This is a genomic window from Streptomyces sp. NPDC043908 (genome assembly GCF_056435525.1).
In genome coordinates, this window is the sequence record NZ_JBWKEI010000005.1 from 1 (window position 1) to 114302 (window position 114302).

The window sequence follows — 114302 nt, forward strand, 5'->3', positions numbered from 1 at the left end:
AGCGTTAGGGAAACGCCCGGTTACATTCCGAACCCGGAAGCTAAGCCTTTCAGCGCCGATGGTACTGCAGGGGGGACCCTGTGGGAGAGTAGGACACCGCCGAACAATCTTTCAGGACCCTTGGTCCCAGCGTTCAACGCTGGGACCAAGGGTCCTTTTTTATTTTCGCTTGAATTTTCCGAAGCGCGTCGGGCAGCCGACTGCGCGAGAATGACTGCAGTACCCGAAGACAGGAGTCGCACCGATGTCCACCAACTCTCCCGAGGACCGTCCGCAGCGCGAGGGGCGCAGCCGTGACGGCGGTGACAGGGGCGGCTACCGGGGCGGTCGTGACGACCGCGGCCCGCGCCGTGACGACGACCGAGGCGGCCGCCCGGCCGGCGGCGGCTACGGCCGTCGCGACGACAGCCGTGGCAGCACTGGTGGCAGCACCGGTGGTGGGTTCCGCCGCGATGACCGCGGCCCGCGCCGCGACGACGACCGTGGTGGCCGTCCCTCCGGTGGCGGCGGCTACGGCGGCGGGTACGGCCGTCGTGACGACCGTCCGTCCGGCCCGCGTCGCGATGACGACCGTGGTGGCCGTCCGTCCGGTGGCGGTGGCTACGGCCGTCGTGACGACAACCGTGGTGGCTCCAGCACCGGTGGCGGTGGCGGCTACGGGCGTCGTGACGACCGTCCGGCTCCGCGTCGGGATGACGACCGTGGCGGCTTCCGTCGCGATGACCGTCGTGACGAGCGTCCCTCCTTCCGCCGTGACGACAACCGTGGTGGCTCCAGCACCGGTGGCGGCTACGGGCGACGTGACGACCGTCCGGCTCCCCGTCGTGATGACGACCGTGGTGGCTTCCGCCGTGACGACCGTCCGGCCCCGCGCCGCGACGACGACCGTGGCGGCTTCCGTCGTGACGACCGCGCTCCCCGCCGTGACGACCGGCCCTCCTTCCGTCGCGATGACGACCGTGGCGGTCGTCCCTCCGGTGGCGGTGGCTACGGGCGTCGTGACGACAATCGTGGTGGCTCCAGCACCGGTGGCGGTGGCGGCTACGGGCGTCGCGATGACCGTCCGGCTCCGCGTCGGGACGATGACCGTGGCGGCTTCCGTCGCGATGACCGTCGTGACGAGCGTCCGTCCTTCCGCCGTGATGACGACCGTGGCGGTCGTCCCTCCGGTGGCGGTGGCTACGGCCGTCGTGACGACAACCGTGGTGGCTCCAGCACCGGTGGCGGTGGCGGCTACGGGCGTCGTGACGACCGTCCGGCTCCGCGTCGGGATGACGACCGTGGCGGCTTCCGTCGCGATGACCGTCGTGACGAGCGTCCCTCCTTCCGCCGTGACGACAACCGTGGTGGCTCCAGCACCGGTGGCGGCTACGGGCGACGTGACGACCGTCCGGCTCCCCGTCGTGATGACGACCGTGGCGGCTTCCGCCGTGACGACCGTCCGGCCCCGCGCCGCGACGACGACCGCGGTGGGTTCCGAGGCCGTGACAGCCGCGACGACCGTGGCGGCTTCCGCCGTGACGACCGCGGCCCGCGCCGCGACGACGACCGTGGCGGCTACCGCGGGCGCGACGACCGCCGCGACGACCGCGGTGGGTTCCGTGGCGGCGACGACCGCCGCGAGCGGGACCGCGACCGTGAGCCGATCAAGCGGCTGCCGATCGATGAAGACGTCACGGGCCACGAGATCGACGAGGACGTGCGTCAGGAGCTGCTGAGCCTGCCCAAGACCCTCGCCGAGGACGTCGCCCAGAACCTGGTCATGGTGGCCCGCCTGATCGACGAGGACCCCGAGCAGGCGTACGCGTACTCGCGTATCGCGCTGCGGCTCGCCTCCCGTGTGGCGGCGGTGCGCGAGGCGGCCGGGTTCGCGGCGTACGCGACGCAGAAGTACTCCGAGGCGCTGGCCGAGTTCCGGGCCGCGCGGCGGATGACCGGGCACGTCGAGCTGTGGCCCGTCATGGCCGACTGCGAGCGTGGCATGGGCCGCCCCGAGCGGGCGCTGGAGATGGCCGGCGCGCCCGAGGTGCAGAAGCTCGACAAGGCGAGTCAGGTCGAGATGCGCCTGGTCGCGGCCGGTGCGCGGCGGGACATGGGGCAGCTGGACGCCGCCATCGTGACCCTCCAGAGCCCGGAGCTGGCGTCGAACTCGGTGCAGCCGTGGACCCCGCGTCTGCGGTACGCGTACGCGGACGCGCTGCTCGCCGCCGGGCGTGAGGACGAGGCGCGCGAGTGGTTCGCCAAGGCGCTGGAGTCCGACAAGGACGGCACCACCGACGCCTCCGACCGGCTGGCCGAGATGGACGGCGTGGACTTCGTGGACGCCCTCGGCGATGAGCAGGACGAGCAGGCCGACGCCGACCTCCTCGACAGCGCCGACGCGTCGGACAGCGTGCTGGACGAGGACGAGGCCGAGGACGACGACCGCGACGACCAGGACGCCGACGAGCTGGACGAGCTCGATGTTGTGGAGGCGGACGCCGGCGCGGACGTCGACGCGGACGCGGACAGCGACTCGGACTCCGTGGTCGCGGCCGACGCCGACGCCGACGCCGATGCCGACAAGGGTCCGGCCGACAAGGCCTGAGCCAGCGTCTCCCTAGGCGTAGGTGTAGGCGTAGGCGCCCCCGTGGGCGGCTGAGAGCAGTTGGGAAAGGGCGGCACCCCCACCGGGGTGCCGCCCTTTCGCGTTTCCGTCCCTCGCGGGCCCGCGACCGCTCAGTTCACCGTCAGGCTCCGCAGCACCAGACCGGTCGCCGGCTTGGGGCCGAAGGACGTCGACTTGCGGGGCATCGTGACGCCCTGGCGGGCCAGGTCGCGGACGACGTCCTCGCGCACCGGATGCATGAGCACCGCCGTGCCGCCGCGCCGCTCGGCCTGTTCGACCGCGGCCGTCGTGTCGTGGATGTACATGATGTGCTCGGGCGCGTCCGGGATGCGCCATACGTGGTCCAGGAGCGTGGAGTGGAGCACGGCCGCGTCCAGTTCGCGCCAGGCCTGCGGGCGGTCGGCGCGGACGGTACGGGCCAGCAGCTCCGGGTCGGGGCGGTCGAGGAGGTGGAAGTGCCCGTCGCCCGCCAGCAGGAACGCGTTGCCCGCGGTGCTCGCCTCCGCGAGGAGGTCGAGCGCGTCGGGCAGCGGCACCGAGAACGTACGGATGCGGAAGGCGCCGGATTCGGCCACCGCGGCCAGGGCGTCGCTGACCGGAAGCCGGTGGAGCAGCCGGTGGATCGCGCGCACCCGCAGCGGATAGCGGGCCGTGTCCACGAGCAGGACCAGGCCGAAGTCCCAGGGGCCGGGCGCGGACTGCTCCGAGCGCAGCCGCAGATAGGTCGCCCAGCGGTGGTGGCCGTCGGCGATCACCGCCTGGTGGCGGGCGAGGTCATTCTGGATCTCGGTGAGGTCGGCGGGGTCGGTGATCGCCCACAGCCGGTGGCTGTAGCCGTCCTCGGTCCTCGTCGAGAGCAGCGGCTCGCGCCGTACGGTCCGTTCGATGACCGCGTCCGCGCCGGCCGGCCCGCTGCCGTTGGGGCCGGCGTCGCCGTGGTACGTCAGGAGCAGCGGCTCGAAGTGGGCGGCCGTCGTGCGCATCAGGTCGGCGCGGTCCTCCACGACGTGCGGCATCACGTCCTCGTGCGGCAGCACCACGCCCTCGGAGGGGTCCGAGAGGGCGAGCGCCCCGATGAGGCCGCGCTGGAGCAGGGCGCCGTCGTGCTGCTCGTACACGTACAGCGCGGGCTCCGCGTCGGGGGCGAGGACGCCCTCCGCCAGCCAGTCGTCGAGGGTGAGCGCGGCCTGCTGGTGCCGGGCCGTGGGCGTGGCGGCCTGCGGCAGGATCAGCCGGACGATGTTGTACGGGTCCGCCGACTCCAGGTGCAGGAGGCCGTCGGGCCGCACCACGACGTCGTACGGCGGCGAGGTCACGGCGGCGAGGCTGCCGACGCGCTCGGGTACGTAGCGCAGCCCGCGGAAGGGGAGCAGGCGCAGCCCGTCGTCCGTACGCCCAGTTGTGGTCATTGGTGCATGGTAAGTGGGGTGCGGGCATGCGCGATGATCGGGGGGAGAGCATCGAGCGAGGAGTGGATGAGGATGAGCCAGCCCAGCAGGACGCGGCCGAGCGGGAGCGCGCGGGCGCTGAGTGAGGCGTACGACACGGCTCTGCTGGATCTCGACGGGGTGGTGTACGCGGGCGGTGAGGCGATCGAGCACGCCGTCGACTCGCTGGGTACGGCCCGCGACGGCGGGATGCACCTCGCGTACGTCACCAACAACGCGCTGCGGACGCCGGACGCGGTGGCGGCGCACCTCACCGAGCTTGGGGTACCGGCCGAGGCCGGCGATGTGATCACCTCGGCGCAGGCGGTGGCGCGGCTGATCTCCGAGCAGGTGCCGGAGGGGGCGCGGGTGCTGGTGATCGGCGGCGAGGGGCTGCGGGTGGCGCTGCGCGAGCGCGGCCTGGAGCCGGTCGAGTCGGCCGAGGACGACCCGGCGGCGGTGGTGCAGGGGTACGGCGGGCCCGACCTGGCGTGGGGCCGGTTCGCGGAGGCGTCGTACGCCGTCGCGGCCGGGGTGCCGTGGTTCGCGTCCAACACCGATCTGACGATCCCGAGCGGGCGCGGTATCGCGCCGGGCAACGGGGCGGCCGTGGAGGTGGTGCGGATCGCGACCGGCGCCGAGCCGCAGGTGGCGGGCAAGCCGCTGCCCCCGATGCACCGGGAGACGATCATCCGTACGGGCGCGCGCAAGCCGCTGGTGGTGGGGGACCGGCTGGACACGGACATCGAGGGGGCGTTCAACGGCGAGGTGGACTCGCTGCTCGTCCTCACCGGGGTGACGGACGCCGCCCAGCTGCTGGCCGCGCGCCCCGAGCACCGGCCGACCTTCGTGGACGCGGATCTGCGGGGGATGCTGACCGGCCAGCCGGAAGTGGCCGAAAACGACGGTGACTTCGTGTGCGGCGGATGGACGGCGGCCGTCCGCGACGAGGCGTTCGTCCTCGACGGCGAGGGTGAGCCGCTGGACGCCCTGCGGGCGCTGTGCGCGGCGGCCTGGACGTACGCGGGCGAGGGTGTGTGCGAGCTGGACGCGGGGAAGGTGCTGGAGCGGCTTGGCTGGTGAGCCTGGGGCCGGGTGCGGGGCTGGTCCGGGGTGCGGGGGTCGGTGCCGGGTCCGCGGGTAGGGATGCCGGGGGCCGGGTTGCGGGGTCGGGTGCCGGAGGCAGAAGTGCCGGGTCCGCGGGCAGAGGTGCCGGGGTATCGGGTTCCGGGTCCGGGGCTGCGGGTAGGGATGCCGGGCGCCGGCTTCCGGATCCAGGTGCCGGAGGCAGAAGTGCCGGACTCGGGCGCCTGAGGCGGAAGTGCTGGTTTCGGGTTCCGGGGAGGCGCCCCCTGATCGGTGGGTGTGGGCCATGATCAAGGGCCCTGTTGGGGGCTTTGCAGGGTAGGCTAACCTAACTTGCGTGTTGGTAGACAGCCCCTCCCCGCCGAACGCGCAGACCGCTGCCGCGCCCCCGGCCCCGACCGCCCGGCGGCACGCCCTGCGGGCCGCCGGACTGCTCGCCGCCCTGGCGGTCCTGGTCCTCGTGGCGCTCGCGAGCATCGCCGTCGGCGCCAAACAGATTCCGCTCGCGGACGTCTGGCACGGGCTGTTCCACTACTCCGGTACCGCCGACGACGTCATCGTCCACGACACCCGGGTGCCCCGCACCCTGCTCGGACTGCTCGTCGGGGCCGCGCTCGGCGTCTCCGGCGCGGTGATGCAGGCCCTCACCCGCAACCCGCTGGCCGAACCCGGCATCCTCGGCGTCAGCGCGGGCGCCTCGGCCGCCGTGGTCTCCGCGATCAGCTTCTTCGGGGTCACCAGCCTGACGGGGTACGTCTGGTTCGCCTTCGCCGGCGCCGCGGTCGTCTCCGCGCTCGTCTACGTCCTGGGCGGCAGCCGGGAAGCCACCCCGGTCCGGCTGGCGCTCGCGGGCACCGCCGCCACGGCCGCGCTCTACGGCTACATCAACGCCGTGCAGCTGATGGACTCGGCCGCGCTCGACCGGCTGCGGTTCTGGTCGGTCGGCTCGCTGGCCTCCGCCAACGCGGACACGGTCACCGAGATCGCACCGTTCGTGGCGGTCGGCCTCCTTCTCGCCGCGCTCATCGCCCGGCCCCTCAACGCGATGGCCCTGGGCGACGACACCGCCCGCGCGCTGGGCGCCCACCTCACCCGGACCCGCGTCCTGTCGATGGTCACCGTCACCCTGCTGTGCGGGGCCGCGACCGCCGCCTGCGGGCCGATCGTCTTCATCGGCCTGATGGTCCCGCACGTGGTGCGGGCCATCACCGGGCCCGACATGCGCTGGATCCTGCCGTACGCGGCCGTCCTGTCGCCCGTGCTGCTGCTCGGCTCCGACGTGGTCGGCCGGGTGATCACCCGGCCCTCCGAGCTCCAGGTCGGCATCGTCACCGCGCTCATCGGCGGGCCCGTGTTCATCTTTCTCGTCCGCCGCAAGAGGATGGCTCAGCTGTGAAGGCCGTACGCACGCCCGGGGGTTACTCCTTCCGGGCCGACACCCGCTCGCTGGCCGTCGTCGTGGCGCTGCTGGCCGCGGCCCTCACGGCGGGTGTGGTCCTCGTCGGCAGCGGCGACTTCGCCATCGCGCCGCTCGACGTCGTCCGTACGCTCTTCGGCTCCGGCACCGCCCAGCAGGACTTCATCGTCAACGAACTGCGGCTGCCCCGGGTCCTCGTGGGGCTCCTGGTGGGTGCCGCGCTCGGCATCTCGGGCGCGGTCTTCCAGTCCATCTCCCGCAACCCGCTGGGCAGTCCGGACATCATCGGCTTCGGCCAGGGGTCCTCGGTCGGCGCGCTCGTCGTCATCGTCTGGTTCGGCGGCGACGCCACCGACGTCGCCGTCGGCGCCCTGCTCGGCGGCCTCGCGACCGGCGTCGCCGTCTATCTGCTCGCCTGGAAGAAGGGCGTGCACGGCTACCGCCTGGTGCTCGTCGGCATCGGCGCCGCCGCGATGCTCACCGCCTGCATCCAGTACCTGCTCACCAAGGCCCAACTGGTCGACGCGACCCGGGCCATGGTGTGGCTCACCGGCTCGCTCGACGGGCGCGACTGGGAGCAGGTGTGGCCGCTGCTCGTGCTCTTCGGCGCACTGCTGCCGGTGATCCTCGCGTACGGACGGCCGCTGCGGATGCTGGAGATGGGCGACGACGCGGCGTACGCGCTCGGCGTGCCCGTCCAGCGGACCCGTACCGTACTGATGCTCGCCGCGGTGCTCCTCAACGCCGCCGCGACCGCCGCGGCCGGCCCCATCTCCTTCGTCGCGCTGACCGCGCCGCAGCTCGCCCGCCGCCTCACCCGCGCCACCGGGCCCAACATCCTGGCCTCCGGCTGTATGGGCGCGACCCTGCTCGTCACCGCCGACTGGGCCTCGCAGCGGCTGTTCGGCGAGAGCAAGCTGCCGGTGGGCGTGGTCACCGGGGTGGTCGGCGGCCTCTATCTGCTGTGGCTGCTGGTCACCGAGCGCAAGGCGGGCCGGATATGAGCGGCCCGCACGTCCCCCGTCCCCGTACGGATCCCCGTTCCAGGAGTACGCACATGCAGCGCCTCAGCGCCGAATCGGTGACCCTCGGCTACGACCAGCGGGTGATCGCCGAGGATCTGTCGGTGGAGATCCCGGACCACTCCTTCACCGTCATCGTCGGCCCCAACGCCTGCGGCAAGTCCACACTGCTGCGCGCCCTGTCGCGGATGCTGAAGCCGAGCGCGGGGCGGGTGCTGCTGGACGGGCAGACCATCCACGCGATGCCCGCCAAGAAGGTCGCCAGGACCCTGGGGCTGCTGCCCCAGTCGTCGATCGCGCCGGACGGGATCACGGTCGCGGACCTGGTCGCCCGGGGCCGCTACCCGCACCAGGGGCTGCTGCGGCAGTGGTCGCCCGAGGACGAGCGGATCGTGCGGGAGTCGATGGAGGCGACCGGTGTGGGCGAGCTGGGGGAGCGGTACGTCGACGAGCTGTCCGGCGGGCAGCGCCAGCGGGTGTGGATCGCGATGGCGCTGGCCCAGCAGACACCGCTGCTGCTGCTCGACGAGCCGACCACCTTCCTGGACATCCAGCACCAGATCGAGGTCCTCGACCTCTGCGCCGAGCTGCACGAGTCCCAGGGGCGCACGCTGGTGGCGGTGCTGCACGACCTGAACCAGGCCGCCCGGTACGCCACGCATCTGATCGCGATGCGCGGCGGCGAGATCGTCGCCGAGGGCCCGCCCTCGCGGATCGTCACGGCGGAGCTGGTACGGGACGTGTTCGGGGTGCGCTGCCAGGTCATCGACGACCCGGAGACGGGCACACCGCTGGTGGTGCCCGCGGCACGGCAGCGGGACGCGGCGAAGGTCCCCTCCGGGGCCTAGGGGGCGGCTAGAGCAGGGTCCGCAGCCGGAGCAGGTCGCGGAACCCGGCCTCCAGACGGACCCGGCCCGACGTCCACGCCCGGGCGAAGTTCAGCTCGCCCGCCACCATCGCCACGAGGTCGTCGCCCGTCATGGCGAGACGGATCTGGGCGCGTTCGACGGGCGGGCCCTGGAGCGTCCGCTCGACCTCGACGCGGCCGTCGCGCAGGCGCCCGGTGAAGGTGCGGTCCAGGTCCGTGAGGTGGCAGCTCAGGGAGCGGTCCAGGGCGGCGGCCGCGCGCACGTCGCCGTCCGCGCCGGCCAGAGTGCCGGAAAGTGCGTCGAGTGCCGCGCGGCACTCCTCGATCGTCGCCATCGTGATCGACCGTACCGCAGGCCCACGCGGTAGCGTCGTGCCATGAGCGACTTGATGCCGGAGCCCGGGGCGGAGGCCGGCGCCCCCGGGGAACCCGCGGGACCGGCCTTCCCCGAAGCGCCGCGCGAACCCACCGGCGACCCCGGGGTGGACGCGCTGGTCGAGCGCCTCGCGGACGTCACCCACCTCGATACGGAGGGACACGTCGAGGTGTACGAGGATGTACACGGGGGGCTGCGCGAGACGCTGAGCGCGCTGGACGCCCGCTCGGGACCGCCGGTCCCGTCCCCCGCGTCCCATACGTACGACAACAGGAGCTGAACCGAACGTGGCAGGAGTGGCACGCCGCCGTCTCGACGCCGAGCTGGTCCGCCGGAAGCTCGCCCGGTCCCGTGAGCACGCCGCCCAGCTGATCGCCGCCGGGCGGGTGACGGTCGGCAAGGCGGTCGCCACCAAGTCCGCCACCCAGGTCGAGACCGCCGCCGCGATCCTCGTCGCCGAGGACGACAGCGACCCGGACTACGTCTCGCGCGGCGGCCACAAGCTGGCCGGCGCGCTGGCGGCCTTCGTCCCGCAGGGGCTGAAGGTCGAGGGGCGCCGGGCGCTGGACGCGGGCGCCTCCACCGGCGGCTTCACCGACGTGCTGCTGCGCGCGGGCGCCGGGCACGTGGTGGCGGTGGACGTCGGGTACGGACAGCTCGCCTGGTCCCTTCAGAGCGACGACCGGGTCACCGTCAAGGACCGGACGAACGTACGGGAGTTGACGCTCGACGCCATCGACGGCGAGCCGGTCGACCTGGTGGTGGGGGACCTGTCCTTCATCGCGCTGGGTCTTGTGCTGCCCGCGCTGGTGCGGTGCTGCGCGCCCGGCGCCGACCTGGTGCTGATGGTCAAACCGCAGTTCGAGATCGGCAAGGAGCGCCTGGGCAGCGGCGGTGTGGTGCGCAGCCCCGAGCTGCGGGCCGAGACCGTGCGCACGGTGGCCGCGCAGGCCGCCGGGCTGGGGCTCGGTGTGCTCGGGGTCACGGCCAGCCCGCTCCCCGGACCCTCCGGCAATGTCGAATACTTTCTGTGGCTGCGGGCCGGTGCGCCCGCGCTGGATCCGGCTGATGTGGCCCGTGCAGTGGCGGAGGGACCTAGTTGAGCTCGTTGGGGAACGCGGAGGAGACGCGCGGGGGGGACGGTACGGGCGAGCGGGGTGCGACCGAGCGCACGGTGTTCCTGCTCGCGCACACCGGGCGGCCCGCCGCCATCCGCAGCGCGGAGCTGGTGGTACGGGGACTGCTGCGCTGCGGCATCGGGGTGCGGATCCTGGAGGCGGAGGCGGTCGACATCCCGCTGCCGGACTCGCCGGCCGTGGGGACGGTCAAGGAGGCGACCCCGCAGTGCCTCGACGGGTGCGAGCTGCTGATCGTGCTCGGCGGGGACGGGACGCTGCTGCGCGGCGCGGAGTTCGCACGGGCGTCGGGGGTGCCGATGCTCGGCGTCAACCTCGGCCGGGTCGGGTTCCTCGCCGAGGCCGAGCGCGACGACCTGGACAAGGTCGTGGACCGGGTGGTCACCCGCTCCTACGAGGTCGAGGAGCGGATGACCCTCGACGTCGTGGTCCACAGCAACGGCGACGTGGTGCACACCGACTGGGCGCTCAACGAGGCGGCCGTGCAGAAGGTGTCGCCCGAGCGGATGCTGGAGGTCGTCCTGGAGATCGACGGGCGGCCGGTGACCGGGTTCGGCTGCGACGGGATCGTGTACGCGACGCCGACCGGCTCGACGGCGTACGCGTTCTCGGCGGGCGGCCCGGTGGTGTGGCCGGAGGTCGAGGCGCTGCTGATGGTCCCGATCAGCGCCCACGCGCTCTTCGCCAAGCCGCTGGTGACGTCGCCGAGTTCGGTGCTGGCGGTCGAGGTGCAGCCGCACACGCCGCACGGGGTGCTGTGGTGTGACGGGCGGCGGACGGTGGAGCTGCCGGCGGGGGCGCGGGTGGAGGTGCGGCGGGGGGCGGTGCCGGTCCGGCTGGCCCGGCTGCACCACGCGTCCTTCACGGACCGGCTGGTGGCGAAGTTCGCGCTGCCGGTGAGCGGGTGGAGGGGTGCGCCGCACTGAGGGGTGCGGTCTGCTTCCCGGGGCTGCGGCCCCGGCCCCCTTTTTTTTGGCCGGGGCTTTGGCTGCGGGTGTGTGGGTGGCTGGTCGCGCCGTTCCCCGCGCCCCTTCAGGGTCCGGTCTTTGGCTGCGGGTGTGTGGGGGGCTGGTCGCGCCGTTCCCCGCGCCCCTTCAGGGCCCGGTCTGGCTGCGGGTGTGTGGGTGGTTGCTCGCGCCGTTCCCCGCGCCCCTTCAGGGTCCGGTCTTTGGCTGCGGGTGTGTGGGTGGCTGGTCGCGCAGTTCCCCGCGCCCCTGGGGGTGCGGCTCCTTCAGGGTGGGAGGGCCCGTGCTTCTGGGGGCGCGGGAAGTGCGCGGTCAGGGCCCGCCGGGCTCCACGCCGAGCAACACACCTCTCGGGGCGCAGCCCCGTTCAAGGGGCGCGGGGAACTGCGCGACCGGCCAGTCACGGTCCGCGGACAAAGTGCTCGGCGGGGGGCAGGGGGCGTAGCCCCCGGCGCCTTCGTCCCCACGGCCGGGGTGGGGAAAAAACCGGGCACGGGGGTCAGCCCTTGGGGTGAGGGTGTGGGGGGCGTCGCACACAGGGCCCGGGACCTCGTAAGGTCGGGGGCGTGTTGGAGGAGATGCGGATACGGTCGCTCGGGGTCATCGACGACGCTGTCGTCGAGCTGTCGCCCGGGTTCACCGCGGTGACCGGCGAGACCGGCGCGGGCAAGACCATGGTCGTCACCAGCCTTGGGCTGCTGCTCGGCGGACGGGCGGACCCCGCCCTGGTGCGGATCGGCGCCAAGGCGGCGGTCGTCGAGGGGCGGATCGCGCTGCGCGCGGGCGCCACCGCGGCGATCCGCGCGGAGGAGGCCGGGGCCGAGCTCGACGACGGCGCGCTGCTGGTCAGCCGTACCATCTCGGCGGAGGGCCGCTCACGGGCGTACCTCGGCGGACGCTCGGTACCGAACGGCGTGCTCGCGGAGATCGCCGACGAGCTCGTCGCCGTCCACGGCCAGACCGATCAGCAGGGCCTGCTCAGGCCCGCCCGGCAGCGCGAGGCCCTCGACCGGTACGCCGGGGACGCCGTGGCCGGGCCGCTGACGAAGTACGCGGAGGCGTACCGGCGGCTGCGGGCCGTCGCCGGGGAGCTGGAGGAGCTGACCACGCGGGCGCGCGAGCGGGCGCAGGAGGCCGATCTGCTGCGGTTCGGGCTCGACGAGATCGCGGCGGTCGAACCGCTGCCCGGTGAGGACGTCGAACTCGCGGCGGAGGCCGAGCGGCTCGGGCACGCCGAGGCGCTGGCGTCGGCCGCCGCCCTGGCCCACTCCGCGCTCGCGGGCAACCCCGAGGACCCGGAGAGCGTCGACGCGGCCACCCTGGTCGCGGGCGCGCACCGGGCCCTGGAGGCCGTACGGTCGCACGACCCCGCCCTGGCCGCGCTCGCCGAGCGCATCGGCGAGGTCGCCATCCTCCTCGGCGACGTGGCGGGCGAGCTCGCCGGGTACGCGGACGACCTCGACGCCGACCCGCTGCGGCTGGCGGCCGTGGAGGAGCGGCGGGCCGCGCTGACGGGGCTGACCCGTAAATACGGTGAGGACATCCAGGCCGTCCTCGGCTGGGCGCAGCAGGGCGCGGCCCGGCTGACCGAGCTGGACGGCGACGACGACCGGATCGGTGAGCTGACCGCCGAGCGCGACGGGCTGCGCCGGGAGCTGTCCGTCCTGGCCCAGGAGCTGACGGATGCCCGCACGGAGGCCGCGGCCCGCTTCGCGGACGCGGTGACCGCCGAGCTGGCGTCGCTGGCGATGCCGCACGCCCGGGTGTCGTTCGCGGTGCGGCAGGTGGAGGACGCCGAGGGCGTCGAGGTGGGCGGGCGGACCGTGGCGTACGGGCCGACCGGCGCCGACGAGGTGGAGCTGCTGCTCGCCCCGCATCCCGGTGCCCCGGCGCGGCCGATCGCCAAGGGCGCGTCGGGCGGTGAGCTCTCCCGGGTGATGCTCGCGGTCGAGGTGGTCTTCGCCGGTACGGACCCCGTGCCCACGTACCTCTTCGACGAGGTCGACGCGGGCGTCGGCGGCCGGGCGGCGGTCGAGATCGGCCGGCGGCTGGCGAAGCTCGCCAAGTCGGCGCAGGTCGTCGTGGTCACCCATCTGCCCCAGGTGGCGGCCTTCGCGGACCGCCAGCTGCTGGTGGAGAAGACCAACGACGGCTCGGTCACCCGGTCAGGGGTCACCGTCCTGGAGGGCGAGGACCGGGTCCGGGAGCTCTCCCGGATGCTGGCGGGCCAGGAGGACTCCGAGACGGCCCGGGCCCACGCGGAGGAGCTGCTGGCGACGGCACGCGCGGAGGGCTGAGCCCACCGCGCCCCGGCCGGGTGAAGCGCGGCGCCCCGGCCGGGGGAACCGCCGCGTGGCGGTTCACCCGTGTGGGTGGTTCCCGGGCGCGGCCCGCCGCGCGCCGACACGGGGAAACGCCCGGGCGGGGCCGGAACGCCCGTACGGGCTGGCATCCTTGGCCGGGGTCCACACCGGCCCACCGCCGACCCGGGAGCCTGTTCACGTGTCACAGCTGCGTACGGTCCAAGTGCTGGGCGGCGGCAGCGCGGGCAGCAGCGCGCATGTGCGCTCGCTGGCGGCGGGCCTGGCCGCGCGGGGCGTCCGGGTCACCGTCTGCGCTCCGGCCGCGCTGGAGCGGGAGTTCGACTTCCAGGGAGCGGGCGCCCACTTCGTCGCCGTGCCCCGGCGCGCCGACCCGGTGGCGGTCGGCGCCCTGCGGGCGGTCTGCGCGGGCGCGGACGTGGTGCACGCGCACGGACCGCACGCGGCGGTGCGCAGCTCCCTGGCCCTGGGCGGTCGGCGCTTCGCCGTCCCGCTCGTCGTCACCTGGCACACCGGCCCCTGCGCCGACGGCGCCCGGCACCGCGTGCTGGGGATGCTGGAGCGGCGGGCGGCCCGGGCCGCCTCCGTGGTGCTCGGCACCTCCTCCGACCTGGTCGACCGGGCCCGGCGGCACGGCGCCCGGGATGCCCGGCTCGCCGCGGTCGCGGTACCCGGCCCCCGTACGCCGGCCCCGGACGGCAAGGCCCGGGCCGAACTCGGCGCCGTGGACCGGCCGTTGCTGATGGCGGTCGGCAGCCTGGTCGAACACCGGGGCTACGACGTGCTGCTGGACGCGGTCCACCGGTGGAAGGCGCTCGATCCCGTACCGCTGCTGGTGATCGCGGGGGAGGGGCGGCTGAGGGCCGCGCTCCGGCGGCGCATCGAGGCCGAGGCGCTGCCCGTGAAGCTGCTGGGGCGGCGCGACGACGTCAGCGAGCTGCTGGCCGCCGCCGACGCGGCCGTACTCGCCAGCCGCTGGGAGGGGCGCTCCCTGCTCGCCCAGGAGGCGCTGCGGCTCGGGGTGCCGCTGGTGGCGACCGCCGTGGGCGGGGTGCCGGAGCTGGTGGGGGAGGCGGCCGAGCTGGTGCCGTACGGGGACGCGGTGGCGCTCGGGGACGCCGTGGCGCGGCTGCTCACCGACCCCGGACGGCGCCGCGAGCTGGCCGCGGCCGGGCTCGTCCAGGCAGCGGGCTGGCCCACCGAGGACGAGACCGTGGCGCAGGTGCTCAGCGTGTACGACGAGCTGACGCAGCGACGGGGCCACTGAGGGCTTGCTCACTGGGGCGGGGTGGCTCGCCCGCGGGTGCGTAGCTCACTGGGGTGCGTGGCTCGCCCAGGTACACGGCTCATCGAGGTGCGGGGCTCGCCCAGGCACGTGGGTTACCGGGGCGTGTGACTCGCGGAGGCGCGTGACTCACCCGGGCACGTGGCTCAGTGGCGCGCGTGGCTCGCCGAGGTGCGTGGCTCGCCTTGGCACGTGGGTCACCGAGGCACTCGGCGCCCTGGGGCCCGTACGTCACCGAGGCGCGTGGCTCACCCGGGCACCCAGGTCACTGGGGCACATGGCGGCGGGCCCGGAGGGCCAGGGAGAGGGCCAGGACGGTCTGGGGGTCGTCCAGGTCCGTGCCGAGCAGCTCCGCGATCCGGGCGAGGCGGTTGTACAGCGTCTGGCGGTTGAGGTGCAGCTCGCGGGCGGTCTCGGCCTTGCGGCCCGCGTGCGCCAGATACGTCTCCAGGGTCGGCAGCAGCGGCGGGCGCGAGGCCGCGTCGTGGGTGCGCAGCGGGCCGATGGCGCGCTCCACGAACGCCGCCAGGTCCGGATGCTCGCGCAGCCGCCACAGCAGCAGGTCGATGTCGAGGCGGCGGGCGTCGTACCAGGGGCGCTCGGACAGTCCCTGGGCGGCGGCCGCCGTCTCGGCCGCGTGGCGCAGCCCCGCCGAGGCCGCCGCCCAGCCGCCCGCCGCCGCGACCACCACCACCGGCTGCGCCCCGGCCCGGCTGAGCCCGGCGCGCTCCACCCCCGCCCGCAGCGCCGCCGCCACCCGGTCGGCCACCGCGTGGCGCTCCGACTCCGAGCGCAGCCCGAGCAGCAGCGGCACCCGGCCCTCCACCGGCCGTACGCCCAGCAGCACCGGCACGCCCACCGAGGACAGCTCCTCCAGGACGGCCCGGGCCAGGACCGCCCAGGTGCCGGTGGGGGAGGAGCCCGACAGGTCGGCGGCCAGCCGCATCACCACCGGCAGCAGCGGGCCCTCGCCCGGCCGGAAGCCCAGCACCTTCGCCTGCGCCGGCGCGTCCTCGGCGGTGATGCGGCCCTCGGCGAGGTCGGTCAGGAAGTCGCCGCGCCCGCGCGCGGCCAGCTCCTCCTCCTGGCGCGCCTGCATCAGCACCACCGCGAGGATGCCCGCGGCCCGCTCCGCCGCCATCCGGTGGACCGGCAGCAGCGGCGCGGAGACGGCGAGCAGGACGAGCCGGGCCCGGACCGCGCCGGCGCCGTGGCCGCCGCCCGGCACGTCCACCAGGGCAGCGCCCGCCGGCGGCCCCGACTCGCGCGACTCGCGCTGGCCGCGCAGCCCCTCCCACACCTGGAGCGGGTCGGCGCCCACCTCGCCGGGGCCCGCCGCGGCGTACAGCAGCTGGCCGTCCGGGGTCTCCAGGAACACCGGGTTGGCCGTGAAGTCCGCCAGGATCGACAGGACCTGGGGCACGCCGCCGCCCGAGAGCAGCGCGCCCGTACACCGCCGGTGCACCTCCTCGGCGCGCTGGAGCAGGGCGTAGTGGCCGTTGACGATCTCGGTGTGGATCTCCTCGGTCACCGTCACGAACGCCACCTCGCGGTGCAGCGCGACCAGGGGGAGTCCGGCCGCCCGCGCGGTCTCCACCAGGGTGGCGGGCAGCCTGCTGAAGCGCGGGCCCAGTTCGACGACGAGGGCGGCGATGCCCCGCTCGGCCAGCCGCCGGACGAAGGCGCGCTGCTCCGCGGGGCGGGTGCCCAGGCCCAGGCCCGTGGTGAGCAGCAGCTCGCCGCCCTTGAGCAGGGACGCCATGTTCGGCACCTCGCCCGCGTGCACCCAGCGCACGGTCCGGCCCAGCCGCTCCGCGCCCGCCACGACCTCGGGGAGCCCGCCGCGCAGCCCGGGCAGTTCGAGAGCGCGCCGCACGGTGATCCCACCCTGGCTGTCCACTGGGTTCACCTCGTGTTTTGTCGTACCGGACGTGATGCGGGTCACGGTACGACACGGTTCTCCTCTTCCGTCAGGCCGGGGCGATGTTGTGGTTGTAGCGGAAGACGTTGTCGGGGTCGTAGGCGCGCTTCACCTCGGCGAGGCGGCGCATGTTCTCCGCGCCCAGGCCCGCGACCACCCGGTCGGCGCCCTCGTCGCCGGTGAAGTTGAGGTAGACCGCGCCGGTCGACCAGGGCCGGACGTCGGCGCGGACGTCCTTGACCCACTGCCGGCAGCGCTCGTCGTCCGCCGGGTCCTCCCAGATCGCGAACGGGTGCACCGCCCACGGCGCGTCGCGGTAGGGGACCGGGTATTCGGTGGGCCCGGAGGCGATCGCGCCGCCCTGCGGGAACAGCACGTGCTGGACCATGGGCGCCGGGAGGCTGTCGGCCCGGCCGCAGAACACGTCGATCAGCTCGTCCGGCAGACCGGTCAGATACTCGGCCGACCAGTAGTTCCGCATGCCCGGCGGGTCGTCGAGCATGCACTGCATCTGCGGATACGGGATGTCGGTGAGGATCTCGACCTCGTGCTCCAGCGCGAGCAGGGGCTGGGCGAGCTTGGTGAGCTGCTCGGCGGGCCCGGCGTACGTCACGAGCGCGCCGGCCAGCACCTCGCCGACCAGGTGCTCGGGGATGAACTCCTCGGGCGGCGCGGTCAGATAGATGACCCCGCCTCCCGCCTCGGGCGGGGCGGTCTCGATCAGCTCCCGGTAGACCCGGGCCACCTGCGGGCCGAGGTGCGGCCGGTAGAGCAGCAGCGCCATGGAGAAGGCCGGCAGCTCGTGCAGGCGCAGGGTGAGCGAGGTGGCGATGCCGAAGTTGCCGCCGCCGCCGTGCAGCGCCCAGAACAGCTCGGGGTTCTCCTCGGCGCTCGCCGTCACCGTACTGCCGTCGGCGGTGACCAGCTCGACGCCCAGCAGGTTGTCGACGGCCAGCCCGAACGCGCGGTCCAGCCACCCGGTGCCGCCGCCGAGGACGAAGCCGCCGACGCCGGTGGTGGAGGCCCGGCCGCCGGTGGTGGCGAGGCCGTGGGGCTGGGTGGCCAGGTCGAGGTGGCTCATGGTGGCGCCGCCCTGGATCCGTACCGCGCGGGCGGCGGGGTGGACGGTCACCTCGTGCATCCGGCGCAGGTCCACGACGAGGCCGTTGTCGTTGAGGGACTGCCCCGCGACGCTGTGGCCGCCGCCCCGGACGGCGATCTTCAGATCGAGGTCGCGGCCGAAGCGGACGGCGGTCGCCACGTCCGCGTCCGAGGCGCACTGCGCGATCACGGCGGGGCGGCGGTCGATCATGGCGTTGAAGACCTGCCGGGCCTCGTCGTAGCCCGGGTCGCCGGGGACGAACACCTCGCCCGAGAGGTCTTCGCGGAGCTCGGCGAGGGCCGTGCCCGCCTTGGAGGGGGTGGTCATCAGGGCCCCCCTTTCGGAGGGAAGCAGGACAACTCCACTCTAAGCGGGCACGGCTCTCCCGGGCGCGGCGGAGCTATCCCCCGTACGCCCCCGACGCCGTGAGCCGCAGCGCCGTGTCGATCAGCGGAACGTGGCTGAAGGCCTGCGGGAAGTTCCCCACCTGCCGCTGGAGCCGCGGGTCCCACTCCTCGGCCAGCAGCCCGACGTCGTTGCGCAGCGACAGCAGCCGCTCGAAGAGCTTGCGGGCCTCGTCGACCCGGCCGATCATCGCCAGGTCGTCCGCCATCCAGAACGAGCAGGCGAGGAACGCGCCCTCGTCGCCCTCCAGACCGTCGCAGCCCGCCTCCTCGCCCGCTGTCGGATAGCGCAGGATGAACCCGTCGGGCGTGGACAGCTCGCGCTGGATCGCCTCGATGGTGCCGATGACCCGCTTGTCGTCCGGCGGCAGGAAGCCCATCTGCGGGATGAGCAGCAGGGAGGCGTCCAGCTCCTTGGAGCCGTACGACTGCGTGAAGGTGTTGCGCTCCTTGTCGTACCCCTTCTCGCACACATCCCGGTGGATGTCGTCGCGCAGGTCGCGCCACTTCTCCAGCGGCCCGTCCGCGTCACCCGACTCGATCAGCTTGATCGTCCGGTCCACCGCGACCCAGGCCATCACCTTGGAGTGCACGAAGTGGCGGCGCGGGCCGCGCACCTCCCAGATGCCCTCGTCGGGCTCGTCCCAGTGGTTCTCCAGATAGCTGATGAGCTTGAGCTGGAGCAGCGAGGCGTAGTCGTTGCGGGCCAGGCCCGTCATGTGCGCCAGGTGCAGGGCCTCGGTGACCTCGCCGTACACGTCCAGCTGGAGCTGGTGGGCGGCGCCGTTGCCGACCCGGACCGGCGCCGAGCCCTCGTACCCGGGCAGCCAGTCCAGCTCGGCCTCGCCCAGCTCGCGCTCGCCCGCGATCCCGTACATGATCTGCAGGTTCTCGGGGTCGCCCGCGACCGCCCGCAGCAGCCACTCCCGCCAGGCGCGGGCCTCGTCGCGGTAGCCGGTGCGCAGCAGCGAGGACAGGGTGATCGCCGCGTCCCGGAGCCAGGTGTAGCGGTAGTCCCAGTTGCGCGAGCCGCCGATGTCCTCGGGCAGCGAGGTGGTGGGCGCGGCGACGATGCCGCCGGTGGGGGCGTAGGTCAGCGCCTTGAGCGTGATCAGCGAGCGGACCACGGCCTCGCGGTAGGGCCCGTGGTACGTGCAGTGCTCGACCCACTCCCGCCAGAAGTCCTCGGTCGCCTCCAGGGCGGCCTCCGGCTCGGGGAGGGCGGGCTGCTCCTTGTGGGAGGGCTGCCAGCTGATGGTGAAGGCGATCCGCTCACCGGGCGAGACGGTGAAGTCGGAGTACGTGGTCAGGTTCTTGCCGTAGGTGTCCACCGGCGTGTCCAGCCACACCGAGTCCGGTCCCGCCACGGCGACCGTACGGTTGTCGACCTTGTGCACCCAGGGCACGACACGCCCGTAACTGAAACGCATGCGCAGGGCGCTGCGCATCGGCACCCGGCCGCTGACGCCCTCCACGATCCGGATCAGCTGCGGCGCGCCGTCGCGCGGCGGCATGAAATCCGTCACCCGGACCGTGCCGCGCGGGGTGTCCCACTCCGACTCCAGGATCAGCGAGTCGCCCCGGTAGCGGCGCCGGTCCGCCCGGGGAGGCGGAGCGTCGGCCGCGTGGGCCGGGCCGATCCGCCAGAAGCCGTGTTCATCGGTGCCGAGCAGTCCGGCGAAGACGGCGTGCGAGTCGAAGCGTGGCAGGCACAGCCAGTCCGTCGTGCCGTCCCGGCAGACCAGTGCCGCGGTCTGCATGTCTCCGATGAGTGCGTAATCCTCGATGCGCCCGGCCACGTGCAATCTCCAGTCGAACGGCCATGTCCGCCCCGCGGGGCGCTTACTGCCAATGCGTTGCGGTCAAGGGAAAGCCAACGAGCGCATGTTGTGGGTGACGGCCGGGGTGGTGCCGTGCTACCAGCGGCTCGGCGGCGAGTGTCCGAGCAGGATACGACGCACGTGGGTGATCCGCCGATGCCTTTCTGCAACGCCATTGCGCCATATGGGTGAGTGGAGCACGCAGGGTCGTCCGGCCGTGTGCGGAGCGTGGCCGGAAGCGGCGCGCCGCACTCGCTGATACCCTGGTAGCCCGTGGCCGGGTGGTGAGAAAACCCCCGAACCGCAGCGACGGCGCCCCCCGGAAACTCGTACCGCAGACGGACGGGATCCACAGAGGGTGACCGGCACGCACTCCAGACAGCGACCACGGGAGCCCCCTCTTGGCCATGCAGCCCACGGCTATGCGCAACAGCGCAGCCACGACGACCAAGCACATCTTCGTCACCGGGGGTGTCGCCTCCTCCCTCGGCAAGGGTCTGACTGCCTCCAGCCTGGGTGCGCTCCTCAAGGCGCGCGGGCTGCGCGTCACCATGCAGAAGCTCGACCCGTACCTCAACGTCGACCCGGGCACGATGAACCCGTTCCAGCACGGTGAGGTGTTCGTCACCAACGACGGCGCCGAGACGGACCTGGACATCGGCCACTACGAGCGCTTCCTCGACGTGGACCTCGACGGCTCGGCCAACGTCACCACCGGCCAGGTCTACTCGCAGGTGATCGCCAAGGAGCGGCGCGGCGAGTACCTGGGCGACACCGTGCAGGTCATCCCGCACATCACCAACGAGATCAAGCACCGCATCCGCCGGATGGCCACCGACGACGTCGACGTCGTCATCACCGAGGTCGGCGGCACGGTCGGGGACATCGAGTCGCTGCCGTTCCTGGAGACCGTCCGCCAGGTCCGCCACGAGGTCGGCCGCGACAACGTCTTCGTGGTGCACATCTCGCTGCTGCCCTACATCGGCCCCTCGGGCGAGCTGAAGACCAAGCCCACCCAGCACTCGGTCGCGGCCCTGCGCAACATCGGCATCCAGCCCGACGCGATCGTGCTGCGCGCCGACCGCGAGGTGCCGCTGTCCATCAAGCGCAAGATCTCGCTGATGTGCGACGTGGACGAGGCCGCCGTGGTCGCCGCCATCGACGCCAAGTCGATCTACGACATCCCCAAGGTGCTGCACACCGAGGGTCTGGACGCCTACGTCGTGCGCAAGCTCGACCTGCCCTTCCGCGACGTGGACTGGACGACCTGGGACGACCTGCTCGACCGCGTCCACAACCCCGACCACGAGGTCACCGTCGCGCTGGTCGGCAAGTACATCGACCTGCCCGACGCCTACCTCTCCATCACCGAGGCCATGCGCGCCGGCGGCTTCGCCAACAAGGCCCGCGTCAAGGTCAAGTGGGTCACCTCCGACGACTGCAAGACGCAGGCCGGCGCCCACAAGCACCTTGGCGACGTGGACGCGATCCTGGTCCCCGGCGGCTTCGGCGACCGCGGGGTCAACGGCAAGATCGGCGCGATCCAGTACGCCCGGGAGAACAAGGTGCCGCTCCTCGGCATCTGCCTGGGCCTGCAGTGCATCGTGATCGAGGCCGCCCGCAACCTGGCCGGCATCCCCGACGCCAACTCCACCGAGTTCGACGCCGCCACCGCGCACCCCGTCATCTCCACGATGGAGGAGCAGCTGGCGTACGTGGAGGGCGCGGGTGACCTCGGCGGCACCATGCGGCTCGGCATGTACCCGGCGAAGCTCGCCGAGGGCTCGATCGTGCGCGAGGTCTACGGCGACCAGCCGTACGTGGAGGAGCGCCACCGCCACCGCTACGAGGTCAACAACGCCTACCGCGCCGAGCTGGAGAAGAAGGCCGGCATCCTCTTCTCGGGCACGTCCCCCGACAACAAGCTCGTCGAGTACGTCGAGTACCCGCGCGAGGTGCACCCCTACCTGGTCGCCACCCAGGCGCACCCGGAGCTGCGCTCCCGCCCGACCCGCCCGCACCCGCTCTTCGCGGGCCTGGTCAAGGCGGCCGTCGAGCGCCAGCAGGAAGCGCGTAAGTCCGCCGGGAAGTAGTGGGGCGTTACGGTTGCCGGGGTAGGCGTCCCACTCGGACGCGTACCCCGGTTTCTGCTTTGCGGGAGGACATCGATGCAGCTCAAGGACACCCCCGAGGAATGGCGGGTCGTCGCCAGCACCACTCCGTTCGAGGGCGGCAAGACCAGCGTCCGCACCGACGACGTGGTCATGCCCGACGGCACGGTCGCCCGCCGCGACTACCAGGTCCACCCGGGCTCGGTGGCCGTGCTCGCCCTCGACGAGGCGGGCCGCGTCCTGGTGCTGCGCCAGTACCGCCACCCCGTGCGCCACAAGCTGTGGGAGATCCCGGCCGGACTGCTCGACGTGCCCGGCGAGAACCCGCTGCACGCCGCCCAGCGCGAGCTGTACGAGGAGGCGCACGTCAAGGCCGAGGACTGGCGGGTCCTCGCCGACGTCTACCCCACGCCCGGCGGCTGCGACGAGGCCGTCCGTATCTTCCTCGCCCGCGATCTGTCCGAGGCCGAGGGCGAGCGCTTCGAGGTCTCCGAGGAGGAGGCCGACATGGAGCTGGCCCGGGTGCCGGTGGACGCGCTCGTGCGCGGCGCGCTCGCCGGTGAGCTGCACAACAACTGCCTGGTGGTGGGCGCGCTGGCGGTCATGGCCGCGCAGGCGGGCCCGGGCCTGGAGTCGCTGCGTCCGGCCGAGGCGCCCTGGCCCGCCCGCCCCTTCGAGAAGTAGCCCCCGTCTCGCAGGACGAGCGGGCCGCCCCCCTCGGGAAGCGCCCGCCTCCGCACGCACCCCCTCCGGGTCTCCGTGCGGGCGGCGCGCCGACCCGGACGGCCCAGTCGCGGTATGTCCGTCCGACGATCCGCTGATCCGATCGGGGGACCTGCCCGCCGCGCTCCACCGGGCCGCCCACCACGGGTGAACTACGCTCGGAACGCCCGTGCGGAGACCCGCCGGGCTCGGCTCGTGCGCAGCGGACGGAGCGTGGCCCGTGACGGATCAGGCGGTGGACGTGGGCGGCTCTGCCGCGCAGGGCGGGCCGGACGCGCCGGAGACGACCGGCCGTCAGTTCTTCGGCCGGCAGCGGGAGTTGAAGGAGCTGCGCGAGGACGTGGAGCGGGCGGGGCTGGACACCCTGTCCGGCCGCAAGTCGCCGCGCGCCCGGGTACTGCTGATCGCCGGACGCCCCGGCTCCGGGCGGACGGCACTGGCCGAGGAGCTGGCGCGGCAGCTCGCCGCCCAGTACCCCGACGGGGTACTGCGTGCCGCCCTGCGCGAACCGGACGGCACGCCCGTCCCGGCCGAGCGGGTGGCCCGCGACCTGCTCGACGCGCTCGACGTCCCGGTGCCGCCCGGCGGCGGCGCGGAGGAGCTGACCCAGCTGGTGCGCGAGGCGCTCGTCGATCGCCGGGCGCTGCTGCTGCTCGACGACGCGATCGACGCCGAGCAGGTCGACCCGCTGCTGCCGCAGAACGCCGGCTGCCTGGTGGTGGCGACCGCCCGCGGCCCGCTCACCGGCATCCCGGACGTCCGGCCCTGCACCCTCGGCGGCCTCGACCCCAGGACCGCCGTCGCCCTTCTGCAGAGCTACACCGGGGCGGTGCGGATCACCGTGGACCCGCGCACCGCGGAGAACCTGGTCGAGGAGTGCGCCGGGGTGCCCGCGGCCGTCGCCCTGGTCGGCGGCTGGCTCGCGGTGCGGCCCCAGGCGGCCGTCTCCGACGTGGCCAAACGGCTGCACGCGCTGCCCGACGACGCCACCCTGACCGGGCAGCTGCCCGTCGCCGAGCGGCCGCTGGCGCGCGCCTTCCGGCTGGTCTACGAGTCGCTGCCCGGGCCCAACGCCCGGCTGCTGCGGCTGCTCTCGCTCGCCCCCGCCGGGATCGCGGACGCCCAGACCGCCTCCGCGCTCGCCGGGTGCTCGGTCTCGGCGGCCCAGAACACCCTGGAGGACTTCGTCGCGTACGGGCTGCTGAGGGTCTACGGCGACCCGCGGGACCGGCCCGCGCAGTACGCGGTGCCCGGCTGGCTGGCTCCGCTGCTGCACCGGCTCGCGGAGGCCGCCGACCGGCCGGGCGAGCTCCAGCTGGCCCGGGCCCGGATGCTGGAGCGGACCGTACGGCTCCTCCAGTCCTGCCGGGCGGTCACCGAGCCCGACGGCTCCGCGGCCCGCAGGAAGCTCGCCGGGCTGCCCCGCGCCCTGCGCTTCCCCAGCGAGCGGCTGGCCGGCGCCTGGCTGGAGACCCGCCGGCCCGCGCTGCTCGCGGCGGCCCGGCTCGCGGTGGAGGACGGCGGGCTCGACACGCTCGCCCGGCGGCTGGTCGCGGCCCTGGTGCGGGCGCTGGCCGCGCACCGGGGGACCGAGGCCGCCGCCCCCGATCTCTATGGTCTGCACCAGCTGGTTCTCGACGTCGCCGAGCGGCACGGGCTGCACCGCGAGAAAGCCGCGGCCCTGCTCAATCTGGGCGATCTGGACGCGGAGGCCGGACGCACCGCCGATGCCCTCGTCCGCTACCGGGCGGCCCTGGACGAGGGCCGCGCGGCGAACGACCCGTACGCCACCGGCCGCGCGATGGAATCCGTGGGCGGCGCCCACCAGGAGCTCGGCGACTGGACGCGGGCCGCCGACTGGTACGGGCGGGCCCTCGCCCAGCGCCTCGCGCGGGGCGAGCGGGAGGACGAGGCGCGGCTGTACGGGCGCATCGGCGCCGTGCTCACCTACGCGGGCCGCTACGGCGAGGCACTCCGCAGTTGGCGCGCCGCGGTGGCCGGATACCGACGTCTGGGGGATCTGCCGAGCCAGGCGCGGGCGCTGAGCGAGGCGGCCCGGGTGCAGGAGTACGCCGGGCGGCCCGAGGAGTCGCTGCGCACCTGCCGCGAGGCGGTGGAGTGGGCGCGCCGGGCCGGTGATCTGCGTCTCCAGGCCGCGCTCCAGCTGCGGCTCGCGGACACCCTCGACCGGCTGGGAGACCCCGCGGCGGCCAGGCTGCACCGGGGCGCTGCCGAGCGGCTGCTTGAGCCTGACAGGGAAGGAGCGGCTCCGGCCTACGAAATCCGCAGTGCTTCGGCCAAAGATTAGTTGTTTGTAAGGGTAGACAGCGCGAAGACCTTCATTAGACTGGCTCCGCCGCACCTTCTTGCGGTGTCTCCCGGTGCGCCTTGGTGCATCCGGGTATGTATGTATTGCACCCCCTTCGTCCCCTGAGCCAAGGACCGTGATCGACGTGAAGGTCGGTATCCCCCGCGAGGTCAAGAACAACGAGTTCCGGGTGGCCATCACCCCCGCCGGCGTGCACGAGCTGGTGCGCCACGGCCACCAGGTCGTCATCGAGCGCAACGCCGGTGTCGGCTCGTCGATCACGGACGCCGAGTACGTGGCCGCCGGCGCCGAGATCCTCGGCACCGCCGACGAGGTGTGGGCCGCCGCCGACCTGCTGCTGAAGGTCAAGGAGCCCATCGCGGAGGAGTACCACCGCCTCCGCAAGGACCAGACGCTCTTCACCTACCTGCACCTCGCCGCCTCCCGCGAGTGCACGGACGCCCTGCTGGAGTCCGGCACCACCGCCATCGCGTACGAGACGGTGGAGACCGCGAACCGCGCGCTGCCGCTGCTCGCCCCGATGTCCGAGGTCGCGGGCCGGCTGGCCCCGCAGGTCGGCGCCTACCACCTGATGGCCTCGGTCGGCGGGCGCGGTGTGCTCCCCGGCGGCGTCCCCGGCACCCACGCCGGCCGCGCCGTCGTCATCGGCGGCGGTGTCTCCGGCTGGAACGCCACGCAGATCGCCGTCGGCATGGGCTTCCACGTGACCCTGCTCGACAAGGACATCAACAAGCTCCGCGAGGCCGACAAGGTCTTCGGCACCAAGGTGCAGACGATCGTCTCCAACGCCTACGAGCTGGAGAAGGCCGTCATCGAGGCCGACCTCGTCATCGGCGCCGTCCTCATCCCGGGCGCCAAGGCCCCGAAGCTGGTCACCAACGAGCTCGTCGCCAAGATGAAGCCCGGAAGTGTCCTTGTCGACATCGCGATCGACCAGGGCGGCTGCTTCGAGGACTCGCGTCCGACCACCCACGCCGAGCCGACCTTCATGGTCCACGACTCGGTCTTCTACTGCGTCGCCAACATGCCGGGCGCGGTGCCCAACACCTCCACCTACGCCCTCACCAACGCCACGCTGCCCTACATCGTGTCGCTGGCGAACAACGGCTGGGCCGAGGCGCTGCGCCGCGACCCGGCGCTCGCCCTGGGCCTCAACACCCATGACGGCCAGGTCGTTTACGGCCCGGTCGCCGAAGCCCACGGCCTGGAGACCGTCGAGCTGAGCACGCTCCTCGGCTGATCCGACACGCCGTGACGACGCCCTGACGAAACGGTTCGTCAATGCCCGTCGTCAACCTGACGCACCCGGCCGGACCTTGTCGACCCAAGGTCCGGCCGGATGTGTATCGCGACACTTTCCCCGGAGTGCGGCAGGCTCGCTCAACTCGCCTCGAACGTAACTCTTTAACCTTTTCGCGCACCCCTGAAACCCGCGCTCTGATGCCCGTACGCCCTTGACAGAGCGGTGTTCGGTTGCCGACACATCCGGCCGGGTCCGGCGGATTGTGTTGCTGCGGACCGGTGACACGCCATAGAGTCGCCAACCGTCGGCATGGTGCCACGCTGACCTATCGATAAAGTTTCCTGGTCACTTCCAAGGAGGTAAGACGACTTGTGAATGAGTCGACATTTACTCCCGGAGGTGGTCAACCAGGGATGCCCGCACGGGGCCATGGCCCTTCGGGGCCTGCTGAGGCTGTCGGCTCCGTCGCGGTCCGCGCCTTCGCAACCACCCCGCACATGACGACAGCCCCACGGATGATGGACGGCCTACACGTGAACGCCATGGCCGGCAACGAGAGTGGCCGGGACACCGCTGCTCTCGCCGACTTTGAGGACGTGCCCCAGGGGCACTTCTACGACCCCGACGCCGAGTACGAGCCCGACCCCGAGTACGCGGCCACCCTCGCACCCGACGCCGCACGCCAGCGCCGCGAGCGGATCGGCCCGACCGGACGGCCGCTGCCGTACTTCCCGATCCCGGGTCCGCTGACCGACCACGGTCCCGCGAAGATCATCGCGATGTGCAACCAGAAGGGCGGCGTCGGCAAGACCACGTCGACCATCAACCTGGGTGCCGCGCTCGCGGAGTACGGGCGCCGCGTGCTGCTCGTCGACTTCGACCCGCAGGGCGCCCTCTCGGTGGGCCTCGGGGTGAACCCGATGGAGCTCGACCTCACGGTCTACAACCTGCTCATGGAGCGGGGCATGTCGGCCGACGAGGTGCTGCTCAAGACCGCGGTTCCCAACATGGACCTGCTGCCGAGCAACATCGACCTCTCCGCCGCCGAGGTGCAGCTGGTCAGCGAGGTCGCCCGGGAGTCCACGCTCCAGCGCGCCCTGAAGCCCCTGATGGCCGACTACGACTACATCGTGATCGACTGTCAGCCCTCGCTCGGTCTGCTCACCGTCAACGCCCTGACGGCCGCTCACAAGGTGATCGTGCCGCTGGAGTGCGAGTTCTTCGCGCTGCGCGGTGTCGCCCTGCTGACCGAGACGATCGAGAAGGTCCAGGAGCGGCTCAACCCCGACCTGGAGCTCGACGGCATCCTGGCGACCATGTACGACTCGCGCACGGTGCACAGCCGCGAGGTCCTGGCCCGTGTGGTCGAGGCCTTCGACGACCACGTCTACCACACGGTGATCGGCCGGACCGTGCGCTTCCCGGAGACCACGGTCGCCGGTGAGCCGATCACGACGTACGCGTCCAACTCCGTCGGCGCCGCCGCCTACCGCCAGCTCGCCAGGGAGGTGCTCGCCCGGTGTCACGCCGAGTGAGTCTGCCCGGGGCCGACGAACTGTTCCGTACGACCGGAGGAATGGCACTCCAGTCCTCCACCCCGAGGCGGACCAACGGCGAGGCGAAGGTGCCCGGACCCGCGGGCGAGAGCGACCCCGCCGCGGAGGAGTCCGCGGGGCGGGCCGAGCACTCGGCCGCGGAGGAGGAGCCGGCGTCCGGCGAGCCGCGCAGCCGGGGCGCCGCGGCGTCCGAGGCGGCGAAGGCCGCCGGCGGCCGCCCGGGTGCTCCGGCGGCGGGCGGGGCCGGTTCCGGCACCGGCTCGGGAACCGCTCAGCAGCGGCGGCGGGCCCGGGCGGCCAACCGGCGGCCCAGCGGGCGCGAGCGGCACGACGAGAAGATCACGGTGTACGTGTCCGCCGAGGAGCTGATGGACCTGGAGCACGCGCGCCTGGTCCTGCGCGGGGAGCACGGGCTCGCCGTGGACCGGGGCCGTATCGTGCGCGAGGCCGTCGCCGTCGTCCTCGCGGATCTGGAGTCCCGGGGCGACGCGAGCATTCTCGTACGGCGTCTGCGGGGGCGGTAGCGGCTAGCCTGCGGCTTTCGCCGCGCGCCCTGTACCGCCCGCTCCGCACTCCCCTGGAACGACTCTTGCCCACCGCCGACCGTGAACCGGACGCTCCCGCCGCGCGGGGGGGTCGGCGTGCGCTCGGGCGGGGGCCGGGGGTTTTCTCCCCCACCCCGCCCCTTCCCGAAAGCCCTGGGCGGGCGGCCGGGGGAGTGGCGGAGGAGGTTCTCCCGGGGGCTGCGCCCCCGGGCCCCGCGGGGCTCCGCCCGCGCACCCCTTCGGCGGCTGCGCCCCCGGACCCCGCCCCTGCCCCCGTAGAGGCGCCGGACCTCTCGTCGGCGGCTGCGGGCCGTCCTGGGCCGGTCGCGCAGTTCCCCGCGCCCCTGGGGGTGCGGGCGGAGGTCGATGGTTCGGCGCCCGTGGGGGTGCGGGCGGAGGTCGATGGTTCGGCGCCCGTGGGGGTGCGGGCGGAGGTCGATGGTTCCGGGGTCGGTGACGGGCGGTTCACCGTTCGGCTCGTCAACTTTGAGGGGCCCTTCGATCTGCTCCTCCAGCTCATCTCCAAGCACAAGATGGACGTGACCGAGGTCGCGCTCTCCCAGGTGACCGATGAGTTCATGGCCCACATCCGGGCCATGGGCGCGGACTGGGACCTCGACCAGACCACCGAGTTCCTCGTCGTCGCCGCCACCCTGCTCGACCTCAAGGCGGCCCGGCTGCTGCCCGCCGCCGAGGTCGAGGACGAGGCCGACCTCGCGCTCCTCGAAGCGCGCGACCTGCTCTTCGCGCGGCTGCTCCAGTACCGCGCGTACAAGCGGATCGCGGACATCTTCAGCGAGCGGCTCGACAGCGAGGCGCGCCGGTACCCCCGTACCGTGGGGCTTGAGGCGCACCACGCGGAGCTGCTGCCCGAGGTCGTCATCAGCATCGGCCCCGACGGGTTCGCCAAGCTGGCGGTCAAGGCCATGCAGCCGAAGGCCAGGCCCCAGGTGTACGTGGACCACATCCACGCGCCGCTCGTCTCCGTGCAGGAGCAGGCGGCCGTCGTGGTGGCGATGCTGCGGGAGGCCGGGGACGCCAGTTTCCAGCAGCTGACCCAGGACGCGCCGGACACCCTCACCGTCGTCGCCCGCTTCCTGGCCCTGCTGGAGCTCTACCGGGAGAAGGCCGTCGTCCTGGACCAGGACGAGGCGCTGGGCGAGCTGATGGTGCGCTGGAGCGGCGGGGACGGGGCGGGGACCGCCGTCACGGACGAGTTCGACCGAGTGGTGGAGGTGGAGACGGCGTGATCCGGGAAGCCCCCGAAGGCGCGGCGGTGGAGCTCGCGCTCAAGCCCGCCCTGGAGGCCGTCCTCATGGTCGTGGACGAGCCGGCGACCGAGGAGCACCTGGCCAAGGTGCTGGAGCGGCCCCGGCGGGCCGTGGCGGACGCCCTGCGCGAGCTGGCGGACGAGTACACCGTCCAGGGCCGCGGTTTCGAGCTGCGGCTGGTGGCGGGCGGCTGGCGGTTCTACAGCCGGGCCGAGTACGCCCCGGCCGTCGAGGGCTTCGTCCTGGACGGGCAGCAGGCGCGGCTCACCCAGGCGGCCCTGGAGACCCTGGCCGTCGTCGCGTACCGCCAGCCGGTGAGCCGGTCGCGGGTCTCGGCGGTGCGCGGAGTGAACTGCGACGGGGTCATGCGGACCCTCCTCCAGCGCGGTCTGGTCGACGAGGCGGGCACGGAACCCGAAACAGGTGCGATCCTGTACAGGACGACGAACTACTTTCTGGAGCGGATGGGCCTGCGCGGTCTGGACGAACTCCCGGAGCTCGCGCCCTTCCTTCCGGAGGCGGACGCGATCGAGGCCGAGACCCTGGAGGGTGTGCCGTCGTTCGATCCGGACGCGCCCGACGCCCCGGAAACCCACGCAGACGACAAGACGGAAATTTGATGCGAAGCAGCGGCAGTAACAGCAGCGGAAACAACGGCGGGAGCCGTGGTGGCAACAGCGGCGGCCGCGGAAGCAGCGGCGGTGGCGCCCGGAGCGGCGGCGGCCGCGGCGGCGCGGGCGGTGGCCGGGACGGCCAGCGCCAGGGCGGCGGAGGCCAGCGCCAGGGTGGCGGCCCGCGCCAGAGCGGCAGCGGCAAGCCGCGTCCGCTGCGCCCCGAGGAGCGCACCTACGAGGTGGGCGGCTCCGACAAGGGTGGCGCCCCCCGCGGCCGGGGCGCGGCGGCGCGCGGCGGCGCCAAGGGCGGCCCCAAGGCGCCCCAGGGCGGCACCCCGGTGCGCCGCGGCCCGCACGGGCAGCGGATGGGCCAGTCCCGCCCGCGCGAGCTCGACGCGAAGATCGAGCAGCGCAACCGCGACCGGTACGCGGACAAGCCCGAGATCAAGACCCCGAAGACCTTCCCGGGCGCCGAGCAGGAGGGTGAGCGGCTGCAGAAGGTGCTCGCCCGCGCCGGCATGGGCTCGCGCCGCGCCTGCGAGGAGCTGATCGAGCAGGCCCGCGTCGAGGTCAACGGCGAGATCGTCCTGGAGCAGGGCAAGCGCGTCGATCCCGAGCACGACGAGATCAAGGTGGACGGCCTGACTGTCGCCACCCAGTCGTACCTGTTCTTCGCGCTGAACAAGCCCGCCGGCGTCGTCTCCACCATGGAGGACCCGGACGGCCGCCAGTGCCTGGGCGACTACGTGACCAACCGCGAGACCCGCCTCTTCCACGTCGGCCGGCTCGACACCGAGACCGAGGGCATCATCCTGCTCACCAACCACGGCGAGCTGGCCCACCGTCTCACCCACCCCAAGTACGGCGTGAAGAAGACCTATCTGGCCGCCATCACGGGCCCGCTGCCGCGCGAGATCGGCAAGCGGCTCAAGGAGGGCATCCAGCTGGAGGACGGCTACGCGCGCGCGGACGCCTTCCGGGTCGTCCAGCAGACCGGCAAGAACTACCTGGTGGAGATCGAGCTCCACGAGGGCCGCAAGCACATCGTGCGCCGCATGATGGCCGAGGCCGGCTTCCCGGTCGAGAAGCTGGTCCGGGTCTCCTTCGGCCCGATCGCGCTCGGCGACCAGAAGTCCGGCTGGCTGCGCCGCCTCACCAACACCGAGGTGGGCATGCTGATGCGCGAGGTCGGCCTGTAACCGCCCTCCGCACCCCGGTACCGAGCCCGGCCCCTGACCGACGGGGGCCGGGCTCGCCGCTGTGCGGGGGGCGCGTCGGCTGTCCGGGGGCTCGCCGGCTGCGGACCGCTGGGTAGGCGCGCCCGCTCGGGCGCCGTGCGCCCCCACGGTTGCATGCGCACGCCTGTTGTGCGCGCCCCCCGGGCGCCTTTATAGTCATCCTGACTATTAAAAAGCGACGGTGCGGCGGGAGGGGGTGGCGGCGGTGGAGCGGTACGGGCACGGTCTCGTGATCGGCACGTTCCGCCCGCCGCACGCGGGCCACCACCACCTCGTACGGACCGCCGAGGACCGCTGCGAGGCGCTGACCGTGATGGTGTGCACGGCGGCCGGGGAACTCGTGGCGGCCCGGACGCGGGCGCGCCGGATGGCCGAGGTCCATCCGCGCGCCCGTGTCGTCCGGTCGGTCCGCTCCCCGCGCGCCCGGGGCCGCGTGGACGCGCCGCCCGGGGGCCGGTGGTGAGCGCGGGGGGCCCGGCCAGAGCGCCGGAGGGTTACGACCCGTACGCCTTCGAGCCGTTCGCGGTCACCGTCGACCTCGCCGTCTGCACGGTCCGCGACGGCGGTCTGCACCTCCTGCTGATCCGGCGCGGCGAGGAGCCCTACAAGGGGGAGTGGGCGCTGCCGGGCGGTTTCGTGCTGCCCCGCGAGAGCGCCGGGCAGGCGGCGCGGCGCGAGCTGGCCGAGGAGACCGGGCTGCCGGACGAGGTGGTCGCGGGCCTGCACCTGGAGCAGCTGCGCACCTACAGCGACCCCGACCGCGACCCCCGGATGCGGGTGGTCTCCGTCGCCTACACCGCGCTCGTACCGGACCTGCCGGAGCCGCACGGCGGCGGCGACGCGGCGCACGCGCAGTGGGTGCCGTTCGGGGCGTACGAGGGCCTCGCCTTCGACCACGAGCGGATCGTCGCCGACGCGCGCGAGCGGATCGGCGCCAAGCTGGAGTACACCTGCCTGGCCACCGCCTTCTGCCCGCCCGAGTTCACCCTCGGCGAGCTCCGGCAGGTCTACGAGACGGTCTGGGGCACCGCCCTGGACCGCCCCAACTTCCGACGCAAGGTCCTCGCCACACCGGGCTTCGTCGAACCGGTGGCGGGAGCCGCGCGTCTGACCGGCGGCCGGGGCAAGCCGGCCGCGCTGTACCGGGCGGGCGCGGCGACCGCGCTGCACCCCCCGCTCCTGCGGCCGGAAGGACGACCCTCATGACCACTCGCGTGAACAGCCGGGCGAAGCAGGCGGCGACGGGCTCGCTGATCGGGCTCGCCCTCGGGGACGCGCTGGGCTTCCCGACCGAGTTCATCGGCGTGCCCGCGATCCTCGCCAAGTGCGGTCCCTGGCGGGAGATGCGGCTGCCGACGCCGGCGGTCGTCACCGACGACACCCAGATGACGCTCGCGGTCGGCCAGGGCATCCGGGCCGCCATGGACCGCGGCCTGCTCGGCCCGCGCCGCCTGGAGCGGCCGGTGCGCGAGGGGTTCGTCCGCTGGTACCACTCCCCGGAGAACAACCGGGCCCCCGGCCGCACCTGCATGGTCGCCTGCGGGCTGCTCGACAGCGAACTGCCCTGGCAGCAGGCGAGCCAGCTCGGCTCCAAGGGGTGCGGCGCGAACATGCGGGTGGCCCCGGTCGGCCTGGCGCCCGGCCTGAGCGAGGAGCAGCGGGCGGGCGCGGCCCAGCTCCAGTCGGCCCTCACCCACGGCCACCCCACGGCCCTGGCGGCCAGTGACCTCACCGCCCGCGCGGTCTTCCTGCTGGCCCAGGGCGCCGACCCGGTGGGCCTGGTCGGCCAGCTGCGCTCGTACGCCTACGAGAACCGCACCCGCTACCACGACCGCTGGCTGGGCGACCTGTGGACCCGCGCCCACGACGAGTCGCCCGCGGCCTTCATCGCACGCGGCTGGGACGAGTGCCTGGACGCCCTGGACCGGGTCCTGAAGGCCCTGCGCAACCCGTCGCCGGAGACGGACCCGTGCCTGGAGACGGGCGACGGCTGGGTGGCCGAGGAGGCCCTGGCCACGGCGCTGGTCTGCTTCCTGCTCTTTCCCGACGCCCCGCTCACGGCCCTGCGCCGGGCGGCCTGCACCAAGGGCGACTCGGACTCCATAGCCTGCCTGACCGGCGCTTTCGCGGGCGCCCACCGAGGAGCCGAGGCCTGGCCGAAGGAGTGGGCGGAGCGGATCGAGTACCGGAGCGAACTGCTGACGCTGGGAGCGCTCTGGGACTCCTGATCCGGGACCGGGAGCGTGCGCTACCGCCCCGGGACGCCACCGGGCGCGACGCGCCGCACGGTTTCGTCGTGCGGGTGCGGCCGGAGGGCTGAGGTGCGGCGTACCCGGAACAGGAAGTCCGCCACGCGGGCCTCGTCCGGGGTTTCGGGAAGGGGGGTGCGGGACGCGGCGCGGGTGGTCTCCTCGTCGAGGCGGGTCATCCAGGCCTCGACCTCGGGCCAGGGGACCTCGCCGCGTCTGACGGCCAGGAGGCGGTCGCGCTCGGGGCCCACCTCGATCGTGAGGACGCCGGTGCGCAGCAGGTCGCGGCAGCTCGTCAGGAGGCGCACCAGGTGCATGGCGTGCTTCCAGCGCGGGGCGCCGTGGCGGCGGACGTCCGCCTCCAGCCTCTTGCGCTGGGCCAGCGCGTAGGCGGTGAAGGTGGTGTGGGTGCGACGGGAGAGGAACGCCTCGCGCAGCGACAGGAGTTCGCGGCCGGTGTCGTCGATCCGTTCGACCAGCGGTGAGTGCAGGCACTCCAGGATGCCGGGATTGGCGCGCAGGGCCAGTGCGCAGAAGCGTTCCAGCTCCCAGCTGAACTGCTCCTCGGCCGGGCCCTCCACATGCGTCGGCGGCTTCTCGAAGCGCCAGAAGAGCGGGGTCGGGGCCACGAAGACGCCCCGGCGGTCCGTGTCGCTCGCCGACGTGGCCAGGCCGAAGGCGCGCGACCCCATCACACAGGAGTACACGGTGTGGTCGCGGACCAGCTGCTCGGGCGGTGTCATCCGCCGATTGTGGCCGGTCAGGCCAGGTGGATCGAACCCTTTTCGACCGTGATCCGCTCCGCCGCCAGCGGCCGGGGCGCCGGTCCCGCCGCCACCGAGGCGTCGGCCACGCGGTACTTGCTGCCGTGGCAGGGGCAGTTGATCGTCCCGCCGGAGACGTCCTTGACCGTGCACCCCTGGTGGGTGCAGATCGCCGAGAACGCCTTGAAGGTGCCCGCCTCGGGCTGGGTGACCACGACCTTGCGGTCCGCGAAGACCTTGCCGCCGCCCACGGGGATGTCCGACGTCTTCGCCAGGACGGCGCCGCCGGGCGACGCGGAGGACGGGCGGGGCGTGTCCGGGGCGAACGCGACCGGGGGAGAGGTCGCCGTGCCGGTGGGCGTCGCGTCCGTACCGCTGTCCTTGTCGTCGCTGCTGCCGCAGCCGGCCAGCGCGGCCGTGCCCGCGGCCACCGCGAGCACCGCGCGGCGGGAGGTTGGCGTCGTCATGGGCAGCATCCTGGTGCAACCCGGCGGAGAATTCCGTGACGCGCGCGTGCCGTACGCCCTATGGCGCAACCCACCGGTCCCGGTCTGAGGCGCGACCCACCTGCCCCGGTCTAGGGCGCAACCCACCGGCCCCCGTCCCGGCGCAGCTCCGCCGCCTCCACCACGGCCTCCCGCCCGACCGGCCCGTACACATGGGGGAACGCCCCCTCCCAGCGGACCTCGGCGTCCAGGCGCGTCTCGTCGATCCCCAGCAGCAGGAGCGGACCCGGCGCGTCGGCGCACCGGGGGTCGTGGGCGTAGTGGGCGTTCGCCACCTCCAGCGCGGACGCGCGGTCGGCCGAGCAGTGGACGAAGCCCTCGGACGCCAGGGACGCCGGGGCGTACGGGCCCGGTCCGGCGCCCCACTCCGGCGCGGGCACCACATGGAAGATCATGGGCCCGTTCTACCGCACGGCCCTTCCGGCGGCGGCCACCACCCGGCGGCTTGACTAGGCTGAACGGGCAAGCCCGCCCGTCCGCCCCGGCGCAGCCGCCGCACTTCGCAAGGAACTCTCCGTGAGGACCGCACTCGTCATCGGTACCGGCCTGATCGGTACGTCCGCCGCGCTGGCCCTCGCCGCACGCGGCGTCACCGTCCACCTCGCCGACCACGACCCGGCCCAGGCCCGGACCGCGGCCGCGCTCGGCGCCGGGACCGACGAGGCGCCCGCGGGCCGGGTGGACCTGGTGATCGTGGCCGTGCCGCCCGCCCACGTCGCGACCACCCTGGAGCAGGCGATCCGCTCGGACGCGGCCCGTGCGTACATCGACGTCGCCAGCGTCAAGGGCGGCCCGCGCCGCGAGCTGGAGGCGCTCGGCTGCGACCTCACCGCCTACCTCGGCACGCACCCGATGTCCGGCAAGGAGCGCTCCGGCCCGCTCGCCGCCACCGCCGACCTCTTCGAGGGACGCCCCTGGGTGCTCACCCCGACCCGGGACACCGACACCGAGGTGCTCAACCTCGCCCTCGAGCTGGTCGCGCTCTGCCGCGCGGTGCCCGTGGTGATGGACGCCGACGCCCACGACCGCGCGGTGGCGCTCGTCTCGCACACCCCCCAGCTGGTGTCGTCCATGGTCGCCGCCCGGCTGCGGGAGGCCGACGAGACGGCGGTACGGCTGTGCGGGCAGGGCATCCGCGACGTGACCCGGATCGCCGCCTCCGACCCCCGGATGTGGGTGGAGATCCTCTCCGCCAACCCGGGCCCGGTCGCGGACGTCCTGGCCGGCATCGCCACCGACCTGGACGAGACCGTACGGGCGCTGCGCTCCCTGGAGTCCTCCGACGAGCAGAAGCGGCGCGGCGGGGCGGCCGGCGTCGAGGACGTGCTGCGGCGCGGCAACGCCGGCCGCGAGCGCGTCCCCGGCAAGCACGGCACCGCCCCCACCGCCTACGAGATCGTCGCGGTGTTCATCAGCGACCAGCCCGGCGAGCTGGCCCGGATCTTCGCCGACGCGGGCCGCGCCGGCGTCAACGTCGAGGACGTGCGCATCGAACACGCCACCGGCCAGCAGGCCGGACTGGTCCAGCTGATGGTCGAGCCGGCCGCGGCCCCGGGCCTGACGGCGTCGCTGCGGGAGCGGGGCTGGGCGATCCGCCGGTGACCCCGGCCCGGGGCGCCGGGCGGGCGGGGATCTGGGCGCACGTATGAGCCAGTAACCTTGTGTGGGGGCGGATGCCTGCCCGCCCACCCCGTCCCCGTACCAGGAAGGTGTCCGTCACCGTGGAAAGCGCCGCCCGGACCGCCCCGGCAGCTGTGATCGTCGCCATCGACGGCCCGTCCGGCACCGGCAAGTCCAGCACCTCCCGGGCGGTCGCCGCCAAGCTGGGGCTGAGCTATCTGGACACCGGCGCCCAGTACCGGGCGATCACCTGGTGGATGCTCACCAACGACATCGACACCGACGACCCGGCGGCGATCGCGACCGCGGCCGCCAAGCCGGTCATCGTCTCGGGCACCGACCCGAACGCGCCGACCATCACCGTCGACGGCCTCGACGCCTCCGGCCCGATCCGTACGCAGGAGGTCACCGCCAAGGTCAGCGCGGTCAGCGCCGTCCCCGAGGTGCGGGCGCTCGTCACCCAGCTCCAGCGGGACACGGCGGCCTCCGCCGCGGCCGGGATCGTGGTCGAGGGCCGGGACATCGGCACGACCGTGCTGCCCGACGCCGACCTGAAGGTGTTCCTCACCGCCTCCCCGGAGGCGCGCGCCGCCCGCCGCAGCGGCGAGCTGAAGGGCGTGGACGTCGCCTCCACCCGCGAGGCCCTGCTGAAGCGGGACGCGGCCGACTCCGGCCGCAAGACGTCCCCGCTGGCCAAGGCGGCCGACGCCGTCGAGGTGGACACCACCGAGCTCACCCTCGACCAGGTCATCGAGTGCGTGGTCACGCTCGTCGAGGAGAAGCGAGCCGCCAAGTGACCGTCCTCCCGTCGCCCGGCCACCGCGCCTCACCGAGACGCTCCGCGCCCCCCGTGCCCGTCACGGAGCGCGGCGCCGAGGTCGGGCGCCGGATCGGTGTCGGCCTGATGTACGGGCTGTTCAGGCCCCGGGTGCTCGGGGCCTGGCGGGTGCCGGCGAGCGGCCCGGTCATCCTGGCCGTCAACCACGCGCACAACATCGACGGACCGATGCTGATGGGGACCGCCCCCAGGCCGGTGCACTTCCTCATCAAGAAGGAAGCCTTCATCGGCCCGCTGGACCCGTTCCTGCGCGGCATCGGGCAGGTGAAGGTGGACCGGTCGACCGTCGACCGGACCGCGATCGACCAGGCCGTCGGGGTGCTGGAGAGCGGCGGTGTGCTCGGGATCTTCCCCGAGGGCACCCGCGGCGAGGGGAACTTCGCCTCGCTGCGCGCCGGGCTCGCCTACTTCGCCCTGCGGTCGGCGGCGCCGATCGTCCCGGTGGCGGTCCTGGGAAGCACCGAGCGCGAGGGACGGTTGATAAAGGCGCTGCCGCCGCTGCGCAGCCGGGTGGACGTCGTCTTCGGCGACGCCTTCGAAGCGGGCGACGGCAGCGGCCGGCGCACGCGTACGGCGCTGGACGAGGCGACCGTACGCATCCAGGAGCGGCTCACCCGCCATCTGGATAACGCCAGGCGCCTCACCGGGCGCTGAGCGAGACTTGGGACTTGAGTAGTGGACCGGACGCCCGGTCCATCGATGACGCAGAACGAGGAACGGACTTCATGAACGACCAGCACGACCACGGAGCGCTCGGCGACGCCGAGTACGCGGAGTTCATGGAGCTCGCCGCGGAAGAGGGCTTCGACATCGAGGACGTCGAGGGCGCGATCGAGGAGGCGGGCCACGGCCCGCTGCCCGTCCTCGCCGTCGTCGGCCGACCGAACGTCGGCAAGTCGACCCTGGTGAACCGCATCATCGGCCGCCGCGAGGCGGTCGTCGAGGACAAGCCGGGCGTCACCCGCGACCGCGTGACCTACGAGGCGGAGTGGGCCGGCCGCCGCTTCAAGGTCGTCGACACCGGCGGCTGGGAGCAGGACGTCCTCGGCATCGACGCCTCCGTCGCCGCCCAGGCGGAGTACGCGATCGAGGCCGCCGACGCGTGCGTCTTCGTCGTGGACGCCAAGGTCGGCGCCACCGACACCGACGAGGCCGTCGTCAGGCTGCTGCGCCGGGCCGGCAAGCCGGTCGTGCTGTGCGCCAACAAGGTGGACGGCCAGTCGGGCGAGGCGGACGCCGCCGCCCTGTGGTCGCTGGGCCTGGGGATGCCGCACCCCGTCTCCTCGCTGCACGGCCGCGGCACCGGCGACATGCTGGACGCCGTCCTGGAGGCCCTGCCGGAGGCGCCCGCGCAGTCCTTCGGCACCGCCGCCCCCGGCGGCCCGCGCCGTATCGCGCTCATCGGCCGCCCGAACGTCGGCAAGTCCTCGCTCCTGAACAAGGTGGCGAAGGAGGACCGCGTCGTCGTCAACGAGCTGGCCGGCACCACCCGCGACCCGGTCGACGAGCTGATCGAGCTCGGCGGGGTGACCTGGAAGTTCATCGACACCGCGGGCATCCGCAAGCGGGTCCACCTCCAGCAGGGCGCCGACTACTACGCCTCGCTGCGCACGGCCGCCGCCGTGGAGAAGGCCGAGGTGGCGGTCATCCTGATCGACGCGACCGAGAACATCAGCGTCCAGGACCAGCGCATCATCACCATGGCCGTGGAGTCGGGCCGCGCCATCGTCATCGCGTACAACAAGTGGGACGACCTCGACGAGGAGCGCCGCTACTACCTGGAGCGCGAGATCGAGACCGAGATGCAGCAGGTGGCCTGGGCACCGCGCGTCAACGTCTCCGCGCTGACCGGCCGCCACATGGAGAAGCTGGTCCCGGCGATCGAGACGGCCCTGGCGGGCTGGGAGACGCGGGTCCCGACCGGGCGGCTCAACGCCTTCCTCGGCGAGATCGTCGCCGCCCACCCGCACCCGATCCGCGGCGGCAAGCAGCCGCGCATCCTCTTCGGCACCCAGGCCGGGACCAAGCCGCCGCGCTTCGTCCTCTTCGCCTCCGGCTTCCTGGAGCACGGCTACCGGCGCTTCGTCGAGCGCCGGCTGCGCGAGGAGTTCGGCTTCGAGGGCACCCCGATCCACATCTCGGTGCGGGTGCGCGAGAAGCGCGGCAGCAACAGGAAGAAGTAGCCCCGGCGCGGGGGCCGCTCGGGGGCCACGGCCTCGCGGCCCCCGCCCCGGGTCTCACAGCCCCCGGCGGGGGGCGGGCGGCAGTGCCGCCGGGAGCGGTTGGAGCCCGGTGTGCTGCCGCCCTTGCATGTGCCCGGTGCCGCTGTTCGCCGCCCCGCTCAGCTGCCAGGGGGCGCCGCTGTGCGCGGGATACGGGTGGAAGCCCGGGACGGTCTGGGGGTGCGGCGCCTGGGCGTGGGCCGGCTGGTGGTGCTGGTGGGCGCCCCGGAAGCCGAGGGACCCCGAGTGCCCCACGGCCGCGAAGCCCCGGAAGCCGAGGTCGTCCTCGCCGCTGCGGTCGCCCGGCAGGGCCCGGAAGGACCGGCGGTACTCCGAGTACAGCGCGTCGTAGATCGGGGTGGCCGAGTGGCCGCTGATGAGGTCCTGGGCGGGGCGCATGGAGGGGATCTGCGACTGGTACGGCTGGCGGGAGGGCTCGTATGCGTGCACGTATGTGCCAACGACCCCGGCGGCCGTCGGATGCGGGCTGACGGAAGATATCGCACATCCCCGGATGCAGGGGGTGAACCGGGCGCGCGGGGGCTCGCGGGGGCCGGGCGGGGCCGGTGTCCGGTCGGGGGGCGTTCGCGCAACGCGGCCGGGGCCCGGGCCGGTTGAGCGGTCCGGGCCCCGGGGGGCTGGGCGGTGGTGCGGTCCGGCCCTGGGCGGGCTGGGGCGGTGGTGCGGTCCGGCCCTGGGCGGGCTGGGGCGGTGGTGCGGGGTGGCTCAGGTGCCTGCCAGGGGCATCGCCGCCGACACCAGGGTGCCGTCCGAGGCCGCCTTCTCCAGGGCGTCGCGCAGCAGGTCCTCACGGGGCTGCTGGCCGATGGAGCCGACCGGGGCCGCGAAGACCAGGACGCGCTGGGTGCGGTTGGCGGCGGCGCGCCAGCCGTCGGTGACCTGGAGCGGCTGGTGGGCCTGCCACCACGACACCGGGCTGCCGCCGCCTCCCGTACCGGGCTGGAGGATCGCGTGGAGCTGGCCCATGGCGAGCAGCACCGACCAGCCGGAGAGCACCGAGGGCATCCGGCCGACGTCGGTGACCGGCACGAAGCCCTGCTCGATCAGGAGCGGAAGGAACTCGTCCGTGGTGCCGCCCGAGCCGGGCCTGGCGATCGGGGCGGTGGGCTCCACGACGAGCGCCGGGTGCAGCGCGCCCTCGATGAGGATCAGGCCACTGGTGATGCCGAGGACGGCCTGCTGGGGCGCCCTGCCCCCGAACTCGTCGCCGGTGATGGACCGGACGGCGCCCTGCAACTGCTCCTCGGAGACCTGGACGACCTGGGAGGGGATGCAGGAGGCGTGGGCGAAGGCGAGGACCGCGGTCTCCTCACCGACGAAGAGCACGGTGCTGGTGGCCTCGTGCTCGGAGTCGCCCGGGGTGCGGCAGGAGGTGCAGTCGTAGCTGCCCGGGGCGTTCTCGCCGGCGAGCAGCCGGTCGGCTTCTTCGTCGCCGATCTCGGCGCGGACGTCCTCGCTGACGTCGAGCATGCGCGGCACGGGTGGCTCCTACTGGATGCGTGCGCCGGGTGGTTCCCGGCTCCTGAAAGGACAACGGCGGATCTGTGGCAGGGGTCACGCCCCAGGGCGAACGGAATCGAACCACCGCACGCGGAGGGTGAACGTGCCCCCGGAACTCCTCACTCCATGTCAACCTCTGGGCGGCGCAAGGGAGTTGGCAGGGTGAACTGAGTCACAGGCCGACTGGCCGACTGGTCGACAAATCCTGAAATCCCTCCATCAAGTGGCTGTCCGAAAATCGCTGTTACCCATGGTAATAGGCAACTGGCCTGGAGGGACAGGGCATTGGTTGATACCAGCCCGATCCGGTCCCTACATTCCAACGCCGTGTGCACCGAGCACCGCCCGGGCAGCCCGCCCCGTACGGCCGCACGACGCTACGACGCGTACGACCGCACCACAGGCACCAGCACGACCCCGGCGGGCGGGGCGGCACGGAACGGGACGCCGGACGCGTCACGGACCCTGCCGCCCGGGAGTCCCGGGTCCTTCGGAAGAGGGACTTCATGTCTGTTGGTACCAGTCGTTCCAGCTCCAGGCGCGGGCGCGGCACGGTGGCGGCGATCGGCGCCGTCGTGATGGCGGCGCCGCTGGCGCTGCTCACCGTCTCGGCCGGCCCGGCCGGCGCGGCGGACGGTGCGGTGTGGAACCGCATCGCGCAGTGCGAGAGCGGAGGAAACTGGCACATCAACACCGGCAACGGCTACTACGGCGGACTCCAGTTCTCCGCCGGCTCCTGGCGGGCCTACGGCGGCGGGGCGTACGCCTCCACCGCCGACCGGGCGTCCCGGGCGCAGCAGATCGCCGTCGCCACCCGGCTCCAGCGGGCCCAGGGCTGGGGCGCGTGGCCCGTGTGCTCCAGGAAGGCGGGGGCCTACGGGGAGGCGCCCGCGGCGCCCGAGCCGTCGGGCCACAAGTCGTCGGGCCGCAAGACCAAGACCAAACCCAAGGCGAAGCCCGAGGCCGAGCCCAGGACGGCGCAGGCGGCGCAGCCCCGGCGCGAGGCCGCCGCGGCCGGCACGCGTCAGGCCGCCTCCGGCCGGACCGAGGCGAAGGCCGCCCCGGCGAAGGCGCCCGAGCGCCCGCCCGTCCGGACGGGCCGCGGCGCGCGCGGCGGCGACTACACCGTCCGCGCGGGGGACACCCTGTCCGCCATCGCCGAGGCGCACGGCACGACGTGGGAAAGGGTGTACGCGGCCAACAGGACCGTCATCGGCGGCGACCCGGACCTGATCCTGCCCGGCGAGCGGCTCGCCCTGTAGGCCGGACGGCCACCGCACGAGAAGCACCACCGCACGAGAAGCACCCTGCCCCGCCCGGCCGCGCGACCGGGCGGGGTTCGCGCGTGTTCGGGCCCGGGGCCCTCCACCTCCCGTGGCCGTGCGGCGGGGCCGGGAGCCGGTCGTCACGGGAGGACATGCCCCGGGCGCCGGGCATCCGGCCGGTGGCCGTGAGGCGCGTGCGGCAGCCCGTACGACAGGGCGTGTGTGCGGCCGGATAGGCGCATACGAGCCACCGCGCCGGGCGGGCCGACGGGTGAACGACATCCTCCCGTCGGTGCGGATCGTGTAAGGATGCCGTGAATTCCCTATGGCCCGTCAATTTCCCGCGGTCCGCGCCGCGAGGGAAATTCCGCGCGGTGTTCCGGGACCGTCGGCGGGGAAATTGCGTAAGGGGCTCGAACGGCCTGCCGGGGGCTTGGACATTTCCCGGCCGCCTGACCGGAACTCCCCGTACGAGTGACCCAGTTCGAGGTAAACCCGGCCAAGATCCTGTGACACAAGTGTGACCGGCGGGGGACGTGGTGCGGACAGCGGCAGGGCAGGGGGCCCCGCTTCCGCCTCCGCCGCGGGCCGCCTACGGTGGCTGGCATGGCACCAGTACCGACTCCCTCCGGACACCCCGACGACGCTCCCGAGGCCTATGTGGGCCTGACCGGCGAGGCCGCCGCGCGGCTGGCACGCGCGCGTGGCTGGACCACCGTCAGATCGCTTCCGCCCGGCTCGATCATCACCATGGAGTACCTGGAAGGGCGGCTGAACTTCGAGGTGGCCGACGGCACGGTGATCCGCTGCTGGCGCGGCTGAGCCGCTCCTCCCACGGACGGCGAAGGCCCCGGCGCTCCGAGTGGAGTGCCGGGGCCTTCGCCTGCGCGGGGGTGGTGGTGCGTACCGCTCCCCGCGTCACCGGGGCCGTCAGCCGCCCAGCGGCCGGGCCGGGGCCGGGCGCTGGGCGCGCTCGGTGTGCTGCGGGCGCCGGCCGGCCGCCGGGGGCGCCGCCGGGCGCTCGGGGCGGGGGCCGTTGTGCGGCGGCCGGGCGGGGCCGCGGGCCGGGCGGGGGCCGCTGGCCGCGCCCACCGGCTCGCGTACGGGCGTGTCGTCCTCGCTCGCGGTGCGCTGGGCGAACACGCCGGGCAGCGTGGCGGCCGGAACGGGCCGTACGGGCGCGGCGGTTCCGCGTGCGCGCCACTTGGCCCGCAGGGCGAAGACCAGCGCCTCGGCGCGCGCGATCACCGGCTCGCACCAGGGCAGGGCCAGCAGGATGAGCAGCCCGGCGGCCCAGCCGAGGAGCACGTCGCTGACCCAGTGCGTACCGAGGTAGACGGTGGTGGCGCCGACGCCGAGGGCGACCACGGCCGAGAGGACCGACAGCCAGCGCCGGGCCCTCGGGGTGGTGGCCAGATAGGCGAGGATGCCCCAGGTCACGACCGCGTTGGCGGTGTGGCCGGAGGGGAATATATCGCCGCCCGCGAACAGTTCGGCCGAGCCGATCCGCGTCGCGTAGTGCGGGCCCAGGCGGCCCAGGCCGAGCTTGACCGCGCCGACCGTGATGTTCAGCAGGAGCAGCGAGGCGCCGAGTGCGAGGAGCGGGCGCAGGGTGTGCTGCCGCCAGGACCTCCAGCCCAGCCACGCCGCGACCATCACCGCCGTGGGGCCGCGCTGGCCCAGGACCACGAAGTAGTCCAGGAAGGCGTGCATCTGCGGCCACTGCTCGTACGGCCGGAACAGCATGACCTTCCAGTCCAGCTCGACGAGCCAGGACGAGGCGAGCACGGCGACGACGATGGCGACGTAGAACGCCATCGTCGCGCTGAAGAGGATCACGCGGTGACGGCTCATCCGCGGGATCGCTATCTTCGGCGGCTCGGGCTCCCGGTCCAGACGGGCGAAGATTCGGTCGGTACGCACTCAATCGACGTTACAGCGAGTGAGTGAGGGCCCAGGCCGATCCGGCGGCTTTGTGATGACGATGTGATGTGGAGTATGTCTCACGTCACGGTTTATTCCCGGGCCCGCGAAAAGGGCGGACGGCCCGGGAATGAATTTCTCCCGGGACCGCTCCGGAAACGCTCCGGGATTGGGCCGGGCCATTTTCCGGGAAGCGGGGCGGAATTCATCGTTCGTCCACCACACCTGACACCGGGTGCCAGGATCCGCCGACACGGCGTGCCAAGATCATTAATGGTGTCCGGCTCCGGCGGGCCTCCTCCCTCCCCTGTGGCGCACACCACAGGGTGTGCCGAAAGGGGTGAGAGGTGTACCACGTGCCGATGGCTGGAACTCGCGTACGCTGACGAATCACTCGCTCGTCGATGCCGGACCCGCCCGAGACCGCACCGGTCCAGGGTCCGCCGAGAGCGGGGACGACGGGCCACCGCGAGGACGGCGCGTCCCGGGACCCCCGCGGGGCCGCCGTACAGGAGGTACACACATGGCAGGAACGACGACGGACGCCGCACGCGCGCGTGCGAACGCCGGCGCCGCCAACCGCTGGGTCGTCCTCGTCGTCCTGTGTGTGAGCCTGCTGCTCGTCGCGCTGGACGCGACCGTGCTGCACGTCGCCGTCCCCTCGGTCACCGAGGACCTGCGCCCCAGCGCCACCGCGCTGCTGTGGATCGTCGACGCCTACCCGCTGGTCTGCGCCGCCCTCCTCATCCTCTTCGGAACCCTGGGCGACCGCGTCGGCCGCCGCCGGGTGCTGCTGCTCGGTTACGGCATCTTCGGCCTGGCGTCCGCCGTGGCGGCCCTGGCCGGGTCCGCCGAGCTCCTGATCGCGGCCCGCGCGCTGCTCGGCGTCGGCGGCGCGATGATCATGCCCGCCACGCTCTCCATCCTCCGCGCGGTCTTCCCCGACCGCCGCGAACGCGCCACCGCCATCGGTGTGTGGACCGCCACCGCCGCGATAGGCGCCGCCGCCGGACCGGTGCTCGGCGGCTTCCTCGTCCAGCACTTCTGGTGGGGCTCGGTCTTCCTGATCAACATCCCGCTGATGGCGCTGATCCTGCCGCTGGGCCGCAGGTTGCTGCCCGAGTCCAAGGGCTCCGCCGACGGGCCGTGGGACGTGCTCGGCGCGCTCACGGCCGCCGCCGGTGTGATCACCCTGGTCCTCGGCGTCAAGCGGATGGGAGCGGGCCACGGGCTGCTCGACCCGCTCACCCTGGCGCCGCTGTGCGCCGGCACCGCCCTGATCGTCCTGTTCGTCCGGCGCCAGCGGCGGCGCGCGCACCCGCTGGTCGACATGCGCATGTTCGCCCGGCGCACCTTCTCCACCTCGGTGGGGTGCATCGTCCTCGCCATGCTGGCGCTGGTCGGCCTCGAACTCATAGCCGTCCAGTACCTCCAGCTGGTCCTCGGGCTCAGCCCGCTGGAGACGGGTCTGCGGCTGCTGCCGCTCACCTTCGCCGCGATGACGGCCGGGGCCACCGGCTCGTACACCCTGCGCCGGCTCGGTCCGCGCAGGATGGTCGCGTGCGGCTTCGCGCTGACCGCCGCCGCCGTGCTGCTGCTCGTCCTGATGGGCGAGCACGACCGGCCGCTGCTGCTCACCGGGGCCTTCGTCGTCCTCGGCTTCGGGCTCCAGACGACGCTCTTCGGAGCGTACGAGTCGATGCTCAGCGAGGCGCCCGCCGACTGCGCGGGCGGGGCCGCCGCCATCGGCGAGACCTCCTACCAGCTCGGCGCGGGCATGGGCATCGCCCTGCTCGGCAGCGTGATGAACGCGGCCTACGCCCCCGGTCTCGCCTCCGTCCCCGGCGTCCCGCGCGAGGCGTCGGCCGGGGCCGCCAACTCGCTGGGCGAGGCCTACGACATAGCGGAGCGCCTCGGCGGCCCCGCGGGCGCCGCCCTGCGGGGCGCGGCCCAGCACTCCTTCGTCCACGGCCTGCATGTGACGCTGCTGGTCAGCACCGGTCTGCTGGTCCTGGGCGCGCTGGCCGCGCTGCGGCTGCCCCGGGTGATGGAGTGCGGGGCGCAGCACACCGGCTCCGCGCCCGGGCTGCCCGAGCCGCGCGCCGAGCTCCACCTGCGGATCCCCGCGACGGCCGGCGCCGAAGGGGCGCACCCGGGGCCCGGCGGCCCCTGAACCGGGGCGCCCCGCGCGGACGGGCGGGTCTGGACGCGCGGCACACTGAGCCGTAACGTCAGCGGTCAGCCATAACTACCACCGCTAGTTTTAGCTGGGCCGTACAGGTTCCCAGGGACGCCGGAGGCATCCTCATGTCCGCACCCGCCAAGCTGCCCCCCTTCGACCCGGCCGACCCCCTCGGGATCGACGACCTGCTGAGCGACGAGGACCTCGCGATCCGCGACACCGTCCGCTCCTGGGCCGCCGACCGGGTCCTGCCGCACATCGCCGAGTGGTACGAGAGCGGCGAGCTGCCCGGCATCCGCGACCTCGCCCGGGAGCTCGGCTCGATCGGCGCGCTGGGCATGTCCCTGACCGGCTACGGCTGCGCGGGCGCCACCGCCGTCCAGTACGGCCTGGCCTGTATGGAGCTGGAGGCCGCCGACTCCGGCATCCGCTCGCTCGTCTCCGTCCAGGGCTCGCTGGCGATGTACGCGATCTGGAAGTACGGCTCCGAGGAGCAGAAGCAGCGCTGGCTGCCCTCGATGGCGGCGGGCGAGACCATCGGCTGCTTCGGCCTCACCGAACCCGACCACGGCTCCGACCCGGCCGGGATGCGGACGTACGCCAAGCGGGACGGCACCGACTGGGTGCTCAGCGGGCGCAAGATGTGGATCACCAACGGCTCGGTCGCCGGGGTCGCGGTGGTCTGGGCGCAGACCGACGACGGCATCAGGGGGTTCGCCGTCCCCACCGACGCCCCGGGCTTCTCGGCGCCGGAGATCAAGCACAAGTGGTCGCTGCGGGCGTCGGTCACCAGCGAGCTGGTCATGGACGAGGTGCGGCTGCCCGCCGACGCGGTGCTGCCCGGGGTCACCGGGCTCAAGGGCCCGCTGAGCTGCCTCTCGCACGCGCGGTACGGGATCGTCTGGGGCGCGATGGGCGCGGCCCGCGCCTCCTTCGAGGCGGCGGTCGCGTATGCGAGGACCCGCGAGCAGTTCGGCCGGCCCATCGGCGGCTTCCAGCTCACCCAGGCCAAACTCGCCGACATGGCGGTCGAGCTCCACAAGGGTGTGCTGCTCGCCCATCATCTGGGGCGGCGCATGGACGCGGGCAGGCTCCGTCCGGAGCAGGTCAGTTTCGGAAAGCTCAACAACGTCCGGGAGGCGATCGAGATCTGCCGCACCTCGCGCACGATCCTCGGGGCCAACGGGATCTCGCTGGAGTACCCCGTGATGCGGCACGCCACCAATCTGGAGTCGGTGCTCACGTACGAGGGCACCGTGGAGATGCACCAGCTGGTGCTGGGCAAGGCGCTCACCGGGCTCGACGCGTTCCGTTAGGCGCGGTGGCGGTCCGGTGAGCGCCCTGCTCAGCTCTGGTTGAAGAAGCCGCCGGTGGCGCGGCCCGCGGCCTCGCCGCTGACGATCTGGGTGTCGGCGGGGGTCAGCAGGAAGACCCGCGTCGCCACGCGCTCGATGGAGCCGCGCAGCCCGAAGGTGAGGCCGGCGGCGAAGTCCACGACGCGCTTGGCGTCGCCGGGCTCCATGGCGGTGAGGTTGACGATGACCGGGACGCCCTCGCGGAAGAGTTCACCGATGCCGCGGGCGTCGCGGAAGCCGTCGGGCGTGACGGTGGCGATCCGCCGACCCTGCTCCTGGGCCGCCTCGGAGGCCACCCGCACCCGGGGGTCCGTCACCCAGGCTTCGCGGGACCCGGCTTCCTCGGTGTACTCGTCGTCGTAGTAGCGGTCGTCGTTGTCCTCGACAAGTCCCAGCCATGCACTCGCCTTGCGCACCGATCCCATGGACGCCTCCTCTCACAGCGGACTTCTTCTTGCTTCTTCTCGCGTTCCGCATCCCTATGCTCGTCCATGATGCGGATACCGCGCCAAGTGGATAGTCGCCGCGCAGGGGATTCGTGACGGTACTGGTGCAGAAGATGTGGCGAATCGTCAGCTTTCTTCCGGTGCATGACGGGTAACGGATACAAAATATGAACTTCCGTCCAGACGGGTGAGTCGGCAGACGTACGGGTGAACGGATCGGCCGGTACGATGCCTGCCGCACTGTTGAACGAACCGTGGGGCGAGGTGTCCCACGGCACCCGGGGGAGCGTCGTGTTCGGAATCGTCAGGCCCTGCTCGCATCGGCTCACCGAGGGGCTGCGAACCGAGTGGATGGCCCATCTCTGCGGCCTCTGCCTGGCACTTCGCTCCGACCACGGCCAGCTCGCCCGGATCGTGACCAACTACGACGGGCTGATCGTCTCGGTTCTGACGGAGGCTCAGGTCGAGAGCCGCACCGGCCGCAGGCGCACCGCGGGGCCCTGCCCGCTGCGGGCGATGCGGACCGCCCCGGTGGCCCGGGGCGAGGGGGCCCGGCTCGCCGCGGCCGTCTCCCTGGTCCTCGCCTCGGCGAAGGTCCGCGACCACGTCGCCGACCGGGACGGCCTGTTGAAGCGCAGGCCCGTGGCGCTCGCCGCCCGCCGGATCGCCGCGAGCTGGGACCGGGCGGGCGCCCGCACCGGCGCCTCCCTCGGCTTCGACACGGCGGTGCTGGTCGACGCGGTCGACCGGCAGGGGGCGATCGAGGCGCTCGCGGGGCCCGGCACCTCCCTGCTCACCGTCACCGAGCCGACCGAGACGGCGACCGCCGCCGCCTTCGCGCACACCGCCGTCCTCGCCGGCCGGCCGCACAACACCGAGCCGCTGGCCGAGGCGGGCCGCCTCTTCGGGCGGCTCGCGCACCTCCTGGACGCCGTGGAGGACCAGGCGGCCGACGCCGCGGCGGGCGCGTGGAACCCGCTCACGGCGACCGGCACCGACCTGGCCGAGGCCCGGCGGCTGGCCGACGACGCGGTGCACGGCATCCGGCTCGCCCTGCGCGAGGTGGACTTCGTCGACGGCAGGCTGGCGCACGTCCTGCTCGCCCACGAGCTGACGCAGTCGGTCAACCGGTCCTTCGGCACGGCCGGCTGCGCCCACGGCGCGGCCCCCGGGCACCCGGGGGCCCACGGCCCCCATCAGCCCGGCCCCTACGGATCGCCCCCGCCCGGCGGTCCCTACGCGCCCGTGCCCGGCAACCCCTACGGATCCCCGCCGCCCGGCGGCCCGTACGCGCCCGTGCCCGGCAACCCCTACGGATCGCCCCCGCAGGGCGAGGGTCCCCGGCCGCCCGCGCCGCGCGGGTTCCTGACAGGGTGCGCGGTCTTCGCCGGCCTCTGCTGCACCTGCCGGATGTGCTGCGCCAAGGAGTACGAGGGCCCGTGGTCGCGCAGGAAGAAGGAGGGCTTCTGCCGTGACTGCGACTGTGACTGCGGGGACTGCGGCTGCTGCAACTGCTGTGAAGGCTGCGAGGGGTGCGGCTGCTGCGACTGCGGGTGCGACTGCTGACCGACCGTCACCACGCGTGCGCGCAGGGTCACTTGTGTTCGGAGGGTGAGCCCGGGGACGCGGACGACGGCGGCGGGGCGGAGAGGGGGCGGGAGGCCTCCGTACGGAATACTCCGGCCCGGCACCACGCTCGCACCGGGGGCCGCCCACCCCGTACGAAAGGGTCGAACACATGAGCACGGACGCGGCACAGGAGTGGAAGAACTGGCATGAACGGCGCGTCGCGTCCGTCTCGGCGCCCTACGGCCCGCTGGCGCTGACCGGTACCCACTGGCTCGCCGACGCGGTGGAGGGGCGAATTCCGGCCGTGCCGGGCACCTGGCGTGAAGAAGACGGCGCGGTGGTGCTCACGGCGGGCGAGGAGGACGGGATCGTCCTCGACGGGCGCCCCTTCACCGGCGAGGCGCGGCTGACCGCCGACCACGCGCCGGTCGCCGAGTCCCGGCTGGCCCAGGGCGCGCGGCGGCTGGTGGTGCTGCGCCGTGAGGGGCTGTGGGCGGTACGCGTCTGGGACCCCGGGGCCGAGCGCCGCCGCGCCTTCGCCGGCATCGAGGCGACCCCGTACGACCCGCGCTGGGCGGTGCCCGCCGTCTTCCGCCCGTACGGCGAGGCACGGACCGTACGCGTGGCGAACGCCGACGGGGTGGAGCGCGGGCTCGGCCTCGGCGGCGAACTCGCCTTCGCGCTCGACGGCCGGGAGCACACCCTCCAGGTGGCGGTCGAGGACGACGGCGCGCTCTGGGCGGTCTTCGCCGACGCGACCAGCGGGGACTCGACCTTCCCGTTCCGTTTCCTGCGCCCCGGCGCACCCGACGCGCACGGCCGGCTCACGGCGGACTTCAACCGCGCGCTGCTTCCGCCGTGCGCCTTCGCGGACCACTTCATCTGCCCCTTCCCGCCTCCCGGCAACACCCTCGGCACGCCGGTCACGGCGGGCGAACGGACCGTCCTCACCCACTGACCCAGGGCTCCCGGACCCCCAACGGCCCGGCCGAAAGGCGCCCTTGCGCCCGACGGCCGGGCGGCCGAATACTCCCCCTCAGCGCTTGTCAGGAGCACGGCTTGCGCTCACCAGTGCTGCCCCAGCTCCGGCTGCGCCTCACGGGGTCCCCCCACCCAACTCGGGCCCCTCGATTCCCTTCGGGAGGAACAGAAGTGAGGATCAAGCGCACCACCCCCACCCGCGGTCTCGCGAGACGCACCAAGGCAGTCGCCCTCTCCGCCGGGCTCCTCGCCGCCGGTGCCCTCGCGGTCCCCACCGCGAACGCCACCCCGTCCCAGGCCTTCAGCGCCACCCAGCTCTCGGCCGCGAGCTCCGCCGTCCTCGGCGCCGACGTCGCGGGCACCGCCTGGAACATCGACCCCGCCACCCACACGGTCGTCGTGACCGCCGACTCCACCGTGAGCAACGCCGACATAGCCAGGATCAAGCGGCAGGCCGGCGCCAACGCGTCCGCCATACGCGTCGAGCGGACCGCGGGCAAATTCAGCAAACTGCTCTCCGGCGGCGACGCCATCTACGCGCCGAGCTGGCGCTGCTCCCTCGGCTTCAACGTCAAGAAGGGCAGTACGTACTACTTCCTGACGGCCGGCCACTGCACCGAGGGCTACCCGAACTACTACACCAGCTCCTCGCACACGACGAGCATCGGCCCGACGGTCGGCACCAGCTTCCCGGGCAACGACTACGGCCTCGTGCGGTACGACAACACCTCGCTGTCCCACCCGAGCGCCGTGGGCGGCCAGCAGATCAGCAGCGCGGCCAACCCCTCGGTCGGCCAGACGGTCACCCGCCGCGGCTCGACCACCGGCATCCACAGCGGCCGGGTCACCGCGCTCAACTCCACCGTGAACTACGGCAACGGCGACATCGTGTACGGCCTGATCAAGACCACGGTGTGCGCCGAACCCGGTGACTCCGGCGGCCCGCTCTACGCCGGCTCGACGGCGCTCGGCCTCACCTCCGGCGGCAGCGGCAACTGCTCCTCCGGCGGCACGACCTTCTTCCAGCCCGTGGTCGAGGCCATGAACGCCTATGGTGTCAGCCTCTTCTGACGGCTGATCACCTCGCTGCCCCGGCAGCGGCGAGCCCTCGTCCGGTCACCGGGCGGGGGCTCGTTCCCTGCGCCCCGCGCCCGGTGACGGCTGGACGCGATGCGCCTTTTTGGGAGGATGTTCACGGCGGAGAGGCGACCGGACCCACGGGGTGAGTCAGTGAAACGCATCGGAGTGACCGGTCACCGCGACATTCCCTCCGAGGCGCTGGGGGAGATCCGCGCGTGCCTGCGGAGCCTGCTGTGCGGCCACGACGGTACCCTGGAGGCGCTCTCCAGCCTCGCCGTCGGCGCCGACCAGCTGTTCGCGGCCATCGCCCTGGAGTGCGGGGCCTCCCTGACCGTCGTCATTCCCAGCGGCGACTACGAGACCGGCTTCGCGGAGCCCGGCGAACTCGCCCGCTACCAGGGGCTGAGGAGGCGGGCCGCACAGGAGGTCCGGATGGACTTCCCGCACGCCACCGACGAGGCCTACTACGCGGCCGGCGCCTATATCGCGGACAACTGCGACCGCCTCATCGCCGTCTGGGACGGCCAGCCCGCGCGCGGGCTCGGCGGCACGGGCGACATCGTCCAGTACGCCCGTGGCCTGGGGAAATCGGTCACGGTGGTGTGGTGCGACGGGGTGCGGCGGCCCTGACGCCCCCCGTCGGCGATCAACTGCGGAGCCGGGCCAGCCAGTCGGTGTGCTGGGGCGAGACGACCCGCTCGGTCTCGTAGACCGCCGCCGGCCAGTCGCGCTCGCTGACGGTGTTCTCCATGGCCACGTGCATGGCCTTGAGGTCCTGCTCCACCAGCGCGTGCGCCGAGATCAGCGGCTGATGCCGGCGGATCTCGTTCCACGCCAGGCACGCGGCCGCCGTCGCCGAGAGCAGTCCGGCGACCTCGACGCCCTCGGCCGCGCCGAACATGTGCAGCGTCGCGAAGAGCAACGCGAGAACGGTGAGCAGGGTGATGGCCGTGGTCCACAGCGCGGTGGCCCGCCGGGACGCCTCCTGCCGGCGCCGGTACCAGTTGCGCTGCTCGATGAGGCGGTCCCGTACGTAGGTCTCCTTGCGTACGGCGAACGCCTTGGCCCGTAACTCCCGCATGGGCGCGGTGATGAGCGGGGCGGCGGCCAGGTCCGACGCCCCCTCCTCGCGCGGATCGCGCCAGCCGACCCTGCGCAGTTCCCCCAGACCCTCCTCCAGACGGAGGGTGAACAGACCTTCGGGATCGGAGGCGTGGGAATCGAAGGGGGCCCCGTGCACGGCATAGCGCCAGCACATGGATTTGATGAATTCGGCCGCCGAACGGTTCAGTTGCCAATGCGATTTCGCGTGCCCGCGGGCGGCGCGGAAGCTCACCGCGAGCACCCCCGCGTACGCCAGTGCGCTGAGCGCGCTCGCCAGACGGAAGTCACCACCGAGCGTCATCTCCCACGGCAGCACCGCCAGCGCGGCTCCCGCCACCAGCAGGCAGAGCCGCCAGCGGGTGTCGTTCACCGCGGCCCGCTGGCGCCCTACCGCGAGTGCGTCCGCGTGATGGAAGAGACCCGGCAGGTCGGCGTTGCGGAAGACCATGCTGTGCAGAGGACCGGGAATCGCCGTCACATCCACCCCTGTCTGCGGTTTTAGTCATCACTCTTTCGGTGGAACGACCCATTCCGTACACCTTCCGGCACGCCGGGTCGGGCGTTCGGGGCAAGCGGTCGTGCTCAGTTGCCAACAGTGGCCAAGAGAGTAAAGTCGTGCCGCCGACACTGCAACGGTGCATGTCGTCGGTACCCCTGTCCACATGCAGGAATTACCCACCAAGGACGGCCGTGAAGACCTCCGTGAATTCTCTCTCCTTCGCCCCTGCGAAGAAGAGCCGTGTGCCCCTGGCCGACATCGACGTCCGCGGCGCCGACGCCGCCAGGAAGCTCGGCCGCGTGCTCCCCTCCACCCTCGGCCGCCCGGTTCAGGCGTCGACCTTCAACTCGGCGCTTTAGACAGTCGGAGAGCTCTAGACTGGCGGAATGACTGGACCCCTGGTCCCATTCCGCGAGATCGTGCTCAAGGTTCACAGCAGATGCGATCTTGCTTGTGATCACTGCTATATCTACGAAGCCCCTGATCAGAGTTGGCGTACCCGCCCCAAGGCAATCTCTGACGAGGCGATTTCCCGGACGGCCCGGCGACTGGCCGAGCACGCCGCGAAACACGTACTGCCCTCCGTGTCAGTGATCCTGCACGGAGGGGAGCCGCTGCTGGCGGGTCCGGCCCGGCTCCGGAAGGTCTGCGAGGAGCTGACCGCCGCCCTCGACGGCGTCGCGGAGCTCGATCTGCGCATCCACACCAACGGCCTCCAGCTCAGCCCCCGCTACCTCGACCTCTTCGACGAGTTCGGCGTCCGCGTCGGCGTCTCCCTGGACGGGGACAGGGCGGCCAACGACCGCCACCGCCGCTTCGCCGACGGCCGCACCAGCCACCCCCTGGTCCTCAGAGCCGTCGAACTGCTCCGCGGCGAGCGCTACCGCCATCTCTTCCTCGGGCTGCTGTGCACCATCGACGTGGCCAACGACCCGGTCGCCGTCCATGACGCGCTCATCGCCCTGGACCCGCCGCGCATCGACTACCTGCTGCCGCACGCCACCTGGGAGACGCCCCCGGCCCGGCCCGGCGGCTCCCCGACCGAGTACGCCGAGTGGCTCCTGAAGGTCTTCGACCGGTGGGAGGAACAGGGCAGGCCGGTTCCGGTCCGGCTGTTCGAGTCCGTACTGTCGACGTTGAACGGCGGCCCCAGCCTCACCGAGTCCCTGGGCCTGGCCCCCACCGACCTCGTCGTGGTGGAGACCGACGGCACCCTGGAGCAGGTCGACTCGCTCAAGAGCGCCTACGACGGCGCCGCGGCCACCGGCTTCGACGTCTTCCGCCACTCCCTGGACGAGGTCGCCGCCCACCCGGGCGTCCGGGTGCGCCAGCTCGGCCTCGCCGGGGTGGGACCCGAATGCCGCGAGTGCCCGGTCGTCCGCTCCTGCGGCGGCGGGCTCTACACCCACCGCTACCGCCCCGCGAACGAGGCGGCGGGCCGGGACCCCTTCGACGGGCCCTCGGTCTACTGCGCGGACCTGGAGGCGCTGGTACGGGGCATCGAGAGCCGTACGGCGGCCCGGCTCGTCCCCGCCGCCCTGACCGACCCCGCGGAGCTCGTCGCCGCCGAGCACGAGCTCACCCGCACCCTGCTCGCCCGCCTCCACGCCGATCTGGCCGGGCGCGGCGGAGCCGAGTGGGCCGAGGCCTGGCGGCTGACCGCCCTCGTCGACGGGCCGGGCCTCGACGAGGTGCTCGCCCACCCCTACGCGCGCGGCTGGCTGCTCACCGCCCTGGACGCGCTGCGCGAGGACCGCCCCGACGCCCCCGCCGTCGCCCACCGCCTGGCCGCCTACACCGCCGCCGCCGCCGTGCGCGCCCGGCTCGACCTCCCCGTCACCGTGGGGTACGAGGACGGCCGGCTGGTGCTGCCCACCCTCGGCGAGCTGAGGGTCGCGGAACCGGGCGCGTCCGGGCGCGCGGAGGTGGTCCCGGCCGAGAAGGGCTTCCGCGTCCGGGGCGTCCGGGGCGGCCGCTTCGAGCGGGAGGTGGAGTGCCCGCGCGAACCGTGCGGCGACTGGCTGCCGGTGCGCGGGCTCGGCCGGGACGGGGCGCCCGACATGGCGCTCGACGACCTCGACCCGTACCGCGACTGCTTCGGCGCCGCGGTGCTGCCGCGGCTCGGGCTCGCCGAGGCCGACGAGTGGAGCGGGCGCCTGGCCGCGGCCTGGGGGCTGCTTTCGGCCACTGTGCCGGGCCACGCGGCGGCCGCCGCCACGGGACTGACCACGCTCACCCCGCTCGCGGGCGCCGGGGACACGGTGGCCGGGCGGCACGGCTACGGGGCCCTGGGGGTGCCCGTGGGGCTCACGGGGGACGCGTTGGCGCTGGGACTGCTGCGGGGCTTCCGCAGGGCGCGGTTCCGGGCCCTGCGCGATGTCGCGGACCTGTACGCGCTGGACGGCGGCCGGCACCACCGGGCCGGCTGGCGCCCGGATCCGGTACCGGTTTCGGTCCTGCTGGCCGAAACGCATGAGCGGGTGGCGGTCGCCGCGTACGACAGAAGCGCACGCACTCTGGCGGAGACCCGGCGCGCGCTGGAAGCTCTTCAGGGGGCGGCCGAACTCACCGTGAGCGGGAAGAGGCTGGTCGCCGACGTCCTGGTGGAGTGGGAAGAGGCAGCCCGTGGATGAGCGAGCCGGAACAGTACCGGAGAGCGCGTTACGCGACGACCTGGCCGCCATGGGGGTCAGAGAGGGGGACACCCTCCTCGTGCACGCCTCGATGAGCGGACTGGGGCACGGTCCGGGGGCGCTGGGGCGGGCCCTGCGCGCGGCGGTCGGCGGCCCGCTCAAGGGCACGCTCGTGGTCCCGGCCTTCACCCCGGAGAACTCGCTCACCTCCGCGGCGCACCTGCGGCGGGCCCGGAGCGTACGGAACACGGCCGCGTACCAGGACTTCAAGCGGCGGATGGAGCCCTTCGACCCGGAGCGGACGCGCAGCCAGGGCATGGGCCGGCTGGCGGAGTGGGTGCGGACCTCGGACGGGGCGGTGCGCAGCGCCCATCCCCAGACGTCCTTCGCGGCCTGGGGATGCCGTGCCCTGGAGCTGATGGAGGGGCACGAACCCGATTGCCACCTGGGGGAGAAGTCGCCGCTCGCGGCGCTCTACGGCGCGGACGCCCGCGTTCTCATGATCAATGTGGGATTCGGCGTGTGCAGCGCCTTTCACCTCGCGGAATACCGGTATCGGAGGAACCCGCCCAAGAAGCTGTACAGCTGTGTGGTGCGGGACGAGAGTGGGCGCCGGGGATGGTTCCACTATCCCGATGTCGATCTCGACGACAGCGACTTCGAAGCCGTCGGGGCCGATCTTCCGGAGGAAATGCGCAAAGAGTGGCGGCTGGGACGGAGAACCGCCCGATTGTTCTCGATCAGGGGGGCAGTGGACCACGCGGTGGACTGGATGACCGAAAAGCGGCCTTGTTTGACCGAACGGTGAGGGGATGGAGCGCCGTGCGCTCCGGAATGATGTTCTTCAATACTGCAGGACGGGGGTCGTGTGCACGCATCAGCGCAGCCGCGTCCGGCCGACCAACATCGGCCCTACTTCTTTCTGAGTTACGCGCACACGCCGAGGTACGGGGCGGGCGGCCCGGACCCCGACATGTGGGTGGAGCGGCTTTTCCGTGATCTCTGCGGCCATGTGATGGCCATGACCGACCTGCCCGCCGGTGCGCCCGCCGGCTTCATGGACCGGGAGATACGCTCCGGCGAGGGCTGGTCGGAGCGTCTCGGCGAAGTCCTCGCCTCCTGCCGGGTGTTCGTCCCGCTGTTCTCGCCGCGCTACTTCGCGAGCGAGATGTGCGGCCGCGAGTGGTACGCGTTCGAGCAGCGCACCATCCAGCACCAGGCCCATACCAACCGCCCGGCCGAGGCGATCGTGCCGGCGCTGTGGGTGCCGGTCCCGCCCGAGCAGCTGCCCGGGCCCGCCGAGCGGTTGCAGTTCAACCACCGGGCCTTCGGCGACCGCTACGTCACCGACGGCCTCTACGGGCTGATCAAACTGCGCATATTCGCCGAGGAGTACGAACGCGCGGTCTACGAGCTCGCCAAGCGGATCGTCAGCGTCGCCGACGCCACCGCGATCCGGCCCGGCCGCCACGTCGACTACCGGCTGGCGCCCAGCGCCTTCGGCCCGTCCGCCGGCGAGGGCCCCCGCCCGATGCACGTCACCGTGGCCGCGCCGACCCGCCACGAGCTGCCCGAGGGCCGCGACGAGGCGTACTACGGCGACAGCCCGCTGGAATGGAACCCCTACCACCCGCTCTCCGCCCGGCCGCTGGCCCTGGTGGCGGAGGACATGGTGCGCTCGCTCAACTACCAGACCACCGTCTCCTCCTTCGACGAGGAGGTGCTGCACCTCGACGGCAAGCAGCCCCCCTCGCGGCCGGAGATCCTGCTGGTGGACCGGTGGGCACTGGAGGACGAGGACCGGCGGGCCCGGCTCGCGGCCTTCGACGCCGAACACCGGCCCTGGGTGAGCGTGGTCGTCCCCTGGAACCGCGACGACCACCAGAGCCGGGCGTCGGAGGCGGAGCTGTCCCACCGGCTGGAGGAGACCATGCCGTCCAAGATGCGCCAGGGACGGGCCGCCTGCCGGGCCGCCGCCAAGGGCGTACCCAGCATGGAGGCCTTCGGGCAGATACTGCCCCAGGTCGTGGAGGCGGCGGCACAGCAGTACCTGAGACACGCGACGGTCTACCCGCCCGCGGGGGGCGGGCACACCGAACGGCCGCGCCTGGTCGGGCCGATGGGCACCGATTTCGGCACCACGCAGTACATCCCCGACAGGCTCGATCACGCGCCCGATGCGGAGGAGACGGATGACAGCCAGTCGTGACGGACGCATCGTCACGTTCTACTCGTACAAGGGTGGTACGGGCCGCACCATGGCCCTCGCCAACACGGCCTGGATCCTTGCCGCCAACGGCAAACGGGTCCTCGCGGTGGACTGGGACCTGGAGGCCCCGGGGCTGCACCGCTTCTTCCACCCCTTCCTCGACCCCTCGACGCTGGGCGCCACCACCGGGGTCATCGACCTCATCACCGAATACGCCTGGGCGGCCACCAGTCCCGTGCCGCGCTCGGACGACTGGCACCGCGACTACGCGCGCATCCAGCCGCACGCGGTCTCGCTCACACCCGAGGCGCTGGGCTGGCAGTTCCCCGACGGCGGCACCCTGGACTTCGTCTCCGCCGGCCGGCAGAACCGCGAGTACTCGGCGACCGTCTCCACGTTCGACTGGGACAACTTCTACGACAGGCTCGGCGGCGGCCACTTCTTCGACGCCCTGCGCGAGGACATGAAGGAGAACTACGACTACGTCCTCATCGACAGCCGCACCGGCCTCAGCGACATCGCCGACATCTGCACCGTCCACCTCCCCGACGTCCTGGTGGACTGTTTCACCCTCAGCGACCAGTCCATCGACGGCGCGGCCTCGGTGGCCCGCCAGATAGACGAGCGCTACAGCGGGCAGAACATCCGCATCCTGCCGGTCCCGATGCGCATCGACGAGGGCGAGAAGGAGAAGGCGGACGCCGGCCGGGCGCTGGCCCGCCTCAAGTTCGACCGCTTCCCGGCCGGGCTCTCCGGCGACGAACTCACCGCGTACTGGGGCGCGGTGGAGATCCCCTACCGCCCCTACTACGCCTACGAGGAGACGCTGGCGACCTTCGGCGACGAGGCCGGGCTCTCCAACTCGCTGCTCTCCGCCTTCGAGCGCCTGGCCTCCGTGGTCACCGAGGGCCGGATCACCTCGATGCCCACCGTCAACGAGGAGATCCGGCTCCGCATCCGCGACGCCTTCACCCGCCGCAGGCCCGCCCTCCCGGCCGACCTGTTCCTCAGCTATGTGGCCGAGAACCGGATGTGGGCCGACTGGATCGAGTCCGTGCTGACCCGGGCCGGGTTCCGGGTGGTGCCCCGCGACGTGTCGGCCGAGCCCAGCAGCGCCGACGGGGAGGCGGTCGCCGCCGAGAACGCCGCCCGTACCGTGGTCCTGCTCTCCAGCGCCTACCTCAAGTCGGCGCGGGCCGTGGAGATCTGGTCCCGGGCCGCCGCCGAGGACCCCTCGGGTGCCCGCCGCCAGCTGCTGCCGCTGCGCGTCGGCGACGTCCGGCTCACCGCGCCCTACATCGACCGCAACCCCGTCGACCTGTTCCGCCTCGACGAGGTGCACGCCACCACCGCGCTGCTGCGGGCCCTGGAGCGGCCGGTGCAGATCAGCGACGGGGTGGCGCCGGGGCCGCGCTTCCCCGGCACCGTCCCCAAGATCTGGAACGCGCCGCCGCGCAACCCCGGCTTCACCGGCCGCTCGCTGGTCCTGGAGCGGATGCGCGACCAGCTCGGCGGCGGCCTCGCCGTCGTCCTGCCGCAGCCGCAGACGCTGTACGGACTCGGCGGCGTCGGCAAGACCCAGGTGGCCCTGGAGTACGTCCACCGGTTCATGGCCGACTACGACCTGGTCTGGTGGATCTCCGCCGAGCAGCCCGACGACGTGGTGGCCGGCCTTGCCGAGCTCGGTGTACGGCTCGGGGTGCAGGGCGGCGACGACATGAACTCCGCCTCCCGCGAGGCCATCGACCTGCTGCGGCGCGGGGTGCCCACCTCGCGCTGGCTGCTGGTCTTCGACAACGCCGACGACCCCGAGCAGCTCAAGAAGTTCTTCCCGCCGGGCGGCCCGGGCCACGTCCTGGTGACCTCCAGGAACCAGACCTGGTCGCAGTACGGCGACGCGCTTCCCGTCGACGTGTTCCTGCGCGAGGAGTCCATCGAGCACCTCCAGCGGCGTGCCCCCGGGCTCACCGTGGACGACGCCGACCAGGTCGCCACCGCGGTGGGCGACCTGCCGCTCGCCGTCGAGCAGGCGGCCGCGTGGATCGCGGAGACCGCCACCCCCGTCGCCGCCTATCTGGAGCAGCTGGCGCAGCAGGCGCCCAGCGTCCTCGCGCTCAACCAGCCCGCCGGCTACCCCGAGCCGGTCGCCGCCACCTGGAACGTCTCCATCGAGCGGCTCAAGCAGCGCTCACCCGCGGCGGTCCGGCTTCTCCAGCTCTGCGCCTTCTTCGCGCCCGAGCCGATCTCCGCCAACCTCCTCTACAGCAAGGAGATGATCGACGCCCTCAAGCCGTACGACGCCACGCTCCAGGAGAAGCTGGTGCTCGGCCGGGTCATCCGCGAGATCGGCCGGTTCGCCCTCGCCAAGGTCGACCAGGTCGGCAGCTCCATCCAGGTGCACCGGCTCGTCCAGGCCGTGATCCGGGCGCAGCTCAGCGACGAGGAGCAGATGGACGCCCGGCACGCGGTCCACCGCATCCTCGCGGGCGCCCGGCCGGACGCCGACGAGCCGATCGACAACCCGGAGACCTGGGCGCAGTTCAACACCATCTGGCCGCATCTGACCCCCTCGGGGGCGCGGCTGTGCGACGAGCCGGAGACCCGCCGGCTCCTCATCGACCGCGTGCGCTACCTGTGGAAGCGCGGTGACTTCAACGCGGCCGCCAACCTCGCCGAGGACCTGCGCGAGGAGTGGCGCGAGAAACTGGGGCCCAACGACCTCCAGTACCTGTACCTGCGCTTCCACCTCTCCAACATCCTGCGCTCCCGCGGCCGTTACGTGGAGGCGATGGAGCTGGACGAGGAGACGCTCTCGCGCCAGACGGAGGTGCTGGGCGCCTCGCACCCGCACACGTACATGACCACCAGCGCCCTGGCGATGGACCTCGGCGCGCTCGGCCAGTACAGCAGGGCGATGGAGCTGGCGACCGAGGCGCACGAGGGGTTCCGGCAGATCTTCGACGAGTCGCACCCGCGTACGCTCGCCGCCGCCAACAACCTCGCCCTGAACATGCGCATGCTCGGCCAGTACGCCCGGGCCCGCGAGCTCGACCAGGACGTCTACGACCGGCGCACCGAGGTGCTGGGCCCGGAGCACCCCTACACCCTCTCCTCCGCCATGAACCTGGCGCGCGACCTGCGGGAGATCGGGCGCTACGAGGACTCGGTGGCGCTGCTCAGCCGGACGTACGACCTCTACAAGGAGCAGCTGGGGCGGGCCTTCCCGGGCACCCTGGCGGCGGCCAAGAGCCTCGCCGTGTCGCTGCGCCGCGCGGGCCGGCTGGAGGACGCGCGCCGGCTGACCACCGCGACCCGCAACCGCTACCGCGCCAAGTACACCTCCGCCAACCCCGACTGGCTGGCCTGCGACCTCAACCTGGCCGCCGACCTGTTCGCGGCCGGGGACTCGGCGGCGGCGCGGGACGCGGCCCAGGAGGTCGTCGACCAGTACGTCAAGGTGCCGGGGGAGCGGCATCCGTACACCCTGGCGGCCACCAACAACCTGGGCATCTACCAGTGGGGCTGCGGGGCGCTGGACGCCGCCGACACCCTGTTGGAGAACACCATACGGACGATGCGCGACATACTCGGCGAGAACCATCCGCACACGCTGTTCGCCACCGTCAACCTCGCCAACGTGAAGGCCGACATGGGCGATCTGGAGAGCGCCCTGGAGATCGAGCGGCACACGGTCGCGCGGCTGAGGGAGGTGCTGGGGGCGCACCACCCCGAGACGCTGGCCTGCGCGTCGAACATGTCGGTGACGCTCGACGGGCTCGGCCGCAAGGAGGAGGCGTCGCACGTGCGGACGGAGGCCGTGGAGGAGCTCACGCGCCTGCTCGGCGACGAGCACGCGTTCGTCCGGATCGCCCGGGACGAGCGCAGGGTGCAGCGGGACCTGGAGCCGCTGGCGGTGTGAGCCGGGGGACGGCCGGTGCGACCGGAGTGATCGCACCGGTTCCCCCTCACCGGGTACCGCGGGCTCTCAGTCCTCCTCGATCAGCCAGGTGAGGATGGCGGGCAGGGCGTGCAGCGCGTCGAAGTGGGCGGCGGCCGGCTCCAGGACGGCCGTCGCGCCCGGGATGCGTTCGGCGAGCCAGCGGGAGTGGCCGACCGGGGAGAACACGTCCTTGACGCCGTGCCAGAGCAGTACCTCGCCGATGATGTCGGCGGGGTCGAAGCCCCAGGGGCTGCTCAGGGCGAGCGCGTCGTCGATCCAGCCGTAGGCCGAAGTGCGCAGCGCCTCCTGGTAGTTGCGCAGCAGCATGGAGCGCACCCCCGCGTCCTTGACCACCATCCGGTCGGCGTGGGTGAGGTCGTGGCGCAGTTCGTCCAGGAGCCGGATGGGGTTCCTGCGGATCTCGTCGGAGCGCGGGATGAGCCGGGCGGCGAACTCCTTGGGGTCCAGGGTGGCGGCCGTGTACTCCTCCACGTTGTAGGCGGTCATCCCGTCGAACCAGTCGAGCCCGGCCGCGTCCCGGGGCGCAAGGGTGACCAGCGCCGCGGTGCGGGTGACCCGCTCGGGCAGCAGGGCCGCGCAGGCCAGCGCGTGCGGGGCGCCGCCGGAGCGGCCGACGACGGCGAAGCGCTCCAGGCCGTAGCTGTCCGCGATCGTCTTCACGTCCTGGACGACGTCGGCGACGCTGCGGCCCTCCAGCCGGTCGGAGCCGCCGTAGCCGGGCCGGTCGTAGGCGATCAGCTGCATCCGGCGCTGGTAGAGCACCATGCCGCGCGGCGCGGGGCCGAGACGGCTGCCCGGGGTGCCGTGCAGCAGGAAGACCGGTCTGCCCCGCGGGTCCCCGAAGCGCTCCACCATCAGATGCCGGCCGTCGGCCGCTCGCACCCGACCGCGCACGCGTGCCCCCTGAGGTAGTGAATCGCGATACCGATCGCCGGGCCCGTCCTCGTACCGCCCATATCGTTTGTCGTATACAGGCATCGACTGTTGCGGCATTCCCCTCCCGCCCGCGTTTTACCCATTCAGTGGAGTGTGACCGGGACTCCCCCCGGGACGGAAGCGGAGTTACCGTCGAAGTACACGTCCGATTCGGACCCTTGGGGGCCGTGATGGTCGAGGCATTGGTGGCGACGGCGGTGGCCGTCGGATCCGCCGGCATCGTGTACGTGATGGCGGCGGCCCGGGTCGTCAAGCAGTACGAACGCGGTGTGGTCTTCCGGCTGGGCAAACTCAGGGGGTCGGTGCGGGGCCCGGGATTCACCCTGATCCTTCCGTTCGCCGACCGTCTCCACAAGGTGAACATGCAGATTGTGACGATGCCGGTCCCGGCGCAGGACGGGATCACCCGGGACAACGTCACGGTCCGGGTGGACGCGGTGATCTACTTCAAGGTGGTCGACCCGGCGGACGCCGTCATCCAGGTCGAGGACTACCGTTTCGCGGTCTCCCAGATGGCCCAGACCTCGCTGCGTTCGATCATCGGCAAGAGCGACCTCGACGATCTGCTCTCCAACCGCGAGAAGCTCAACCAGGGCCTTGAGCTGATGATCGACAGCCCGGCGATGGGGTGGGGCGTGCAGATCGACCGGGTGGAGATCAAGGACGTCTCGCTGCCGGAGACGATGAAGCGCTCGATGGCCCGTCAGGCCGAGGCGGACCGGGAACGCCGGGCCCGGGTGATCAACGCGGACGCGGAGCTCCAGGCGTCGAAGAAGCTGGCCGAGGCGGCCGGGGTGATGGCGAAGGAGCCCGCCGCCCTCCAACTCCGGCTGCTCCAGACGGTGGTGGCGGTGGCGGCCGAGAAGAACTCGACGCTGGTCCTGCCGTTCCCGGTGGAGCTGCTGCGCTTCCTGGAACGGGCGACGCCGCAGACGTCGGACCCGGCGGCGGGGGGCCCTGGGGCGGGTGCGCCCGTCGCGGGTGGGCCCGGGCCGGAGGCGCCCGGCCCGGACGTGCCGGTCCGCGCCCCCTCCGAGTCCGGCCGGGAGGGTCTCCCGGCGGACCCGCCGCCGATCGCGCTGTGAGCGCCGGTCGCGCTCACGCGGCCGTGGCCGCGCTCACGGGGTCGCCGGGCCGTGCGGGGGTTCGGCCGCCGGGCCGTGGCCGCGCCCGGGTTCGGCCGTCGATCCCCCGGCGCGGGGCCCGGCCGCAGGCCCGGTGCGAGGTCCGGCCGCAGGCCCGGTACGGGGCCCGGACGTCGGCCCCGTGCCCACTTCCAGCGGGTCGTCCCCCGCGTCCTCGTCCCTCCTGCGCACCCCCGCCATGACCAGGGTGACCACGGCCCCGCCCACCGCCCAGGCGGAGAGGACCAGGAGCGGGCCGGTGACCGCGTTGCCCCGGAAGTACGCGATGGAGCGCGCCGCCCAGGTGCCGGCGCCCGGGGGCAGCGCGGGGCCGATCGCCTTCCAGAACGGTGGCAGCAGCGGATACGGGTAGGCGCCGCCCGCGCTCGGGTTGCCCAGGACCACCACGACCAGGATGGCGAGGCCGATGCCGATGATCCCGGCCAGGCCCTGGAAGGCCAGGGTGGTGGCGCCGACCGCGAACACGACCAGCGCGCCCAGCCCCGCCAGGCCCGGATAGCTGCCCGGCAGCGCGCCGAGCACCGGCCCGATGATCAGCGCGCCGAGCAGCCCGGCGGCGATCGAGTACACCGCGAGGGCGGCGAGGCGGATCACCGCCCGCTGGAGGTTGGCGGGCCGGGCGCCGTGGCTGATCGCCAGGATCGCGGCGCACAGATAGCCGCCCACGCACCAGCCGACGACCAGGTAGAACGAGGACAGGCCCCGGGCGTCCTGCCGGTCGGCCGGGGCGACGTCGACCACCTTCACGGTCCGGTGCTCGGCCTTCTCCACCGCGGTGACGACCAGCTCGACGGCCTGGGAGAGGGAGGCCCCGCCGCCGCCCGCGACGAGCAGGGTGTCGGTGGTGGACCTCGGGTCCACGATCAGCGCGCCGTCGAGGTCGCGGTCGCGCAGCTTCCGGGTGGCGGCGGCCGCGTCCTCGACCGCGCGGGCGTCCAGCGCGCCACCGGGGAGGGCGTTCAGCCGCCCCACGGTCGTCCCGCTGACCTCGGCGGGCGCGACCACCCCGAACCGGACGTCCTTCGGTCTGGGGTTGTGGAAGGCCCCGGCGTAGGACGCGATGAACGCGACCATCAGCCCGAGCACTCCGATGACCAGCAGCGCGGCCCGCACGGTGACGGCGCTCTTCACCTCGTCGACGAACGTCATGCCCTCACGCTCCGGGCCCCGGCGGGGCGGCGCAGTCGGGGTTGAGCCGAATGGCTGACCGCCCAGCCCGCCCAGCCCGCCGACCCGCCGACCCGCCGACCCCACCGTACGGAGCACCCCGACCCGTATCGAACATCTGTGTCGTACGCACGTTCGAAATTGGTCTATGGTGAAAGGAGGGGGAAGTGAGAACGATCGGTCCAGGAGGTGCGGATGCCCGGCTTCACGCATCTGCGCACGGTTTCGGGTTTCTCCCTGCGGTACGGGGCCTCCCACCCGGAACGGCTCGTCGAGCGCGCCGCCGACCAGGGCATGGACGCGCTCGCCCTCACCGACCGGGACACCCTCGCCGGGGCGGTGCGCTTCGCCAAGGCGTGCGCGGCCAAGGGAGTGCGCCCGCTCTTCGGCACCGACCTCGCCGTCCCGGAACACCCCCTCGAACAGGCGAAGGGGAGCGCCCCCGCCCGGCGTCCGCGCACCCCGGTCCGCGGCGGCGCCTTCGTCGACGAGTCGGCGCCGCGCGCCACCTTCCTCGCCCGGGACGGCGCCACCGGCTGGGCGGAGCTCTGCCGGCTGATCACCGCCGCCCACACGGCCGCGGGGCCGCCCGTCCTGACCTGGTCCGCGCTGCCCGCCGAAGGGCTCACCGTGCTGCTCGGGCCCGCCTCCGAGGTGGGCAGGGCGCTCGCGGCCGGGCGCCCGGACCTCGCCGCACGCCTCCTCGCGCCCTGGCGCGAGCTGTACGGCGACGCCCTGCGGCTCGAAGTCGTGCACCACGGGCGCCCGGGCACCGGCCCCGGCTCGCTGCGGCTCGCCGCCCGCACCCTGGGCCTCGCCGCCGACCAGGGCGTGCCGGCCGTGCTGACCAACGCCGTGCGGTACGCGGACCCCGGGCTAGGGCCGGTCGCCGACGTCCTGGACGCGGCCCGCCGGCTCGTCCCCGTCGACCCGCGCCGGGGGCTGGACAGCGGCGAGCGCTGGCTCAAGGACCCGGCCGCCATGGCCCGCGCCGCCGAGCGGGTCGCCGAGGCCGCTGGGCTGCGCCGGGACGCCGCGCACCGGCTGCTCGCCACGACCGAGGAGACCGCTGCCGCGTGCCGGGTCGACCCCGCCCGGGAGCTGGGCATCAAGACCTACAGCTACTTCCCCGAGCCCCATCTCGTCGGCGCCGCCGGCCGCACCCCGCAGCGGGTCCTCGCCTCCCGCGCCGCCGCCGGCATGGTGCTGCGCGGCTACGACCGCGACCGCGCGTACTGGGAGCGGATGCACCGGGAGCTGGACGTCATCGCCTTCCACGGCTTCGCCGCGTACTTCCTCACCGTCGCCCAAGTCGTCGACGACGTGCGGGAGATGGGCATCCGGGTGGCCGCGCGCGGCTCCAGCGCCGGGTCGCTCGTCAACCACCTCCTCGGCATCGCCCACGCCGACCCCGTCGAGCACGGCCTGCTGATGGAGCGCTTCCTGTCCCACCGGCGCTATGTGCTGCCCGACATCGACATCGACGTGGAGTCCGCCCGCCGCCTCGACGTCTACCGCGCGATCATGGACCGCTTCGGCACCGAACGGGTCGCCACCGTTTCCATGCCCGAGACCTACCGGGTCCGCCACGCCGTACGCGACGTGGGCGCCGCGCTGTCGATGGACCCGGCCGAGATCGACCGGATCGCCAAGGCCTTCCCGCACATCCGGGCCCGCGACGCCCGCACCGCCATGGCCGAACTGCCGGAGCTGCGCGGGATCGCGGCGGAGCAGGGGCGGCACGGCAGGCTGTGGGATCTGGTGGAGGCGCTGGACGGGCTGCCGCGCGGAATCGCCATGCACCCGTGCGGAGTGCTGCTCTCCAACATCACCCTGCTGCGCCGCACCCCGGTGGTGGCGAGCAGCGGGGAGGGGTTCCCCATGTCCCAGTTCGACAAGGAGGACGTGGAGGACCTCGGGCTGCTCAAGCTGGACGTCCTGGGGGTGCGGATGCAGTCGGCGATGGCGCACGCGGTCGCCGAGATCGGCCGCACCACCGGCCGGAAACCGGACCTCGACGACCCGCGCCAGGTCCCGGAGGGCGACCTGCCGACCTACCGGCTCATCCGCTCCACCGAGACGCTCGGCTGCTTCCAGATCGAGTCGCCGGGCCAGCGCGATCTGATCGGACGGCTCCAGCCCTCGACCTTCCACGACCTGGTCGTGGACATCTCGCTCTTCCGGCCGGGACCGGTCGCCGCCGACATGGTCCGGCCGTTCATCGAGGCGCGCCACGGCCGGGCCCCGGTGCGCCACCCGCACGAGGACCTGGCGGACGTCCTGGGGGAGACCTACGGCGTGGTTGTCTTCCACGAGCAGATCATCAACATGCTGGCCGTCATGACCGGCTGCGACCGGGCCATGGCCGACCAGGCCCGGCGCGCCCTCTCCCACCCCGAGTCGCAGGAGGAGATCCGCCTCTGGTTCACCGCGTGCGCGGCCGAGCGCGCGTACACGCCCGAGGTCGTCGACCGCACCTGGGAGATCATCAAGTCCTTCGGCTCGTACGGCTTCTGCAAGGCGCACGCCGTCGCCTTCGCCGTGCCGACCTACCAGTCGGCCTGGCTGAAGGCCCACCATCCGGCCGCCTTCTACGCCGGGCTGCTCACCCACGACCCCGGGATGTACCCCAAGCGGCTGCTGCTCGCGGACGCGCGGCGGCGCGGGGTGCCGATCCTGCCGGTGGACGTGAACCGGTCGGCGGCCGTCCATCGAGTCGAACTGGTGTCCGGTTCGCGGACCTGGGGGCTCCGTCTCGCCCTCGCGGACGTCCAGGGGATCAGCGAGGCCGAGACCGCCCGGATCGAACAGGAGCAGCCCTACTCCTCCCTGCTCGACTTCTGGCGGCGGGCCAGGCCCAGCCGCCCCGTCGCCGAACGGCTCGCCCAGGTCGGCGCGCTCGACGCGTTCGGCGGCAACCGGCGCGACCTGCTGCTGCACCTCGCCGAACTCCACCGCGCCCAGCGGGCGGCCGGGTCCGGCGGCGGCCAGCTCCCGCTCGGCGACGGGCGGCGGACGGCCCGCGCGGGACTGCCCGACCTCGACGAGGCGGAGCGGCTCAGCGCCGAGCTGGGCGTCCTCGGCATGGACGCCTCCCGCCATCTGATGGTGGACCACGAGACGTTCCTGAAGGAGCTGGGCGTGGTCTCGGCCAAGCGGCTGCGGGACGCCGCGCACGGGGAGACCGTCCTGGTCGCGGGCGCCAAGGCGGCCACCCAGACCCCGCCCATCCGGTCCGGCCGGCGGGTCGTCTTCACCACGCTGGACGACGGGACGGGCCTGGTCGACCTCGCGTTCTTCGACGACAGCCACGCCGCCTGCGCCCACACCGTCTTCCACTCCTGGCTCCTGCTGGTACGCGGAGTGGTGCAGCGGCGCGGTCCGCGCAGCCTCAGCGTGGTGGGCGCCGCGGCCTGGAACCTGGCCGAACTGGCCGAACTGCGCCGCGAGGGCGGCCTGGACGCGGTCGCCGCCCGGCTGTCGGCTTCTGCCCCTGACCGCGGGGACGCCGGCGAGGGCGCCGGCGGGGACGGCGAGGGGGCGCCCGGCGGGGAGAGCGACGGCGGGCGCCGCATCGAGCTGCCCACCGGCTACCGGCTGAACCCCTGGGCCGACCTCCGGCCCGCCGGTGAGGGAGTCGCCGCCACCGGCCGCAAGCTGTGGCACCAGAGCCGGGGGAGCGCGGGATGATCCTCTGCGTACGGTTCCAGGTGCCGCCCGGGGACGCGGGCGCGGGCGCGGGCGGCGGGTGCGAGGCCGCCCTCCCCGGACTGCTCGCGATGCTCGGCGGTCTCACCCCGGTCGTCCAGGCGCTCCCCCCGGACGCCGCGCTCGTCGACGTGCGGGGCGCCGAGCGGTACTTCGGGTGGAACGCGGCCCAGCTCGCCTCCGTCATCCGGGTCAGGGCGCTCGCCCACCGCGGGGTGGACTGCACCATCGGGGCCGGGCCCAACCCCATGCTGGCCCGGATGGCCGCCCGGGGCGCCCGGCCGGGCGCGACCCTGGTGCTGCCCCCGGACGAGGTGCCCCGGTTCCTGCGGGACAAGCCCGTCGCCGCGCTGGACGGGGTCGGCTCCGCGACCGCCCGTACCCTCTGCTCGTACGGACTCGACTCGATCGGCAGGGTCGCCGCCGCCCCGCTCGCCACCCTCCAGCGGATCGTCGGCGCGCGGGCCGGCCGCGAGCTCCACGAACGGGCCCTGGGCATCGACCGCACCCCCGTCGTCCCGAACGCGGCGGCCCGCTCCCTCGGCGCCGAACGCTCCTTCCCCCGCGACGAGGTGGACCGCGACCAGCAGCGCCGTGCCCTGCTCTCCCTCGCGGAGGAGCTGGGTGTCCGGCTGCGCGGCACGGAACAGGTGTGCCGCTCCCTGACGCTCACCGTCCGGTACGCCGACCGGTCCACCACCACCCGCGGCCGCACCCTGCGCGAGCCCACGGCCCACTCCCCGGCGCTCATCGCCTCGGCCTACGCGATCCACGAGTCGCTCGGCCTCCAGCGGGCCCGCGTCCGGAGCCTCTCCCTGCGGGCCGAGGGGCTCGCCCCCGCCCGGCAGGCCTCCCGGCAGCTGACGTTCGACCCCGTGGACGAGCGGGCCCGCCGGATCGAGGCCGTCGCCGACCGGGCCCGGGCCCGCTTCGGCCCGGCCGCGATCATGCCGGGGGCGCTGGCGCGGCCCGCTCCGGGCGCCGGCTCCGGCGGCCCCCTCGCCGACGCCGCCTGACCGCCGGTCCGGCCTTACCAGCGCAGCACGGAGGCCGCGGCAGTTTTTACTGACGCGTAACTTCACTTCTCGGGCTACCGGTGCGTAATTTGGCGGGCGAACCGTTCTTGTGGTCCGGATCACAGGGTGCATGTCCCCGCAACTCCCTTTGAGCCGCAAGGAGTTCACTCGATGCTGCCCCCCATGCTCCGCCGCCCCCGCAAGCACGCGTTCGCCCGGCCGCTGGCGGCCCTGCTGCTCGCCGCCGCGGCCGCCCTGGTCCCGACGACCGCCGCGCACGCCCAGAGCGCCGCCCCCACCAGCGGCTGGAACGACTACTCCTGCAATCCCTCCGCCGCCCACCCGCGCCCCGTCGTCCTGGTCCACGGCACCTTCGGGAACTCCGTCGACAACTGGCTGGCCCTCGCCCCGTACCTGGTCAACCGGGGGTACTGCGTCTTCTCCCTCGACTACGGCCAGCTCCCGGGCGTACCGCTCTTCAACGGCCTCGGCCCCATCGACAAGTCGGCCGGACAGCTCGCCGCCTTCGTGGACCGGGTGCTCGCGGCGACCGGCACCCCCAAGGCCGACCTCGTGGGCCACTCCCAGGGCGGGATGATGCCGCGCTGGTACCTGAAGTTCCTGGGCGGCGCCTCCAAGGTGAACACCCTGGTCGGCATAGCCCCCGACAACCACGGCACCACCCTGCTCGGGCTCACGGCGCTGCTGCCCTACTTCCCCGGCGCCGAGGACCTGCTCAGACTCAGCACCCCCGGCCTCGCCGACCAGGTGGCCGGGTCGCCGTTCCTGACCAGGCTCAACGCGGGCGGTGACACCGTTCCCGGAGTGCGCTACACCGTCATCGCCAGCCGATACGACGAGGTCGTCACCCCGTACCGCTCGCAGTTCCTGGACGGCCCGGACGTCGACAACGTCCTCATCCAGGACAAGTGCGTCCTCGACCTCTCCGAGCACGTGGCGATGGGCCTCACCGACCGCGTCACCTACCACGAGGTCGTGAACGCCCTCGACCCCGCGCACGCCACCCCCACCACCTGCGCGTCCGTCATCGGCTGAGCCCGCGCCGACGGCGGGCGGCCAGCAGGAGGAACACGGCCCCGGCGGCCAGCGTCCCCGCACCCCCGAGCGCGAGGTACGGGGTGGACCCGCTGCCGCCCGTCTCGGCGAGGTTCTCGGTGCGGGGCACGGCGCCGGCGGCCGGGGCCGCGGCCACACTGTCGGTGTGCGGCTGGTTGCCGGACTGCCCTGCGGCGCCGACCGGTTCGCCCTGCCCGTCCTTACCGGCCGCCGGCCGCGCCGGGGCGCCCGCCCCGGTCCTCGCGTCGTCGTCGCCGTGGCCGTGGTGCTCCACCGTCGATGTGGCGGCGCCGGCCTCGACCTGACGCCGGGTCGGCGCCGAGGCCGCCGGGGCCGGGGCGGAGCCGCCGCGGTCCTTGCCGAACACCACGTCGGAGCAGGTGTAGAAGGCCTCGGGGCTGTCGGAGCGCTGCCAGATCGAATAGAGGAGGTGGCGCCCGGACCGGGCGGGCAGGGTGGCGTCGAAGACGTAGTCCCCGTCGCGCATCGGCGGGTTCGCCACCTTGGCGAACGGCGCGGCCTCCAGGTCCGACCACTTCAGCGGCTTGGCGGGGTCGTACCCGTCCTTGGTGAGGTACAGCTCGAAGGTGCCCTTGTGCGGGGCGGTGCCCTTGTAGCGGAAGGTGTGGCGTCCGGCGGCCAGCCTGGAGGCCGGCCAGTCGGCGCGCGCCAGGTCGAGCCCCTTGTACTTGTCGTTGCCCGCGCTGCACAGCCTGCCGTCCGGGATGATCTGTTTCGACCGGCCCGCGGCGGCGGCGATGTTGACGGCGTTCCAGTCGTAGAACGCCTGGGTGCCACTGGCGGCGACCGCCGCCTTGCAGGCGGCCGAGCGGGGGCTCTCGGGCCCCTCGGCGTAACAGGCGGAGACCCGGCTGACCGGGTCCGTCATGGAGCCGTGGGCGGCGGCCGGCCCGGCCGCGAGCCCGGTCAGCGCGAGCGGCGCCAGGGCCAGGGCGGCGGCGGTGGCAGGGCGGCGAACGGTCATGGTGATGTTCTCCTTCGGTGCGGCGCGGGGGGTGGGTGCGCAGCACGCTAGCCGCCGGATCCCGCGAACAAGGCCGCCGCGAGCGGGAGATGGCGATCTTTATGGCGGCGTTAAGGGACGACTGAGAGCCGGTTAAGAAGAGCCGCTTCCGGCCAGGGAGGACGCCCGCCCGGGGACGTACCGTGGACGCGTGATCAAGACGACCGACGGCGCGGGCGGCGCCGGACACCCCGCCCCCTACGACGCCATCCGCCCCGCCACCCGCGCCGACGTCGCGCGCGTGAAGGAGGTCACCGACGCCGCGTACGGCCACTACGTCCAGCGCATCGGTGTGGTGCCCGCCCCGATGGAGGACGACCACGCGGCGAACGTCGCCGCCGGGCGGGTCTTCGTCACGGGGGATCCGGTCGTCGGCGTCCTCGTGCTCGTCCCCAAGGCGGACCACCTCTTCCTCGACTCCATGGCCGTGCACCCGGACGCCGCGGGATCCGGCCTCGGCCGGCGGCTCCTCGGATACGTCGAGGCCCACGCCCGCGGGCTCGGGCTGCCCGAGGTGCGGCTCTACACCAACGCCAAGATGTGGGAGAACCGCCGGATGTACCCCCGCTTCGGGTACGAGCTGGTGGAGCGGCGGGTGGACGGGCCGTACGACCGCTTCCACTACCGCAAGGAGCTTCCTCCCCGGCCCTGACCGCCGGCCGATCGGCCGATCGGTCGATCAGTCGATCAGTGCGGTGAACCTGCCGCGCCCGGCGAGGAGTTCGAGCTCGTCCAGGGCCTGTACGGCGCGGTCCGCCGCCTGCCGGTCGCGCTCGGCCAGCCCGCTCTCGGCGAACTCGTCCTCGTCCAGGCGGAGCACGGTCGCCCCGTCGGCGGAGACCCACAGGTCGAGGTCCAGGTCCTCGACGACCACCGTCCCGTCGCGCACCACGGCGGGCCGGGTGATGTCGCAGTACCAGCCCTTGAGCGAGGCGTCGGCGGCCCGGACCTCCTTCACCGCGTACCAGCGGTCCCGCCAGTAGTGCTCGGTGAAGACGTCGCCCGGCTCGAAGCGCACGAACCCGAAGTCGCGGACGCCGTCGGCGGCCCAGGGGGCGCGGACGGTGAGCCGCACACCGTCGTCGGACACCACCGTCGCCGGGTAGCCGATCTTCGTACGGCCGCCCTTGACCAGGGTGACGGTGAGGAGGGAGCCGGGTGCAGCCGAGTTCGCGGACAAGACGTGTCTCCAAGGCGCAGAGGGGTCGGTCGACGCGTCGGACGGTACGCAACGGGGCACGGCGGACGCCTCCCATTTTCGTCCCGCGCGGGGGAGGGGCAGAATCGGCCTGTGACCCTGAAGATCGCCATTGACCAGGAAGCCGCCGACGCTCCGTACGAGCAGTTGCGGGCCCAGATCGCCGAGCGGGCGCGGGCGGGGGTGCTGCCCGCGGGGTACAAGCTGCCCACCGTGCGCGGCCTCGCCGAGGAGCTCGGGCTCGCCGCCAACACCGTGGCCAAGGCCTACCGCGCGCTGGAGGCGGACGGGGTGATCGAGACGCGCGGCCGCAACGGCACGTTCGTCGCGGCGGCGGGCGACGCGGCCGAGCGCCGGGCCGCGGCGGCGGCCCTGGCGTACGCGCAGGAGGCCCGGCGCCTGGGCCTCGGCCGCGAGGCGGCGCGGGCGGCGGTGGCGGACGCGGTGCGGGCGGTGTACGGGGACTGACCCGCGCCCGGTCACGGGCCGCGGGCGGGGCGTCGGGAGCCGGACTCCGCAAGCCGCGGGCCGCGCAGGGGGGTTGAGACGCGCGTCTCTCTTCCCCCCCGGGGGCCTCCTGCAAGTGCAGCCCGAGGCTAGGCGCGCGCGTCTCCCCGGGCCTCCGCAAGTGCAGCCCAAGGCTGAAGCGCGCGCGTCCCCCCGGGCCTCCGCAAGTGCAGCCCAAGGCTGAAGCGCGCGCGTCCCCCCGGGCCTCTGCAAGCCCAGCCCGCCCCACGGCCCAGCCGCCCCACGCCCGGCCCGCCCCCGCGAGTACCGCCCCCTCCTACAAGTACAGCCCCGCGTCGGCGCCCTCCCTGGGGTCCGGGACGCTCGGCGGGGCCGTGCCGCGGCGCAGGGCGAACAGCTCCGCCAGCGTCGCGCCCTCGCGGCCGACGCCCTCCTCCGTGCCCAGCCAGGTGACCGCCTCGCGCCGGGTCATCGGTCCCACCTCGATCCGGGCCAGGCACCGGCCGGGGCGGACGACCGCGGGGTGCAGGCGCTCCAGGTCCTCGTTGGTGGTGACGCCGACCAGGACGTTGCGGCCCTGGCCCAGCAGACCGTCCGTCAGGTTCAGCAGACGCGAGAGGGCCTGCCCCGCCGTGTGCTTGGCCTCGCCCCGGATCAGTTCGTCGCAGTCCTCCAGCAGCAGCAGCCGCCAGCGGCCCTTCGCCGAGCCGTCGTCCTCGCCGATCGCGATGTCCATGAGGTAGCCGACGTCGTTGAAGAGGCGCTCGGGGTCCAGGACGCAGTCCACCTGGCACCAGTCGCGCCAGGAGCGGGCGAGGGTGCGCAGCGCCGACGTCTTGCCGGTGCCCGGCGGGCCGTGGAGCAGCAGCAGCCGGCCCGCGATGTCGTCGGGGGTCACCTTCATCAGGCGGTCCATCGCCTCGGCCACCGGTGCCGTGTAGTTGGGGCGGACCTCCTCCCAGGTCCCGGCCGCGATCTGACGGGTGGTGCGGTGCGGGCCGCGGCGCGGTGAGACGTACCAGAAGCCCATGGTCACGTTCTCCGGGACCGGCTCCGGCTCGTCCTCCGCGCCCTCGGTGGCCTGCCTGAGCACTCTCTCGGCGAGCTCCTCGCTGGTCGCCGTCACCGTGACGTCCGCGCCCCGGTTCCAGCGGGAGACGAGCAGCGTCCAGCCCTCGCCCTCGGCGAGCGTGGCACTGCGGTCGTCGTCGCGCGCCGCGCGCAGCACGGTCGCTCCCGGCGGCAGCAGCCCGGCGCCCTTCTTGACGCGGTCGATGGAGGAGCTGTGCGAGAAGGGCTGCTCGCCCGTGGCGAACCGGCCGAGGAACAGCGCGTCGACGACATCGGAGGGGGAGTCGCTGTCGTCCACGTTCAGCCGGATCGGCAGCGTTGCTTCAGGGTTCGCGGACATGGCTTCCATGATCCGGCAACCCGCCTTGCGGCGCACGGTCTTTTGTCACTCCCGGAAAGGCCCCCGGGGCAAGGGGTGTGCAGGCAAGTTCCGTGCGGACGAGGTCAATTGACGGGAACGCATGGTCAGGGTTTCCCCCGGAGGAGCGGATTTCTGAAAGTTCTTGGCATGTCCACTTCCGGTGATCCCTACTCGCTGGTACCACATCTGTGGCGGATATCCCGCACTAGGAGGCCCCCACATGAAGCTCTCCCGTATGACGGCCCATGTGTCGTCGATCTTCCTGACCGCCGTCTTCGCCCTCACCGGGGCGGGCGTGGCCAGTGCCGCGACCCACGCCCAGGCCGCGGGCACCGACTACGTGGCGCTCGGCGACTCCTACTCCTCGGGAGTGGGAACCGGTACGTACGACAGCTCCAGTGGTTCCTGCAAGCGCTCGCCCAAGGCCTACCCGTCCCTGTGGGCGGCGTCCCACGCCCCCGCCTCGTTCGCCTTCACCGCCTGTTCCGGCGCGACCACCGACGATGTGAAGGCGGGTCAGCTCGGCCCGCTCACCTCCGCCACCGACCTCGTCTCGATCACCATCGGCGGCAATGACGCGGGCTTCTCCGACGTCATGACCACCTGCGTCCTGAACTCGCAGTCCACCTGCCTCAACCGCATCAACCAGGCGCGCACCTACGCCGACACCGTCCTGCCCGCGAAACTCGACTCCGTCTACGACGCGATCAGGGCCAAGGCCCCCAACGCCCACGTCGTCGTCATCGGCTACCCGCACTTCTACAAGATCGGCGGCAGCTGCTTCCTCGGGCTCAGCGACACCTCGCGCGCGGCCATCAACAGCGCCGCGGACGAGCTGAACACGGTCACCGCCAAGCGCGCGGCCGACCACGGCTACAGCTTCGCCTCGGTCGTCCCCGCCTTCACCAACCACGAGATCTGCTCCGGCAGCGCCTGGCTGAACAGCCTCGTCTGGACCAACATCGGCGAGTCCTACCACCCCACCGCCGCCGGCCAGTCCGGTGGCTACCTGCCCACCTTCGCCAACGCGGTCTGATCCCCGTCCGTCGTCACCGCGTCCGGCGGGCGGAGTGAGCCGTCGTCCGCCGGACGCGTGGAAGAAGCAGCAGAAGAAGAAGCAGAAGAAGCAGAGGAAGCGGAAGCAGACGACGAGGAGGAGGGTCCGCCCGTCGGGGTCTCCTCCTCGCACGTCACCGCGTACGCCACGGAATTGGACGCCGCCGCGACCGGCGAGCGCACCTCGAACCGCACCGCGTTGCGCGTGGTCCCGGCCGTCCCGTCCCCCGACTCGACGTGCCGCAGCTGCCTGGTCCTCGCCTCGCCGGACGCGAAGCCCAGCGTCTTCCAGCCCGGGTCGGACGACTCCCCGTCCGCCGTCACCCAGCGGTACTGGACCTCCACCGGGGTGCGGCCCACGGTGACGGTGGCGACCACGGCCGGGGCGGCCTCGTCCGGCGGCGGGCACCGCCCCTCGTAACTTCCGCGCACGGCCCGCAAGGAGACCCTCACGGACTGCGCGGGCGTCGCCGAACCGCTCGGGCTCGGGCTCGGGCCGGGACCCGTGCTGCTCGGGGCGGCCGTGGTGGCGCTGTGGCTCGTGGCGGCGGCGCTGTGCGGCGCGGAGTGCGACGCCGGGCCCGGCGCGGACGTCGTGGCCGTGCTGTTCCCGGCCTCCGCGTCGCCCCCGCTGTGCACCAGCGCCCACACCAGGGCGCCGAGCGCGAGCAGCAGGACGAGCACGCCGGCCACCAGCAGGACCCCCGCCCCGCCGCGACGGGGCCGGTCCTCCTCGGCCGCCGGGACGTACGCCCCCGGCGCCACCCGGGTCGGCGGCGTCGGGTCCGCGCCCGGCATCCCCGAGGCGACGGTCGGTGCTTCGTACGGTCCGGGGTACGGCGGCGGGATGTCGCGCACCTCGCCTCCCGCGCCCACCACCCGCAACTGCTGCTCGGCCTCCTCCGGCGACAGCCGCTCGGCCGGGTCCTTGCGCAGCAGCCCCGCGATCACCGGGGCGAGCGCCCCCGCCCGGCGCGGCGGCGGCAGCTCCTCGTCCACCACGGCCCGCAGCGTGGAGAGCGGGGTGGACTGGCGGAAGGGCGAGCTGCCCTCGACCGCCGCGTACAGCAGTACCCCCAGCGACCACAGGTCCGAGGCGGGTCCGGGAGTGCGGCCCAGCGCCTGTTCGGGGGAGAGGAATTCGGGTGAGCCGATCACCTCACCGGTCATCGTGAGCGTGGACGTGCCCGCCACCATGGCGATGCCGAAGTCGGTGAGGACCACCCGGCCGTCGTTGGCGAGCAGCACGTTGGCGGGCTTGACGTCGCGGTGCAGCACCCCGGCCCCGTGCGCCGCGCGCAGCGCCGCGACGACCTCGGCGCCGACGTGCCCGGCGCGCTGCGGAGTGAGCGGGCCGTCCGCCTCCAGCACCTCGGAGAGCGAGAGCCCGCGGACGAGCTCCATCACGATCCAGGGGCGGCCCTCGTGGGTCGCCACGTCGTAGACCGTCACCACGTTGCGGTGCGATATCCGGGCCGCCGCCCACGCCTCGCGTTCGAGGCGCGCGTACATCCGCTGTTCGTCGGGGGAGTCGAGCCCGGCCGGCGCCCGTACCTCCTTGACCGCGACCTCGCGTCCCAGCACCTCGTCGCGCGCCCGCCACACCTCGCCCATGCCGCCGCGGCCGAGCGGGGAGAGCAGACGGTAGCGTCCTTGGATCACGCGCTGTTCGCTGCCCGGCACTTCGCTCACCGGCGGGCCTCCTTGGCGACGGGACGACCACAACACGACCGACTACCGCGAATCCTTTCCACGTTAGCTCAGGTCACGCCGGTAGCGGCCCCCTCGGACGCGTAGTCCAACTCGCCCTGGAATCAGGCATATTCAGAGAGTAATCAGGGTCTTCTGTCAACCCCTGCCCGGGAGAGGTGAATCCCACCACCGGGATACACGAGTGTGACGCGGGGGCGATAGGGTTACCCTGCCCGGGGCCGGGTGCCCTCGTATGGGTGGGGAGTGACATGGAACAGATAACAGTGCGCAGCAGGGCGCGAGTACCTGCCATCACCTGCGGGAGCAGTGCGACCAGCTCGCGGCTCGACCGCCATCTCTCGGTGCTGGGCGGTCCCGCCGTCCCACTGCGGGAGTCGGCCGAGGCGACCTTGCTGATGCGTGAGCTGACCTCGCGTGACGTCGCGCACAGCCGGAGGAGCAAGAGCGCCCGCGTTTCGCTCTTCGCCCCGCTGCGGCGCCTTCGCCGCTCGCTCTTCGGCAGCCGCGGCTGAAGTCCACGACAGCCCACGATCAGTGACTTCCCGAGAATCCGGCACCCCGGGAAACCGGATTCCCGAGAACCTATGACTTTCTGATCCATGTTCAGGCGATCACGCCGTCCCGGCGCAGCGCTGCTGTCAGCTCCTCTGTCATCCCCAGGGCTCGCAGCAGCGCTTCGGTGTGCTCGCCCAGCGCCGGCACCGCGCCCATCCTCGGCTCGGGGCCGCCCGGCAGACCGACCGGCGGCAGCAGCGCGCGCAGCGGCCCCACCGGCGAGTCCACCTCCCGCCAGCGCTTCCGCGCCGCGAGCTGCGGATGCGCGGCGACCTGGGCGACCGTGTTGAGCCGGGCGCAGGCGATGCCCGCCGCCTCCAGCCGCGCCACCGCATCGGAGGCGGTCATCGCGGCCAGCGCTTCCCCGACCACCTGGTCGGTCCGCGCCCGGTGCGCGGTCCGCGCGGTATTGGTCGCGTACACCGGATCCTCGGCCAACTCCGGTCGCTCCAGGACCTGGACGGCCAGTCTGCGCCATTCCCGGTCGTTCTGTACGGAGAGCAGCACCTGGCCGTCGGCCGTCGCGTAGGCGTTGTACGGGGCGATGACGGCGTGCGCGACCCCGGTGCGCGCCGGTTCCGTCCCTCCGTGCATCACATGGTGCAGCGGATGGCCCAGCCACTCCGCCAGCGCGTCCAGCATCGAGATCTCCACAGGGCCGCCCCGGCCGGTCGTCCCCCGGCGCAGCAGCGCCGCGAGGACGCCCGAGTACGCGTACATGGCGGCCGCGATGTCGGCGGCCGGGATGCCCGCCTTCACGGGCTGCTCCGGCGTCCCCGTCACCGAGACGAGCCCGGCCTCGCACTGGACGAGCATGTCGTACGCCCGCTTGTGCGCGTACGGGCCGTCGGCGCCGTACCCCGATATGTCGACCGCGACCAGGCGCGGGTGCGCCGCGCACAGCGTGGCCGCGTCCAGGCCCATCCTGGCGGCCGCCCCGTGCGCCAGGTTCTGCACGAACACGTCGGCCCCGGCGATCAGCCGCCGCAGGACGTCCAGCCCGCGCGGGTCCTTCAGATCGAGCGCGATCGACTCCTTGCCCCGGTTGCACCAGACGAAGTGCGAGGCGAGGCCGCGGGCGGCGGTGTCGTAGTGCCGGGCGAAGTCACCGCCGTCGGGCCGCTCGACCTTGATGACCCGGGCGCCGAGGTCGGCGAGCTGGCGGGTGGCGAAGGGGGCGGCGACGGCCTGCTCCACGGCGACGACGGTGATGCCGTCGAGCGGGAGGGGCTGGGACTGCGGAGTGCTCATGGGAGCCGTGCTTATCGTGTACGGGGCACTTTTGTCACGGGCGGCACGTCGGCGGCTCTCCTCAGAGGAGCGTCAGCTGCCCGTCCGGGCCCTCCTCCGGATGGTCCAGTACGGAGGCGGGGCGGCGGGCCGACGGCGGTACGGGCAGGACGCGCGCCTCGACGAGCCTCTCGCGGGCGAGGCGGGGACCCTCGGCCAGCTCCCGCAGGTCCGGGCGCACTTCGTCGAGCAGGGCCAGGACGGTGATGAGCTCAAGGAGGTCGGAGGTCCACTCCTGCGGCCAGGACGCGGGCCGTACGGCCTCCAGGGTGCCCGGCTCGCCGCTCCGCGCGCGCTGCTCGAACCACGCCTCCAGGACGCGCACCCCGCTCACCTCGAACTCCCAGGCGCCCCGCGGCACGGGGGACACGCGGCCCTCGCCGAGGTACAGGCTCTCGTCCTCGACGTCGTAGCGCAGGGCGTCCGGGCGGGGCGGGATCGCGGCCCGCACGTACGGCCGCCGGCCGCCGGGCAGCCGGGGCTTGTCACCGCCGCGCGCCCCGCGCACGGTCAGCTCGGTGATCCGGTGTCCCAGCTCCACCCCGCGCGCCCAGCGGGCGGGGTCGGCGGTGAGCGGCACGACGCACCCGGCGGGGGAGGGCCCGGCGGCGGCCACGACCCAGGCGAACAGGTCCTCGGGGGCGACCTCCTGCCCGTACTCCTTGCCGAGCAGGGCGAGCAGGCCCGGGGTGATGTTGGGCTCGGCGGCGCCCGGGCGGCGGTACAGGGGCCGGATGCGGCCCGGGCGGCCGGCCAGGGGGTGACCGTCGGGGAGCAGGGCGGAGACGGTGAGGGCCGGGCCGGTGGACTTCGGCGGGCACCCCTGCTCCACGGCGAACAGCTGCCGCTCGTCGGCGACGCGCCACAGCTCCGGGCGGGCGGCGTCCAGGAGGCGGTGATCGGGTATCAGCCACTGCTGGTCGAAGGGGCCGTGGGTGAAGCGGACGGGGGCCGGGCAGGGGCCGGATTCCTGGGCGAGGGGGGCGGTGCCGGGGTGGCCCGGGGAGGGGAGGGCGGGGACGCGGGTGTGGAGGGTGCGGGTACGGGTGGGGCGGAAGAGGTGTTCGCGGGTGGAGGGGTCTGCGTGGACGAGGGTGGTCCAGCGGGTTCTGAGCGTGCGGGGGTCCGGGGCGGTGGGCCAGGGGCGGCCTGGGCGCAGGGGGGCCACGGACCAGGGCATCAGGTCGTCGAGCGGCTGCGGATCGTCACTCACGGGGGCCCATGCTAGGGGGGCGGCGGGGGGTTTTGGCCCCTCCCCGCCCCTTCCCCAAACCCTCCGGGGGCGAGCACCCCGGAAGCCGACTTCCCCAAGGCCTGCACCCCGGGCCCCCTGGCGTCCCCCCCCGGCGGGGCCTGCGCTCCCGGCCCCCGGCGAGGCCAGCAGGCCCCGGCCCTCGGCGGGCCTGCGGCCCCTGCGCCCCGCTGCGGGGCTGCGCCCCCGAACCCCTCTTTCGTCTGCGGACCGTGCTGGGTTGCTCGCGCAGTTCCCCGCGCCCCTGAGGGGGATGCCCGCAGCCGGAATGCTCACCTCAGCCACAGGCCGCCAGGGGCGCGGGGAACTGCGCGCTCAGCCACCCACAACCCGCAGACAAAGCCCTGGCCTTGAAGGGGCGCGGGGAACTGCGCGAGCAAGCCCCACTCGCCCGCAGACGAACCCCGGGCCACATAGGGGCGCGGGGAACTGCGCGTCCTACCGCGACGCCTCCACCGTCACCGAGAACGAGAAGCGGTCCCCCCGGTACCGGATCCGGGCCACATCCACCACCCGCCCCGCCGCGTCGTACGACACCCCCGTGTAGTGCAGGATCGGGGACAGCAGCGGCACCTCCAGCAGCTCCGCCGTCAGAGGATCCGCCAACCTCGCCTCCACCGTGTCGGTGATCCGGCTGATCCTGACCCCGACCGAGTCCCGCAGCACCTTCGTCATCGGCCACCGTTCGAGCTCGCGGACGTCGATCCCGGCCGCCAGCTCCGGACGGACGGCGTTCTCCGCCCAGTTCGTGGGCTCGCCGCTGTCGCCGTCGCGGCGCAGCCGGCGGTAGGTGACGACCGAGTCGCAGTCGGGGAAGTACTCCGCGAGCTCCCCCGGCACCGGCTCCGTCCCGTGCCCCAGCACGGTCGTCGGCTCGCCCGACTGCTGCGCCACGATCGCGTCGATCGAGCCGAGCAGCCGCACCGGTGCCCCGCGCCGCGCGGCGGGCTCGATGAACGTGCCGCGCCGCCGGTGCCGGGTGATCAGCCCCTCCTCCTCCAGCTCCTTCAGCGCCTGCCGCATGGTCAGCACGCTCACGCCGTAGTGCGCGGCCAGCCGCTCCTCGGTGGGCAGCCGCAGCGAGGCTTCGGGGGTGCGGCCCAGTATCGACGCGCGCAGGGACTGCGAGACCTGGTACCACAGCGGGAGCTTGCGGTTCAGGACCAGCGAGTCCGGAGCGAAGGAGGACGCCGGGTGCGGTGCGGGGGTCGAGGAGGTCACGGGCATTCCGTATCAGTCTCCGGGGCGCGGCGGAAGGTGCGGCTCAGGATCCGGCGGCGGCGCGCCGGACACACCGGACGCGCCGCGCATACCGGACGCGCCGCACACCCCGGCCGCGCCGGGACGGCCGCGCGCGTCACGCGCGGAAGTGGCGCTCCAGCCCCCGCCACACCTCGTCGTACCCCCGCTGGAGGTGCTCCGCCGACGCGGCCTGCTCCGTCGCCGTCACCGGCCAGCGCGTCTCGAACATGAACGCCAGGCCGTCGTCGATCTTCTGCGGCTTCAGCTCGGCGGCGCTCGCCTTGTCGAAGGTCTCCCGGTCCGGCCCGTGCGCCGACATCATGTTGTGGAGCGAGCCGCCGCCGGGGACGAAGCCTCCCTTTCCGGCGGCCTTCGCGTCGTACGCGCCCTCGATCAGGCCCATGTACTCGCTCATCACGTTGCGGTGGAAGTACGGCGGCCGGAACGTGTCCTCGCCGACCAGCCAGCGCGGCGCGAAGACCACGAAGTCGACGCCCGCGAGGCCCGGGGTGTCGGAGGGGGAGGTGAGGACCGTGAAGATCGACGGGTCCGGGTGGTCGTAGGAGATGGTCCCGATGACGTTGAAGCGGCGCAGGTCGTACACGTACGGCACGTGGTTGCCGTGCCAGGCGACGACGTCCAGCGGCGAGTGGTCGTACCGCGCGCTCCACAGGTTGCCGCAGAACTTGTTGACCACCTCCACCGGACCCTCCACCTCCTCGTACGCCGCGACCGGCGCGAGGAAGTCCCGGGCGTTGGCGAGGCCGTTGGCGCCGATCGGGCCGAGGTCGGGGAGCTGGAAGGGCTGCCCGTAGTTCTCGCACACGTAACCGCGGGCCGTCTCGTCGAGGAGCTCGACCCGGAAGCGCACCCCGCGCGGGATCAGCGCGATCTCGCCGGGGCCGGCCGCGAGCAGGCCGAACTCGGTGCGCAGCAGCAGTCCGCCGCGCTCGGGAACGATCAGCAGCTCGCCGTCCGCGTCGCTGAAGACCCGGTCCATGGAGGCGTTGGCGTGGTAGAGGTGCACGGCCATGCCGGTGCGCTGGGTGGCGTCGCCGTTGCCGCCCAGCGTCCACAGGCCCGCCAGCCAGTCCGTGCCGGCGGCCGGCTCCGGCAGCGGGTCCCAGCGCAGCCGGTTGGGGTCGGGCACGGTCTCGGTGAAGGGCGCGCCGCGCAGCCGGCCGTTGTCGGTGCGGACGAACGCGGGGTGGGCGGCGGACGGGGTGATCCGGTACAGCCAGGAGCGGCGGTTGTGCGCCCTCGGCTCGGTGAACGCCGAACCGCTCAACTGCTCCGCGTAGAGCCCGAGGGGCGCGCGCTGCGGCGAGTTCCGGCCATGCGGCAGCGCGCCGGGAACCGCCTCCGAGCTGTGCTCGTTACCGAACCCCGGGGAGTACGACAGCGCCTGTGCCGTCTTCCTGGCCTGCTCGCTGCTGGTGGTCATCCGCCGCTCCCGCCGCTGAGGAATCCTGCAATCCTATGGGACACCGTAGGATTCGGATCGGACCGCGTCAACGGCAGAACCGGCCGGGCGCGGCATGATGGGGCCGTGCCCCATGCGAATCTCCGCCGCGCACCCGTGCAGCAACGCAGTGCCGAGCGCCTCAGCCGGATCCTGGACGCCTGCGCCGAGCTCCTGGACGAGACCGGTTACGAGGACCTCTCCACCCGGGCGGTGGCCCAGCGGGCGGGGGTGCCCATCGGCTCGGTGTACCGCTTCTTCAGCAACAAGCGGGCGCTCGCGGAGGCGCTCGCCGCCCGCAACCTCGACCGGTTCGCCGAGATCGTCGGCGCCCGGCTCGCCACCATCGAGCCCGAGGACTGGCGCGGGGCGATCGACGCGGTGCTGGACGAGTACCTGGTCCTGAAGAAGACCGTGCCCGGCTTCAACCTGGTGGACTTCGGCGGGCCGCAGCCGGTCGCCGACCCCGCCGCCGACGCCAACCACCTGCTGGCCGAGCGGCTCGCCGAGCTGCTCCCGGCCCAGTTCGGCCGCGCCCCCGACGCGGAGTTGCGCCTGACCATCCTGGTGGCGGTCGAGGCGGCCGACGCCCTGCTGCGGCTGGCCTTCCGCACCGACCCGGCGGGGGACCCGGGCATCGTCGCTGAGACCCGGGAGCTGCTGCACGCGTATCTGGCCCGGACCCTGGGCTGAGCGCCTGCCCCGGGACCCCCGCCCGCGCCTTGGCGCCCGGCGCGTCGCCGCACGTACCGACGCCTTGACGCCCGGTGCGCCGCGCCACGTACCGACGCCGCCACTCCCGCCCCCCCGGACGGGCGGCCGGGGCGCCAAGACGGCCCCCGCTCCCGCGCCGCGGCCCTCGCCACCATGCGTACCGGTCGGTATGCTCGGATCGCCCGTGCGTCACCCGCCGCCGCCCCCGGGGAGGACCCCCATGTCCGCACTGCGCATCTGCCCCCTCTGCGAAGCCACTTGCGGGCTCACGCTGACCGTCGAGGGGACCCGGGTCACCGGGGCCCGCGGCGACCGGGACGACGTGTTCAGCCAGGGGTTCATCTGCCCCAAGGGCGCCTCCTTCGGCGAGGTCGACGCCGACCCCGACCGGCTCACCGCGCCCCTGATCCGCCGCGAGGGGCGCCTGGTGGAGGCGGGCTGGGACGAGGCGTTCGACCTGGTCGCGGAGCGGATCCGGCCGGTCGTCGAGACGTACGGCGCCGACGCCGTCGGGGTGGTGCTCGGCAACCCCAACGTCCACACCATGGCCGGCGCCCTCTACCCGCCCGTGCTGCTCGGCGCCCTGCACACCCGCAGCCTCTTCACCGCCAGCACCCTCGACCAGATGCCCAAGCACGTCTCCAGCGGGCTCCTCTTCGGCGACCCGTTCGCCATACCCGTGCCGGACCTCGACCGCACCGACCACCTGCTGCTGCTCGGCGCCAACCCCCTGGAGTCCAATGGGAGTCTGTGCACCGCGCCGGACTTCCCCGGCAGGCTCAAGGCCCTGCGGGCGCGCGGCGGCACCCTCACGGTCGTCGATCCGCGCCGCACCCGGACCGCGAAGCTGGCCGACCGCCACCTCGCCCCCCGGCCGGGCACCGACGCGCTGCTGCTCGCCGCGCTCGCCCACGTCCTGTTCGAGGAGAAGCTGACCTCGCCCGGCGAACTCGCGGACGCGGTGGAGGGGCTGGCCGACGTCCATGAAGCCGTACGGGAGTTCACCCCCGAGGCGGTCGGGGCGGCCTGCGACCTCGACCCGGACGAGATCCGCGCCCTCGCCCGGGAACTCGCCGCGGCGCCCACCGCCGCCGTCTACGGCCGCATCGGCAGCTGCACGGTGGAGCACGGCACCCTGGCCAGCTGGCTCGTCGACGTCCTCAACATCCTCACCGGCAACCTGGACCGGCCCGGCGGCGCGCTCTTCCCGCTCTCCGCCACCGACCGCGCCCCGCGTCCGGCCGGACCCGGCCGGGGCTTCGAGATCGGCCGCTGGCGCAGCCGGGTCGGCGGCCACCCCGAGGCCAAGTCGGAGCTGCCCGCGGCGGCCCTCGCCGAGGAGATCGAGACGCCGGGGGAGGGGCAGATCCGGGCGCTGATCGTGTGCGCGGCCAACCCGGTGCTCTCCGCCCCCGACGGCGACCGGCTCGACCGCGCGCTGGCCGGGCTCGACTTCATGGTCAGCGTCGACCCGTACCTCAACGAGACCTCACGCCACGCCGACGTCGTGCTGCCCCCGCCGCCGCCCTCGCAGAGCGCCCACTTCGACTTCGCCTTCAACGCCCTCGCCGTACGCAACCAGGTCCGCTACACCCGCCCCGCCGTGCCGCTCGCCGAGGGCAGGCTCGACGAGTGCGAGATCCACGCCCGGCTCGTCCTCGCGGCGACCGGGATGCACGGCGCCCCGCCGGACGCGGTGGACGCGATGGTGATCGACCGCACGCTCGGCAAGGCCGTGGCCGACCCGCACTCCGCCGTGCACGGACGCGACGCGAAGGAGCTCGCCGCGCGGCTGACCGGCGGGAGCGGCCCCGAGCGGCGCCTGGACATGATGCTGCGGCTCGGCCCGTACGGCGACGGCTTCGGCGCCGACCCCGAGGGCCTCAGCCTGGAGCGGGTGCTCGCCCACCCGCACGGCATCGACCTCGGGCCGCTGCGGCCCCGGTTGCCGCAGGTGCTGCGGACCCGCAGCGGGCGGATCGAGCTGCTGCCCGCCCCGATCGCCGAGGACCTGCCCCGGCTGCGCGCCGCGCTCGACGCCCGCCCCGACGGGCTCGTCCTGGTCGGCCGGCGGCATCTGCGCTCCAACAACAGCTGGCTGCACAACATCCCGTCCCTGAACGGCGGTTCCAACCGCTGCACCCTCCACGTCCACCCCGAGGACGCGGCGCGCCTCGGCGTGCGCGAGGGCGATCTCGTCCGCGTCACGGCGGACGGCGGCGCGGTGGAGGCGCCCGTGGAGATCACCGACTCGGTCCGCAGCGGGGTCGTCAGCCTCCCGCACGGCTGGGGCCACGACCGCCCCGACACCCGGCTCGGGGTCGCCGCCGGACGGCCCGGGGTCAACGTCAACCAGTTGCTCGACGGCTCCCGGCTGGACCCGCTGTCGGGGACGGCGGTGCTCAACGGCTTCCCCGTCGAGCTGGTCGCACTTCGTTGACCTGGGGTTTTGCTCGTATTGCTCACACGTCAACGTCTTGCTGACGCCGGAAGGGCCGCCCTAACGTCATCCGCACCGCCAGCCCCCTGGTGGGAGTTCAAGGGTGAACGTTAGGTGTCCTCCATGCTGACCGTCCTCGGCTTCACCATGATCGCGACCTTCCTGGTGCTGATCATGCTGAAGAAGCTGTCGCCCATCGCGGCGCTGGTTCTGATCCCCGCCCTCTTCTGCGTCCTCGTGGGCAAGGGCGCCCACCTCGGCGACTACGTGGTCGACGGCGTGGGCAAGCTCGCGCCGACCGCCGCGATGCTGATGTTCGCGATCATCTACTTCGGGGTGATGATCGACGTCGGCCTCTTCGACCCGGTCGTCCGGGGCATCCTGCGGTTCTGCAAGGCCGACCCGGTGCGGGTGGTCGTCGGTACGGCGGTGCTCGCCGCGATCGTCTCCCTCGACGGCGACGGCTCGACCACCTTCATGATCACGGTCTCCGCGATGTACCCGCTCTACAAGCGGCTGGGGATGAGCCCGGTGGTGATGACCGGAGTCGCCGCCACCGCCAACGGCGTGATGAACACCCTGCCCTGGGGCGGCCCGACCGCCCGCGCCGCCACCGCCCTCAAGCTCGACGCGTCCGACATCTTCGTCCCGATGATCCCGGCGCTCGCGGTCGGCCTGGTGGCGGTCTTCGTCCTGGCGTACGCGCTGGGCCGCCGCGAGCGCGCCCGGCTCGGCCTCCTCACGCTCGACGAGGCCCTGGAGCCGGAGAGCGAGACCGTCCTGGTGGCGGCGGGCGGCTCCGAGCCGCCGCGCCCGGTCGCGGCCGACGGGGGCGCGCGGGCGTCCGAGGTCACCGGCTTCCAGGGGCTCGACTCCGAGCGCGCGACCCTGCGCCCCAAGCTGTACTGGTTCAACGCGGCCCTCACCGTGGTGCTGCTCACCGCGATGATCATGGAGTGGCTGCCGATCCCGGTGCTGTTCCTGCTGGGCGCGGCGCTCGCGCTCACCGTCAACTTCCCGCACATGCCCGACCAGAAGGCGCGGATCGCCGCCCACTCCGACAACGTGGTGAACGTGGCGGGCATGGTCTTCGCGGCGGCCGTCTTCACCGGGGTCCTCAACGGCACCGGCATGGTCAAGCACATGGCCGACTGGCTGGTCGGCGCCGTCCCCGACGCCATGGGCCCGCATATGGCGCTGGTCACCGGCGTCCTGAGCCTGCCGCTCACGTACTTCATGTCCAACGACGGCTTCTACTTCGGCGTCCTGCCGGTCCTCGCGGAGGCCGGGGCCGCGCACGGCGTCTCCTCCGTGGAGATCGCCCGCGCCTCGCTCGTCGGGCAGGCGCTGCACATGTCGAGCCCGCTGGTGCCGGCCGTGTACGTCCTGGTGGGCATGGCCAAGGTCGAGTTCGGCGACCACACCCGGTTCACGGTGAAGTGGGCGGCGCTCACCTCGCTGGTGGTCCTCGGCGCCGGGATCCTCTTCGGGATCATCTGACGGGCCGTCGGGAGCGGGGGCGCTGCGCCGGACGGGCGACATCGCGCGGTCCGTCCGGCGCTGCTCCGCCGTTTCCCCGGGCGGATGTGAAAGAGAGTCAGACGAAAGGTCGATTTATATGACAATCTGACTCGAAGGAAAGCGCATGTCTGCCTCCTCACCTCCGCGCCCCACCGTCCGCCGCCCCGCCGCCACCGCCGCCGCGGCCCTCGCCCTCGGGCTGGCCGGAGCCGCCCTGGCCGGGGCGCCCGTCGCCCACGCCGCCCCCGGCGACAACGGCGACGTGAAGATCCACAACCTGGGCACCCAGTTCACCGACCAGCGCGACGAGCCCAAGGTCTGCGGGTTCTACCTCGACGGGTTCAACTTCGACCCGAAGCAGAACATCAGCTACTCGATCCAGCCGCAGCCGCAGCGGGCGGGCGGCGCGACCCTCACCGGCGCCATCCCGCTGCCCACCGGCGTCGGCCACACCCTGCCGCTGACCCTCCCGGACGGCCAGTACAAGCTCACCTGGAACGTCGTCGGGCTCAAGGCCGCCGGCAAGACGAAGGTCTTCAAGGTCGACTGCAATCCGGTCACCGGCCCTTCGAGCAGCCCCAGGAGCATCCTGCCCAACGGCGGTCCGAACGCCGGCGGCGGCGGTCTGGCCGGGGACGGCGGCGGCTCGGGCGACGGGGTCTCCCCGGCGGCGGGCGCCGCGGCCCTCGGCCTGATCGGCCTCTCCGGGGCGCTCTTCGTGCGACGGCTGCGCCGGCGCCCGCATGGCGCCGCGTAACGGTTCCCCCAGGCCCTGCCACCGCTCCCGCGCCTACCGGCTGACGCGGACGGCGGCGCTGGCCGCGACCCTGGTCGTCGGCGGCGTCTGGTGGGCCCAGGACGACGGGTCGGTCGCACCGGTCGCCCTGGGCACCGCGGGGGCCGGGGGCGCGGCGGCGCCCTCGGCCCCCACGGGGGGCGACGGGGACGAGCAGCCCCTGGGGGCGTCCGCGGCCCCGGGCGTGGCGGGGGCCAAGCCGGGCGCGGGCCGCCCCGTCCCGGGCGGGCACGGCCGGTCCGCCGGGCCCGCGCCCGCCGCCCGCCCGCCCCGGCCGCTGCCGCCGTCCCGGGCGACCGGCCTCGCCATCCCGTACTTCGGCCTGCGGGCACCGGTCGTCGGCCTCGGCCTCGACCGTACGCACCAGCTGGCCACCCCGCCGGTCGACAACCCCAAGCTGGTCGGCTGGTACCAGGGCGGGCCCAGCCCGGGCGGGACGGGCACGGCCGTCGCCGTCGGCCACCGCGACACCCGCACCGGGGCGGCCGTCTTCGCCAACCTCGCGATGCTGCGGCCCGGCCGGCTCGTCGAGGTCCGCCGCGCCGACCGCAGGACCGCGGTGTACACCGTGGACGCGGTCCGCACGTACGACAAGGCGGGCTTTCCCGACAAGGAGGTGTACGGCCCGCGGAACCGGCCCGAGCTGCGGCTGATCACCTGCGGCGGCAAGTTCGACCGCAAGAAGGGCTACGAGAGCAACGTCGTGGTCTTCGCCCACCTGACCGCCGTCCGGGGCCCGGGCCGGACCGCATAGCCTCCTTCCGGCGCCCGGAACCGCGGGCGGCCCTGGTGCCGGAAAACTACCGGCGCTAGTTTGGGTGCACTGTCCCAGACCCAGGAGGAGTGCGATGAACGCCCACGACGGGATGTACATAGCCGGCCGGTGGACGCCCGCCGCGGGCGGCGACACGATCGCCGTGGTGAACCCGGCGGACGAGCGGGTCATCGCGCACGTCCCGGCGGGCACCGCCGAGGACGTCGACGCGGCGGTCCGCGCGGCCCGCGCGGCGCTGCCGGGCTGGGCCGCGACCCCGCCCGCCGGGCGCGCCGCGCTGATCGCCGCCCTGCGGGACCGGCTCGCCGCGCGCAAGGACGAGATCGCCGCGACCGTCACCGCCGAGCTCGGGGCGCCCGAGCAGTTCGCCCAGCAGGTGCACGTCGGCCTGCCGATCGCGGTCGCCGGTTCGTACGCCGAACTCGCCGCCGCGTACGCCTTCGAGGAGCGGATCGGGAACTCGACGGTCTTCCACGAGCCGGTCGGCGTGGTCGGCGCGATCACGCCCTGGAACTACCCGCTGCACCAGATCGTCGCCAAGGTCGCCCCGGCGCTCGCCGCGGGCTGCACGGTCGTGCTCAAGCCCGCCGAGGACACCCCGCTCACCGCGCGGCTCTTCGCCGAGGCGGTGCACGAGGCGGGGCTGCCCGCCGGGGTGTTCAACCTGGTCACCGGGCTCGGCCCGGTCGCGGGCCAGGCCCTCGCCGCGCACGAGGGCGTCGACCTCGTCTCCTTCACCGGCTCCACGGCCGTGGGCCGGCAGATCGGCGCCACGGCGGGCGGAGCCGTCAAGCGCGTCGCCCTGGAGCTGGGCGGCAAGTCCGCCAACGTCGTCCTGCCCTCCGCCGACCTCGCCAAGGCCGTCGCCGTCGGCGTCGCCAACGTCATGAGCAACTCCGGGCAGACGTGCAGCGCCTGGACCCGGATGCTCGTCCACACCGACCGGTACGAGGAGGCGGTGGAGCTCGCCAGGGCCGCCGTGGCCAAGTACCCGGCGGGCGACCGCGTCGGCCCGCTGGTCAGCGCCCGGCAGCGGGAGCGGGTGCGCGGCTACATCGAGAAGGGCGTGGCCGAGGGCGCCCGCCTTGTGGCGGGTGGCGCCGAGGCCCCGCTGGAGCGCGGGTACTACGTGGCGCCCACCGTCTTCGCGGACGTCACCCCCGAGATGACCATCGCCCAGGAGGAGATCTTCGGCCCGGTCCTCTCGCTGCTGCGCTACGAGGACGAGGAGGACGCGCTGCGGATCGCCAACGGCACGGTGTACGGGCTCGCGGGCGCGGTCTGGGCCGGGGACGAGGCCGAGGCCGTGGCCTTCGCGCGGCGGATGGAGACCGGGCAGGTGGACATCAACGGCGGCCGGTTCAACCCGCTGGCACCCTTCGGCGGCTACAAGCAGTCCGGCGTCGGCCGCGAGCTCGGCCCGCACGGCCTGGCCGAGTACCTCCAGACCAAGTCCCTCCAGTTCTGACACCCGCCTTCGCACCTCTGGCACCCGATGCCGAGGTGCCGCTCCGACGCCAGTTCCGACGCCCAACCCCCTGCCGACTCTCCGAACCCGGGAGCACCTCGTGGTCCGCGCCGCCGTCCTTCCCTCCATCGGTTCCCCGCTGGAGGTCACCGAGATAGAACTCCCCGAGCCCGGCCCCGGCCAGGTGCGGGTGCGCCTCGCCGCCGCCGGGGTCTGCCACTCCGACCTGTCGCTCTCAGACGGCACCATGCGGGTGCCCGTCCCCGCCGTCCTCGGCCACGAGGGCGCCGGCACGGTCGTCTCCGTCGGCGAGGGGGTCACCTCGGTGGCGCCGGGCGACGGCGTGGTCCTCAACTGGGCGCCCTCGTGCGGCACCTGCCACCCCTGCTCGCTGGGCGAGGTGTGGCTCTGCGTCAACGCGCTGGCCGGCGCCGGCGCGGTGTACGCGCGCACCGCGGCCGGGACCGACCTCCACCCCGGCCTCAACGTCGCCGCGTTCGCCGAGGAGACGGTGGTGGCGGAGAACTGCCTGCTGCCGCTGCCCGAGGGCATCCCGCTCACCGAGGCCGCCCTCCTCGGCTGCGCGGTCCTCACCGGCTACGGCGCGGTCCACCACTCGGCCCGGGTGCGCGAGGGCGAGACGGTCGCGGTGTACGGAGTCGGCGGCGTGGGCCTGGCCACCCTCCAGTCGGCCCGGATCGCGGGCGCCGCGCGGATCGTGGCGGTCGACGTCTCCCCGGCCAAGGAGGAGCTGGCCCGGCGGGCGGGCGCCACCGACTTCGTCGTGGCCTCGGAGACGACCGCCAAGGACGTCCGCAAGCTGACCGGCGGCCACGGCGTGGACGTGGCCGTGGAGTGCGTCGGGCGCGCGGTGACCATCCGTACCGCGTGGGAGTCCACCCGGCGCGGCGGGCGCACCACGGTCGTCGGCATCGGCGGCAAGGACCAGCAGGTCACCTTCAACGCCCTGGAGATCTTCCACTGGGGCCGTACGCTCTCCGGCTGCGTCTACGGCGACAGCGACCCCGCCCGCGACCTGCCGGTGCTCGCCGAGCACGTACGGGCCGGGCGGCTCGACCTGGGCGCGATGGTCTCGGAGCGGATCGGGCTCGACGGGATCCCGGCCGCGTTCGAGAACATGCTGGCGGGCAAGGGCGGCCGGGCCCTGGTGGTCTTCTAGCGGCCCGCCGTCTCCGGCTCCGGCGCCACCGCGACGCCCGCGCCCACCGGTGCCGTACGGTCCGTACGGCGCCGGGGGCGGGAGCGGGAGACCGCCACGCCCGCGAGGCAGAGGGCGCCGCCGACGAGCGTGAGCCACGCCGGGACCTCGTCGAGGACCAGCCAGGACATCAGCACGACCAGCGTCGGCACCACGTAGGTGGTCGCGCCCATGCGGCCCGCCGTCGTACGGGCCAGGGCGTACGCCCAGGTGGTGAAGGCGAGCGCGGTAGGGAAGACGCCCAGGTAGACCATGTTGAGGGTCGCCGGGACCGGCGCGGCGGCGGCGTCCGCCACCAGCTGCCCGCTGAACGGCAGGCAGAGCGCGGTCCCCACCAGGCAGCCGAAGAAGGTCACCTGGAGCGCGCTGCCGTGGGCCAGGGCCGGCTTCTGCGCCACCACCCCGGCCGCGTACGCCACCGCCGCCAGCAGGCACAGCGCCACCCCGAGGACGTTCGCGCCGCCCTCGCCGGACATCGACAGGCCGACCGCCACCGCGCCCGCGAACGAGACGCCCATGCCCGCCACCAGCCGGGGCGGCAGCCGCTCGCCGAGGAACCGGGCGCCGAGCAGGGCGATCAGGATCGGTCCGATGTTGACGACCATCGCGGCCGTCCCCGCGTCGACCCGCTGCTCGCCCCAGTTGAGCACCACCATGTACAGCCCGAACCACAGGAGGCCGGAGAGCACCGTGCCGCGCCAGGCCGCCCGCGGCGGCAGCCCCTCGCGCCGGGCGGCCATGAGCACGCCGAGCACGAGGGTGCCCGAGAGCAGTCGGCCCAGGGCGAGCGCCCCGGGGGAGTAGGCGTCTCCGGCGCTGCGGATCGACACGAAGGCCGAGGCCCACAGCACCACGGAGACTCCGGCGGCGCCGAGGGCGAGCCCTTGCGAACGGCGCCCGGTGTGCGAGGAGTTCGTCATGTGCCGACGGTACGGCCACGACGGTTCGGCGCTCACCGAATTATCGGCCGCCCCGCGGCAACGGCCCGCCTTGCGCCCTGCGGCAACGGCCCGCCCGGCCCCGCGCGGCAACGGCCCGCCCCGCGCCCCGCGTTCACCGCCGCGCCGGGCCCGGCCTACCGCAGGCTCGCCTTCTCCACCCCGAGCAGCTCGGACAGCGCCTCCTCGCCCGTCGGCGTCACCCGCACCGCCCGCTCGGAGCCGATCCGTACGCACCACTCGGCCTCCAGCGCGTGCGCGCACAGCACGGCCCCGGCGACCCCGGCCAGATGCGGGCGGCGCTCGGTCCAGTCCAGGCACGAGCGCACCAGCGGGCGCTTGCCGCCCGGGGAGAGGTCGAGCCCCAGCTCGCCGTACCAGCGCAGGCCGTCACGCGTCAGCGCGAACCCGGCGTCCTGGGTCAGCAGGCCCCGCAGCGTCATCGCGTCCGTGACGGCGATGCCGAGGCGGCCGGCGAGGTGGTCGTAGCAGGTGCGGCCGCGGGCCATGGCGCTGCCCGCCGAGACGGCCCGCAGGGTGCGCGGCCGGTCCGGCGGCGCGGTCCTGGCCGCCAGCTCCTCGACGAGGTGGGCGGTCCCGGCGTCGGCCAGGCACACGTACCGGTGCCGCCCCTGCCGCTCCTCGCGGAGCAGCCCGCCCGCGACCAGTTTGCCCAGGTGCTCACTGGCCGTGGAGGGAGCGACCTTCGCGTGCCGCGCCAGCTCGCCGGCCGTCCAGGCGCGCCCGTCCAGGAGCGCCAGGCAGAAGGCCGCGCGGGTCTCGTCGGCGAGCAGCGCGGCGAACGCCGCCAGTCCGGATCCCGTGGTGGTGGTCATACCTCAAGGATGCCGCCGTCACCCTTCGGCCGGGGCCGAACCGTGGGCGAGGCGGTGGGGGCGGCCGGGCAGCGCGTCGTACTGCGCCTGGAGCCCGTCCAGCAGGGCCCGCAGCCCGGTCTCGAACGCGCCCTCGTCGATCTCCTCCTGGCGCTCGGCCAGCAGATGGGCCTGGCCGAGATGGGGGTAGTCGGCCGGGTCGTACGCGCTCTCGTCGGCCACGAAGCCGCGGGCGAAGGAGCCCAGGGCCGAGCCCATGACGAAGTAGCGCATCAGGGCGCCGATACGGGTGGCCTGGGCGGGCGGCCAGCCGGCCGCGACCATCCCGCCGAAGACCGCGTCCGCGAGCCGCAGACCCGCCGGGCGGCGGCCGGGGCCTTGGGCGAGCACCGGGACGATGTGGGGGTGGCGGGTGAGGACCGCCCGGTAGGACAGGGCCCAGTCGTGCAGCGCGGTGCGCCAGTCGCGGCCGTCGTCCGCCTCGAACATCGTCAGGTCGACCTGGGCCGAGGTGGCGTCCGCCACCGCCTCCAGGATCTCGTCCTTGGTGCGGAAGTGGTTGTAGAGGGAGGGGCCGCTCACGCCCAGTTCGGCGGCGAGGCGGCGGGTGGAGACGGCCGCTAGCCCTTCCGCGTCCACGAGCGCGCTCGCCGCCGCGACGATGCGGTCGTGGCTGAGGAGGGGCTTGCGCGGTCGGGCCATGCGGCACATAGTAGGCGTGCGCAGGGAAAACTAGCAGTGGTAATTAAATGGTGGCCCGACCGGCCGCCCGGACTACCTGGGGTGCGAGCGGGATGAACCTGGAGCTGAGCGAGGAGCAGGCCGCGGTGCGCCGGCTCGCCGAGGACTTCGTCGCCCGCGAGGTCACCCCGCACGCCGCCGCCTGGGACCGGGCCGAGAACGTCGACCGGTCGATCGTCAAGAAGCTGGGCGCGCTCGGCTTCCTCGGGCTCACCCTCCCCGAGGAGTACGGCGGCTCGGGCGGCGACCACCTCGCCTACTGCCTGGTCACCGAGGAGCTCGGGCGCGGCGACTCCTCGGTGCGCGGCATCGTCTCCGTCTCGCTCGGCCTGGTCGCCAAGACCCTGGCGCACTGGGGCAGCGAGGAGCAGAAGCGCGCCTGGCTGCCCCGGCTGGCCTCCGGCGAGGCGCTCGGCTGCTTCGGGCTGACCGAGCCCGGGACCGGCTCGGACGCCGGGAACCTGGCGACCCGCGCGGTCCGCGACGGCGGCGACTACGTGATCAACGGCTCCAAGATGTTCATCACCAACGGCACCTGGGCCGATGTGATGCTGCTCTTCGCCCGCACCAACGACACCCCCGGGCACCGGGGCGTCTCCGCGTTCCTGGTGCCGACCGACACCCCCGGCCTGAGCCGGCGCCCCATCCACGGCAAGCTCGGCCTGCGCGGCCAGGCGACCGCCGAGGTGGTCCTCCAGGACGTCCGCCTGCCCGCGGACGCGCTGCTGGGGCCGGAGGGCAAGGGGTTCTCGATCGCCATGTCCGCGCTGGCCAAGGGGCGGATGTCGGTGGCGGCGGGCTGTGTCGGCATCGCCCGCGCGGCGCTGGACGCGGCGGTCGGCTACGCCGGGCAGCGCGAGCAGTTCGGCCGGTCCATCGCGCACTACCAACTGGTCCAGGAACTCATCAGTGACATCTCGGTGGACGTGGACGCGGCCCGGCTGCTGACCTGGCGGGTCGCCGATCTCATCGACCGGGGCGAGGAGTTCGCCACCGCCGCCTCCAAGGCCAAGCTCTTCGCCTCCGAGGCCGCCGTGCGCGCCGCCAACAACGCCCTCCAGGTGTACGGCGGTTACGGCTACATCGACGAGTACCCGGTCGGCAAGCTGCTGCGTGACGCGCGCGTGATGACGCTGTACGAGGGCACCAGCCAGATCCAGAAGCTGATCATCGGCCGCGCGGAGACCGGCGTCTCGGCCTTCTGAGTACGTCCTGAGTACGGGAGCGGATGTGGCCGCGGCCACGTCCGCCGCATGCTGGCCCCATGAGTGAGACACCGGTCAAGCAGCAGAACACGGCCGCGTACTACGGCCAGGCCGTCGCGTCCTTCGCCCTCGCCCTCGGGGCCACGGCGATCGGCATCACCCGGCTCCACGCCGACGCCTGGGTGCGCGGTTTCCTCGGGATAGCCGTCCTTTACCTCGTCACCTCCGCCTTCACCCTCGCCAAGGTGGTCCGCGACCGCCAGGAGGCCGGGCAGATCGTCAGCCGGGTCGACCAGGCCCGGCTGGAGAAGCTGCTCGCCGAGCACGACCCGTTCCAGAAGCTCTAGCGCTCGCTCTAAGCGCTTGCTCACCTTCGGGGTATGGTGTTCGTCCGAAGAAAGGGGCTGGCGATGGGTGCGGCTGAGGAGATGGCGGTCGGCGAGGACAGGCCGTGGGGCGAGGTCACGCCCGAGGCCGCCCGGAGGCTGCTCGTCGCCGCCGTGGAGGCCTTCGCGGAACGCGGCTACCACGCCACGACGACCCGGGACATCGCCGGCCGCGCCGGGATGAGCCCGGCCGCGCTCTACATCCACTACAAGACCAAGGAAGAGCTGCTCCACCGGATCAGCCGGATCGGCCACGACAAGGCCCTGGAGATCCTGGAGACGGCCGCGGACGCCGGGGGCACCGCCGCCGAGCGCCTCGCGGACGCCGTGCGCTCCTTCGTCCGGTGGCACGCCGGGCACCACATGACGGCCCGCGTGGTCCAGTACGAACTCGACGCGCTCGGCGAGGAGCACCGCACCGAGATCGTGGGGCTGCGCCGGCGCAGCGACGCGGCCGTGCGGCGCATCCTCAACGAGGGGGTGGCGGCGGGCGAGTTCGACGTGCCGGACGTGCCCGGCACCACGCTCGCGGTCCTGTCGCTCTGCATCGACGTGGCCCGCTGGTTCAACACCGAGGGGCGCCGCACGCCCGACGAGGTCGGCGCGCTCTACGCCGGCCTCGTGCTGCGGATGGTCGGGGCCCGGACCGCTTAGGGCCCGTGGCCGGCCCGGGAAGGCGACCACAGGCGCCCGGGGCCGGGCGCCCGGGGTCAGAAGAAGTACCGCGACACCGACTCCGCCACGCACACCGGCTTCTCGCCGCCCTCGCGCTCGACCGTGACCTTCGCGGTCACCTGCACGCCGCCGCCCGCCTCCACCACGTCGGTGAGGACCGCCGTGGCCCGCAGCCGTGAGCCGACCGGGACCGGGGCGGGGAAACGGACCTTCTCGGTGCCGTAGTTGATGCCCATCCTCATGCCCTCGACGCGCAGCACCTGCGGGACGAGCGCGGGCAGCAGCGAGAGCGTCAGATAGCCGTGCGCGATGGTCGTCCCGAACGGCCCGGCCGCCGCCCGCTCCGGGTCGACGTGGATCCACTGGTGGTCCCCGGTGGCGTCCGCGAACAGGTCGATGCGGTGCTGGTCGATCTCCAGCCAGTCGCTGTACCCGAGCGGCTCGCCCACTCCGGCCTTCAGCTCGTCGGCGGAGGTGAAGATCCTCGGCTCTGCCATGCCCGGTTCCTGCCTCTCTCGCATGCTTCGGCTGTCTTTGCGCCTCCACTGTCCAAGCGCTTGCTCAGCATGCTGTTGGCGGTGCCCGCTGTCAACGGTGATCCCGCCCGCGCAGTAGGGTTCGAGAGGTGCCGCAGATTCCAGAGAAGGTCCATGAGCTCACGGTCGGTCAGCTCTCCGCCCGTAGCGGGGCCGCCGTGTCCGCCCTGCACTTCTACGAGTCCAAGGGCCTGATCAGCAGCCGCCGCACCTCGGGCAACCAGCGCCGCTACAGCCGCGACGTGCTGCGCCGGGTCGCTTTCGTCCGGGCCGCCCAGCGCGTCGGCATCCCGCTCGCCACCATCCGGGACGCCCTCGCCGAACTCCCCGAGGAGCGCACCCCCACCCGCGAGGACTGGGCGCGGCTCTCCGAGAACTGGCGCTCCGAACTCGACGAGCGCATCAAGCAGCTGAACCGGCTGCGCAACCACCTCACCGACTGCATCGGCTGCGGATGCCTGTCGCTGGAGACCTGTGTCCTGTCCAACCCGGACGACATCTCCGGCGAGCGCCTCACCGGCTCGCGGCTGCTGCCCGAGCGCAGGAAACAGCAGCGGCCCGCGCCCGAGTCCGCGCCCGAGCCCGAGTCCGCGCCCGACACCGCCGCGTGCGGGACCTGTTAGCCGTACGGACCGGTCGGCCGTGAGCGGCCGTACGGCGGCGTACGGCTGAGTCCCTCCCGAACACACGGGGGCGGTACGGGGCGGCCCCCGGCCGCGTCCGCCCCCGGGTGTCTCAGGCCACCGACGCCAGCTCTCGGTGCCGGACCGCCTTGGCCCGCACCAGCGCCTCGGCGGTCAGGACCGGCTGGGGCACCAAAATGCCGCAGCCGGTGCAGACCGGGCCGCACCACGGGTCGTGGGCCAGATCGCGCTGCCACACCAGCCGCTGCCCCTCGCAGACCGGGCAGGCGGAGCCCGGCACCGTGCGCAGGGCCGCGATGATCCGGCCGAGCACCTCGGCCAGCGGCTGCGCCGGGTGCACCGACGGGTCCTCGCACCACGCCACCCCGAAACCGCCCCAGGTGCGCCGGTGCCAGTCGTCGAAGGAGCCCGGGATCCGCAGGCCGGCGTGTTTCTCACGCTTCCTGCGGGCCGCGAACTCCGCTTCGTACCGGAGCCAGACGGCCCGCGCCGCCTCCAGCTCGTCGAGCGCGGCCACCAGCCGCGCCGGATCGGGGGCCCGGTCCTCGGGCCCGATGCGATGCCTGGCGCACAAGTGGTCCCAGGTCGCCCGGTGTCCATAAGGGGCGAACCGCTCCAGGCACTTGCGCAGAGAGTACCGGCGCAGTGCGAGATCGTTTCGTGGGTCGCGGACTTGTCTCGCAAGGCTGCGGAAACCGGCCATGGCCCTGCCACCTCCGTCGCTCGTGTATCGGCGAATGTTCGGCGTCGAGGAATGGACGTACGGCTACCCGATCCGGCTCCATCGAAAATCGGATGGGCCCCATCAGACGGCGCTGACCGGAATCCGTCGCACGCCCCCCGGAGTGCCCCGGGCGCCCCACCCCGTCGCCCTGTGGGGATTCCGGGGAGGTCACGCACGTTCGGGAAAGGTGACGTGTGTTCATCTTCCCTCCTGCGGTACCCCTCAGTAACCTCCGCCGCATCGGTCCTCCCTAGGAGCACGCATGCGACGACCCACCGCACGGCTCAGAACCGCCACCGCCGCCACCGTGATCGCGCTCTCGGCGGCCCTCCTCGCCCCCCTCAGCCAGGCCGGCGCGGCCGAACCCCCCAACGGCGACTACTGCCTCGGGCGGTGCGGCGACATCCTGCCGCCCGGCGAGAACGGCAACGCCACCCTCGTCGAGATCCTCGGCAACAAGGCCTTCGGCACCCATCCCGCGCACAGCGACGACCAGCTCGGCAAGTACGACGCGCTGGTGGCCGGCCAGTCCTCGCTCACCGACGACAAGCTCAACTCCTTCTTCAACGACGCCTCCTTCGGGGTGCCCGGCGGCCAGGCGGCCTCCACCAGCTCGCCCCGCCCCGACGTCACCATCACCCGGGACAAGGCCACCGGCGTCCCGCACATCAAGGGCACCACCCGCTACGGAACCGAGTACGGCGCCGGGTACGCCGCAGGCCAGGACCGGCTCTGGCTGATGGACCTGTTCCGGCACATCGGGCGCGGCGAGCTCACCTCGTTCGCGGGCGGCGCGCTCGCCAACCAGGGTCTGGAGCAGGAGTTCTGGCCGCAGGCCCCGTACACCGAGGCCGACCTCCAGGCGCAGGTCGACCGGATCCGCACCACCAACGGCCCGCGCGGCGAGCAGGCGATGGCCGACGCGCAGGCGTACGTGGACGGCATCAACGCCTACGCCAAGCAGTCCAAGGACGGCCGGTACTTCCCCGGCGAGTACGTCCTCACCGGCAAGATCGACGCCCTCACCAACATCGGCGAGATCCAGCCGTTCAAGCTCACCGACCTGATCGCGCTCGCCTCCGTCGTCGGCGGGCTCTTCGGCGGCGGCGGTGGCGGCGAGGTGCAGGCCGCGCTCTCCCTCCAGGCCGCCCAGGCCCGGTACGGCGTCGTCGAGGGCACCAAGGTGTGGGAGTCCTTCCGCGAGCGCAACGACCCCGAGGCCGTCCTCACCGTCCACGACGGCACGAGCTTCCCGTACGCGACGAAGCCCGCGAACCCGCAGGGCACCGCCCTGCCCGACCCCGGCACGGTCGTCCCCGAACAGCTGGTCTACGACCGCACCGGCTCGGCCGTCACCGGCGCCAGGGCCGATGTGCGCGTCCCCGAGCGGCTGAAGCCGCTCAAGGGGATCTTCAACAACGGCGCCGTGCCCGGCTTCGACATCGGCAGGCCGCGCGGGATGTCCAACGCGCTCCTCGTCTCCGGCAGCCGCACCGCGAGCGGCAACCCGGTCGCCGTCTTCGGCCCCCAGACCGGCTACTTCGCGCCCCAGCTGCTGATGCTCCAGGAGATCCAGGGACCCGGCATCAGCGCCCGGGGCGCCTCCTTCGCCGGCGTCGGGATGTACGTCCAGCTCGGCCGGGGCCAGGACTACGCCTGGTCGGCCACCTCCGCCGGACAGGACATCACCGACACCTACGCCGTCGAACTCTGCCAGGACGACGCCCACTACCTCTACCGGGGCGTGTGCACCCCGATGGAGAAGCTGGAGAAGGCCAACGCCTGGAAGCCGACCACCGCCGACAACACGGCCGCGGGCTCCTACCGGATGCAGGTGTGGCGCACCAACTACGGCATCGTCACCGCCCGCGCCAAGGTCGCCGGCAAGCAGGTCGCGTACACCTCGCTGCGCTCGACCTACCGCCACGACGCCGACTCGATCATCGGCTTCCAGATGTTCAACGACCCGGGCTTCGTCAAGGACGCGGCCACCTTCCAGCAGGCCGCCCAGCACGTCGACTACGCCTTCAACTGGTTCTACGCGGACTCCCGCACCGCCGCCTACTACAACAGCGGCAAGAACCCGGTGCGGAATCCGGCCGTCGACCCCTCGCTGCCGACAGCCGCCGACCGCGCCTACGAGTGGCAGGGCTACGACCCGGCGTACAACACCGCCGACTACACCCCGCCCGCCCAGCACCCGCAGTCGGTGGGGCAGGACTACTACATCTCCTGGAACAACAAGCAGGCGAAGGAGTACACCTCCGCCGGGTTCGGCCACGGCTCGGTGCACCGGGGCAGCCTCCTCGACGACCGGGTGAAGGCGCTGGTCGCGCAGGGCGGCGTCACCCGCGCCGCGCTCACCCGGGCCATGGCGCAGGCCGCCGTCACCGATCTGCGCGGCGAGGACGTGCTGCCGGAGCTCCTGAAGGTCATCCGCAGCGCCCCCGTCACCGACCCCCAACTGGCCACCGCCGTGACGCAGCTGGAGTCGTGGAGGGCGGACGGGTCCCAGCGCCGGGAGACCGCGCAGGGCTCGCGCGCCTACACCCATCCCGACGCCGTGCGGCTGATGGACGCCTGGTGGCCGCTGATGATCGAGGGCGCGTTCCGGCCGGGGCTCGGGGACGGGCTGTACTCGGCGCTCACCTCGGTCCTGTCCGTCGACGAGGCGCCCTCGGCCGGGCACGGTCCGACCGGCGCGCACGCCGGGTCCTCGTTCCAGAGCGGCTGGTGGAGCTACGCGGACAAGGATCTGCGGACGGTGCTGGGGGAGTCCGTGCACGGACCCCTCGCCCGTACGTACTGCGGCGACGGGAAGCTCTCCGCCTGCCGTGACACCCTGCTCGCCACGCTGAAGCAGGCCGCGGCCAAGACGCCGGCCCAGGTGTACCCCGGTGACGCGGGATGCGCGGCCGGGGACCAGTGGTGTGCCGACTCCATCGTCCAGCGCCCGCTGGGCGGGATCGCCCACACCTCGGTCAACTGGCAGAACCGGCCCACCTACCAGCAGGTGGTGGAGTTCGCCTCGCACCGGTGAGCCGCTGACACCGCCCGCCGCCCGCCGCCCGCCGCCCGCCGGCCGCGGGCCGCGGGCCGGGGAGGGGAGGGGCTGGTCGCGCACCCGCGGGGAAACCGCACCGCGGGTGCGCGGCCGGCCCCGCGCCCGCTAGCGGGCGCCGCCGATCCGGCCCGCGGCCAGCACCACCCGCGCCAGCTCCGGGTGGCAGATGTCGGAGTGGGCGCCCGCCGGGGGGCCGCCCGCCCGGACCACCGACTCCGCGTTCACGCTGACGCAGCCCGAGGCGGGCACCCCGTCGCGCAGGACCTCCGCCAGGGTGAGCTCGGTGCACGGGGCCACCGACTGGATGCCGTCGTGGCCGATCGCCCACCAGCGGCGGTCGAGTTCCAGGACGCCCTGGTAGTCCCCGGCCAGCTTGGACGCCAGCGGGTAGATGACCCCGAGCGCGGTGTCGAAGCGCGAGTAGCAGGAGACCACCGGGCCGTCGACCCGCCGCTGGAGGGCCGCCAGCGCGCCCGCCCCGCGGAGCCCGGACGGCAGCCGCTCCGCGAACGCGTAGTGCGAGAAGGCGCCTTCCAGCAACGTCACCGACTTGACGTTGCGCACCCCCTCGGGCAGTCCCTTCAGCGCGAACGCGACCAGCCGTCCGCCCTGGCTGTGCCCCACCAGATGCACCCGCGTCGCCGGTCTGGCGCGGGCCAGCTCCCCGAGCAGCGGCCCGAGACCGAGCTGCCCCACCTTTCCCGAGCGGCGCTTCATCTCGTAGTACGTGGTCTGGCGCAGCAGCTCCTTGGCGCCGTCCCACAGGTGCTTGAGCGAGCGGCCCAGCGAGAACGAGGGCCCGGGCGGGCCCGCTTCGAGGCGCACACCGGTGGCGTGGAGGGCGAGCGTGAACTCCCGGCACAGTCCGAGTGTGTCGTCGGTGAGGAGCACCGCGCCGCCGCCCGCGTGGTCCACCGTGTCGGCCGCGTAGCCGGGCGACTCCTCGTCGGGCGCCACCAGTCGGCGGGTCAGCAGCCCGAAGCGGCGCAGCGCCTCCTCGTCGTCGGGGCGCTCGTCGAGCAGCCCGGCCAGCGCGTCCACGACCGCCTCGTGCCCGGGGAAGGCCCGTTTGAGCGCCTGAACGGTCGCCGGGTCCAGGCCCGCGCCCGGCACGGTGGCCAGGGCGGTGTGCGGGAAGTCGGGGATGTCCTCGTCGGCGAAGCGGATGGAGGGCCAGACGACGCCCGCGTATCCCAGCCGCACCCCCGCGGCGGCCTTCCCCGCCTCGGCCAGCAGCGCGGGGAAAGGGGCGAAGAAGCGGCGGTAGAGGTCGGTCGCGACCGACGGGGTGTTGTTCCAGCCGTGCGCGAACACCACCAGGTCGGTGACGTCCAGCTCCGCGAGGGCGGTGCGCCCGGCCGGGGCGGCGTCGCCGTCCGCGTCGAAGGTGATCTCTCTGTACGGCTCGACTCCGATGTCCGCCATGGCGGGGCCCTCCGGTGCGTTCGCTGACGATGGGGCGGGGCTGGGGCCTCACATCGTCCCGCCGGAACCGGAGGGCCGGCCATACGCAGGACATCGCAGAAGGGACGCGAACGGGGGAGCGAACGAGCCGGTGACCGGGAAGGTCAGAGCCGGTGGGCCGCCGTCACCCGGTGCAGGTGCACCAGGACGTCGAACGAGGGGCCGAGCCGGATCCGTTCCGCGTCCTGGGGCCAGGAGTTGCCGATGGACCGCGTCGGCCGGAAGGCGGCCAGCCACGTCCTCGCGGGGTCCGCGACCTGGCGCAGATCGACGTAGTAGTCGCGCGGCGAGACCCGCTCCAGGACCTCCTCGTTGCTGCCCGGCGCGGGCGGTCCGACGGTGAACTCGCGGATCGGCTCGGCGGGGTCGTCCAGGTCGAGCGCGTTGAACGATCCCCGGCCGAAGGTGAACCCGATGTTCATGTACGCGTCCCCGACCAGCTCCCGGATGAAGGCGCCCTGGGCCTTCGGGTACTCACCGGTGAGCGTCGGGGCGTACGCCACATGCCCGTTGTGCGCCGACAGCAGCATCCGGTGGCCGGTCCGGCGCTGCCACCACACGGTGTTCTCGGCCATCACCCGGTCGCGGAAGAGCCGCGACTCCCTGAGCTGGTCGGGGTCGGAGAAGTCGAAGGACCACAGGGCGCCGGTCTGGGCGATGGTGCGCGCGTACTGGAGGATCCAGGCGCCCTCGCCCCGGTCCGTCCCCGGGCGCCGGCTCAGGAGGTCGTACGCCCGGCGCACCTCGTCGGCCTGCCGCCTGCGGTCGGCGAGCGGGCGCTTGATCATGGCGTCCATGGTGGCGCCGACGCCCGCGGTGGGCCGGGATTCCTGGTAGAGCGCGGTGAGTTCGGGCAGCAGGTCGGGGAAGTGCCGCGCGGTGTAGGCGCTCACCCGGTCGAAGAGCTCCCGGCCCGCGTAGCCCATGTCGTCGCCCATGAACTGGACCTTGCGGGTGTGGCGCAGGTTGTAGCCGCGCATCCAGCGCATCAGGTCCAGGTACTCCCGGGTCTCCCACATCGCGTACGAGCCCTGGAACTCCTCGCGCGCGATCCGCTCGGGGTCGCCCTCGCCGCGCAGCACATAGGCGTTGATCCGCATCCCCGAGGACCAGGCGGTCTCCAGGGCGAAGGTGGTGAACCCCTTCTCCTCGACGAGGTACTGGAACACGCGCCGCTTCGTCGCGAAGAACTCGTGCGAGTTGTGCGTCGCCTCGCCCAGGCCCACGATGTCCGCCGGGCCGACCATACGGCCGAGCGGCCGCAGGTCGTCGAGGGGCTGGGCAGAGCGCGCCAACTGCCGTTCGGGGGTGGGGGACTGGGTGGCACGGGCCGTCGGGACGGCGGCGGTGAGGAAGCCGAGGGTCAGGCCGAGCAGCAGGAGTAAGGCCTGACGGGGCCGGTGGTGGGTGTCGTGGAACAGATGCATGGTCCCAGCCTTCCGGCCGGGCGGGAGCGGGCCCATCCTGCCGGCCACCGTCTCGGCCGGGGGTTTTCCCCCGGGTGCCTCACCGGTAGAGCAGGTACTTGGCCCGGGTCGCCCGGAAGGCCGCGAGTCCGTTCTGCCAGGCGTCCACCACGGCGTCGGTGTCCGCGCCCGCGTCGATCAGGGTGCGCACGGTCGCCGAGCCGGTGAGCTTGTCGATCCAGTGGTCCGGACGCCAGGCGAAACCGCTCCACGCCTGCTTCGCCGTCACCAGGAGGGCCACCCCGGTGCGCACCGGGTCGTACGAGCGGGGGTCGTGGACGTGGAGCTGGAGGCCGCCGACCGTCTTCCCCTGGAACTTGGAGAAGGCGGGCGTGAAGTACGCCTCGCGGAAGCGGACCCCGGGCAGGTCCGCCGCGTTCGCGGCGGCGGCCCAGCGCGCGTCGATCCCCTCGGCGCCCAGCAGCTCGAACGGGCGGGTGGTGCCGCGCCCCTCGGAGAGGTTGGTGCCCTCGAAAAGACAGGTGCCCGCGTAGACGAGCGCGGTGTCCGGGGTCGGCATGTTGGGGCTCGGCGGCACCCACGGCAGGCCCGTGGAGCCGTAGAAGTCCGCCCGCCGCCAGCCCGACATCGTCACCGTCCGCACGTCCACGCGCCCGCCCAGGAACTCGGCGTCGAAGAGCCGGGCCAGCTCCGCCACCGTCATCCCGTGCGCCTGCGCGATCGGCTCGCGCCCCACGAAGGTCGCGAACGCCTTGTCCAGCACGGGTCCGCTCGCCGCCCGGCCGGTGACGGGGTTCGGCCGGTCCAGGACCACGAACCGCTTCCCGGCGAGGGCCGCGGCCTCCATGCAGTCGTAGAGCGTCCAGATGTACGTGTAGAAGCGCGCCCCCACGTCCTGGATGTCGAAGACGACCGTGTCCACGCCCGAGGCCGTGAAGACGGCGGCGAGCGCCTGCCCGCTGACGCCGTACGTGTCGTACACCGGCAGTCCCGTCGCCGGGTCGTCGTGGCGCCCCTCGGAGCCGCCCGCCTGGGCCGTGCCCCGGAAGCCGTGTTCGGGGCCGAAGACCGCGGCCAGGTCGACGCGCGGGTCGGTGTGCATCACGTCCACGATGTGCCGGACGTCGGCACTCACCCCGGTCGGGTTGGTCACCACGCCGACCCTGCGGCCCTCCAGCGCCCGGTACCCGTCGGCGGCCAGCCGCTCGAAGCCGGTCCGCACGCGGGCCGGGTGGTGGCGGGCGGGGGCCGCGCCCATGACCGCCGCGCCCGCCGCGGTCCCCGTCCCCGCCAGCAGTCCCCGTCTCGACAGGCTCATCGGCGTGCCTCCCCGGTCCCGGTCGCGCGCGGTGTCATGGCCACGCACGGTAGCGCGCGGGCGGGCGGCGGGGAACGAGCCGCACGCAACCGTTGGCGACGGCCCCCTTCCATCTGAACATACCGACTGGTTAGTCTGCTCATCGGTCGACAGGTGGAGAGGCGGATTCCCGATGGGTTCGGACAGCGACGTCCAGGGCGCGGCAGTGGTGGTCACCGGGGCGGGCGGCGGCATAGGCGCCGCGCTCGCGCGCAGATTCGCGGCGGAGGGCGCCCGCGTCGTCGTCAACGACCTCGACGGGGCCAAGGCCCGCAGGACGGCCGAGGAGATCGGCGCGATCGCCGTCCCCGGCGACGCCTCGGACGTGGTCCCGCTCGCCCGCGAGGCGCTGGGCGGAAGGATCGACGTCTACTGCGCCAACGCGGGGCTCGGCTCCGGCGGTTCCGAGGCCGCCCCCGAGGACGTCTGGGCGGCCGCCTGGGACGTCAACGTGATGGCGCACGTCCGCGCCGCCCGCGAGCTGCTGCCCGAGTGGCTGGAGCGCGGCGGCGGCCGGTTCGTGTCGACGGTGTCGGCCGCCGGGCTGCTCACCATGATCGGCGCGGCCCCGTACAGCGTCACCAAGCACGGCGCCCTCGCCTTCGCCGAGTGGCTCTCGCTCACCTACCGCCACCGGGGGGTGAAGGTCCACGCGATCTGCCCGCAGGGCGTGCGCACCGACATGCTGGCCGCCACCGGCACGGCCGGGGACCTGGTGCTCGCGCCGACCGCGATCGAGCCCCCGGCCGTCGCCGACGCGCTCTTCACGGCGATGGCCGAGGACCGGTTCCTGGTGCTGCCGCACCCCGAGGTGGCCCACTTCTACGGTGTGCGTGCGGGCGACCCGGACCGCTGGCTCACCTCCATGAACCATCTCCAGCAGAAGTGGGAGGCGGACGGCGCATGAGCTCCCCGTACGCGACCAGGCCCTGGCTCGGGCAGCTCACCGAGGCCCAGCGGGCACCGGTCAGCCCGCCCGCCGGCGTGGTGCACGCCTTCCGGGCCGCCGTCCTGCGCGCCCCCGACCGCACCGCCCTCGCCTACTTCGACGGGCGGCTCACCTACCGCGAGGCCGACGCGCTCTCCGACTCCGTGGCCGGCCACCTCGCCGCCCGGGGCCTCCAGAGCGGCGACCGGGTCGCGATCATGCTCCAGAACACCCCGCACTTCGTGATCGCGCTGCTCGGGGCGTGGAAGGCGGGCGCGACCGTCGTCCCGCTCAACCCGATGTACAAGTCGGCCGAGGTCGGGCACGTCCTGGGCGACTCCGAGGCCACCGCCCTGATCTGCTCGGACCGGGCGTGGGAGGCGTATCTGCGGGGCACCGCGGCCGGCTCCTCCGTACGGATCGCGCTCACCGCCTGCGAGCTGGACCTCCAGAGCCGCGACGACGCGCGCGTGCTCGCCTTCGAGCGGCTGCCCCGCCCCGCCGACACCGACGACCTGCTGGCCGTCGCCCGGCAGGGGCTGCCCGCCCCGGGCGGCCGCGAACCCGCCCCCGACGCCACGGCGCTGATCAGCTACACCTCGGGCACCAGCGGCACCCCCAAGGGCGCCATGAACACCCACCGGGGCATCACCTACAACGCCGAGCGCCAGCGCACCGGCCACCCGATCCCCGAGGGCGCCGCCTACTTCGCGCTGGCCCCGCTCTTCCACATCACCGGCATGGTCTGCCAGCTCGCCACGTGCGTCGCCAACGCGGGCACGCTGGTCCTCGCCTACCGCTTCCACCCCGGGGTCGTCCTCGACGCCTTCGCCGAGCACCGGCCCGCCTACACGGTCGGCCCCTCCACCGCCTTCATGGCGCTCGCGGCGGCCCCCGGCGTCACCCGCGAGCACTTCGCCTCCTTCCGGGTGATCTCCTCGGGCGGCGCGCCCCTGCCGCCCGCGCTGGTGGAGCAGTTCCGCGACACCTTCGGCCCCTATCTGCGCAACGGCTACGGGCTGACCGAGTGCACCGCGCCCTGCGCCTCGGTGCCGCCCGAGCGGGAGGCCCCGGTCGACCCCGTCTCCGGCACGCTCTCGGTCGGGCTGCCCGGCCCCGAGACGCTCGTACGGATCGTCGGCGAGGACGGCGAGGAGGTGGACCTCGGCGAGCAGGGCGAGATCGTGGTGCGCGGCCCGCAGGTGGTGCCCGGCTACTGGCGCCGCCCCGAGGCCACCGCCGAGACCTTCCCCGACGGCGAACTGCGCACCGGAGACATCGGGTTCATGGACCGCGACGGCTGGCTCTACGTCGTCGACCGCAAGAAGGACATGATCAACGCGTCCGGCTTCAAGGTGTGGCCGCGCGAGGTCGAGGACGTGCTCTACGGCCACCCGGCCGTGCGCGAGGCCGCCGTCGTCGGCGTCCCCGACCCGTACCGGGGCGAGAACGTCAAGGCGTACGTGAGCCTGCGCCCCGGCGCCGAGGCGACGCCCGCCGAGCTCTCCGCGTACTGCGAGGAGCGGCTGGCGGCGTACAAATATCCGCGGCAGGTCGAGGTCCTCGCGGAGCTTCCCAAGACGGCGAGTGGGAAGATCCTGAGGCGGGAACTGCGTTCCCGCCACTGACACGGCGCGAAAGCGCCGGTGGAACACGCGAGAGAGAGGCGGCGACGGCATGGCCAGGACGACGGACGGGAGCGGCACCCCCGTCCCCCAGAGGCTGCTGGCCGCCGCCACCCGCCTCTTCGCCGAGAACGGGTACGACAGGACCTCGGTCCAGGAGATCGTCGAGGCGGCGGGCGTCACCAAGGGGGCGCTCTACCACTACTTCGGCTCCAAGGAGGACCTGCTCCAGGAGGTGTACGCGCGCGTGCTGCGCCTCCAGCAGGAGCGGCTCGACGCCTTCGCGGACGCGGACGCGCCGGTCGAGCGGCGGCTGCGCGACGCGGCGGCCGACGTGGTGGTCACCACCATCGACAACCTCGACGACGCGTCCATCTTCTTCCGCTCGATGCACCACCTCAGCCCCGAGAAGAACAAGCAGGTACGGGTGGAGCGGCGCCGCTACCACGAGCGGTTCCGGGCGCTGATCGAGGAGGGCCAGGCGGCCGGGGTCTTCTCCACGGCCACCCCGGCCGACCTGGTGGTGGACTACCACTTCGGGTCGGTCCACCACCTGTCCACCTGGTACCGGCCGGACGGCCCGCTCACCCCCCAGCAGGTCGCCGACCACCTCGCCGACCTGCTGCTGCGGGCCCTGCGCCCCTGACCGGGCTCCCTACAGGTACTTCTTCAGCTCCCGGCGGGCCAGCGAGCGCTGGTGGACCTCGTCGGGCCCGTCGGCGATGCGCAGGGTCCGCGCGGACGCCCACAGCTCGGCCAGCGGGAAGTCCTGGCCGACACCGCCCGCGCCGTGCACCTGGACGGCCTTGTCGATGATGTCGAGGACCGTCCGGGGCGTGGCGATCTTGATGGCCTGGATCTCGGTGTGGGCGCCCTTGTTGCCGACCGTGTCCATCAGCCAGGCGGTCTTCAGCACCAGCAGCCGCAGCTGCTCCACCGCCACGCGCGCGTCCGCGATCCACTCCTGCACCACGCCCTGCTGCGCGATCGGACGGCCGAACGCGGTCCGGGCCGCCGCGCGCCGGCACATCAGCTCGATGGCCCGCTCGGCCATGCCGATCAGCCGCATGCAGTGGTGGATCCGGCCCGGCCCCAGACGCGCCTGGGCGATGGCGAAGCCGCCGCCCTCCTCGCCCACCAGGTTCTCCACCGGCACCCGCGCGCCGTGGAAGACGACCTCGGCGTGGCCGCCGTGGGAGTGGTCCTCGTAGCCGTACACCTGCATGGCGCGGCGGATCTCGACGCCCGGGGTGTCGCGCGGCACCAGCACCATCGACTGCTGGCGGCGGACGTCCTCGTTGTCCGGGTCGGTCTTGCCCATCACGATGAAGATCTTGCAGTCGGGGTTCATCGCCCCGGAGATGTACCACTTGCGGCCGGTGACGACGTACTCGTCGCCCTCGCGCGCGATCCTGGTCTCGATGTTGGTGGCGTCCGAGGAGGCCACCTCCGGCTCGGTCATCGCGAACGCGGAGCGGATCTCCCCGGCGAGCAGCGGCTCCAGCCACCGCTTGCGCTGCTCGTCCGACCCGAACTGGGCGAGCACCTCCATGTTCCCGGTGTCGGGCGCCGCGCAGTTCAGGGCGGTGGGCGCCAGGTGCGGGGAGCGGCCGGTGATCTCGGCGAGCGGCGCGTACTGGAGGTTGGTGAGTCCGGCGCCGTGCTCGGCGTCGGGCAGGAACAGGTTCCACAGCCCCCGGCTGCGGGCCTCCGCCTTCAGCTCCTCCACCACGGCGGGCGTGTCCCACGGCGACGGCAGCAGCAGGCGCTGCTCGTGCGCGGTGGTCTCGGCCGGGTAGACGTGGCTCTCCATGAAGGAGAGCAGCTTGGCGCGCAGCTCCTGGGTGGGTGCGTCGAATGCGAAGTCCATGGCGGGGGTTCAGCCTTCCTGCGGTGACTGGAGGGTGGTGAGGCCGTGGTCGATGAAGACCGGTACCAGGTCCCCGATGCGGTCGAAGCCCGCGCCGACGGTCTGGCCCAGCGTGTAGCGGTAGTGGATGCCCTCCAGGATCACGGCGAGCTTGAACCAGGCGAACGCCGTGTACCAGGAGATGGCCGAGGTGTCCCGGCCCGACCCGGCGGCGTACCGCTCGATCAGCTCGGCGGGGGAGGGGTGGCCGGCGGCCCCGGCGGTGGTGGAGACGGGCGAGTCCTCCACCTTGATCTCGGCGCTGTACATCACCAGCAGTCCGAGGTCGGTCAGCGGGTCCCCGAGGGTCGACATCTCCCAGTCGAGGACCGCCTTGATCTCGTCGTCCTCGCCGACCAGGACGTTGTCGAGCCGGTAGTCGCCGTGGATCACCGTGGGCGCGGGCGAGACGGGGAGGCTGCGGCCGAGCGCCGCGTGCAGCTCGTCGATGCCGGCCAGTTCCCGGTTGCGGGAGGCGTCGAGCTGCTTGCCCCAGCGGCGCAGCTGGCGGTCGAGGAAGCCCTCGGGGCGCCCGAAGTCCCCGAGGCCGACCGCCTCGGGATCCACCGCGTGCAGCTCCACCAGCGTGTCCACCAGGCCGAGGAGCGCGGCCCTGGTGCGCTCGGGGCCCAGCGGAGCCAGCTGCTCCGCCGTGCGGTACGGGGTTCCGGTCACGTACTCCATGACGTAGAAGGGCGCCCCGAGCACCGAGTCGTCCTCGCAGAGCAGCAGCGGCTCCGGCACCGGGACCGAGGTCGGGTGGAGCGCGCTGATCACCCGGTGCTCGCGCTTCATGTCGTGCGCGGTGGCCAGTACGTGGCCGAGCGGGGGACGGCGGACCACCCACTGACCGGTGCCGTCGGTCACCAGATACGTCAGGTTCGACCGGCCGCCCTCGACGAGCCGGGCGCTCAGCGGTCCGTTCACGAGCCCCGGCCGCACGCTGTCGAGATGGGCGCGCAGCCGTTCCGGGTCGAGGCCTGGCGGGACGGTGCTCATGGCGGGATACCTCCGGGGACGGCGATCGTGTCACGGACACGCTACCGACCAGTCGGTATGTCGTCCAGACGCCGGTGCCGGATCGGTACCCCGCCGAAGTGGTCACCGCTCAGTGGTCGTCCCAGTGGCCCTCGTGCTCGGCGTGCCGGTGGCCGTCGTGCACGTAGTCCAGATGGTCGCCGTGCACCACCGAGTGGTGGCCGCAGCCGACGCCGTGTTCGTGCGCGTGGCCGTCGTGGGCGACGTGCCCGGCGGGCTCGCACTCGTCCCAGTGTCCCGAGTGCTCGCGGTGCAGATGGCCGTCGTGGGCGTAGTCGGTGTGGTCCCCGTGCGGTACGGCCCGGTGCCCGCAGGTGGGGCTGTGGGCGTGCTCGTGGAGGGCGGGGTGCTCCTCGTGGCGGACGGTCATGGCGTTCACCTCTGGAGATCGTTCACCTCTGGAGATCGCTTGCCTCCCACGCTAGTGCGCGCGGCCCGGCTCCGCTTGCGCGAGGCGGTCCGTGACCGCCCTCGGCCGGGGTCCGGGCCCGGGCGGGCCGTTCAGAGCAGCAGGGCCACCGCGAACACCGCCAGCGCCGCCACGCACGCCACCGCCGCGACGGCCTCGCGGGGCCGCAGCACCCCGGGGCGGCCCGAGCGGGTCAGGGACTGGATGCGCCGGTGGGCCACCACCAGGAAGCCCAGCCACACCAGGCCGCTCAGGGCCACGGTGACCGGGCCGACGGCCGTCCCGCCGGCATGCAGGGCCTGCTTCGCCGCCAGGACCGCGGCCACCGTGCAGGACAGCGTGGTGCGGCGCCAGGCGAGCCGGGTCCGCTCGGGCTGGAGGCCGGGGTCCCGGTCGGCGGCGCCCGTCACCCGGCCCAGCCGAAGACGACGACCACCACCATGACCAGGGCGACCGCCGCCACCGCCACGCTCAGCAGGGTCGGGAAGCGGGAGACGGGCAGGTCCTCGCCGCGCCGCATCGCCCGCTCGCACCGCACCCAGTGGTTCACGGCCCGCAGCGCGCACAGCACCCCGGCCACGAGCAGCGCCAGGGCGAGCCCGACCCGTACGCCCCGGCGCAGATCCGGCAGGAACTGGTCGACCGCGAAACCGCCGCCGACCAGGGCGAGCGACGTCCGGATCCAGGCCAGGAACGTGCGCTCGTTGGCCAGCGAGAACCGGTAGTCCGGGGTCTCGCCCTCCTCGCCGATGCGCTCGGGTGCGAACCACAGCCGCAGGGTCTGCGCGATGCTGATCACATCGGCACACTACCCGCGGTGGATCATCCGGCCCGGTGCGCGCGCAGCCTGCGGTACGCGTCGAGCCCGTCCGGCACCCATTCCCACTCCTCCAGCCGCCGCTCCACCTCGGCCTCGGGCAGGAAGGCGTGCCAGGCGACCTCCTCGGCCTGCGGCCGCACCGGCAGGGTGCAGCGCACCTCGTAGACGGCCGACCACCAGGTCTGCCGCCCGTCCGCCCCGCCCTCGTAGAGGAACCGGAACAGCGGTACGGGCCGGGGCAGCCCGGACACCCCGAGCTCCTCCTCCGCCTCGCGCAGGGCGGCGTCGTCGTAGCTCTCGCCCGCGCCGACGACCCCGCCCACGAACATGTCGTACAGCGAGGGGAAGACCATCTTGGCCGCGGTGCGCCGGTGCACGAAGATCCGGTCCTCGGCGTCCCGGACCAGGACGAAGGCACAACGGTGGCGCAGCCCCCGGGCATACGCCTCACCGCGCGCGGCCCTGCCCACCACGCGGTCCTGCTCGTCCACGATGTCGATGATCTCGTCGGAGGGGGATGGGGAGGGGGAGGGAAGGGGAGGAGGGACGCTCATACGGATCATCCAACCACCGGGCAGGGGCTCAGT

101 protein-coding genes and 1 rRNA gene (1 of these 102 running past the window's edge) are annotated in these 114302 nt (G+C 73.4%); 63 read left to right on the top strand and 39 right to left on the bottom strand.

The window, feature by feature from the left end; translation table 11 throughout:
* A 5S ribosomal RNA gene (rrf, locus tag AC069K_RS12840) occupies nt 1–105 on the top strand; the annotation flags it as partial.
* A gap of 28 nt (nt 106–133) precedes the next feature.
* On the opposite strand, the gene AC069K_RS12845 is transcribed toward rrf, so the two are convergent.
* A complete protein-coding gene (locus tag AC069K_RS12845; RefSeq protein ID WP_478615954.1) occupies nt 134–1684 on the bottom strand; it encodes a hypothetical protein in 1551 nt (516 codons plus the stop codon).
* On the opposite strand from AC069K_RS12845, the gene AC069K_RS12850 reads away from it, so the two are divergent.
* Nucleotides 1655–2587, top strand: coding sequence for a tetratricopeptide repeat protein (locus AC069K_RS12850; RefSeq protein ID WP_478615896.1), 933 nt, complete (start codon nt 1655–1657; stop codon nt 2585–2587). The two genes, AC069K_RS12845 and AC069K_RS12850, sit on opposite strands and share 30 nt — an antisense overlap.
* A gap of 131 nt (nt 2588–2718) precedes the next feature.
* On the opposite strand, the gene AC069K_RS12855 is transcribed toward AC069K_RS12850, so the two are convergent.
* On the bottom strand, nt 2719–4017 hold the full coding sequence (locus AC069K_RS12855) for a DUF1015 domain-containing protein (protein WP_478615266.1): 1299 nt from the start codon (nt 4015–4017) through the stop codon (nt 2719–2721).
* Between the two features lie 72 nt (nt 4018–4089).
* Between AC069K_RS12855 and AC069K_RS12860 the strand changes: the two genes are divergently transcribed.
* The 4 genes from AC069K_RS12860 to AC069K_RS12875 all read left to right on the top strand — a co-directional run bounded on the left by AC069K_RS12860 (nt 4090) and on the right by AC069K_RS12875 (nt 8408).
* Nucleotides 4090–5118, top strand: a complete 1029-nt coding sequence (locus AC069K_RS12860) for an HAD hydrolase-like protein (protein WP_478615269.1) — start codon at nt 4090–4092, stop codon at nt 5116–5118.
* A 343-nt stretch (nt 5119–5461) separates the two neighbouring features.
* Nucleotides 5462–6517, top strand: coding sequence for a FecCD family ABC transporter permease (locus AC069K_RS12865; RefSeq protein WP_478615899.1), 1056 nt, complete (start codon nt 5462–5464; stop codon nt 6515–6517).
* A complete protein-coding gene (locus tag AC069K_RS12870; protein WP_358835768.1) occupies nt 6514–7542 on the top strand; it encodes a FecCD family ABC transporter permease in 1029 nt (342 codons plus the stop codon). Before AC069K_RS12865 ends, AC069K_RS12870 begins: the two co-directional genes overlap by 4 nt.
* A 53-nt stretch (nt 7543–7595) precedes the next feature.
* Entirely contained in the window at nt 7596–8408 is an 813-nt protein-coding gene (locus tag AC069K_RS12875) for an ABC transporter ATP-binding protein (RefSeq protein WP_478615272.1), read from the top strand.
* 7 nt (nt 8409–8415) lie between these two features.
* Here AC069K_RS12875 and AC069K_RS12880 read toward each other — a convergent pair whose 3' ends face one another.
* Nucleotides 8416–8763, bottom strand: a complete 348-nt coding sequence (locus AC069K_RS12880) for an SCP2 sterol-binding domain-containing protein (protein ID WP_365106060.1) — start codon at nt 8761–8763, stop codon at nt 8416–8418.
* 42 nt (nt 8764–8805) lie between these two features.
* Here AC069K_RS12880 and AC069K_RS12885 point away from each other — a divergent pair, with 42 nt between their 5' ends.
* The 5 genes from AC069K_RS12885 (at nt 8806) to AC069K_RS12905 (ending at nt 14493) form a co-directional block, all read left to right on the top strand.
* The gene (locus AC069K_RS12885; RefSeq protein ID WP_478615275.1) at nt 8806–9084 is read left to right on the top strand and encodes a hypothetical protein; all 279 of its coding nucleotides are present in this window, start codon (nt 8806–8808) and stop codon (nt 9082–9084) included.
* Nucleotides 9085–9091: 7 nt separating this feature from the next.
* Entirely contained in the window at nt 9092–9907 is an 816-nt protein-coding gene (locus AC069K_RS12890) for a TlyA family RNA methyltransferase (RefSeq protein WP_365106055.1), read from the top strand.
* 5 nt (nt 9908–9912) lie between these two features.
* Nucleotides 9913–10866, top strand: coding sequence for an NAD kinase (locus AC069K_RS12895; RefSeq protein ID WP_358835774.1), 954 nt, complete (start codon nt 9913–9915; stop codon nt 10864–10866).
* 617 nt (nt 10867–11483) lie between these two features.
* The gene (gene recN / locus AC069K_RS12900; RefSeq protein ID WP_365106091.1) at nt 11484–13202 is read left to right on the top strand and encodes a DNA repair protein RecN; all 1719 of its coding nucleotides are present in this window, start codon (nt 11484–11486) and stop codon (nt 13200–13202) included.
* A 205-nt stretch (nt 13203–13407) separates the two neighbouring features.
* Nucleotides 13408–14493: a glycosyltransferase family 4 protein gene (locus AC069K_RS12905; protein WP_478615278.1), complete on the top strand. Its 1086-nt coding sequence runs from the start codon at nt 13408–13410 to the stop codon at nt 14491–14493.
* Between the two features lie 283 nt (nt 14494–14776).
* On the opposite strand, the gene AC069K_RS12910 is transcribed toward AC069K_RS12905, so the two are convergent.
* From AC069K_RS12910 to AC069K_RS12920, 3 genes are all read right to left on the bottom strand, one after another.
* Entirely contained in the window at nt 14777–16411 is a 1635-nt protein-coding gene (locus tag AC069K_RS12910) for a PucR family transcriptional regulator (protein WP_358835644.1), read from the bottom strand.
* A gap of 70 nt (nt 16412–16481) precedes the next feature.
* Nucleotides 16482–17861, bottom strand: a complete 1380-nt coding sequence (locus AC069K_RS12915) for an FAD-binding oxidoreductase (RefSeq protein WP_365106049.1) — start codon at nt 17859–17861, stop codon at nt 16482–16484.
* A 73-nt stretch (nt 17862–17934) separates the two neighbouring features.
* The gene (locus tag AC069K_RS12920) at nt 17935–19737 is read right to left on the bottom strand and encodes a glycoside hydrolase family 15 protein (protein ID WP_365106046.1); all 1803 of its coding nucleotides are present in this window, start codon (nt 19735–19737) and stop codon (nt 17935–17937) included.
* Between the two features lie 443 nt (nt 19738–20180).
* On the opposite strand from AC069K_RS12920, the gene AC069K_RS12925 reads away from it, so the two are divergent.
* The 12 genes from AC069K_RS12925 (at nt 20181) to AC069K_RS12980 (ending at nt 33616) form a co-directional block, all read left to right on the top strand.
* Nucleotides 20181–21851 (top strand): CTP synthase, encoded by a 1671-nt coding sequence (locus AC069K_RS12925; protein WP_478615281.1) that lies wholly within the window; start codon nt 20181–20183, stop codon nt 21849–21851.
* A gap of 75 nt (nt 21852–21926) precedes the next feature.
* Entirely contained in the window at nt 21927–22553 is a 627-nt protein-coding gene (locus AC069K_RS12930; protein WP_478615283.1) for an NUDIX domain-containing protein, read from the top strand.
* A gap of 259 nt (nt 22554–22812) precedes the next feature.
* A complete protein-coding gene (locus AC069K_RS12935) occupies nt 22813–24900 on the top strand; it encodes a tetratricopeptide repeat protein (RefSeq protein WP_478615286.1) in 2088 nt (695 codons plus the stop codon).
* A gap of 145 nt (nt 24901–25045) precedes the next feature.
* Nucleotides 25046–26161 (top strand): alanine dehydrogenase, encoded by a 1116-nt coding sequence (ald, locus tag AC069K_RS12940; RefSeq protein WP_358835646.1) that lies wholly within the window; start codon nt 25046–25048, stop codon nt 26159–26161.
* 416 nt (nt 26162–26577) lie between these two features.
* On the top strand, nt 26578–27699 hold the full coding sequence (locus AC069K_RS12945; protein WP_358835639.1) for a ParA family protein: 1122 nt from the start codon (nt 26578–26580) through the stop codon (nt 27697–27699).
* Entirely contained in the window at nt 27684–28244 is a 561-nt protein-coding gene (locus tag AC069K_RS12950) for a hypothetical protein (RefSeq protein ID WP_365106036.1), read from the top strand. Before AC069K_RS12945 ends, AC069K_RS12950 begins: the two co-directional genes overlap by 16 nt.
* Nucleotides 28245–28309: 65 nt before the next feature.
* Nucleotides 28310–29515 (top strand): segregation and condensation protein A, encoded by a 1206-nt coding sequence (locus AC069K_RS12955; protein ID WP_478615289.1) that lies wholly within the window; start codon nt 28310–28312, stop codon nt 29513–29515.
* A gap of 65 nt (nt 29516–29580) precedes the next feature.
* Nucleotides 29581–30156 carry an SMC-Scp complex subunit ScpB gene (scpB, locus tag AC069K_RS12960; RefSeq protein ID WP_365106083.1) on the top strand — a complete coding sequence of 192 codons (576 nt, stop codon included), beginning with the start codon at nt 29581–29583 and terminating at the stop codon, nt 30154–30156.
* Nucleotides 30156–31349: a pseudouridine synthase gene (locus tag AC069K_RS12965; protein ID WP_358991147.1), complete on the top strand. Its 1194-nt coding sequence runs from the start codon at nt 30156–30158 to the stop codon at nt 31347–31349. Before scpB ends, AC069K_RS12965 begins: the two co-directional genes overlap by 1 nt.
* Nucleotides 31350–31569: 220 nt before the next feature.
* Nucleotides 31570–31851 carry an adenylyltransferase/cytidyltransferase family protein gene (locus AC069K_RS12970; RefSeq protein WP_478615292.1) on the top strand — a complete coding sequence of 94 codons (282 nt, stop codon included), beginning with the start codon at nt 31570–31572 and terminating at the stop codon, nt 31849–31851.
* A complete protein-coding gene (locus AC069K_RS12975) occupies nt 31848–32594 on the top strand; it encodes an NUDIX hydrolase (protein ID WP_365106031.1) in 747 nt (248 codons plus the stop codon). Before AC069K_RS12970 ends, AC069K_RS12975 begins: the two co-directional genes overlap by 4 nt.
* Nucleotides 32591–33616 (top strand): ADP-ribosylglycohydrolase family protein, encoded by a 1026-nt coding sequence (locus tag AC069K_RS12980; protein WP_365106028.1) that lies wholly within the window; start codon nt 32591–32593, stop codon nt 33614–33616. Before AC069K_RS12975 ends, AC069K_RS12980 begins: the two co-directional genes overlap by 4 nt.
* A 20-nt stretch (nt 33617–33636) precedes the next feature.
* Here the strand turns inward: AC069K_RS12980 and AC069K_RS12985 are convergent, their stop codons facing one another.
* The 3 genes from AC069K_RS12985 to AC069K_RS12995 all read right to left on the bottom strand — a co-directional run bounded on the left by AC069K_RS12985 (nt 33637) and on the right by AC069K_RS12995 (nt 35302).
* Nucleotides 33637–34380 carry a nucleotidyltransferase domain-containing protein gene (locus tag AC069K_RS12985; protein ID WP_478615295.1) on the bottom strand — a complete coding sequence of 248 codons (744 nt, stop codon included), beginning with the start codon at nt 34378–34380 and terminating at the stop codon, nt 33637–33639.
* Between the two features lie 17 nt (nt 34381–34397).
* The gene (locus AC069K_RS12990; RefSeq protein ID WP_358836637.1) at nt 34398–34868 is read right to left on the bottom strand and encodes a Rieske (2Fe-2S) protein; all 471 of its coding nucleotides are present in this window, start codon (nt 34866–34868) and stop codon (nt 34398–34400) included.
* Between the two features lie 110 nt (nt 34869–34978).
* The gene (locus AC069K_RS12995) at nt 34979–35302 is read right to left on the bottom strand and encodes a DUF952 domain-containing protein (protein WP_365106022.1); all 324 of its coding nucleotides are present in this window, start codon (nt 35300–35302) and stop codon (nt 34979–34981) included.
* 121 nt (nt 35303–35423) lie between these two features.
* On the opposite strand from AC069K_RS12995, the gene AC069K_RS13000 reads away from it, so the two are divergent.
* From AC069K_RS13000 to der, 4 genes are all read left to right on the top strand, one after another.
* Nucleotides 35424–36509, top strand: a complete 1086-nt coding sequence (locus AC069K_RS13000; protein WP_365106019.1) for a prephenate dehydrogenase — start codon at nt 35424–35426, stop codon at nt 36507–36509.
* A 107-nt stretch (nt 36510–36616) separates the two neighbouring features.
* Nucleotides 36617–37324, top strand: coding sequence for a (d)CMP kinase (gene cmk / locus AC069K_RS13005; RefSeq protein WP_365106017.1), 708 nt, complete (start codon nt 36617–36619; stop codon nt 37322–37324).
* A gap of 107 nt (nt 37325–37431) precedes the next feature.
* Nucleotides 37432–38019: a lysophospholipid acyltransferase family protein gene (locus tag AC069K_RS13010; RefSeq protein WP_478615904.1), complete on the top strand. Its 588-nt coding sequence runs from the start codon at nt 37432–37434 to the stop codon at nt 38017–38019.
* A gap of 71 nt (nt 38020–38090) precedes the next feature.
* Nucleotides 38091–39548 (top strand): ribosome biogenesis GTPase Der, encoded by a 1458-nt coding sequence (gene der / locus AC069K_RS13015; RefSeq protein WP_365106012.1) that lies wholly within the window; start codon nt 38091–38093, stop codon nt 39546–39548.
* 54 nt (nt 39549–39602) lie between these two features.
* On the opposite strand, the gene AC069K_RS13020 is transcribed toward der, so the two are convergent.
* Both AC069K_RS13020 and AC069K_RS13025 read right to left on the bottom strand, forming a co-directional pair.
* A complete protein-coding gene (locus AC069K_RS13020) occupies nt 39603–40037 on the bottom strand; it encodes a hypothetical protein (protein ID WP_365106010.1) in 435 nt (144 codons plus the stop codon).
* Between the two features lie 276 nt (nt 40038–40313).
* Nucleotides 40314–41087 carry a hypothetical protein gene (locus AC069K_RS13025; protein ID WP_358833110.1) on the bottom strand — a complete coding sequence of 258 codons (774 nt, stop codon included), beginning with the start codon at nt 41085–41087 and terminating at the stop codon, nt 40314–40316.
* A gap of 527 nt (nt 41088–41614) precedes the next feature.
* Between AC069K_RS13025 and AC069K_RS13030 the strand changes: the two genes are divergently transcribed.
* Nucleotides 41615–42370 (top strand): transglycosylase family protein, encoded by a 756-nt coding sequence (locus AC069K_RS13030; protein ID WP_478615299.1) that lies wholly within the window; start codon nt 41615–41617, stop codon nt 42368–42370.
* A 609-nt stretch (nt 42371–42979) separates the two neighbouring features.
* Entirely contained in the window at nt 42980–43195 is a 216-nt protein-coding gene (locus tag AC069K_RS13035; protein ID WP_365106001.1) for an I78 family peptidase inhibitor, read from the top strand.
* A 108-nt stretch (nt 43196–43303) separates the two neighbouring features.
* Here the strand turns inward: AC069K_RS13035 and AC069K_RS13040 are convergent, their stop codons facing one another.
* Complete coding sequence (locus AC069K_RS13040) at nt 43304–44296, bottom strand: phosphatase PAP2 family protein (protein WP_478615302.1); 993 nt, start codon at nt 44294–44296, stop codon at nt 43304–43306.
* A 523-nt stretch (nt 44297–44819) separates the two neighbouring features.
* Here AC069K_RS13040 and AC069K_RS13045 point away from each other — a divergent pair.
* Nucleotides 44820–46469: an MFS transporter gene (locus AC069K_RS13045; RefSeq protein WP_365105996.1), complete on the top strand. Its 1650-nt coding sequence runs from the start codon at nt 44820–44822 to the stop codon at nt 46467–46469.
* Nucleotides 46470–46603: 134 nt separating this feature from the next.
* Nucleotides 46604–47794: an acyl-CoA dehydrogenase family protein gene (locus tag AC069K_RS13050; protein ID WP_478615305.1), complete on the top strand. Its 1191-nt coding sequence runs from the start codon at nt 46604–46606 to the stop codon at nt 47792–47794.
* A 29-nt stretch (nt 47795–47823) separates the two neighbouring features.
* Here the strand turns inward: AC069K_RS13050 and AC069K_RS13055 are convergent, their stop codons facing one another.
* Nucleotides 47824–48258: a cell division protein SepF gene (locus tag AC069K_RS13055; RefSeq protein ID WP_365105989.1), complete on the bottom strand. Its 435-nt coding sequence runs from the start codon at nt 48256–48258 to the stop codon at nt 47824–47826.
* 312 nt (nt 48259–48570) lie between these two features.
* Between AC069K_RS13055 and AC069K_RS13060 the strand changes: the two genes are divergently transcribed.
* The 4 genes from AC069K_RS13060 to AC069K_RS13075 all read left to right on the top strand — a co-directional run bounded on the left by AC069K_RS13060 (nt 48571) and on the right by AC069K_RS13075 (nt 52539).
* Nucleotides 48571–49845, top strand: coding sequence for a DUF5685 family protein (locus AC069K_RS13060; RefSeq protein ID WP_478615309.1), 1275 nt, complete (start codon nt 48571–48573; stop codon nt 49843–49845).
* A gap of 172 nt (nt 49846–50017) precedes the next feature.
* Entirely contained in the window at nt 50018–50806 is a 789-nt protein-coding gene (locus AC069K_RS13065; protein ID WP_478615312.1) for a DUF1684 domain-containing protein, read from the top strand.
* Nucleotides 50807–51000: 194 nt separating this feature from the next.
* Entirely contained in the window at nt 51001–51900 is a 900-nt protein-coding gene (locus AC069K_RS13070) for a S1 family peptidase (RefSeq protein ID WP_358833119.1), read from the top strand.
* Between the two features lie 159 nt (nt 51901–52059).
* Entirely contained in the window at nt 52060–52539 is a 480-nt protein-coding gene (locus AC069K_RS13075; protein WP_478615317.1) for a hypothetical protein, read from the top strand.
* Nucleotides 52540–52555: 16 nt separating this feature from the next.
* On the opposite strand, the gene AC069K_RS13080 is transcribed toward AC069K_RS13075, so the two are convergent.
* Nucleotides 52556–53461: a DUF4231 domain-containing protein gene (locus tag AC069K_RS13080; protein ID WP_365105977.1), complete on the bottom strand. Its 906-nt coding sequence runs from the start codon at nt 53459–53461 to the stop codon at nt 52556–52558.
* Between the two features lie 242 nt (nt 53462–53703).
* Here AC069K_RS13080 and fxsA point away from each other — a divergent pair, with 242 nt between their 5' ends.
* Genes fxsA through fxsT form a run of 5 tightly spaced genes read left to right on the top strand, consistent with a single transcriptional unit; the run spans nt 53704 to nt 62273 of the window.
* Entirely contained in the window at nt 53704–53871 is a 168-nt protein-coding gene (fxsA, locus tag AC069K_RS13085) for an FxSxx-COOH cyclophane-containing RiPP peptide (protein WP_358833121.1), read from the top strand.
* 27 nt (nt 53872–53898) lie between these two features.
* Nucleotides 53899–56145 (top strand): radical SAM/SPASM protein FxsBH, inactivated beta-hydroxylase extension form, encoded by a 2247-nt coding sequence (gene fxsBH, locus AC069K_RS13090; protein ID WP_478615321.1) that lies wholly within the window; start codon nt 53899–53901, stop codon nt 56143–56145.
* The gene (locus tag AC069K_RS13095) at nt 56138–56953 is read left to right on the top strand and encodes an AAC(3) family N-acetyltransferase (protein ID WP_365105971.1); all 816 of its coding nucleotides are present in this window, start codon (nt 56138–56140) and stop codon (nt 56951–56953) included. The genes fxsBH and AC069K_RS13095 overlap by 8 nt, the downstream gene beginning before the upstream one ends.
* 60 nt (nt 56954–57013) lie before the next feature.
* Complete coding sequence (fsxC, locus tag AC069K_RS13100) at nt 57014–58354, top strand: FxsC protein (protein WP_365105969.1); 1341 nt, start codon at nt 57014–57016, stop codon at nt 58352–58354.
* Nucleotides 58338–62273 (top strand): FxSxx-COOH system tetratricopeptide repeat protein, encoded by a 3936-nt coding sequence (fxsT, locus tag AC069K_RS13105; RefSeq protein ID WP_365105966.1) that lies wholly within the window; start codon nt 58338–58340, stop codon nt 62271–62273. The genes fsxC and fxsT overlap by 17 nt, the downstream gene beginning before the upstream one ends.
* A 66-nt stretch (nt 62274–62339) precedes the next feature.
* Here the strand turns inward: fxsT and AC069K_RS13110 are convergent, their stop codons facing one another.
* Nucleotides 62340–63209, bottom strand: coding sequence for an alpha/beta fold hydrolase (locus AC069K_RS13110; RefSeq protein ID WP_358833126.1), 870 nt, complete (start codon nt 63207–63209; stop codon nt 62340–62342).
* Nucleotides 63210–63421: 212 nt separating this feature from the next.
* On the opposite strand from AC069K_RS13110, the gene AC069K_RS13115 reads away from it, so the two are divergent.
* On the top strand, nt 63422–64336 hold the full coding sequence (locus AC069K_RS13115; RefSeq protein ID WP_365106077.1) for a slipin family protein: 915 nt from the start codon (nt 63422–63424) through the stop codon (nt 64334–64336).
* Between the two features lie 33 nt (nt 64337–64369).
* Here AC069K_RS13115 and AC069K_RS13120 read toward each other — a convergent pair whose 3' ends face one another.
* On the bottom strand, nt 64370–65545 hold the full coding sequence (locus AC069K_RS13120) for a DUF3533 domain-containing protein (protein WP_478615328.1): 1176 nt from the start codon (nt 65543–65545) through the stop codon (nt 64370–64372).
* 213 nt (nt 65546–65758) lie between these two features.
* Here AC069K_RS13120 and AC069K_RS13125 point away from each other — a divergent pair, with 213 nt between their 5' ends.
* The 3 genes from AC069K_RS13125 (at nt 65759) to AC069K_RS13135 (ending at nt 71343) form a co-directional block, all read left to right on the top strand.
* Nucleotides 65759–69253 carry a DNA polymerase III subunit alpha gene (locus AC069K_RS13125; RefSeq protein ID WP_478615331.1) on the top strand — a complete coding sequence of 1165 codons (3495 nt, stop codon included), beginning with the start codon at nt 65759–65761 and terminating at the stop codon, nt 69251–69253.
* Nucleotides 69250–70287 carry a DNA polymerase Y family protein gene (locus AC069K_RS13130; RefSeq protein ID WP_478615334.1) on the top strand — a complete coding sequence of 346 codons (1038 nt, stop codon included), beginning with the start codon at nt 69250–69252 and terminating at the stop codon, nt 70285–70287. Before AC069K_RS13125 ends, AC069K_RS13130 begins: the two co-directional genes overlap by 4 nt.
* 171 nt (nt 70288–70458) lie before the next feature.
* A complete protein-coding gene (locus tag AC069K_RS13135) occupies nt 70459–71343 on the top strand; it encodes an esterase/lipase family protein (protein ID WP_478615336.1) in 885 nt (294 codons plus the stop codon).
* Here AC069K_RS13135 and AC069K_RS13140 read toward each other — a convergent pair.
* Entirely contained in the window at nt 71333–72349 is a 1017-nt protein-coding gene (locus tag AC069K_RS13140) for a lytic polysaccharide monooxygenase auxiliary activity family 9 protein (RefSeq protein WP_365105951.1), read from the bottom strand. The genes AC069K_RS13135 and AC069K_RS13140 overlap by 11 nt on opposite strands.
* Before the next feature lie 190 nt (nt 72350–72539).
* Between AC069K_RS13140 and AC069K_RS13145 the strand changes: the two genes are divergently transcribed.
* Nucleotides 72540–73040, top strand: coding sequence for a GNAT family N-acetyltransferase (locus tag AC069K_RS13145; protein WP_478615340.1), 501 nt, complete (start codon nt 72540–72542; stop codon nt 73038–73040).
* 27 nt (nt 73041–73067) lie between these two features.
* On the opposite strand, the gene AC069K_RS13150 is transcribed toward AC069K_RS13145, so the two are convergent.
* Nucleotides 73068–73568: a ribonuclease FAU-1 family protein gene (locus AC069K_RS13150; RefSeq protein ID WP_478615343.1), complete on the bottom strand. Its 501-nt coding sequence runs from the start codon at nt 73566–73568 to the stop codon at nt 73068–73070.
* 111 nt (nt 73569–73679) lie between these two features.
* Here AC069K_RS13150 and AC069K_RS13155 point away from each other — a divergent pair, with 111 nt between their 5' ends.
* A complete protein-coding gene (locus AC069K_RS13155) occupies nt 73680–74054 on the top strand; it encodes a GntR family transcriptional regulator (RefSeq protein WP_365105942.1) in 375 nt (124 codons plus the stop codon).
* A gap of 316 nt (nt 74055–74370) precedes the next feature.
* Here the strand turns inward: AC069K_RS13155 and AC069K_RS13160 are convergent, their stop codons facing one another.
* On the bottom strand, nt 74371–75474 hold the full coding sequence (locus tag AC069K_RS13160) for a DUF5925 domain-containing protein (protein WP_478615348.1): 1104 nt from the start codon (nt 75472–75474) through the stop codon (nt 74371–74373).
* A 232-nt stretch (nt 75475–75706) separates the two neighbouring features.
* Between AC069K_RS13160 and AC069K_RS13165 the strand changes: the two genes are divergently transcribed.
* Nucleotides 75707–76522 (top strand): SGNH/GDSL hydrolase family protein, encoded by an 816-nt coding sequence (locus AC069K_RS13165; RefSeq protein ID WP_478615351.1) that lies wholly within the window; start codon nt 75707–75709, stop codon nt 76520–76522.
* Here the strand turns inward: AC069K_RS13165 and AC069K_RS13170 are convergent.
* Complete coding sequence (locus AC069K_RS13170; protein ID WP_478615354.1) at nt 76492–78234, bottom strand: serine/threonine-protein kinase; 1743 nt, start codon at nt 78232–78234, stop codon at nt 76492–76494. The two genes, AC069K_RS13165 and AC069K_RS13170, sit on opposite strands and share 31 nt — an antisense overlap.
* Before the next feature lie 269 nt (nt 78235–78503).
* Between AC069K_RS13170 and AC069K_RS13175 the strand changes: the two genes are divergently transcribed.
* The gene (locus tag AC069K_RS13175) at nt 78504–78767 is read left to right on the top strand and encodes a hypothetical protein (RefSeq protein ID WP_358837533.1); all 264 of its coding nucleotides are present in this window, start codon (nt 78504–78506) and stop codon (nt 78765–78767) included.
* Nucleotides 78768–78858: 91 nt separating this feature from the next.
* On the opposite strand, the gene AC069K_RS13180 is transcribed toward AC069K_RS13175, so the two are convergent.
* The 4 genes from AC069K_RS13180 to hmgA form a co-directional block, all read right to left on the bottom strand.
* A complete protein-coding gene (locus tag AC069K_RS13180; RefSeq protein WP_478615358.1) occupies nt 78859–80061 on the bottom strand; it encodes a CaiB/BaiF CoA transferase family protein in 1203 nt (400 codons plus the stop codon).
* Nucleotides 80062–80122: 61 nt separating this feature from the next.
* Nucleotides 80123–81280: a type ISP restriction/modification enzyme gene (locus tag AC069K_RS13185; protein WP_478615909.1), complete on the bottom strand. Its 1158-nt coding sequence runs from the start codon at nt 81278–81280 to the stop codon at nt 80123–80125.
* A gap of 510 nt (nt 81281–81790) precedes the next feature.
* A complete protein-coding gene (locus tag AC069K_RS13190) occupies nt 81791–82573 on the bottom strand; it encodes a GntR family transcriptional regulator (RefSeq protein ID WP_358836754.1) in 783 nt (260 codons plus the stop codon).
* A 136-nt stretch (nt 82574–82709) separates the two neighbouring features.
* Nucleotides 82710–84038: a homogentisate 1,2-dioxygenase gene (hmgA, locus tag AC069K_RS13195; RefSeq protein ID WP_365112275.1), complete on the bottom strand. Its 1329-nt coding sequence runs from the start codon at nt 84036–84038 to the stop codon at nt 82710–82712.
* A gap of 105 nt (nt 84039–84143) precedes the next feature.
* On the opposite strand from hmgA, the gene AC069K_RS13200 reads away from it, so the two are divergent.
* The 7 genes from AC069K_RS13200 (at nt 84144) to AC069K_RS13230 (ending at nt 92950) form a co-directional block, all read left to right on the top strand.
* Nucleotides 84144–84749 carry a TetR/AcrR family transcriptional regulator gene (locus AC069K_RS13200; protein WP_365112272.1) on the top strand — a complete coding sequence of 202 codons (606 nt, stop codon included), beginning with the start codon at nt 84144–84146 and terminating at the stop codon, nt 84747–84749.
* A 241-nt stretch (nt 84750–84990) separates the two neighbouring features.
* Nucleotides 84991–87210: a molybdopterin oxidoreductase family protein gene (locus tag AC069K_RS13205; RefSeq protein WP_478615363.1), complete on the top strand. Its 2220-nt coding sequence runs from the start codon at nt 84991–84993 to the stop codon at nt 87208–87210.
* A 123-nt stretch (nt 87211–87333) separates the two neighbouring features.
* Nucleotides 87334–88710: a CitMHS family transporter gene (locus tag AC069K_RS13210; protein WP_478615912.1), complete on the top strand. Its 1377-nt coding sequence runs from the start codon at nt 87334–87336 to the stop codon at nt 88708–88710.
* A 145-nt stretch (nt 88711–88855) separates the two neighbouring features.
* Nucleotides 88856–89488, top strand: coding sequence for a hypothetical protein (locus AC069K_RS13215; RefSeq protein WP_478615366.1), 633 nt, complete (start codon nt 88856–88858; stop codon nt 89486–89488).
* Nucleotides 89475–90281 (top strand): class F sortase, encoded by an 807-nt coding sequence (locus AC069K_RS13220; protein ID WP_478615369.1) that lies wholly within the window; start codon nt 89475–89477, stop codon nt 90279–90281. The genes AC069K_RS13215 and AC069K_RS13220 overlap by 14 nt, the downstream gene beginning before the upstream one ends.
* 94 nt (nt 90282–90375) lie before the next feature.
* Nucleotides 90376–91770 (top strand): aldehyde dehydrogenase family protein, encoded by a 1395-nt coding sequence (locus AC069K_RS13225; protein WP_478615372.1) that lies wholly within the window; start codon nt 90376–90378, stop codon nt 91768–91770.
* Nucleotides 91771–91870: 100 nt separating this feature from the next.
* The gene (locus AC069K_RS13230) at nt 91871–92950 is read left to right on the top strand and encodes a Zn-dependent alcohol dehydrogenase (RefSeq protein ID WP_478615375.1); all 1080 of its coding nucleotides are present in this window, start codon (nt 91871–91873) and stop codon (nt 92948–92950) included.
* Here the strand turns inward: AC069K_RS13230 and AC069K_RS13235 are convergent.
* From AC069K_RS13235 to AC069K_RS13245, 3 genes are all read right to left on the bottom strand, one after another.
* The gene (locus AC069K_RS13235; RefSeq protein WP_478615378.1) at nt 92947–93909 is read right to left on the bottom strand and encodes a DMT family transporter; all 963 of its coding nucleotides are present in this window, start codon (nt 93907–93909) and stop codon (nt 92947–92949) included. The genes AC069K_RS13230 and AC069K_RS13235 overlap by 4 nt on opposite strands.
* Nucleotides 93910–94064: 155 nt before the next feature.
* The gene (locus AC069K_RS13240; RefSeq protein ID WP_365112251.1) at nt 94065–94763 is read right to left on the bottom strand and encodes an ArsR/SmtB family transcription factor; all 699 of its coding nucleotides are present in this window, start codon (nt 94761–94763) and stop codon (nt 94065–94067) included.
* Between the two features lie 18 nt (nt 94764–94781).
* Nucleotides 94782–95465, bottom strand: coding sequence for a TetR/AcrR family transcriptional regulator (locus AC069K_RS13245; protein ID WP_478615381.1), 684 nt, complete (start codon nt 95463–95465; stop codon nt 94782–94784).
* 92 nt (nt 95466–95557) lie between these two features.
* Between AC069K_RS13245 and AC069K_RS13250 the strand changes: the two genes are divergently transcribed.
* The 3 genes from AC069K_RS13250 to AC069K_RS13260 all read left to right on the top strand — a co-directional run bounded on the left by AC069K_RS13250 (nt 95558) and on the right by AC069K_RS13260 (nt 97749).
* Complete coding sequence (locus AC069K_RS13250; protein ID WP_478615384.1) at nt 95558–96709, top strand: acyl-CoA dehydrogenase family protein; 1152 nt, start codon at nt 95558–95560, stop codon at nt 96707–96709.
* 59 nt (nt 96710–96768) lie between these two features.
* Nucleotides 96769–97056: a YiaA/YiaB family inner membrane protein gene (locus AC069K_RS13255; protein ID WP_358836023.1), complete on the top strand. Its 288-nt coding sequence runs from the start codon at nt 96769–96771 to the stop codon at nt 97054–97056.
* A 63-nt stretch (nt 97057–97119) separates the two neighbouring features.
* Complete coding sequence (locus AC069K_RS13260) at nt 97120–97749, top strand: TetR/AcrR family transcriptional regulator (RefSeq protein WP_365112244.1); 630 nt, start codon at nt 97120–97122, stop codon at nt 97747–97749.
* 56 nt (nt 97750–97805) lie between these two features.
* On the opposite strand, the gene AC069K_RS13265 is transcribed toward AC069K_RS13260, so the two are convergent.
* Nucleotides 97806–98267: a MaoC family dehydratase gene (locus AC069K_RS13265; protein ID WP_358836025.1), complete on the bottom strand. Its 462-nt coding sequence runs from the start codon at nt 98265–98267 to the stop codon at nt 97806–97808.
* Between the two features lie 128 nt (nt 98268–98395).
* Between AC069K_RS13265 and soxR the strand changes: the two genes are divergently transcribed.
* A complete protein-coding gene (soxR, locus tag AC069K_RS13270; RefSeq protein ID WP_365112241.1) occupies nt 98396–98929 on the top strand; it encodes a redox-sensitive transcriptional activator SoxR in 534 nt (177 codons plus the stop codon).
* Nucleotides 98930–99041: 112 nt separating this feature from the next.
* On the opposite strand, the gene AC069K_RS13275 is transcribed toward soxR, so the two are convergent.
* Complete coding sequence (locus AC069K_RS13275; RefSeq protein WP_365112238.1) at nt 99042–99653, bottom strand: hypothetical protein; 612 nt, start codon at nt 99651–99653, stop codon at nt 99042–99044.
* Between the two features lie 283 nt (nt 99654–99936).
* Between AC069K_RS13275 and AC069K_RS13280 the strand changes: the two genes are divergently transcribed.
* Nucleotides 99937–102714, top strand: a complete 2778-nt coding sequence (locus AC069K_RS13280; RefSeq protein WP_478615393.1) for a penicillin acylase family protein — start codon at nt 99937–99939, stop codon at nt 102712–102714.
* 129 nt (nt 102715–102843) lie between these two features.
* Here AC069K_RS13280 and AC069K_RS13285 read toward each other — a convergent pair whose 3' ends face one another.
* From AC069K_RS13285 to AC069K_RS13295, 3 genes are all read right to left on the bottom strand, one after another.
* Nucleotides 102844–104163: a lipase family protein gene (locus AC069K_RS13285; RefSeq protein WP_478615396.1), complete on the bottom strand. Its 1320-nt coding sequence runs from the start codon at nt 104161–104163 to the stop codon at nt 102844–102846.
* 143 nt (nt 104164–104306) lie between these two features.
* The gene (locus AC069K_RS13290) at nt 104307–105629 is read right to left on the bottom strand and encodes an erythromycin esterase family protein (protein WP_478615399.1); all 1323 of its coding nucleotides are present in this window, start codon (nt 105627–105629) and stop codon (nt 104307–104309) included.
* Between the two features lie 79 nt (nt 105630–105708).
* Nucleotides 105709–106947 carry an exo-beta-N-acetylmuramidase NamZ family protein gene (locus AC069K_RS13295; RefSeq protein WP_478615402.1) on the bottom strand — a complete coding sequence of 413 codons (1239 nt, stop codon included), beginning with the start codon at nt 106945–106947 and terminating at the stop codon, nt 105709–105711.
* Between the two features lie 172 nt (nt 106948–107119).
* Here AC069K_RS13295 and AC069K_RS13300 point away from each other — a divergent pair, with 172 nt between their 5' ends.
* The 3 genes from AC069K_RS13300 to AC069K_RS13310 are packed head-to-tail and all read left to right on the top strand — an operon-like array spanning nt 107120 to nt 110185.
* Nucleotides 107120–107893 (top strand): SDR family oxidoreductase, encoded by a 774-nt coding sequence (locus AC069K_RS13300; protein WP_365112223.1) that lies wholly within the window; start codon nt 107120–107122, stop codon nt 107891–107893.
* Nucleotides 107890–109542: a class I adenylate-forming enzyme family protein gene (locus tag AC069K_RS13305; protein ID WP_365112220.1), complete on the top strand. Its 1653-nt coding sequence runs from the start codon at nt 107890–107892 to the stop codon at nt 109540–109542. The genes AC069K_RS13300 and AC069K_RS13305 overlap by 4 nt, the downstream gene beginning before the upstream one ends.
* Before the next feature lie 49 nt (nt 109543–109591).
* The gene (locus tag AC069K_RS13310; RefSeq protein ID WP_358835900.1) at nt 109592–110185 is read left to right on the top strand and encodes a TetR/AcrR family transcriptional regulator; all 594 of its coding nucleotides are present in this window, start codon (nt 109592–109594) and stop codon (nt 110183–110185) included.
* A gap of 9 nt (nt 110186–110194) precedes the next feature.
* Here the strand turns inward: AC069K_RS13310 and AC069K_RS13315 are convergent, their stop codons facing one another.
* From AC069K_RS13315 to AC069K_RS13345, 7 genes are all read right to left on the bottom strand, one after another.
* Nucleotides 110195–111409, bottom strand: a complete 1215-nt coding sequence (locus AC069K_RS13315; protein WP_358835901.1) for an acyl-CoA dehydrogenase family protein — start codon at nt 111407–111409, stop codon at nt 110195–110197.
* Between the two features lie 9 nt (nt 111410–111418).
* On the bottom strand, nt 111419–112447 hold the full coding sequence (locus AC069K_RS13320) for a phosphotransferase family protein (RefSeq protein WP_365112214.1): 1029 nt from the start codon (nt 112445–112447) through the stop codon (nt 111419–111421).
* A gap of 109 nt (nt 112448–112556) precedes the next feature.
* Nucleotides 112557–112856 (bottom strand): hypothetical protein, encoded by a 300-nt coding sequence (locus tag AC069K_RS13325; RefSeq protein WP_358835903.1) that lies wholly within the window; start codon nt 112854–112856, stop codon nt 112557–112559.
* Nucleotides 112857–112987: 131 nt separating this feature from the next.
* Nucleotides 112988–113305: a DUF202 domain-containing protein gene (locus AC069K_RS13330; protein ID WP_478615410.1), complete on the bottom strand. Its 318-nt coding sequence runs from the start codon at nt 113303–113305 to the stop codon at nt 112988–112990.
* On the bottom strand, nt 113302–113694 hold the full coding sequence (locus tag AC069K_RS13335) for a YidH family protein (RefSeq protein WP_365112208.1): 393 nt from the start codon (nt 113692–113694) through the stop codon (nt 113302–113304). Before AC069K_RS13335 ends, AC069K_RS13330 begins: the two co-directional genes overlap by 4 nt.
* A gap of 23 nt (nt 113695–113717) precedes the next feature.
* Entirely contained in the window at nt 113718–114278 is a 561-nt protein-coding gene (locus AC069K_RS13340; RefSeq protein ID WP_478615413.1) for an NUDIX hydrolase, read from the bottom strand.
* 19 nt (nt 114279–114297) lie between these two features.
* A protein-coding gene (locus AC069K_RS13345) for a DMT family transporter (RefSeq protein WP_478615416.1) crosses the window boundary here: on the bottom strand, nt 114298–114302 show its 3' end. It continues 889 nt past the right edge of the window; only the last 5 of its 894 coding nucleotides appear in the window; the start codon falls outside the window, past its right edge; the stop codon is at nt 114298–114300.

What these genes read in the sequence shown, in the direction of transcription:
- AC069K_RS12855 (WP_478615266.1), bottom strand. Translation starts at nt 4,017, where the DNA reads ATGACCACAACTGGGCGTACGGACGACGGGCTGCGCCTGCTCCCCTTC.
- AC069K_RS12860 (WP_478615269.1), top strand. Translation starts at nt 4,090, where the DNA reads ATGAGCCAGCCCAGCAGGACGCGGCCGAGCGGGAGCGCGCGGGCGCTG.
- AC069K_RS12875 (WP_478615272.1), top strand. Translation starts at nt 7,596, where the DNA reads ATGCAGCGCCTCAGCGCCGAATCGGTGACCCTCGGCTACGACCAGCGG.
- AC069K_RS12880 (WP_365106060.1), bottom strand. Translation starts at nt 8,763, where the DNA reads ATGGCGACGATCGAGGAGTGCCGCGCGGCACTCGACGCACTTTCCGGC.
- AC069K_RS12885 (WP_478615275.1), top strand. Translation starts at nt 8,806, where the DNA reads ATGAGCGACTTGATGCCGGAGCCCGGGGCGGAGGCCGGCGCCCCCGGG.
- recN (WP_365106091.1), top strand. Translation starts at nt 11,484, where the DNA reads ATGCGGATACGGTCGCTCGGGGTCATCGACGACGCTGTCGTCGAGCTG.
- AC069K_RS12915 (WP_365106049.1), bottom strand. Translation starts at nt 17,861, where the DNA reads ATGACCACCCCCTCCAAGGCGGGCACGGCCCTCGCCGAGCTCCGCGAA.
- AC069K_RS12925 (WP_478615281.1), top strand. Translation starts at nt 20,181, where the DNA reads ATGCGCAACAGCGCAGCCACGACGACCAAGCACATCTTCGTCACCGGG.
- AC069K_RS12930 (WP_478615283.1), top strand. Translation starts at nt 21,927, where the DNA reads ATGCAGCTCAAGGACACCCCCGAGGAATGGCGGGTCGTCGCCAGCACC.
- AC069K_RS12945 (WP_358835639.1), top strand. Translation starts at nt 26,578, where the DNA reads ATGCCCGCACGGGGCCATGGCCCTTCGGGGCCTGCTGAGGCTGTCGGC.
- scpB (WP_365106083.1), top strand. Translation starts at nt 29,581, where the DNA reads ATGGTCGTGGACGAGCCGGCGACCGAGGAGCACCTGGCCAAGGTGCTG.
- AC069K_RS12965 (WP_358991147.1), top strand. Translation starts at nt 30,156, where the DNA reads ATGCGAAGCAGCGGCAGTAACAGCAGCGGAAACAACGGCGGGAGCCGT.
- AC069K_RS12980 (WP_365106028.1), top strand. Translation starts at nt 32,591, where the DNA reads ATGACCACTCGCGTGAACAGCCGGGCGAAGCAGGCGGCGACGGGCTCG.
- AC069K_RS12985 (WP_478615295.1), bottom strand. Translation starts at nt 34,380, where the DNA reads ATGACACCGCCCGAGCAGCTGGTCCGCGACCACACCGTGTACTCCTGT.
- AC069K_RS12990 (WP_358836637.1), bottom strand. Translation starts at nt 34,868, where the DNA reads ATGACGACGCCAACCTCCCGCCGCGCGGTGCTCGCGGTGGCCGCGGGC.
- AC069K_RS12995 (WP_365106022.1), bottom strand. Translation starts at nt 35,302, where the DNA reads ATGATCTTCCATGTGGTGCCCGCGCCGGAGTGGGGCGCCGGACCGGGC.
- AC069K_RS13010 (WP_478615904.1), top strand. Translation starts at nt 37,432, where the DNA reads ATGTACGGGCTGTTCAGGCCCCGGGTGCTCGGGGCCTGGCGGGTGCCG.
- der (WP_365106012.1), top strand. Translation starts at nt 38,091, where the DNA reads ATGAACGACCAGCACGACCACGGAGCGCTCGGCGACGCCGAGTACGCG.
- AC069K_RS13030 (WP_478615299.1), top strand. Translation starts at nt 41,615, where the DNA reads ATGTCTGTTGGTACCAGTCGTTCCAGCTCCAGGCGCGGGCGCGGCACG.
- AC069K_RS13035 (WP_365106001.1), top strand. Translation starts at nt 42,980, where the DNA reads ATGGCACCAGTACCGACTCCCTCCGGACACCCCGACGACGCTCCCGAG.
- AC069K_RS13045 (WP_365105996.1), top strand. Translation starts at nt 44,820, where the DNA reads ATGGCAGGAACGACGACGGACGCCGCACGCGCGCGTGCGAACGCCGGC.
- AC069K_RS13050 (WP_478615305.1), top strand. Translation starts at nt 46,604, where the DNA reads ATGTCCGCACCCGCCAAGCTGCCCCCCTTCGACCCGGCCGACCCCCTC.
- AC069K_RS13055 (WP_365105989.1), bottom strand. Translation starts at nt 48,258, where the DNA reads ATGGGATCGGTGCGCAAGGCGAGTGCATGGCTGGGACTTGTCGAGGAC.
- AC069K_RS13065 (WP_478615312.1), top strand. Translation starts at nt 50,018, where the DNA reads ATGAGCACGGACGCGGCACAGGAGTGGAAGAACTGGCATGAACGGCGC.
- AC069K_RS13080 (WP_365105977.1), bottom strand. Translation starts at nt 53,461, where the DNA reads ATGGTCTTCCGCAACGCCGACCTGCCGGGTCTCTTCCATCACGCGGAC.
- fxsBH (WP_478615321.1), top strand. Translation starts at nt 53,899, where the DNA reads ATGACTGGACCCCTGGTCCCATTCCGCGAGATCGTGCTCAAGGTTCAC.
- fxsT (WP_365105966.1), top strand. Translation starts at nt 58,338, where the DNA reads ATGACAGCCAGTCGTGACGGACGCATCGTCACGTTCTACTCGTACAAG.
- AC069K_RS13115 (WP_365106077.1), top strand. Translation starts at nt 63,422, where the DNA reads ATGGTCGAGGCATTGGTGGCGACGGCGGTGGCCGTCGGATCCGCCGGC.
- AC069K_RS13120 (WP_478615328.1), bottom strand. Translation starts at nt 65,545, where the DNA reads ATGACGTTCGTCGACGAGGTGAAGAGCGCCGTCACCGTGCGGGCCGCG.
- AC069K_RS13125 (WP_478615331.1), top strand. Translation starts at nt 65,759, where the DNA reads ATGCCCGGCTTCACGCATCTGCGCACGGTTTCGGGTTTCTCCCTGCGG.
- AC069K_RS13130 (WP_478615334.1), top strand. Translation starts at nt 69,250, where the DNA reads ATGATCCTCTGCGTACGGTTCCAGGTGCCGCCCGGGGACGCGGGCGCG.
- AC069K_RS13135 (WP_478615336.1), top strand. Translation starts at nt 70,459, where the DNA reads ATGCTGCCCCCCATGCTCCGCCGCCCCCGCAAGCACGCGTTCGCCCGG.
- AC069K_RS13140 (WP_365105951.1), bottom strand. Translation starts at nt 72,349, where the DNA reads ATGACCGTTCGCCGCCCTGCCACCGCCGCCGCCCTGGCCCTGGCGCCG.
- AC069K_RS13160 (WP_478615348.1), bottom strand. Translation starts at nt 75,474, where the DNA reads ATGGAAGCCATGTCCGCGAACCCTGAAGCAACGCTGCCGATCCGGCTG.
- AC069K_RS13165 (WP_478615351.1), top strand. Translation starts at nt 75,707, where the DNA reads ATGAAGCTCTCCCGTATGACGGCCCATGTGTCGTCGATCTTCCTGACC.
- AC069K_RS13175 (WP_358837533.1), top strand. Translation starts at nt 78,504, where the DNA reads ATGGAACAGATAACAGTGCGCAGCAGGGCGCGAGTACCTGCCATCACC.
- AC069K_RS13180 (WP_478615358.1), bottom strand. Translation starts at nt 80,061, where the DNA reads ATGAGCACTCCGCAGTCCCAGCCCCTCCCGCTCGACGGCATCACCGTC.
- AC069K_RS13185 (WP_478615909.1), bottom strand. Translation starts at nt 81,280, where the DNA reads ATGCCCTGGTCCGTGGCCCCCCTGCGCCCAGGCCGCCCCTGGCCCACC.
- hmgA (WP_365112275.1), bottom strand. Translation starts at nt 84,038, where the DNA reads ATGACCACCAGCAGCGAGCAGGCCAGGAAGACGGCACAGGCGCTGTCG.
- AC069K_RS13205 (WP_478615363.1), top strand. Translation starts at nt 84,991, where the DNA reads ATGTCCGCACTGCGCATCTGCCCCCTCTGCGAAGCCACTTGCGGGCTC.
- AC069K_RS13210 (WP_478615912.1), top strand. Translation starts at nt 87,334, where the DNA reads ATGCTGACCGTCCTCGGCTTCACCATGATCGCGACCTTCCTGGTGCTG.
- AC069K_RS13215 (WP_478615366.1), top strand. Translation starts at nt 88,856, where the DNA reads ATGTCTGCCTCCTCACCTCCGCGCCCCACCGTCCGCCGCCCCGCCGCC.
- AC069K_RS13220 (WP_478615369.1), top strand. Translation starts at nt 89,475, where the DNA reads ATGGCGCCGCGTAACGGTTCCCCCAGGCCCTGCCACCGCTCCCGCGCC.
- AC069K_RS13225 (WP_478615372.1), top strand. Translation starts at nt 90,376, where the DNA reads ATGAACGCCCACGACGGGATGTACATAGCCGGCCGGTGGACGCCCGCC.
- AC069K_RS13235 (WP_478615378.1), bottom strand. Translation starts at nt 93,909, where the DNA reads ATGACGAACTCCTCGCACACCGGGCGCCGTTCGCAAGGGCTCGCCCTC.
- AC069K_RS13240 (WP_365112251.1), bottom strand. Translation starts at nt 94,763, where the DNA reads ATGACCACCACCACGGGATCCGGACTGGCGGCGTTCGCCGCGCTGCTC.
- AC069K_RS13245 (WP_478615381.1), bottom strand. Translation starts at nt 95,465, where the DNA reads ATGGCCCGACCGCGCAAGCCCCTCCTCAGCCACGACCGCATCGTCGCG.
- AC069K_RS13250 (WP_478615384.1), top strand. Translation starts at nt 95,558, where the DNA reads ATGAACCTGGAGCTGAGCGAGGAGCAGGCCGCGGTGCGCCGGCTCGCC.
- AC069K_RS13255 (WP_358836023.1), top strand. Translation starts at nt 96,769, where the DNA reads ATGAGTGAGACACCGGTCAAGCAGCAGAACACGGCCGCGTACTACGGC.
- AC069K_RS13260 (WP_365112244.1), top strand. Translation starts at nt 97,120, where the DNA reads ATGGGTGCGGCTGAGGAGATGGCGGTCGGCGAGGACAGGCCGTGGGGC.
- AC069K_RS13265 (WP_358836025.1), bottom strand. Translation starts at nt 98,267, where the DNA reads ATGGCAGAGCCGAGGATCTTCACCTCCGCCGACGAGCTGAAGGCCGGA.
- AC069K_RS13275 (WP_365112238.1), bottom strand. Translation starts at nt 99,653, where the DNA reads ATGGCCGGTTTCCGCAGCCTTGCGAGACAAGTCCGCGACCCACGAAAC.
- AC069K_RS13280 (WP_478615393.1), top strand. Translation starts at nt 99,937, where the DNA reads ATGCGACGACCCACCGCACGGCTCAGAACCGCCACCGCCGCCACCGTG.
- AC069K_RS13285 (WP_478615396.1), bottom strand. Translation starts at nt 104,163, where the DNA reads ATGGCGGACATCGGAGTCGAGCCGTACAGAGAGATCACCTTCGACGCG.
- AC069K_RS13290 (WP_478615399.1), bottom strand. Translation starts at nt 105,629, where the DNA reads ATGCATCTGTTCCACGACACCCACCACCGGCCCCGTCAGGCCTTACTC.
- AC069K_RS13295 (WP_478615402.1), bottom strand. Translation starts at nt 106,947, where the DNA reads ATGAGCCTGTCGAGACGGGGACTGCTGGCGGGGACGGGGACCGCGGCG.
- AC069K_RS13300 (WP_365112223.1), top strand. Translation starts at nt 107,120, where the DNA reads ATGGGTTCGGACAGCGACGTCCAGGGCGCGGCAGTGGTGGTCACCGGG.
- AC069K_RS13305 (WP_365112220.1), top strand. Translation starts at nt 107,890, where the DNA reads ATGAGCTCCCCGTACGCGACCAGGCCCTGGCTCGGGCAGCTCACCGAG.
- AC069K_RS13310 (WP_358835900.1), top strand. Translation starts at nt 109,592, where the DNA reads ATGGCCAGGACGACGGACGGGAGCGGCACCCCCGTCCCCCAGAGGCTG.
- AC069K_RS13315 (WP_358835901.1), bottom strand. Translation starts at nt 111,409, where the DNA reads ATGGACTTCGCATTCGACGCACCCACCCAGGAGCTGCGCGCCAAGCTG.
- AC069K_RS13320 (WP_365112214.1), bottom strand. Translation starts at nt 112,447, where the DNA reads ATGAGCACCGTCCCGCCAGGCCTCGACCCGGAACGGCTGCGCGCCCAT.
- AC069K_RS13325 (WP_358835903.1), bottom strand. Translation starts at nt 112,856, where the DNA reads ATGACCGTCCGCCACGAGGAGCACCCCGCCCTCCACGAGCACGCCCAC.
- AC069K_RS13340 (WP_478615413.1), bottom strand. Translation starts at nt 114,278, where the DNA reads ATGATCCGTATGAGCGTCCCTCCTCCCCTTCCCTCCCCCTCCCCATCC.